The following is a 115,343-nucleotide window of genomic DNA, read 5'->3' on the forward strand; positions in this document are numbered from 1 at the left end:
GGAAGAGGCGGCGAAAGCGGCCGCCGAGGCCAAGAGACAGGCCGAGGAAGAGGTGAAAAAAGCCGCCCTTGCCGCGAAGAAACAGGCTGACGAGGCGGCGAAGAAGGCCGCAGAAGAGGCGAAGAAGGCCGCCGACGCCGCGAAGAAGCAGGCGGCGGAAGAGGCGAAGAAAGCGGCGGAGGCTAAGGCCGCGGCGGACGCGAAGGCGGAGGCCAAGGCGAAAGCGGCGGCAGAGGCTAAGGCGAAGGCCGATACCGAGGCCAAGGCCAAGGCCGACGCCAAGAAAGCCGCCGAGGCGAAGAAGAAGGCGGCCGCCGCGAAGCAGGCTGACGAGGTGGACGATCTGTTTGGCGGCCTGGCGTCGTCGAAGAACGCGCCGAAAGGCACCGCCAACGGCGGCACGCCCGGCAACAGCGGCAAGGCGGGCCCGGACGGCAAAGGCAATAGCAAGGCTTCCGGCGCCTCCGGCGCAGAAATTAGCGGCTATGGGAATCAAATTAGAAGCGCAATCATGGCGAAGTTTTATACTGATCCAAGCTATGCTGGAAAAACCTGCGATCTGCGCATCAAGCTGGCGCCCGATGGCCTGCTGCTCGATGTGAAGGCGGAAGGGGGCGATCCGGCGCTGTGCCAGGCGGCGCTCTCCGCCGCGCGTCAGGCGCGCTATCCCAAGCCGCCCAGCGACGCGGTGTACCAGGTGTTTAAAAATGCGCCGGTGGTGTTCCAGCCGCAGTGATGAACTCGGCGCCGCGGCGGCGATCGGCGGATCGTTATCGGATTCGGCCGATGGACTTCTGCGGCGGCATGTAGTGTTGTTGATATTGATTTGTTAAAATTCTGCTAATTTATCGTGGCCAGAGGGTCGGATAAGGGAGATAAGATGAAGCAGGCGTTTCGTTTGATGGTGGGGCTTCTCGTCCTGTGGGCCAGCGTGCTCCATGCCGAAGTCCGAATCGTGATAACCCAAGGGGTAGACTCTGCCCGCCCGATTGGCGTAGTTCCCTTTAAGTGGATGGGGCCGGGCGCGGCGCCGGAGAATATCGGCGGAATCATCGCCGCCGATCTGCGCAACAGCGGTAAGTTTAACCCGATCGATGCCAGCCGGATGCCGCAGCAGCCGTCGACGGCCGCCGAGGTCACCCCGGCCGCCTGGACGGCGCTGGGGATCGACGCCGTGGTGGTCGGTCAGGTGCAGCCTGGCGCGGACGGTAGCTATCTGGTCTCCTACCAGCTGGTGGATACCTCCGGGAACCCGGGCAGCGTGCTGGCGCAGAATCAGTATAAGGTGACCAAGCAGTGGCTGCGCTACGCCGCCCATACCGCCAGCGACGAGGTGTTTGAGAAGCTGACCGGTATCAAGGGGGCCTTCCGCACCCGCATCGCCTATGTGGTGCAGACCAACGGCGGTCAGTTCCCCTATGAGCTACGCGTGGCCGACTACGATGGTTACAACCAGTTTGTGGTGCATCGCTCCGCCGAGCCGCTGATGTCGCCGGCCTGGTCGCCGGACGGCAGCAAGCTGGCCTACGTGACCTTTGAGAGCGGCCGTTCGGCGCTGGTGATCCAGACCCTCTCTAACGGTGCGATCCGTCAGGTGGCCTCTTTCCCGCGCCACAACGGCTCCCCGGCCTTCTCTCCGGACGGCAGCAAGCTGGCGTTTGCGCTCTCCAAGACCGGCAGCCTCAACCTGTACGTGATGGATCTGGCCTCCGGCGCCATCCGTCAGGTGACCGATGGCCGCAGCAACAACACGGAGCCGACCTGGTTCCCGGACAGCCAAAACCTGGCCTTTACCTCTGACCAGGCCGGCCGGCCGCAGATTTATAAAATGAACATCAACGGCGGTGCCGCGCAGCGCCTGACCTGGGAAGGCTCCCAGAATCAGGATGCCGAAGTGAGCCCTGACGGGAAATTCCTGGTCATGGTGAGCAGCAATGCAGGCGCGCAGCATATCGCTAAACTGGATCTTGGAACGAATGCCACTCAGGTTCTGACGGATACGTTCCTGGATGAAACGCCGAGTATCGCGCCGAACGGCACCATGGTGATTTACAGTTCTACCCAGGGACTGGGCTCCGTGCTGCAGTTAGTATCGATAGACGGGCGTTTTAAAGCGCGTCTTCCGGCTACCGATGGTCAGGTTAAGTTCCCTGCCTGGTCGCCGTATCTGTGATGCATGAATAAAACTATACTTATATAAATTTAAAAGGATCAATAAGATGCAACTGAACAAAGTTCTCAAGGGGCTGATGCTGGTACTGCCGATCATGGCCGTGGCTGCCTGTAGTTCAAAGAAAAACACCAATGACGATCAGTCCGGTATGGGCATGGGCGCCAACGGTATGGAAAACAGCAGCAGCAATCTCTCTTCTGATGAACAGGCTCGTTTGCAGATGCAGGAGCTGCAGAAAAACAACATCGTTTACTTCGGCCTGGATAAATACGACGTGACGCCGGACTACATGCAGGAGCTGGATGCCCACGCGGCGTTCCTGCGCAGCAACCCGTCCTACAAAGTCACCGTAGAAGGCCATACCGACGAGCGCGGTACCCCGGAGTACAACATCGCGCTGGGCGAACGTCGCGCCAATGCGGTGAAGATGTATCTGCAGGGTAAAGGCGTTAGCGCCGATCAGATCGATATCGTTTCCTACGGTAAAGAGAAGCCTGCGGTACTGGGTCACGACGAAGCGGCATACGCTAAAAACCGTCGTGCCGTACTGGTCTACTAATTCTGTTACCTAGACGAGTAGCGAATGAGCAGTAACTTCAGACGTCATATGATGGGTCTGTCGTTACTGGTTGGCGTAGCGGCCCCCTGGGCCGCTACTGCCCAAGCGCCAATCAGTAGCGTCGGCTCCGGCTCGGTGGAAGACCGGGTGACCTCCCTTGAGCGTATTACCAACGCTCAGGGCCAGCTGTTGACTCAGCTTCAGCAACAGCTTTCCGATAACCAGCGTGATATTGACACCCTGCGCGGGCAGATCCAGGAAAACCAATATCAACTGAATCAGATCGTGGAACGCCAGAAACAGATCTATCAGCAGATGGACTCTCTGAGCAGCGGCAGCGCGGCTCAGGGCGCGGCAGCGTCTTCGACGGCAGCGACAGCACCCGCCCAGGCGGCGGAGGCCAGCGCGCCGGCGACGGCGACCCCACAGGCGGCCGCCAGCGGCGGTGACGCCAACGCGGACTATAACCGCGCCGTCGATCTGGTGCTGGTGAAGAAGCAGAACGATCAGGCGATTTCGGCTTTCCAGACCTTTATCAAACAGTACCCGGACTCCACCTATCAGCCCAACGCCAACTACTGGCTGGGGCAGCTGTTTTACAGCAAGGGGAAAAAGGACGATGCGGCCTATTATTATGCCGTGGTGGTAAAAAACTACCCCAAATCGCCCAAGGCCGCGGAGTCTATGTATAAGGTCGGCGTGATCATGCAGGAGAAGGGGCAGACCGATAAGGCCAACGCCGTTTACCAGCAGGTGATCAAACAATATCCGAACAGCGATGCGGCCAAGCTGGCGCAAAAACGCATGGGATAACCCTAAACGGGACGGAAATCAGGCGTATTGCCTGTTTTCCGCGCCCGGGTGTATGAAGCGCAAGCAATTGACCGGATTCTGAGAATTTTTGGTTGCGCTGTCGAGATAAATGGGTAATATATGCCGCCGTTGCCAAGACAAAGTGTAAACCGAGTCGCGGCGGCATTACGGAATGGGTCGTTAGCTCAGTTGGTAGAGCAGTTGACTTTTAATCAATTGGTCGCAGGTTCGAATCCTGCACGACCCACCATTTTCCCGATGAGAAATCGGTGTTTAGCGTGAAGGATAACATCGCCTGGCGATGGCCCATCAGGGCGAGGCGTAAGCCGCGTCATCCAGCACGACCCACCGCACATTCTGGTGAGTGACATTCTGTAATAGGCAGTAAACCACGGTGCGGGTCGTTAGCTCAGTTGGTAGAGCAGTTGACTTTTAATCAATTGGTCGCAGGTTCGAATCCTGCACGACCCACCATTCTCGCGATGAGAGATCGGTATTTAGCGTGAGGGATAACGTCGCTTGGCGATGGCATTATCATCCTGCACCAGCCGCCATTCCGAGGGTGAGGCACGGCGAGTAAGGTGTGGTAACACACGCATTTCTCAGGCTATCTTAGCCGTCTGGTTTTTCTGTTGGCACTACTCTGTAAGGGTCGTTAGCTCAGTTGGTAGAGCAGTTGACTTTTAATCAATTGGTCGCAGGTTCGAATCCTGCACGACCCACCATGATTTTGGGTGGCGAAACAGAGTAAGGTGACACATCGAGCGGGTCGTTAGCTCAGTTGGTAGAGCAGTTGACTTTTAATCAATTGGTCGCAGGTTCGAATCCTGCACGACCCACCATCATTCCTGATGCGTACCGGTGTATCCCGTCCAGGAGACTCCCCCGTTTCCTGTCGCGTCCATTCCGTGTCGAATGGCAACTAAATAGCGTTATCGTGTCGAGCGGGTCGTTAGCTCAGTTGGTAGAGCAGTTGACTTTTAATCAATTGGTCGCAGGTTCGAATCCTGCACGACCCACCATTCTCGCGATGAGAAACCGGTATTCAGCGTGTAAGGATACATCGCCTGGCGATGGCCCATCAGGGCGAGGCGTCAGCCGCGTCATTCCGCACGATCTCCGCGTTCTCCATCCGACGGCGACACTCTGCAATAGGCCGCACCTCACGACGCGGGTCGTTAGCTCAGTTGGTAGAGCAGTTGACTTTTAATCAATTGGTCGCAGGTTCGAATCCTGCACGACCCACCACTCTCCGCGATAAGAAATCGATGTTTAGCGTGCAGGACAGCACCGCTTGGCGATGGCCACTTAGGGCCGGGCGTCAGCTGCGTCACTCTGCGCGACCGATCATGCGCCGCGCCGGACCGTCCGCCACCCTTCGCTCCCTTATGCCGCACGCATGTTCCATCCTGGCTCGATGTCTCACCGATCGTGCGCTGCCGGCTTCGATTTCCCGCCCACCCAGCGAGCTTCGATATTTGCGCGCGGCGGCGGTGACGCCAGTGAATTAGTCTGTCGCTAAGCGCTTTCATCATTTTGATACTTCAAATGCACCGATTAATCTAGAGTGATATTTCGGAGTCGTTATTTTATTTATATATATCAATCAACTATATAAAACGGCGGCGATGGATCCCATCGTTTACAACGGCGTGAGAAAGCGGATAGATTGAAAAGTATCGCTATACGCCTTTTCTACGACACGATGGATGCACTATGAGCTATCAGAACGACGATTTACGGATTACACAGATCAAGGAACTGCTGCCGCCGGTGGCGCTGCTGGAGGCCTTTCCAGCCACCGCCTGTGCGGCCGGCACGGTGTCGCAGACCCGTAGCGCTATTCACCGAATCTTACAGGGGCAGGACGATCGCCTGCTGGTGATCATCGGCCCCTGTTCCATCCACGATCCGCAGGCGGCGAAGGAGTATGCCTCCCGCCTGCTGGCGCTGCGCAGCGCGCTGGCCGGCGAGCTGGAGATTGTGATGCGCGTTTACTTTGAGAAGCCGCGTACCACCGTGGGCTGGAAGGGACTGATCAACGATCCGCACATGGACGGCAGCTACTGCATCAACGACGGCCTGCGCAGCGCTCGTCGCCTGCTGCTGGAGATCAACGACAGCGGAATGCCAACTGCCGGGGAGTTTCTCGACATGATCACCCCGCAGTATCTGGCTGATCTGATGAGCTGGGGTGCCATTGGGGCGCGGACCACCGAGTCGCAGGTGCACCGCGAGCTGGCCTCGGGGCTCTCCTGCCCGGTGGGCTTTAAAAATGGCACCGATGGCACCATCAAGGTGGCTATCGACGCCATCAACGCCGCCGGGGCGCCGCACTGCTTCCTGTCGGTGACCAAGTGGGGACACTCGGCCATCGTCAATACCCGCGGCAACGGCGACTGCCACATTATTCTGCGCGGCGGCAAGAGCCCCAACTACAGCGCCGCAGACGTACAGGCGGTGAAGACGGGTTTGCGTCAGGCCGGTTTGCCGCCGCGGCTGATGATCGACTTCAGCCATGCGAACAGCAGCAAGCAGTTCAAGCGCCAGATGGCGGTATGCGAGGATGTCTGCGCCCAGATGGCCGCCGGTGAGCAGGCTATCATGGGGGTGATGATCGAAAGCCACCTGGTGGAGGGAAATCAGAACCCGGACGGCGGCAAGGCGCTGCGCTACGGGCAGAGCGTCACTGATGCCTGCATCGGCTGGGAGGACAGCGAGCGCGCCCTGCGTCAGCTGGCCGACGCGGTACGCGCGCGCCGGGCACGGCCGACCGCCTAGGCGCGTTGACCGCCGCGGGGCTCAGCGCCCCGCGGCGGCGTAAGCGGGGGAGGCGGCTAGCCCGCCTTGCCCTGATTGGCGACGGCGTCTTGGCGGGCGGCAATCTCGTCGGCGTCGCCAAGGTAGTAGTGGCGCAGCGGCTGCATATCGGCGTCAAACTCATACACCAGCGGAACCCCGGTCGGGATATTCAGCTCGACAATCTCGCTTTCGCTCAGGCGATCCAGGTGCTTGACCAGCGCACGCAGCGAATTGCCGTGGGCGGCGATGATGATCCGCTCGCCGGCGGCGATGCGCGGCGCGATCTGCTGCTGCCAATAGGGGATCACCCGCTCGATGGTGGTGGCCAGGCTCTCGGTCAGCGGGAGCTCGTCGGCGCTCAGGGCCGCATAGCGCGGATCGTGGCCGGGATAGCGGGGATCGTCCGGCGTCAGGGCCGGTGGGGTGATGGCAAAGGCGCGGCGCCACAGCTTGACCTGTTCGTCGCCGTACTGCTGCGCGGTCTCCGCCTTGTTCAGCCCCTGCAGGGCGCCATAGTGACGCTCATTGAGCTTCCACGATTTCTCCACCGGTAGCCACGGCTGATCGAGCTCATCCAGTACGTGCCACAGGGTATGAATGGCGCGCTTGAGCACGGAGGTGTAGGCGACGTCAAAGGAAAATCCCTGCGCCTTCAGAAGGCGGCCCGCCGCCAGCGCCTCCTGGCGCCCTTTCTCTGACAGTTCAACGTCGGTCCAGCCGGTGAAGCGGTTTTCCCGGTTCCATTCGCTTTCGCCGTGACGGACCAGAACCAGTTTGGTGACAGCCATAGTGAGACTCCTTAATTACGATTCTATAATGATAATTATTATCATTATGATGCGTGGAATGCAATGGCCCTGCGTGCGCCCGGCGCGCTTCTCGCCCGCGCCGCGCGATCTACTCAGTGTAGTTGATGCGCCGCCGCGACAGATCGCGATTCGGGCGATCGCCGGCGCCCGGCGTGGACGGGATCCTATCCGCCTCTCATTTTTGCCGCTTCGAGGTTTTTCCCCGGGGGATTGTTGATTATAGTTAACGGCTTGTTTCAATTGTTAACATTAAGGTCTGCTCCGCGCTCCGGCGTCCGGCACTGACTCCTCTCGGTATCGGGCCCCTCGGCGCCGAGCGGGGTAGATATGGCATCGATTCAGGATAGAGAGGTTCCACATGGAAGCAACCCCGTTGACCGCTGCAGTGGCCAGCCCGCCGTCGCAGCGGGGCTTAGTGATTATCGCGCTCGATATCGCGCTGCTGCTGCTGCTGCTGCTGCTCAATACCCTGCCTTTTGAGGAAAAAGCCAATATCGGCCTGGCGCTGACCGTGTTTATCGGCGTGCTGTGGCTGACGGAGGCGGTGCACGTGACCATCACGGCGCTGCTGGTGCCGCTGCTGGCGATCGGTTTTGGACTGCTGGACGCCGGCGGCGCGCTGAAGTCTTTTTCTAACCCGACCATCTTTCTGTTCTTCGGCGGCTTTGTGCTGGCGACGGCGCTGCACGTGCAGGGGCTGGATCGCCTGATCGCCAACCGGCTACTGCTGCTGGCCGGCGGGCGCATGGGGAGGGCGGTGTTGATGCTGTTCAGCGTCACCGCGGCGCTCTCCATGTGGATCAGCAATACGGCGACGGCGGCGATGATGCTGCCGCTGGCGCTGGGGATCCTGGCCAACCTGGATCCGGCGCGCGAGCGTAACACCTATGTGTTTCTGCTGCTGGGGGTCGCCTACAGCGCCAGCATCGGCGGCCTTGGCACCCTGGTGGGTAGCCCGCCCAACGCCATCGCCGCGGCGCAGCTGGGGGTCGACTTCCTCACCTGGATGAAGTTTGGCATCCCGGTGATGGTGGTGATGATGCCGCTGATGATGGGGCTGCTTTACCTGATACTGCGCCCTAACCTGAAGCACCGGGTAGCGCTGCAGGTGGAGACGCTGGAGTGGACCCTGCCGCGCCTGATTGCGCTGGTTATCTTTGGGCTGACGGTTTTCGGCTGGATCTTCAGCGTCCAGCTCAGCGCCCTGCTGGGCGGGATCAAGCAGTTCGATACCCTGGTTGCGGTGTCGGCCGCGGTGCTGATCGGCGCCACCGGCGTGGCCAGCTGGGAGCAGATCCAGCGCAATACGGAGTGGGGGGTGCTGATGCTGTTCGGCGGCGGACTGACCCTGAGCCTGATCCTAGAGGACTCCGGCGCCAGCGCTATCCTGGCGCGCGGCATGGCCGATATCTTTGGGCATAGCCACTGGTTTATCATTCTGCTGGCGGTGGCGACGTTCATCATTTTTCTGACCGAGTTTACCAGCAATACCGCCAGCGCCGCACTGCTGGTGCCAGTATTCGCGACCGTCGCCAAGGCGCTGGGCATGCCGGAGAGCCTGCTGACGCTGGTGATCGGGATCGGCGCCTCCTGCGCCTTCATGCTGCCCGTGGCCACGCCGCCGAACGCCATCGTGTTCGGCTCGGGCTATATCCGCCAGCGGGAGATGGTGCGGGTCGGCTTTTGGCTAAACCTGGTCAGCATCGTTGCGCTCAGCCTGTTCGCTTGGTTCTTCTGGCGCTGAGCGACCCCGTGCCCGCCAGCGCAGCGCGGACGACGGCGCCGTCGCGCGCGGCGCTGGTGCTCAGCGTAGCGTGAACTGATAGCGGGTAAAGGCCCGGTAGGTCTCGCCGGGCTGTAGCATGCAGTCGGGCTGCGGCCATTCCGGATGGTTGGGGCTGTCGGGTAAAAACGCGCTCTCCAGCGCCACGCCGGCATAGTCGGCGTAGTGGCCGCCGCGGCGGTCGGGGACGCCGGCCAGGAAATTCCCGCTGTAGAGCTGCAGCGCCGGGGCGCTGGTGTACAGTCGCAGGCTAACCCGGTCATCGGCGGCGCTCAGTATGGCGGCGGGATAGGCGCCGTCGGCGCAGCGTGCCTGCAGCAGGTAGGCGTGGTCGTAGCCCTTAGTTCGCCGCTGATCGGCATCCTTGAGCAGATCCTGCCCCAGCCGCTTGGCCTGGCGAAAATCCATTCCGCTGCCTGAAACAGGGGTCAGCGGCGCGCAGGGGATCCCCGTCTCATCCACCGGCAGGTAGCGATCGGCGTTCAGCTGCAGGCGCTGCGCCAGCGCGTCGGCCTGCGTCTCGCCGTCCAGATTAAAGTAGGCGTGGTTGGTCAGACCGACCGGGCAGGCGCGGTCGACGCTGGCCTGCCAGCGGATCTCGACCCGGTCGTCGTCGCTGAGGGTATAGCGGGTCTCCACGCGCAGGTTGCCGGGATAGCCCTGATCGCCGTCGGGTGAGTCCAGCCGGTAGGTCACCGAGCGCGCATCGCAGGCGACCCGCTGCCAGCGGCGCTTGTCAAACCCCTGCGGGCCGCCGTGCAGTTGATTGACGCCCTGGCTGGGCTGAAGCACGACGGTTTGCCCCTGGCGGGTATAGCGGGCGTGGGCGATCCGGTTGGCGTAGCGTCCCACGGTGGCCCCCAGAAAGGCCTGTTGCTGCGGGTATTGCCCGGCGCGCTGGCAGCCGAGCAGCACCTCGCGCGCCTGACCGTCGGGCAGCGCCAGGCGACAGGAGAGCCAGGTCGCCCCCCAGTCCATCAGCAGCAGCGTGCTGCCGCGGGCGTTGTGCAGCGCGGTGAACTGAAAGGGGGCGCCGTCCGGCGCGGTCTCATACGCGGGCTGTGGGGTTAACATACGCTGGCTCCCGCGGAGGGCTGACAGACATAGAAGGTTTCCCGTAGGCCGGTGCGGTCGGCGTAGTCGCGGGCGACAGCCGCGCGCACCGGCTCGACCAGCGTCTGCGGCATCAGCGCGACGACGCAGCCGCCGAAGCCGCCGCCGGTCATACGCACGCCGCCGCGATCGCCGATGACCCCCTTGACGATCTCGACCAGGGTATCGATGGGGGGAACGGTGATGGCGAAGTCATCGCGCATGGAGGCGTGGGACGCGGCCATCAGCTCACCCATCTGTACCAGATCGCCCGCGGCGAGTGCGTCGGCCGCCTGCAGCGTACGCTGGTTTTCGCCGATCACGTGGCGCGCGCGGCGGGCGGTCAGTGCCGGAAGCCCGTGGGACTCGGCGGCGAAGCGCTGCGGGGTGACGTCGCGCAGGGCGTCGACGCCAAAGAAGTGCGCCGCCGCTTCGCACTGCTGGCGGCGGGTGTTGTATTCGCTGTCGACCAGCCCGCGCTTGACGTTGGAATTGATGATCACCACCGCGGCCTCCGGCGGCAGCGGCACCGCACGGGTGGTCAGGGAGCGGCAGTCGATCAGCAGGGCGTGCTGCGCCTGTCCAAGGGCGGAGATCAGCTGATCCATGATACCGCAGTTGCAGCCGACGAAGCGGTTTTCCGCCTCCTGGCCGTTGAGCGCCAGGGCGACGCCGTCCAGCGGCAGCTGATATAGCGCCTGCAGCGCCTGGCCTACGGCGACCTCCAGCGAGGCGGAGGAGCTGAGTCCCGCCCCCTGCGGCACGTTGCCGCTGATCACCATATCGATGCCGCCGACGCCGTCGCAGCGCTGCTGCAGGTGTTTTATCACCCCGCGGACATAGTTGCTCCACATCATATCGTCACGGGCGACTATGGGCTGATCGAGGCTGAAGCTGTCCTGCTGGCCGTCGTAGTCGGCGGCGATGACGCGCACGCGCCGATCGCGGCGCGGCGCACAGCTGATGACGGTTTGGTAGTCGATGGCGCAGGGCAGCACAAAGCCATCGTTGTAGTCGGTGTGCTCACCGATCAGGTTGACCCGTCCCGGCGCCTGCACGCACAGCGTCGGCGCATAGCCAAACTCACGGGTAAACATGTCACGGGTCACGGCAATCAGATCATGGAGGCGCATGGGTGTTCTCCTCTCGGGGTCAGGCTTGGCTAAAGTGGACGTCGCTGACGGCGCGCAGGCGTTCGGCCGCCTGCTCCGGCGTCAGATCGCGCTGGGTTTCTGCCAGCATTTCATATCCCACCATAAACTTGCGCACCGTGGCGGAGCGCAGCAGGGGGGGTAAAAGTGGGCGTGTAGCTGCCAGTGTTCGGCCTCATCCTGGCCAAAGGGGGCGCCGTGCCACCCCATGGAGTAGGGGAACGCGCAGTGGAACAGGTTGTCGTAGCGGCTGGTCAGCTTTTTCAGCGCCAGCGCCAGATCGCCGCGCTGCGCCGCATCGATATCGGGCAGACGCAGCAGGTGCTGCTTAGGCAGCAGCAGGGTTTCGAACGGCCAGGCGGCCCAGTAGGGCACCACCGCCAGCCAGTGGCGGGTTTCCACCACGGTGCGGCTACCGTCATCCCGCTCGCGCTGCAGATAGTCGAGCAGCAGCGGACGGCGATGGCGGACAAAGTAGTCGCGCTGCAGCCGATCTTCGCGCGCCGCCTCGTTGGGCAGGAAGCTGTTGGCCCAGATCTGGCCGTGCGGGTGGGGATTCGAGCAGCCCATGGCCGCGCCTTTATTCTCAAAGACCTGCACCCAGGGATAGCGGCTGCCCAGCTCGGCGCTCTGCTGCTGCCAGGTTTCGATCACCGCCTCCAGCGCCGGCAGCGTCAGCTGCGGCAGGGTCTTGCTGTGGTCGGGTGAGAAGCAGATCACCCGGCTGGTACCGCGTGCGCTGGCGCTGCGCATCAGGACGTCATCGCTGTGCGGTGCATCGGGGGTGTCGGGCATCAGGGCGGCAAAGTCGTTGGTAAACACATGGGTCGCGCGGTAGTCCGGGTTGCGATCGCCGGTCACGCGCAGATTGCCCGGGCACAGGTAGCAGTCGGGATCGTGCGCCGGCAGGGCCGCCGCCGCCGGCGTCTCCTGGGCTCCCTGCCAGGGGCGCTTGGCGCGGTGCGGTGACACCAGCACCCACTGATCGCTGAGGGGGTTGTAGCGGCGGTGCGGATGATCCGCCGGATTAAAGGGAATGCTCATCGCCACGCTCCTTACTGTGGGTAACCGGTGGGGTTCTGTGACTGCCAGCGCCAGGTGTCCTCGGCCATCTCCTGCAGCGTGTGGCTGACCCGCCAGTTCAGCTCGCGCTCGGCCTTGGCGGCGTCGGCCCAGTAGGCGGGCAGATCGCCCTCCCGGCGTGGGGCAAAGCGGTAGGGCAGCGCCTTACCGCAGGCGTGGCTGAAGGCGTCCACCACCTGCAGAACGCTGTAGCCGACGCCGGCGCCGAGGTTGTAGATGTGCACGCCGGGACGCTGGGTCTTGGCCTGCAGCGCCGCCAGATGGCCGTCGGCCAGATCCATCACGTGAATGTAATCGCGTACGCCGGTGCCGTCGGGCGTCGGGTAGTCGTTGCCGAAAATGGCTAGGGCGTCGCGGCGGCCGATGGCCACCTGGGAGATATAGGGCATCAGGTTATTGGGGATCCCCTGCGGATCCTCGCCCATTAGGCCTGAGGGGTGGGCGCCGACTGGATTGAAGTAGCGCAGCAGGGTGACGCTCCACTGCGGCGCCGCGCGCTGCAGATCCTGCAGGATTTGCTCCACCATCAGCTTGCTGCGGCCATAGGGGCTGGCGGGCATGCCGGTGGGCATGGTTTCGATATAGGGGACCTGGGGCTGTTCGCCGTAGACGGTGGCGGAGGAGCTGAAGATGATGTTATGCACGCCGGCATCGCCCATGGCCTCCAGCAGGATCAGCGTACCGCCGACGTTATTGTCGTAGTAGGCCAGCGGCTGCTGCACCGATTCGCCGACGGCCTTCAGGCCGGCAAAGTGGATCACGGCGTCGATGGCCTGTTCGGTAAAGATGCGCTTGAGCAGCGCCCGATCGCGAACATCCCCCTGATACAGCCGCGGGCGTGCGCCGGTCAGGGTGGCGATGCGATCCAGCACGCTAGCCTTGCTGTTGCTCAGATTATCGAGGATGACCGGCGTGTGGCCCGCCTGCAGCAGCTGGACGCAGGTATGGCTGCCAATGTAACCGCTTCCCCCGGTGACTAATACAATCATGTTGGACTCCCAGTGCGATGCTAGTGGCAGAAAGGTAGCATGCATGAGGGCTTGAAAAGGTGATCTGTGCGGTAAAAATGGAATCGTTTACACCAAGGCGATAAACGCCGCTCTCCAATGAAAATGGCGTGATGGCAGCATTGGAGACAGCGCGCAGGCTATGAAGGAATTCGGTTTGTGGTATCGCTTACATAGCCGCGCCGGCGCCTCGCTCTCGATGGCTTAGGGCTGATAGAGCGGGTAGGTAAAGAACAGCAGGTGCAGCATATTCAGGGCGAAGTGGAACAGGGTGGCCACCCACAGACGCCCGCTCCATTGCCAGGCCAGGCCGTAAATGATCCCGGCGAGCGTGGCGAAGATGACCAGCAGCAGGCCGCCGCTCAGGTGGCTTAGCCCAAACAGAACGGCGCTTATCGGCAGCGCAATCCATGGCCCCAGCCAGACGCCCAGGCGCTGTTGCAGGTAGCCGCGAAACAGCGCCTCTTCCGCCAGGGAGACAAACAGCAGGTTGATAATGGCGAAGAGCGGTGTCCAGGCGGGCCAGTGTGGTTCAATGCGCAGGCCGCCCAGCGCTACGGCCAGCAGCAGCAGGGCCGGTACGCTGAGCAGCAGGACGCCCCAGCGCCACGGCGCAACGGGGGGCACGCCGGGACGGCGCAGCAGCGTGGGGTAGAGCGCCAGCAGCAGCAGCGGCACCAGCGACTTATCCAGGTTGGCATACAGGGTAAACGGGGCGCTGTGTGGCCCGGCGCTCACCCGATCCAGTAACAGCGGGTTGTGAAAGCCGGGAAAAGCGTGTGTGTAGAGGGCGATAATGCCAAGGAGAAGCGCGATCTCACTGATGCCACGCCAGCGCGGAGACAGACGCTGGCGCAGCGATAGCAGCAGCGCCATGAGCGCCAGCATGGCGATGGCCGGCAGCGTGATGAACCCCTGCTGCGCAAGGAGCAGGACAGCGCATCCGGCCAGCAGAAAGGCGACGCGCGGCGCCAGCGCCAGCAGCGCCGGCGGCAGTAACATGATCCACCACATAATACTCCCTCAGGTATTGTTAATAATTGTCGTCATTTGTTTTTTATCATGTTAACACGGCGGGGTAAACCGCCGTTAAATGCCGGGTCGGGCTGACCGGGAGAGGGGCGCCGGGGGACGCGGCGCGTTACGCGAGGGTGGCGATAATGACCCGATCGGCGTTAAACAGGGCGTTGACCGGCATGCCGACGCTCAGGTGCAGCTGGCTCATGGTGCGGTTATCGACGGTGGCGCACAGGGTTTCTCCGCCGGGCAGCGCGATCAGCACCTCGCTGTTGTCGCTGCCGGCCTGAATATGGCTGACCAGGCCGCTCAGCGCATTGTCGGCGGCGCCGCACAGGGCGTTGTCGGTGCACAGGCGGATCCAGGGCGCCTTGATCAGCACCAGCACCTCTTTACCCGGACGCAGCGCCAGACGACGGGCGCTCTGGGCGGTTACGGCGGCGCGCAGACGGGTCTTACCGTCCGCCAGTTGCACCAGCAGATGCTGCTGGACCGACTCCTCGCCGCGCTCGATGACGGTGCCGAAAAACTGGTTGCGGGCGCTGGTCTGCAGGGAAAAGCGAGCGATCGCCGCCAGCAGGCTGTCGAGGGGCAGATCGTCGGTTTTCAGCACGTCGAAGGCCTTCTGCTGGATTTGCCCCAGCAGATCGTACAGCGCAATCAGGCGCTCGCCGTAGCGGGTCAGCCGGGCGCCGCCGCCCCCTTTGCCGCCGGTGGCGCGTTCGACGATCTCATCGTCCGCCAGCTGGTTCATTTCGTTGATGGCATCCCAGGCGCTTTTATAGCTGATCCCGGCCAGCTTGGCGCCCTGACTGATGGAGCCGGTATGGCGCACCTGCTTGAGCAGCTCGATGCGGCGCGGATCGGCAAACAGGCGATCCTGTAGTTTAAGGGTGAGTAAAATATCGGCTTGCATGGCGGCTCCTCGCATTGACGCTCCCTCTATTGTGGCCGATCCGGCGCCCGTCAGGCAAACCGCGCGTATCGCACGGATTGAACAATGCCAAACGCCATCGGCTAGGTTACACTATGAAGCAGGATACTGCCTTTTTGGCGCCGCTTGCGGCGAAGTCAACGGTAGGGTTAGCGCACTGCGCATATCAACGGAGAGTTAAGTCAGCCATGTTTGAACTGCTGAAGAGTCTGGTTGTCGCCGCCATCATGGTACCCGTGGTGATGGCGATTATTATGGGGCTAATCTGGGGGATGGGGGAGCTGTGTAACCTGATCTCCGCCTGGGGCCACCCGGAAGAGAAAGAGTCCTGATCCCCGCAGCGCGACGTACCCATGTGGGGTGCCTATCGCGCCGCTGTGTTTCCGACATCGCCCGGCAAAGCCGGGCGATGTGCTGTCTGGCGCTGCCACTTTCCATCCGCCGCGGAGGCTGCCGTGTTTTCCGATGATCAACTGCATGATATCAACCTGATCGCCCGTTTTTTGGCCTGCGATGCGTTCGCCGGGGCGCGGCCCGCCGTCGGCAGCGCCGATCTGTTGGTGCTGTTGGGTAACGCCCTGCTGCCGACCGCCTGGCGCAGCTTTGACGCCGTACGCGCCGGCGTGGCGCCGCGGCTGCTGATCGCCGGCGGGATTGGCCACTCCACGCCGCTGCTGTACCAGGCGCTGGCCGATGAGCCGGCGGCTGGCGGACTGGCGACGGCGGGGCAGGCCGAAGCCCCGCTGCTGGCGGCGTTGGCCCTCCGTCAGGGGCGGCTGGCACCGTCGCAGATCTGGCTGGAGAGCGCGTCGACCAACTGCGGGGAGAACGCGCGCTTTGCCCGCGCGCTGCTACAGGAGAAGGGGGCGACGCCGTCGCGTCTGCTGCTGGTGCAGGATCCCCTGATGCAGCGCCGCACGCTGGCAACCTTTCAGCGGGTTTGGCAGGACTGTCCCGCGGTGCAGTTTACCAGCTGGCCGACCTTTGTGCCCCGCCTGGAGCGCGGCGCCGGCGGGGTGACGATCGCGGGGGCCCCCGGCGCCCTGTGGTCGCTGGATCGCTTTATGTCGCTGCTGCTGGGGGAGATCCCGCGCCTGCGCGACGATGCGCGAGGCTACGGGCCGCGCGGGCGCGACTTTATCGCCCACGTTGCCATTCCCGACGCGGTGGAGGCGGCCTTTACGCGGGTGGCGGCGTCGCTGGGCGAGCGCTATGGCTTTCGTCCGGCCTGAGTGCGCCGCCGGGCGATGCCCCGGCGCCGTGCGGGCGCCTAAATGCTAACGGCGTCATATTTAGCGCTTTTTTCAGTGTCCTTGCCTGCGCTTACGCCATATAATCGATTATACAACGATATAACCGAATGAAGCGGGGAGATGTGATGAAAGCGTGGAATAGATTACTGGCGGGGGCCGTACTGGCCGTCGGCGTCTGCCAGGGCGCCCAGGCCGAAGACAAGGTGACGGTCTTTGCCGCCGCCTCCCTGACCAATGCGCTGCAGGAGATTGCGGCGCAGTACCAGCAGGGCAAGCAGGTGAGCATCGTCACCTCGTTCGCCTCTTCCTCGACGCTGGCGCGCCAGATCGATCAGGGGGCGCCAGCCGATCTGTTCATCTCCGCCGATCAGAAGTGGATGAACTACGCCATCGATAAACACGCCGTGGTGGCCGATACTCGCTATACCCTGCTGGGGAATCAGCTGGTGCTGGTGGCGCCGGCTGACAGTAAGCTGGGTCAAATGACCATTAATGCGCAGACTCACTGGAAAAAACTGCTGGACGGCGGCCGTCTGGCGGTGGGCGATCCGGACCACGTGCCGGCGGGGATCTATGCCAAGGAGTCGCTGCAGGCGCTGGGGGCCTGGGAGACGCTGTCGCCGCTGATGGCGCGGGCCAACGACGTGCGTGCGGCGCTGGCGCTGGTTGAGCGCGGCGAGGCGCCGCTGGGGATCGTATACGGCTCCGACGCCGTGGCCAGCAAAAAGGTGAAGGTGGTTGGGGTCTTCCCGGCGGACAGTCATAAGCCGGTGGAGTACCCGATGGCGATCGTCAAGGGGAAACAGAGCCCGGCGGTCGACGCCTTCTACGATTATCTGAAGGGGCCACAGGCGGCCACTGTCTTTACCCGCTACGGTTTTACCCCGCGTTAATCCGTGAGTATGTTTCTCAGTCCCTACGAATGGGAGGCCGTGGTGCTCAGCCTGCAGGTAGCGGGCACCGCGGTGATCTTCAGTCTGCCGCTGGGCATTGCGACCGCCTGGGTGCTGGTGCGCTACCGGTTTCCCGGTAAGTCGCTGCTGGACAGCGTGATCCACCTGCCGCTGGTGCTGCCGCCGGTGGTCATCGGCTACCTGCTGCTGCTGGCGATGGGGCGCAAGGGGGTCATCGGCGCCTGGCTGTACAGCTGGTTCGGCTTCAGCTTCAGCTTCAGCTGGCACGGCGCCGCGCTGGCGTCGGCGGTGGTGGCGTTTCCGTTGATGGTGCGCGCCATTCGTCTGGCGCTGGCCTCGGTGGATCGGCGCCTGGAGCAGGCGGCGCGCACGCTGGGCGCCAGTCCGCTGCGGGTCTTTTTTACCATCACGCTGCCCCTGTCGTTTCCCGGCATTCTGGCCGGGACGGTGCTGGCCTTCGCCCGCTCGCTGGGCGAATTTGGCGCCACCATCACCTTCGTATCCAACATTCCCGGCGAGACGCGCACCATCCCGCTGGCGATGTATACCCTGATCGAGACGCCGGGCGCCGAATCCGAGGCGGCCCGGCTGTGCGCGATCGCCATCGCGCTGTCGCTGCTGTCGCTGATGCTCTCCGAGTGGCTGGCGCGCTGGAGTCAGAAACGGCTGGGAGGTGGCTGAGATGCTGCATATTGATCTTCGCCAGCGCCTGGGCGATCTGGATCTGCGGGTCGATGCCGATCTGCCGGGCGAGGGGATCACCGCCATCTTCGGCCTGTCCGGAGCGGGCAAGACCTCGCTGATTAACGCCATCGGCGGACTGACGCGTCCGCAGCAGGGGCGCATTGTGCTCAACGGACGCACGCTGGTGGACTGCGAGCGCGGGATCTGTCTGCCGCCGGAGCAACGGCGCATCGGCTATGTGTTCCAAGATGCGCGCCTGTTTCCCCACTACCGGGTGCGCGGCAACCTGACCTATGGCATGGCGGCGCAGATGCGCGGACAGTTTGACGATATCGTCGGCCTGTTGGGCATCGACGCGCTGCTGGATCGCTTTCCGCGCACCCTCTCCGGCGGCGAGATGCAGCGGGTGGCCATCGGCCGCGCCCTGTTAACCGCACCGGAGCTGCTGCTGATGGATGAGCCGCTGGCCTCCCTGGATCTGCCGCGTAAGCGTGAGCTGCTGCCCTATCTGGAGCGTCTGGCGCGCGATGTGCGCACGCCCATTCTGTACGTCAGCCACAGCATGGAGGAGATCCTGCGTTTGGCGCAGCACGTGCTGCTGCTGGATCGCGGGCAGATGCGCGCCTTTGGCCGCCTGGAGGAGGTGTGGGCCAGCAGCGCCCTGCGTCCCTGGCTGCAAAAGGAGGAGCCGAGCAGCGTGCTCAACGTGCGTCTCGATCGCCACCATCCGCACTACGCGATGAGCGCCCTGGCGCTGGGCGCACAGTGTCTGTGGGTGAGCCGTCAGGCAGGTGAGCCGGGGGATCGGCTGCGGCTGAGCATCAACGCGGCGGACGTCTCGCTGGTGCGGGAGGTGCCGCGCGCCAGCAGCATCCGCAATATTCTGGCGGTCAGCGTGGTCGAGCTGCTGGAGGTGGAGGGGCAGGTGGACGTTAAGCTGGCGCTGGAGGGGGAGACCCTGTGGGCGCGGATCACCCCCTGGGCGCGTGACGATCTGGGGCTGGCGCCGGGCCAGCGCCTGTACGCCCAGATTAAGAGCGTGTCCATCAACCAATAGGCCCGCCGGCGGCGTCACGGCGGGTGCCGTGACGCGATCCCCCGCTGATTACGACAGCACGCGACGGCGTAGGAAGTCGGCGATGGCCGACGTCTCATTGCTGCCGATGATCTCCGCGGCGCGCGCCTTAACGGCGTCGGCGCTGTTGCCCATGGCCACGCCGAGGCCGGCAGACTCCAGCATACTGATATCATTAAAGTTATCGCCAAAGGCGACCACCTGGTCCATCGCGATGCCGCGCGCGGCGGCGTACTCGGCCAGGCGGCGCCCCTTGCTGTTTCCCGCCTGCGCCACATCCACCTGATCGTGCCATGACCATTCGCAGGCCAGCCCCAGATCGCGCTCGATGCCGGCGGCAAAGTCGCGCAGGCGCTCGGTGTCCTCGTCTGAGGTCGCGAACTTCCAGATAGCGTCGACCTGCTCGGCGGCAGCGTGCAGGCTATCGACCTGCTGCAGCACCGGGCGCTGATCCGCCGGCAGGGACTCTGCCCAGGCGTGAGAGCGCAGTACGTGGCCGGTCGGCCGCTGATAGAGCATCGCGTTATCCACATACATCAGTCCATGGATCTGCTGCTGCTCCAGGCGCGCCAGCACCGCCCGCGCCTGCTCGGGGCGCAGCGGATCGGCGGCCAGTACGCGCCGGGCGGGGTAGTCATACAGGTAGGTGCCATTGCAGCAGATGGCCGGGGTATCCAGCTGCAGGGCCTGATAAAACGGATGGATGGCGACGTGGTGACGGCCGGTGACGATCATCACCTCCAGCCCGGCGGCGCGCGCCTCGGCCAGCGCAGCCAGAGATTCCGGCAGGATCTGTTTACGCGCGTTGAGCAGGGTGCCGTCCAGATCGAGGGCAATCAAGCGATAGTGCATTGGCGATACCTTAAATCAATGGATTCTGCGCCAAATGTTACACCGGATGGCCACAGGGGGACAGCGCCGGGATCTGTCACGTTCACGGTTGCTCAGTAGGCTGCGCTGGCATTGCCGGTTCGTCAGGCGGCCAGTCGATAAAAAACAGTCAGCTCGGATTTTCAGCGGTTAACGCGACAGAACCTTTTCATGCGGCAGAGTCCCCTATTACACCTCATCGTTAAGCTGTGACTCGACGTACTGATAACCGATACCCAGGATTTGCTGCGCGCGGCTCAGTTTGCCAAAGCCGATGTGTGTTGCTTTGCTACCCGGACTGTCTTCCTGATCGAAGGGGTTAAAGCCCGTTTGCCGGATGATGGTATGAAGCCAGTGTTCGCCGAACGAACAACTGCGTCCATACAACCAGATCTGGTTAATATTCAGAATATTAAGGAAGTTATACAGGCTGAGTCCGACGGCGTTGGCAGCATTTTCTACCCACGCCTGAATTCGCACGTCGCCGCCACGCCAGGCCTTGAGCAGTGCACTTGTGGTCAGCGCATCCGGGTGAGGGCTGGGTTGGGCTGCGTTTTCAGCCATACGCGCGCCTGCTTTTTCAACGCGCTAAGCGAGGCGACCGTCTCCAGGCAACCGTAGCGGCCGCAGTCGCAGGCGTTGCCGTCCGGGTCGACGATGGTATGACCAATCTGGCCGCTGCCGTAAAGGCTCCCGCGCCACACCTGGTCGTGAATGACGAACGACGAACCAATCCCGTAATCGACGTTGATAACGCAAAAATCCCGTAGCCCGGCCGGATTTTGCCACTTCTCCGCCAGTGCCAGCATCACGCAGTCGTTATCCAGACGAACCTGAACGCCGAGACGCTCCTCCAGCAGATACTTCATTTCCACCGGTGTTTTCCAGCGTCCCTGCGGCATGGTTTGTGAAACGCCGGTGACCGGATCCACCTGGCCGTGAACCCCGAGCGCGAGGTTGATGCGCTGCTCCGGATAACGCTGGCGGTAGTGACGCCAGTGCTGGGCGATATGATCCAAAAGCACCTGCGGCGATTCGGCATTAAATGACTGGCGGCCAGGCTCTCCTACCGGCAGCAGGCGCGCATCGGCGAGCTGGCTCTCAATGCTGGTGGGCGTGATGTTCATACACAGGGTCCACGGACCGGTGAGTGGGATCTGGAAGCTGCCACTGTTGAGGCCGCGAGCGCTGAGATTTTCCGCCGAGTGGCTGATGCGCCCCTCGTCCATCAGCTCCTGCAGAATGTTGCTCACCGCCGGAATAGATAGCCCGGTAAGCTGCGCCAGCTGTGACTTGCTGAGCTGTTTTTCCCGCCACAGATGGGTCAGGAAAATCGCTTTGTTTACCTGTCGCACACGGGTGTTATTTAAACCAGGTCGCAACATACACTTAACTTCCTTAACTGTAATGCGTGAGTATCGCCTGTTTCATGCGCAATATTGCCCACTACACTCGCCGTATCATTTCAGTTCACTTTACTTCATTTAGTGGAGAGCAGCATGTACGGTTCAGTAAAAGTGTGGCAGGAGACGCTTTCACTCCCCACGTGGACGACCGGGGCAGAAGATACCAACCCGATGTTTCTGGAAAAACGCGTTTATCAGGGGTCTTCCGGCGCGGTCTATCCCTACGGCGTTATCGATACGCTGACCGGCCAGCGCGAAATGCGCGAATACCGGGCCGTATGGATAGAGAACGATTTTATTCGCGTTATGCTGTTGCCGGAGCTTGGCGGACGCATTCATCGCGCCTTCGATAAGGTGCAGCAGCGCGATTTTGTCTATTACAACGAAGTCGTGAAACCGGCGCTGGTCGGCCTTCTGGGGCCGTGGATCTCCGGCGGTATCGAATTCAACTGGCCGCAGCACCACCGTCCGACCACCTTTATGCCGGTCGATTTCACCATTCAAAGTCGTGAAGGCGGCGCGCAGACGGTGTGGATGGGCGAGGCTGAACCGATGCGCGGCCTGCAGGTGATGACCGGTTTCACGCTCTACCCGGATAAAGCGCTGATTGAAATCACCGGCAAAGTGTTCAACGGTAACGCCACGCCGCGCCACTTCCTGTGGTGGGCGAACCCGGCGGTGAAGGGGGGCGACGACCATCAGAGCGTGTTTCCACCGGACGTTACCGCGGTTTTTGACCACGGCAAGCGCGACGTCTCGGCGTTTCCGATAGCGACCGGCACCTACTATAAAGTGGACTATTCGGCCGGGGTGGATATCTCCCGCTACAAAAACGTCCCGGTACCGACGTCCTATATGGCAGAGAAATCCGACTACGACTTCGTTGGTGCTTATCACCACGGCGAGCGCGGCGGCCTGTTGCACGTTGCTGATCACCACATTTCTCCGGGTAAAAAACAGTGGTCATGGGGCTATGGCGACTTCGGTCAGGCGTGGGATCGCAATCTGACCGATGAGAACGGCCCGTACATTGAGCTGATGACCGGCGTTTTCACCGATAATCAGCCAGACTTCACCTGGCTTGCCCCGTATGAAGAGAAAGTCTTTGTGCAAAACTTCCTGCCCTACAGTGAGCTTGGTACGGTGCAGAACGCCAGTACCACTCTGGCGCTCAAACTTGAGCGTGAGGGAGGGCAACGCCATCTCGGGGTTTACGCCATTGCGCCGCTGAATGACGTGGTGGTTGAGCTTAGTGCAGGAGATTCGTTGCTGTGGGAAACGACGCTGTCGCTTAAGCCGGGAGAAAGCTGGCAGGAAACCCTTGATGACCGCTGGCCGCAGCGGCTGATGCTCAGCGTTCGCGCGGCAAACGGCGACACGTTGCTTGACTATCAGGAACATATTGCAGAAGAGACACCGCTGCCGGATCCCGCCAGCGCCCCGGAGATGCCCGAGAACATCAGTAACCCTGATGAGCTCTATTTCATTGGCCAGCATCTGGAGCAGTACAACCATGCCAGTCGCTTTGCCGCTGACTACTATCGTCGGGCGCTGGCGTTAGACCCGCAGGATTATCGCAGTAACGTGGCGCTCGGAACCCTGGCGCTGAACAGCGCCGACTGGCTGCTGGCGGAACAGTGCGCACGGGCAGCGCTGGCACGGGCCCATCGTCTGAATAAAAACCCGCGCGATGGCGAGGCCAGTATGCTGCTGGCGGCGGCACTGGAGCGCCAGGGCGATGATGCGGCGGCTCGCGAGCACTATTTCAAGGCCAGCTGGAGCGGAAATTGCCGCGATGCGGCCTGGTGGTCGCTGGCGCGTCTTGCGGCGAAGGGGAACCACTGGCAGGAGGCGCTGGCGCATGTCGAGCAGAGCCTGCAGTTTAACGGCAGCAACACGCTGGCGATGGGGCTGAAGGCACTGGCTCTGGCGCAGCAGCAGGGCAAGGACTCCGCGCTGGCGTATATCGCCGGTGCGCTTGAGCAATATCCTCTGAACTACACGCTCTATTACGCTCGCTGGGCCATTAGCGGCGAAGCATCGGCGCTGGCGACGCTGCGTAACGTTACCGGGCAGCGCGGAGCTAACGCCTGTCTACTGGCGGGCTGGCTGAGTTCTCTCGGTCAGTACGCTGCCTCTCTCGAAATGCTTGCCGCGCTCGAAAGCCCGGAAACATTACCGCTTCTGTGGCAGGCGTCGTTGACGGACGAGGCCTACGCGCGCCAGCAGCTCATCGCTCAGGCGGAAGCCCGCCACGGTAGCCGAGTGCGTTTCCCTAACTCGCTTGATGAGGTGCAGATGCTGCAGGCGCTGGACGATGTACCTTTCGCCCGCTATCTGCTCGGCTGTTTCTGGTACAGCAAACGACGCTATGACGCAGCAGTGGCCTGTTGGCGGGCAACGCTTGGGCAGCGCCCGGACTTCGCACCCGCTCATCGTCTGATCGGCATTTACGCCTGGAACAAACAGCAGGATGCTCGCCAGGCGCAGGCGGCGATGCAGCGCGCGGTAGCGCTTGAGCCGGATAACGCCCGCTTCCTGTTTGAACTCGATTTCCTTAACAAACAGCTCGCTGAGCCGATGGAAACGCGTCTGGCTCGTCTGGAAAGCAAGCCGGCGGTGGTGTTCGGGCGCGACGATCTGACCGCCGAGCTGCTGAGTCTGTGGAACGGCAGCGGCAACTATGCGGCGGCGGCACAGGTGTTGCTGGAGCGCAAATTTCACCCCTGGGAAGGGGGAGAGGGAAAGGTGACGGGTCAGTATCTGCTGAACCAGCAGCACCGGGCGCTGGAAGCGATAGCGGTCGGAGAGTGGGGCACGGCGCAGTCGCTGCTGACCGCGGCGCTGCATTACCCGCATAACCTGGGGAAGGGCGTCTACCGGGGCAAACCGACAACGACGTCTGGTATCTGCTCGGCTATTGCGCTCTGCAGGTTGGAGAACAGGATCTTGCGCAGCATTACTTCCGCCAGGCGTCTCTGGGTGACGGAAGCCTTGACGCCGGTCGCTATTACAACGACCAGCCGGCGGATTATCTCTTCTGGCAGGGAATGGCGCTGCGGGCGTTGGGCCATCATGCGCAGTCCGAACGTCTGTTCCGTGGCTTTGGCGAATGGGTGAGTGCGCATCAGGATGCCATTCCAGATGCTGACTTCTTCGCGGTCTCTCTGCCGGATCTGGTGGTGCTGGATACGCCGCCTTCTCATCATCACCGTCAGCACTGCCTGTTTATCGAGGCGCTTGGCTACCTTGGCGAAGGAGACATCACCGCCTGTGAGGACGTCATGACGCGCCTGTTAGCGATTAACCCGGCTCATGACAAAGTGCATCTGCTTCGCCATGCGCTGATCTGCGGAATTTTCGCATAGCACATCACGTGGGCGAGGCCGGCTCTTGCCCACCCTCCTCTGTACCTGCGTTTCCCTATAAAATAAGAGGAACACTCATGAACAATGCGCAGACACAACTCAATATGGGCTACATCTGGACGATTTGTCTGGTCGCCGCCTGCGGTGGATTACTGTTTGGTTACGACTGGGTCGTGATTGGTGGGGCAAAACCGTTTTATGAGGCCTGGTTTTCGATTACCGACCCGGCGCAGTCAGGTTGGGCGATGAGCTCGGCGCTTGGCGGATGCGTGTTTGGCGCGCTGATTTCCGGCTGGTGCGCGGATAAACTGGGGCGCCGCCTGCCGCTTATTTTCTCTGCCATTTTGTTCAGTGCCTCGGCGCTTGGCACCGCTCTTGCTAGCAATTTCGACATGTTCATTATCTACCGCATCGTCGGTGGCGTCGGGATCGGTCTGGCCTCGGCCCTTAGCCCGTTGTACATCGCGGAAGTCAGCCCGGCGGAAAAACGGGGACGTTTTGTCGCCGTTAACCAGTTAACCATCGTGATCGGTGTGCTGGCGGCGCAGCTGGTTAACCTGATGATTGCCGACCCGGTGCCGGGTGGCGCAACACAGCAGGTGCTGGTGGAAACCTGGAACGGCCAGGTGGGTTGGCGCTGGATGTTCGGTGCTGAGCTGGTTCCGGCGCTGGCGTTCCTGGTGTTGATGTTTTTTGTTCCGGAATCACCGCGCTGGCTGATGAAGGCCGGGAAACCAGAGCGTGCCAGAGCCATGCTGGAACGTATTGGCTCAAAAGCCTATGCCGCGCAGACGTTGCAGGAGATAGGACAGACGCTGCAGCAGGATAATCACAGGGTCGCGTATTCCACGCTGCTACAGCCGCAGATTAAGCCGATAGTCATCATCGGTATGGTGCTGGCGGTGTTCCAGCAGTGGTGCGGGATCAACGTTATTTTCAACTATGCGCAGGAGATTTTCGCCTCTGCCGGGTTCGACATTAACGGCACGCTTAAATCGATTGTGGCAACCGGGATCATCAATCTGGTCTTTACCATTGCCGCGCTGCCGCTGGTGGATAAAATCGGCCGCCGTAAGCTGATGCTGCTGGGGGCGTCCGGTCTTACCCTTATTTATGTGCTGATAGCGGGCGCATACGCGATGGGCGTGATGGGTTGGCCGGTGCTGGTTCTTGTACTGGCGGCGATCGCCATTTACGCCCTGACGCTGGCGCCGGTAACCTGGGTGCTGCTGTCAGAGATTTTCCCGACTCGGGTGCGTGGCCTGGCGATGTCGCTCGGTACGCTGGCGCTGTGGGTTGCCTGTTTCCTGCTGACCTACAGTTTCCCGCTGCTGAATGCGAGTCTTGGGGCGGCCGGGAGCTTCCTGCTGTACGGCGTAATCTGCGCGATGGGGTATCTGTACATCCTACGTCATGTGCCTGAGACCAAAGGCGTCACCCTGGAGGCGCTGGAGGCCCGCCTGGCACAGCCGCATCAGACACCAACCTCTGGCGTGAACCGGGAATCGCTACGCTGATGAGCGAGGTCATTACACTGGAAAACGCATATCTGCAGATGCGCGTTGATCCACAGGGGGGCAGGGTACTGAGCCTGTTCTCCCGTACCTTCCAGCGCCCGGTATTGTACGAGGCCGCCGAACCGGGCGCGCTGTTCCCCATGCTGCCGTTGGCAAACCGGGTGGCTGGGAACCGTTTCTGGCTACAGGGGCGGGAGGTGACCTTGCCGCAAAGCCCGGCTGACGCACAGTTTTTCCTGCATGGTGATGGTTGGTTAAAACGTTGGCAGGTGGCGGCCCAGAGCGCAGGTGGCTGTGAGCTGCGGCTTGAAAGCCGGCACGACTGTGGCTTTGATTACCAGGCTCGGCTTCGCTATACGCTGACTGAAAACGCGTTGCAGGCCGAACTGCACCTCACGCACCGGGGGGAACGCCCAATGCTCTATGGGCTGGGTTTTCATCCGTGGTTTCCGTTTTCGCCGGGCACCCGGGCGCAGTTCAGCGCCAGCGGCTACTGGCCGGAAGGGGATACACATCTTCCGCGCGAATGGCAGCCGGTACTGCCGCCTGCGGCCGATTTCAGCCAGCCACAGGCGGGTTGCGATGAATGGCTTAACGTCTGCTATTCCGGCTGGAGCGGTCAGGCCCGCCTGCTGGATGATGTGATGTGTATCATGCTTTTCGCACAAACTCCGTGGCTGATGCTGTTCAGAATATCGGGTCAACCGTTCCTGTGCCTTGAGCCACAGACTCACCCGGTTAACGCCCACCGTCAGCCGGGCCAGCCGGGTTTGCTGATGCTGCAAAAGGGGGAATCGGCCCGCTTTGCGATGACGATAATGGTCACGTCGGCAGCAGAATCGCGTTAATCCCGCGTAAGGGCTCTGTCGCATTAATGGTAGCGCAGTAGGCAGCGCTGGTATTGCTGGTTCGTTAGGCGGCCAGTCGATAAAAAACAGTCAGTCCAGATTTTCAGCGGGCATGTCGTCTTAACCCGACAGAGCACCGAGATACATGTCGGCGCGGGCCGCGGCGGGGGCCCGTTCGCGAAAGTTAATCAAGGTGTTTTTGCCATCGGACAGATGGAGCGTCATAAAGCGGCCGCCGCCAATATTGCCACAGCAGGGATTGACCACGGCCAGCGCATACCCCATCGCGACGGCGGCATCAACGGCGTTGCCCCCGGCTTGCAGAATCTGTAACCCCACCGCGGAGGCCAACCGCTGTTCACTGACCACCGCACCCAATTGGGTCATCGTCACAGTCTCCGTGTACAGGGGGGCTGGGGTGCCCGCCGCCGGGCGCTCTGTCCGCTCAGGTGGGTTAACATTGTCCAGGGAGGATGCGGGTGCAATAAATTTAGGTTAAAAAATGGGCATCGCGCGTCAGCGCCGCACGAATTGTCTCCGTTAGCCGTGAGAGCTGCGCCGCCGCGATCGGGTAGGGCGGCATCAGGTAGATCAGGTGGCTGAAGGGACGGATCCACACCCCCTGCTCGACAAAGAAGGCCTGCAGGGCGGCCATATTGACCGGCTGATGGGTCTCCAGCACCCCGATGGCGCCGAGCACTCGCGCCTGGCGTACGCGGGGGTGCGCATTGAGCGGCAGTAGCTCCGTACGCAGCTGAGACTCGATGGCGGCGACCTGACCGCGCCAGTGCCCCTGCTCGATAAGCTCCAGGCTGGCCACCGCCGCGGCGCAGGCCAGCGGGTTGCCCATAAAAGTCGGGCCGTGCATAAAGCAGCCCGCTTCGCCGTTGCTGATGGTGTCGGCCACGCTGCGGGTGGTCAGGGCGGCGGAGAGCGTCATGTAGCCGCCGGTCAGCGCCTTGCCCAGGCACAGAATATCCGGGGTCACCTCGGCGTGGTCGCAGGCAAACAGCGCCCCGCTGCGGCCAAAGCCGGTGGCGATCTCATCGGCGATCAGCAGCACGCCGTGGCGGCTGCAGGCCTGCCGCACCCGCTGCAGATAGCGTGGATGATAGAAACGCATGCCGCCGGCGCCCTGTACGATGGGCTCTAGGATCACGGCGGCAATCTCGCGGTGATGGGCCGCCAGCAGGCGGGCGAAGGGGACAAAGTCAGCCTCATCCCAGTCGTCGTCAAAGGCGCACTGCGGCGCCGGGGCAAACAGATGCTGCGGCAGGCAGCCGCGGTACAGGCTGTGCATGGAGGTATCCGGATCGCATACCGACATGGCGCCAAAGGTATCGCCGTGGTAGCCCTGACGCAGGGTGAGGAAGCGCTGGCGCGGTTCGCCGCGCGCCTGCCAGTACTGCAGCGCCATCTTCAGCGCCACCTCGACGGCAACGGAGCCGGAATCGGCCAGAAATACGCACTCCAGCGCCTGGGGGGTCATCGCCACCAGCTTTTGGCACAGGGCGATCGCCGCGGGATGGGTGACGCCGCCGAACATGACGTGGGCCATCTGCGCCAGCTGACGCGTGATGGCCTGATTCAGATGGGGATGGTTATAGCCATGAATGGCGGCCCACCAGGAGGACATGCCGTCCACCAGACGCCGGCCATCTGCCAGCTGTAGCTCGCAGCCGGACGCCGCCGTTACCGGGTACACCGGCAGAGGCTGGCTCATCGAAGTATAGGGGTGCCAGATATGGCGGCGGTCAAAGTCGAGGTCGCTGGCGTTCATGGCGCTCGTTAGGTAAACCCTGATGTGTTTTTAGAGTTGACAGTGTAGCGCCTTAACGCCGCCGCGTCATGCTCTATGCCGATCTAGCGCGGTTTATTGAACCTGTATTGTAAACCATTAACAATATAACTTGGTTGACATGGTGTTTCTCCGTTCTACACTGAGCCCACTTTTACCGATTTGATGAAGGGAGAGGCCACCGTGGCAGAGATACCGCATTCCGGGCGCTGGACGCAGGCGCAGGCGCAGGCGCTGTTTGAGCAACCGCTGCTGGAGCTGATGTTTCAGGCGCAGCAGGTTCACCGCCAACACTTCGATCCGCGTCAGGTGCAGGTGAGCACCCTGCTGTCGATTAAGACCGGCGCCTGCCCAGAGGACTGTAAATACTGTCCGCAGAGCGCCCGCTATAAAACGGGGCTAGCGGCGGAGCGGCTGATGGAGGTGGAGCAGGTGCTGGACTCCGCGCGCCGGGCGCGCGACGCCGGCTCCACCCGTTTCTGCATGGGAGCGGCGTGGAAAAATCCCCACGAACGCGACATGCCCTACCTGGAGCAGATGGTGCGCGGGGTCAAGGCGCTGGGCATGGAGACCTGCATGACCCTGGGGGCGCTGAACGCCGATCAGGCCCAGCGTCTGGCGCAGGCGGGGCTGGACTACTACAACCACAATCTGGACACCTCACCGGAGTATTACGCCAATATCATCACCACCCGTCGCTATCAGGATCGCCTGGATACCCTGGCGCGGGTGCGTGAGGCGGGGATCAAGGTCTGCTCCGGCGGGATTGTCGGGCTGGGGGAGGCGGTACGCGATCGGGCGGCCCTGCTGGTGGAGCTGGCTAATCTGCCGACGCCGCCGGAAAGCGTGCCGATCAACATGCTGGTGAAGGTGGCGGGCACGCCGCTGGCGGAAAACCCGGACGTCGATCCCTTCGACTTTATCCGTACCATCGCGGCGGCGCGCATCATGATGCCCACGGCCTATGTCCGCCTCTCCGCCGGGCGCGAGCAGATGAGCGAGCAGACCCAGGCGATGTGCTTTATGGCCGGGGCCAACTCCCTCTTTTACGGCTGCCGCCTGCTGACGACGCCGAACCCCGCAGAGGATTGCGATCTGCAGCTGTTCCGCAAGCTGGGGTTGAATCCCCGGCAAACGCAGGTGGCCTATGGCGATAACCAGCAGCAGCAGCAGCTGGCGGAGCAGGTGCTGTACGCGGATGGCGACCTTTTTTATAACGCGGCGCGCTGACGATGGGCTGGTCTGAGCGGTTTAGTCAGGCGCTGGCGGCGCGCCGCGCCGCCGATGCCTATCGTCGCCGAACGGTGCGCGAGGCGCCCGGCGGGCGAGAGATCGTCGTTGAGGGACGGCGCTATATTAATTTTTCATCCAATGATTACCTGGGGCTCAGCCAGCATCCGGCGCCGATCGCCGCCTGGCAGCAGGGGCTGGCGCGCTACGGCAGCGGCTCCGGCGGCTCGGCGCACGTGACCGGGCAAACCACGGCCCACGCGGCGCTGGAGCATGCGCTGGCGGAGTGGCTCGGCTACCCGCGCGCGCTGCTGTTTATCTCCGGCTTCGCCGCCAATCAGGCGCTGATCCTGGCGCTGATGCAGCGTCAGGATCGGGTGCTGGCGGATCGGCTGAGCCACGCCTCGCTGATGGAGGCGGCGATGCTGGCGCCGTCGTCGCTGCGCCGCTTTCCGCATAATCAGCCCGACGCGCTGGCGGCCCTGCTGGCGGCCCCCTGCGAGGGGGAGACGCTGGTGGTGACCGAGGGGGTCTTCAGCATGGACGGCGACAGCGCGCCGCTGAGCGCACTGCGGGCGCAGTGCGATCGCCACGGCGCCTGGCTGATGGTCGACGACGCCCACGGCATCGGGGTCTGCGGGCGTGAGGGGCGCGGCAGCTGCGATGCACAGGGGGTGCGCCCCGATCTGCTGCTCGTCACCTTTGGCAAGGCCTTTGGCATCGGCGGTGCGGCGCTGCTGTGCGACGAGGCGACGGCGGAATACCTACTGCAGTTTGCCCGCCATCTGATCTACAGCACCAGCATGCCGCCGGCGCAGGCCTGCGCGCTGCAGGCCGCGCTGCAGGTGGTGCGCGCCGCCGATGCGCCGCGGGCGCGGCTGGCGCAGCATGTGGCGCGGCTGCGCCGGGCGCTGGCGGGCGGCGAGCTGCGCCTGGCGGCGTCCGACAGCGCCATTCAGCCGCTGATCGTTGGGGATAATCAGGCGGCGCTGACGCTGGCGCAGCGCCTGCGCCAGCGCGGCCTGTGGGTCTGCGCCATGCGTCCGCCCACCGTGCCGCCGGGCAGCGCGCGCCTGCGCATTACTCTGAGCGCGGCGCATCAGCCGCAAGATCTCGACCGGCTACTGGAGGCGCTGCATGATGTTGCTCCGTGACGCCGTCAATAAGCCCGCCGTGGCCGATGCCTTTAGCCGCGCCGCACCCAGCTATGACGATGCGGCCGCGTTTCAGCGCCTGAGCGGCGAGCGGCTGCTGGCGCGCCTGCCCGTCGACGGCGGGCGGGATGCCTTGGACGTGGGCTGCGGCACCGGCTATTTCAGCCGTCGCCTGACGGCGCTGGCGTATCGGGTGACGGCGTTGGATCTGGCGCCGGGGATGCTGGCGCAGGCGCGGCGCCGGCAGAGTGCGCAGCACTACCTGCTGGCGGATATGGAGCGCCTGCCGCTGGCGGCGGCGTCGATGGATCTCTGCTTCTGCAACCTGGCTATCCAGTGGTGCGCCTCGCTGCCGCAGGCGCTGGCCGAGCTGATGCGGGTGACCCGCCCCGGCGGGCGGGTGCTGTTCGCCACCCTGGCCGATGGATCGCTGGGCGAGCTGGATCGCGCCTGGCGGCAGGTCGACGGGCGTCGGCACGTGAACCGCTTCCTCTCCGCCGCGCAGATCGCCGCCGCCTGTGCGCCCTATCGCTGCCGTCTGACGCCGAGCCTGGAGCGCTGTCATTTTCCCGATGTCCTGGCGCTGATGCGCTCTCTGAAGGGGATTGGCGCGACCCATCTTCACGACGGACGGCAGGCGGGGCTGAGCGGGCGACAGCGCCTGGCCCGTCTGGCGCAGGCCTATCCGCGCGACGCGCAGGGCGTGACGCTGAGTTATCAATTGGTCATCGGAGAGCTGAGCCGTGAATAGCGATGTACAGAGCTGGTTTGTGACCGGCACCGATACCGACGTGGGAAAAACCGTGGTCAGCGCCGCGCTGCTGCAGGCGGCGGCGCGCCGCGGGCTGCGCTGCGCGGGCTATAAACCGGTGGCTTCCGGCAGTACGCCGTGCGAGGGACGACTGTATAACGGCGATGCGCTGGCGCTGCAGGCAGCCTCCAGCCTGCCCCTGCGCTATGAGCAGGTGAATCCTTATGCCTTCGCCGAGCCGACCTCGCCGCACATTGTCAGCGCCGAGCAGGGGATCCCCATCGATCCGCGACGCCTCAGCGCCGGGCTGCACGACCTGCAGCGTCAGGCGCAGTGGGTGGTGGTGGAGGGGGCCGGCGGCTGGCTCACCCCCCTGAGCCTGGCGTATAGCTTCGATCGCTGGGTGGCCGCGGAGCGGCTGCCGGTGATCCTGGTGGTGGGGGTTAAGCTGGGCTGCATTAACCATGCCCTGCTGAGCGCGCGCGCCATCGCCGGCGCCGGTGTGAGGCTGGCGGGCTGGGTGGCTAATCAGGTACAGCCGCCGGGAGCGCGCCACGCGGAATACCTGACGGCGCTCCATGCGCTGCTGCCGGCACCCTGTCTGGGCGAGATCCCCTTTCGCCCCGGCGAGGAGAGCCGCGCCCGGGCGGCCTATCTGGATCTGGCCTGCCTCCTCCCGTGACGGCGTCGGCGGATTTATCCCATCCAATTATCATAATTACAGATTGTTTTTTAAATTAAGATTTGAAAAATAGTTTAATAATGTGGCCGCGACGGCGCGGGAAAAAAATTTTGCCCCAGCGGCGGTGCCGCTGCCGAGCGGGGTGCGGCAACTTATCCACTATTCCTGTGGATAACCTTGTGCATTAGGTTTAGAAAACTGGGGGGAAGCCAGAGCCAGCGCGGTTTTCCCTTAACCCGCTCGGATTATCGTCCTTATGTTAATTTATTTAATTATCAATGAATTAATTAAAATCAAGGCGTGTCTAGATTTTGCCGTGCCGCGGGGAGCCCCCCTTGACAAGCGCATCGTTGACAGGATGACCCGGCGGGGGATGAAATGGGGATAAATGTCACTCTGCAGTGAAAATTGTGAAATGGATGTGAACGTGGCGGGCGTCGCCCGTGTGCGGGTATTTTAAGCTGGGTAAATATCCAGTAATATAGCCGGTTCACACAATAATCCGGCGCCGCGCGGTGCGGTTTTCTTCTGCCGGCGCATCGCCGCCGCGTAATGGGGTAGTGAGTCATGAGCAAAGCCTTCAAACTGCATTCCGCCTTTCAGCCCTCCGGCGATCAGCCAGAGGCTATCCGCCGTCTGGAGGAGGGGCTCGGGGATGGGCTGGCGCATCAGACCCTGCTGGGGGTGACCGGCTCGGGCAAGACGTTTACCATCGCCAACGTGATCGCCGATCTCAACCGGCCGACCATGGTGATGGCGCCCAACAAGACGCTGGCCGCCCAGCTGTACGGCGAGATGAAGCAGTTCTTCCCGGAGAATGCGGTGGAGTACTTTGTCTCCTACTACGACTACTACCAGCCGGAAGCCTATGTGCCCAGCTCGGATACCTTTATCGAAAAGGACGCGTCGGTCAACGAGCACATTGAACAGATGCGGCTGTCGGCCACTAAGGCGCTGCTGGAGCGGCGCGACGTGGTGGTGGTCGCCTCGGTTTCCGCGATTTACGGCCTGGGCGATCCCGATCTGTACCTGAAAATGATGCTGCACCTGACTCAGGGGATGCTGATCGATCAGCGCAGCATTCTGCGCCGCCTCTCCGAGCTGCAGTATGCCCGTAACGATCAGGCGTTTGCGCGCGGGAGCTTTCGGGTGCGCGGCGAGGTGATCGACATCTTCCCGGCGGAGGCCGACGACGAGGCGCTGCGGGTGGAGCTGTTTGATGACGAGGTGGAACGCCTGTCGCTGTTCGATCCCCTCACCGGACAGCTGCTGCGCACGGTGCCGCGCTTTACCGTCTACCCGAAGACCCACTATGTGACTCCGCGCGAACGCATCCTGCAGGCGATGGAGGAGATCCGCGCCGAGCTGGCGACGCGCCGCCAGTCGCTGCTGGCCAATAACAAGCTGCTGGAAGAGCAGCGTCTGGCCCAGCGTACCCAGTTCGATCTGGAGATGATGAACGAGCTGGGCTACTGCTCGGGAATCGAGAACTACTCCCGCTACCTCTCCGGGCGTGGGCCCGGAGAGCCGCCGCCGACCCTGTTTGACTACCTGCCGGCGGACGGCCTGCTGGTGATCGATGAGTCCCATGTCACCATCCCGCAGATCGGCGGGATGTACCGCGGCGACCGGGCGCGTAAAGAGACGCTGGTGGAGTATGGCTTCCGCCTGCCGTCGGCGCTGGATAACCGTCCGCTGCGCTTTGAGGAGTTCAAGGCGCTGGCGCCGCAGACCATCTATGTGTCGGCGACCCCGGGCAGCTACGAGCTGGAGAAGTCGGGCGGCGAGGTGATCGACCAGGTGGTGCGCCCGACGGGGCTGCTCGATCCGCTGATCGAGGTGCGCCCGGTGGCGACCCAGGTGGACGACCTGCTGTCGGAGATCAATCTGCGCGCCGCCATCGGCGAGCGGGTACTGGTGACCACCCTGACCAAGCGCATGGCCGAAGATTTGACCGAGTATCTGGAGGAGCACGGCGTGCGGGTGCGCTACCTGCACTCCGATATCGACACCGTCGAGCGGATGGAGATCATCCGCGATCTGCGCCTGGGCGAGTTTGACGCGCTGGTAGGGATCAACCTGCTGCGCGAGGGGCTGGATATGCCGGAGGTGTCGCTGGTGGCGATTTTGGACGCGGACAAGGAGGGCTTCCTGCGCTCGGAGCGCTCGCTGATTCAGACCATTGGCCGGGCGGCGCGTAACCTGAACGGCAAGGCGATCCTCTATGCCGACAAAATCACCCCGTCGATGGCGCGGGCGATCGGGGAGACGGAGCGTCGCCGCGAGCGCCAGCAGGCCTTTAACCTGGCGCACGGCATCACGCCGCAGGCGCTGAACAAGAAGGTCACGGATATCCTGCAGCTGGGCGACGCCCCGGCGCGCAGCCGGGCCAAAGGCGCGCGCGGACAGCGTGCGGCAGAGCCCCGCCCGGACTACCGCGATCTGTCGGCGAAGCAGATCGAGCAGCAGATCCAGCGTCTGGAGAGCCAGATGTACCAGCATGCCCAGAACCTGGAGTTTGAGCAGGCCGCCGCCCTGCGCGACGAGATCCACATCCTGCGCGAGCAGTTTAAGAATGCGCCCTAGAGGCGCAGCTTTTGCTTGCCCGGCGGCCCGTGTGCCGTTAGGGTAAGCCCCCCTTTTATGCCAAGCGGAAACACTATGAACCCATCACGCGATCCCCTGCACGGGGTAACCCTGGAAGCCCTGCTGACGGCGCTGGTCGCGCGCTACGGCTGGCCGGAGCTCGGCCGTCGCATCGCCATCAACTGCTTTCTGAGCGATCCCAGCATTAAATCCAGCCTGAAGTTTCTGCGCCGGACACCCTGGGCCCGCGCCAAGGTCGAGGCGCTGTATCTGGACTCCCTGTCGTCAGCGTCAGAGGCGCCCCCCGCGGATACCCCCTGGGACGGCTGGCGGCGGCGCGGCGACGGCGAGTGAATCCCCGTTGCGGACGGGCGGGGAACCCAGTACTCTCTGCGCCGGTCACGCACGACGTGCGGGGAGAGTCTGAGGATAACGCGATGCCGAACGTGAAACGGGTGCTGCTGGCGCCGATGGAAGGGGTGTTGGATGCCCTGGTGCGCGAGCTGCTCAGCGAGGTGAACGACTACGATCTGTGCATCACCGAGTTTGTGCGGGTGGTGGACAGGCTGCTGCCGGAAAGGGTGTTCTACCGCCTGTGTCCGGAGCTGCACCGCCGTAGTCAGACCCTGAGCGGCACGCCGGTGCGCATTCAGCTGCTGGGACAGTCGCCGCACTGGCTGGCGGAGAACGCCCTGCGCGCGGTGACGCTGGGTTCGCCGGGGGTGGACTTCAACTGCGGCTGCCCATCGAAGGCGGTCAACGGCAGCGGCGGCGGCGCCACGCTGTTAAAAGCTCCGGCGCTGATTTACGCCGGGGTGCAGGCGATGCGTCAGGCGATACCGGCGCACCTGCCGCTGACGGTGAAGGTGCGCCTGGGCTGGGCGTGCGACAGCCAGCGTTTTGAGATCGCCGATGCGGTGCAGCAGGGCGGGGCGACGGAGCTGGTGGTGCACGGTCGCACCAAAGAGGATGGCTACCGCGCCGATCGGATCAACTGGGCGGCGATCGGCGAGATCCGCCGCCGCCTGCGGATCCCGGTGATCGCCAACGGCGAGATCTGGGACTACGCCAGCGCCCAGGCCTGTCTGGCGCAGACCGGGTGCGATGCGCTGATGATCGGGCGCGGCGCGCTGAATATCCCCAACCTGAGCCGGGTTATCAAAGAGAACGCGCCGAAGATGCCGTGGCCGCAGGTGGTCTCGCTGCTGCGGCGCTACGCCCGGCTGGAGAAGCAAGGGGATACCGGGCTGTATCACGTGGCGCGCATCAAGCAGTGGCTGAGCTACCTGCGTAAGGAGTACCCCCAGGCCGACGTCCTGTTCCGTCAGGTTCGCCCGCTGATGGATAGCCGCGCGATCGCGGCGGCCATCGGCACGCTGGATCCCGCCCGATAGCGGGGTGGGGCCTCAGCTCGCCCTGCCCGCCTCTTTGTCCCGCGCCCCCAGGCGCGGTATCAGCCGAATATACATCAGCTCGCTCGCCAGTTCGACGATCGTCTGGGCCACTATCACGGCCGGCAGCAGCGGGGTCGCACCGGGGACGGCGAGCGCCAGCGGCAGCACCACCAGCGAGTTACGGGTGGCCGCGCTGAAGGCGAGCGCGCGCCCGGCCGGCGCCTCAAGGCGGCACAGCCGCGCCACCGCCCAGCCTATCAGCGGTGCGACGACCGCGAATATCAGGTAGAGCGGTATCACCGGCCAGACCCGCGAGATGGTGTCGCGGAGCGGCGGCAGGGTCGCGGCGACGACGATCCCCAGGACCAGGGCGGTGGCGGGCACCGGCAGCAGCGAGAGTCCTCCGGCAATGGCCTGCCCGCCGCGGCCGCGGCGGCATACCCGCTGGGTCAGCGCCGCCAAGCCCAGCGGCAGCACGATTAATCCGATAAACGCCTCAATGAACGGCGTCGGACGGATCACGTCTGCCGCCTGCTCGCCGAGAAACAGACGCAGATAGAGCGGGAGCAGCAGCGCTTGCGCCAGCAGCAGCAGCGGCGTCGCGGCGAGCAGCAGGCGCGCATCGGCGCGCCCGAGCTGGGCGAATGTCACCACATAGTCGATGCAGGGCGAGAGCAGCACCAGCAGTACGCCGAGCCGCAGCAGGGGATCGTGCGGCAGAAAGGGGAGCAGCAGGGCGACCAGCGCCGGAATCAACAGAAACTGGGTCAGGAACAGCGGCAGCAGAAAGCGCGGGTGGTGCAGGGCGCGCCGTAGCTCCGCGAGGGGCATCTGCAGGAAGGTGGCATACAGCATCAGCGCCAGCGCGGGGGTCATGGCGGCGCTGAGCCGTTCGCCGGCGGCGGGAACGCTATAGGCCAGCAGCGCGGCCAGCAGGATGACAGAAAAATAGAGGGTAATCTGGCGCTGCTCCAGCCAGTCGCGCATTGCGTTCATGATGTCGTGTTTCGTCGTTAAAGCGTCAGGGCAGGCATCATAACGGGAAAACGCGGGGCAAAACATACCGGGAACCGTAGGGATAAAGGGGGCGAGGACGATATGGGGAGCGGCCAACGGGGGATGGTCGGCGTTTCAATCAGTCCAGCGTGAGTACCGTTACCCACCTGCCCTGGATATTTACACTGTGCAGAATAGATAAATAGGCTGGCACCAGGTATGGCTCATGGCGTCTGGCGTCTGGCGTCTGGCGTCTGGCGTCTGGCGCCGGCCATTTTTGCGCTCGGAAGTCCCCGCTAATCGATGCGGTGCGCGGGTTTCCCGGCGCACCGCGGTAGGGGAGAGGTGCCCGCGTTAATGGCGCACCAGGCGGAAATCCACCAGGCGGTTGCCCAGCACCGCCAGCGCCAGTCCCAGCAGGATCAGCAGCAGACTATAGAGCTGGACAGGGCTGAGGCGATCGCCGTAGGTGAGCAGATCGGCTGCCAGCGCCACCAGCGGGATCAGCAGGGTAAAGGGCATCAGGTGCGTTGCCCGGTTGCGCAGCAGCAGTCGCCCCCAGATGGCGTAGGCCAGATGGGTGGCGATATAGGCCAGGTAGATCAGCGCCAGCAGCGCGCTGAAGTCCAGCGTGCGCAGGGCGGTCAGGGTCGCCTGCGCGCCGTTAAACAGCCAGGCGGCGAGGAAGAAGGGAATAATGGGCGCCAGCGCCGCCCAGGCGATCAGCGCCGGCAGAGAGCCCTGAATGCTGTCGCGGATGCGCAGGCGCTGAATCAGATTGCCCAGCGCCAGGCAGAGGGCCGCTCCCAGTGCGAGCAGGATGACCCCGCGCGACAGCGGCAGTCCCGTCAGGCCCGGATGCAGCAGCAGCGCCAGACCGGTGAGGACAAACAGCAGGGCGATAATTTGGCTGGTGCGGATGCGCTCGCCGAACAGCAGGGCGCCGAGCAGCAGGGTGAACAGCAGCTGTAGCTGTAGCAGCATCGCCGCCACGCCCGCGCTGAGGCCGCCCTGCAGGGCAAAAAAGAGGAAGGCGAACTGACCGAAGCCGATCAGCAGTCCATACAGGATCAGCGTATGGACGGGCAGCGCCGGACGCGGTAGCAGAAATACCGCCGGCAGCGCCAGCAGCAGGCAGCGTAGGCCGCCCAGCAGCAGCGGCGACAAATGCTGCAGCCCCGCCTGCATCACCACGAATCCCACGCCCCAGATCGCCACCACCAACAGCGCCAGCAGGGTATCTTTTAGCCCCATAGTCCACTCTCCGCGTTAGGTTATTATCCCGCCGCCGCCGCGCGGGCTGCGCCGGGCATTTTTTCCGGGTATCCCTCTGATAAAACAACTATAGTCAATGGCATCCTTTCGTGTGTTTTTTCGCGCCGTCGCGCGGTGATATTTCGCGCCGGCATCGCCGCGCGGCGATTCACATACGGAAACATTTTTATTTTTGCCGCCTTTCAAGCGAGCGATTAGGCTGTGTGCCGCACGCTCCGCCACGCGGCGCCGTCTGAGCGGACGGAGGGTGCTGAGGGGCGTAAACGCATGATGGGTATGACGTTTGGCTCCGTACTCCTGCCCGTGGACCGCTGTCGGTCATCAGTGCGGCGGGCTTCCCGGCGTATACCGGGTCCATTCCTTGTGAGATTAATGAAGAAACATGGCTGTTAAACTCCGTTATTCCCTGTTAAGTCTGTTGATTCTGGGCGGCAGTCTCAGCGCGCTGCCGGTCGCTCAGGCCCGCGAGCCGATCGCCGCCGCGCCGCGCGCGCCGCTGGCGCTGGCGTCGGGCAGTGCGATGGTGGTGGATATGAATAATCATCAGGTGATCTACGCCAGCCATCCCGATGTGCAGGTGCCGATCGCCTCGATAACCAAGCTGATGACGGCGATGGTGACGCTGGATGCGCACCCCAATCTGAATGAGATTATCGCGGTCGACATTCACCGTACCAAAGAGCTGAAGGGCGTGTTCTCCCGGGTTCGGGTGGGCAGCGAGCTGACCCGGCGTCAGATGCTGCTGCTGGCGCTGATGTCGTCGGAGAACCGCGCCGCCGCGACGCTGGCGCATCACTATCCCGGCGGCTACGATGCGTTTATCCGGGCGATGAACGCCAAGGCCCGGGCGCTGGGGATGACTCGTACGCATTACGTGGAGCCCACCGGACTGTCGCCGGACAACGTGTCGAGCGTCCGCGATCTGGTCAAACTGCTGCAGGCGGCGAAGGGCTATCCGCTGATCGGCGAGCTGAGCACCACGGAGACCAAGAGCGTCACCTTTGCTCATCCGACCTATACGGAAACCTTTAACAACACCAACCACCTGCTGCGCAACGACAAGTGGGATATCCAGATGACTAAGACCGGCTTTACCAACCAGGCGGGACACTGCCTGGCGATGCGGACGGTGATCGGCGGTCGTCCGATGGCGCTGGTGGTATTGGATGCCTTTGGCAAGTATACCCACTTCGCCGATGCCAATCGGCTGCGCGAATGGATGCTGACGGGGAAGTCCGCCCCGGTTCCGGCCGCGGCGCTGAGCTATAAGCAGCAGAAAAACCTGGGCCAGCGTCTGGCCGAAAACTGATGGGGACCGCCCCGTTAAGCGGGCGGCGGGTGGAATGCGCTCTGCGTGCGCCGGTCGGCGCACGACTTTTTGGCGGCGGCGGCTTATGATGAGCACGTTAATGTTATTGCAAGGATACTGACGGTGGCCGGCAGCAGTTTATTGACCCTGATTGATGATATCGCCTCACTGCTGGATGATGTGGCGTTGATGAGTAAGATGGCGGCGCGTAAGACCGCCGGCGTACTGGGTGACGATCTGGCGCTCAATGCGCAGCAGGTGAGCGGTGTCAACGCCGATCGTGAGCTGCCGGTAGTGTGGGCGGTGGCGCGCGGTTCCCTGCTGAACAAGGCGATCCTGGTGCCGCTGGCCCTGCTGATCAGCGCCCTGGCGCCCTGGCTGATTACGCCGCTGCTGATGCTGGGCGGCGCCTTTCTGTGCTACGAGGGGGCTGAGAAGCTGGCCCATCAGTGGCTGCAGCGCGGGCAGGCGCCGCAGCACGCCGAGCCGGCGCTGCCGGACGATATGCAGGCCTATGAGCGTGAGAAGGTGAAGGGGGCCATCCGCACCGACTTCATTCTCTCCGCCGAGATCGTAGCGATTACGCTGGGTACGGTCGCCAGCGCGGCGTTTGTGCAGCAGGTGCTGGTGCTGTGCGGCATCGCGCTGGTGATGACCCTGGGCGTGTATGGCCTGGTGGCGCTGATCGTGAAGCTGGATGACGCCGGGCTGTGGCTGAGCGCCCGCCCGGGGATTCTGGCGCGCGGCCTGGGACGGGGGCTGCTGAATGCCGCGCCCTGGCTGATGCGCCTGCTGTCGGTGGCCGGTACGGCCGCCATGTTTATGGTGGGGGGCGGCATCGTGGTTCACGGACTGCCCTGGCTGCATCACGGCATCGCGGCCCTGAGCCAGTCCGCCGTTGGGCTGCCCAGCGTTGGGATGCTGCTGGGCGGCATCGGGCCGTCGCTGCTGAATATGCTGTTCGGTATCCTGTTGGGGGCCTTTTGGTCTCGCTGCTCCTTGGCGCGCGGCGTCTGCTGCGTCGTTGACCACGGCGGGGCGCTGTCGCCGCCCCGTCCATCCTCTGGTTTTTCCTTCCTTTCCTTTTTCTGTGTTATTGCCGATATCTGATTGTTTTTATTTTCGCATCGCCGTGAAGGTATTTGAAAGGTATTGTCGATCTTTCTCCGATAGCGGGGCGTTTGGCGGCGTCAGCGCGTCGCGGACGGCGGATTTAACGCTTGCTTTCCGGGGGTAATCTTTGGATAAATAGCGGACAAAGCGTTATCTGGGATGAAAAGCACGCGTAATGTGACGGGTTGGGGCGTTTTCTCCCCTCCAGGCACGCCGTCGTTGTATGTTTTTACGCCGATCGCTTTTATTTGTTTTTTATTTCATTTTTTGCGTAACTTAACGAAGAAGATGGTTTTCGTTTGCTACCATGACAGTGTGCAGCCTGATGCGCAGAAACAGGGCATGACCGCCGCTGTGGCGGGAGATGCCGGGGTCTGTCTCTGTTCTCCGGCGTAGCGTGTGCCCGGCTGCGGGCGGCGCCGCGCCGCGGACAGGCTGTGAGCGGGATCATTTTGAAAGTCTTTGGCTGTTATTCGAAAGTTTGTGAAAGCAATCATGTTTTTCGGTTGTTTGTGTTGAAAGCAATCGTAATGTTATTAATCTTAGGTCGAGGCCTGTTGAAGTTCGCTTTAACCGGTTTCGTAAGGGGACAAAAGTGAAAGCGGCAGCAATCGAAAGGCGTATGGAAATCTTCAACGTGGTGACCGCCCAAGGGAAGGCACGCGTTGAGGAGTTGGCCGCACGGTTTAACGTCTCAAGCGTCACCATCCGCAGTGACCTGACTTTTCTGGAAGAGAACGGCTACATCGTGCGTTCGCACGGCGCGGCAATCCCCAATACCGGGGTGATCGCCGAACTGAGCGTCCACGAGAAGCGCCACCGCAACAGCGGTGTGAAGTCTCAGATAGGTCTGGCGGCGGCCAAGCTGATTAACAGCGGTGACGCGGTGATTCTGGATTCTGGTACGACGACCCGTGAGATTGCCGGGCACCTACGGGGCCTGGAGAACGTGGTGGTCATGACTAACGGTCTGGATGTCGCCGTGGAGCTCGTCTCCTCGCCGGGAGTGGAAGTGGTCTGCACCGGCGGGGTGTTACGTAAGAGCGCAATGTCTTTTTCAGGCTCGCAGGCCGAGGCCTGTTTGAAAAACTTCTGTTTCGACAAGGTTTTTCTCGGGGTGGATGGCTTCGATTTGCGGGCGGGTATCACCACACACAATGAGCAGGAAGCCAGTCTTAACCGCTTGATGTGTGAGATTTCCGATCAGGTGATCGCCGTTGCCGACTCGACCAAGTTCGGCAAGCGCGGCTACCACATGATCCGGGACTTCGCTGATATCGATATTCTGGTCACGGATTCCGGCATTCCCGACGAGTACGTCGAGCGTCTGCGGGAAGCGCACGTTGAAGTGATTATCGCTGAAAAAGAGAAGTGACGCGCTGACTCCACGGTAAACCGGCCCGTGTTTATTGTGGAGTATTTTGATGCATCAGTTAGAACAGCTCGTACAGCGTCACAAGGCCGGTGAGCCGGTCGGTATCTATTCAGTCTGCTCCGCCCATCCGCTGGTAATTGAGGCCGCGATGGAGCAGGCGCTGCAGGACGATTCGCTCCTGCTGATCGAAGCCACCTCCAACCAGGTGGATCAGTTTGGCGGCTACACCGGGATGACGCCGGCCGACTTTCGCGACTATGTCTGTTGCCAGGCTGATTTACTGCAGTTCCCGTTAGCCAACCTGATCCTGGGCGGCGACCATTTGGGCCCTAACCGCTGGCAGCACCTGCCGGCCGCCGAGGCGATGGCTCACGCCGACACCCTGATCGCCGCCTACGTGGCCGCCGGTTTCCAAAAAATCCACCTCGACTGCAGCATGTCCTGCGCCGACGATCCGCTGCCGCTGAGCGACGCCACGGTCGCCGAGCGCGCCGCGCGCCTGGCCGCCATCGCCGAGCGTACCGCGCGCGAACAGTTTGGCCGCAGCCAGCTGGTGTACGTTATCGGTACCGAAGTGCCGGTGCCGGGCGGCGCCAAAGAGCACATCGACACGCTGGAGGTCACCTCGCCGCAGGCGGCGCGCCAGACCATTGAGTGTCACCGCGCGGCCTTTGCCCACGCCGGGATCGCCGAGTGCTGGAACCGCGTCATCGGCCTGGTGGTACAGCCGGGCGTCGAGTTTGACCATACCGGGGTGATCGATTTTCGCCCGCAGCAGGCCCAGGCGCTCAGCCAGGTGCTGGAGGATTACCCGCACCAGGTGTTCGAGGCTCACTCCACCGACTACCAGACCGATCGCGCCTACCGCGAGCTGGTGGACAACCACTTTGCGATCCTGAAGGTTGGCCCGGCGCTGACCTTCGCCCTGCGCGAGGCGCTGTTCAGCCTGTGCCACATCGAAGAGGAGATGTATGGGCCGGAGCAGTGTTCCGGTCTGCGCCAGGCGATTGAAACGGCGATGCTGGAAGCCCCGCAGAACTGGCAAAAATACTACAGCGGCAGCGACGAACAGGTGCGTTTCGCCCGTCGCTACAGCTTCAGCGACCGTATTCGCTACTACTGGCCGACGCCGGCGGTGCAGGCGGCGCAGCAGACGCTGTTCCACAACCTGACCCAGGCGCCGATCCCTTATCCGCTGCTCAGCCAGTATCTGCCGCGCGAGTTCACCGCCGTACGCGAAGGCGCTCTGGCGCTGCAGCCTGAGGCGTTGGTCAAGGCGCACATCAAACAGATTTTATCCGGCTACGCGCAGGCCTGCCTGCGTAACTAATTAGGACGTGACTATGCAACACTATATGGGATATGACCTGGACGCGCTGCAGCGTCTCGGCGCGACATGGACGGCGAAAGAGATTGAGCAACAGCCGGTATGCTGGGAGAAGACCCAGCAGATCGTCAGCGGCATGCACACGGAGATCGAGACGTTTCTGCGCCGTGCGCTGGCCGCCGATAATGCGCGGGTGATCTTCACCGGCGCGGGCACCTCGGCCTTTGCCGGCCGCGCGCTGGTGCCGCTGCTGTCACGCCATGTGCCGCGCCGGATGGAGGCGATCGCCACCACCGATCTGGTCTCCTGCCCGCAGCAGTATCTGAGCGAAGATGTTCCGACCCTGCTGGTTTCATTTGCCCGCTCTGGCAACAGCCCGGAGAGCGTCGCGGCGCTGCAGGTGGCCTCCGAGTGCCTGACCCAGTGCTGCCATCTGGTGCTGACCTGTAATCCGGACGGTCATCTGTATCGTTTCTGCCAGAACAGCCCAGACGCGCTGGCGGTGCTGACGCCGCCGGAGACCAACGATCAGTCGCTGGCGATGACCTCCAGCTTCTCTTCCATGATGATGGCGGCAGTTACGATTTTTGCCGGTCTTGATAAATATTCGAAAGATATCGAAGAATTTTGTAAAAAAAGTGCGGATTGGTTCAAACAAATAAACCGCCAATTTGTAGATAATATCCGGGCCGGGCAGTATCAGCGCGTTATCTATCTGGGTAGCGGAGGATTACAAGGATTGGCTCAGGAGTCGGCACTGAAGGTGCTGGAATTAACCTCAGGAAGAATTGCTGCGATGTTCGATTCCCCGTTGGGATTCCGTCATGGCCCTAAAGCAATAGTTAACAACGAAACATTAATCTTCGTTTTTATTTCTAACAATCCTTATACGCGTAAGTACGATCTCGACCTGCTGAAAGAGCTTCGTAGCGATAATGTTGCACGCGAAATTATTGCTGTATCCGCCTATGAAGATAATACGGTAACTGCCGGTCGGCATATTATTGTGCCGGGCGTAGCGCAAAGCGATGACATTGGACTGTTATTTGCGTATTTGATGTTGGCACAGGCATTTGCATTCCATAATTCAATCGCCGTTGGCAATTCACCGGATAACCCATCTCCGACTGGGGAAATTAACCGGGTTGTTCAGGGCGTAACTATTTACGGTTTTGAAAAATCACTCGAAGGGAAAATTTATGAATCAGCCTAATATTGTCTGGACTCGTATCGACGAACGTTTACTGCATGGGCAGATCCGCATTACCTGGGGTAAACATACGGAGGCCAACCTGATTCTGGTGGCTAACGATGACGCGGCCGAAGGCGATAGCGCGGCATTTATGCAGGCGGGGATGAAAGCCTCTGCCGGCGGTGAATATGATGTGCGCTTCTTTACCATTCAAAAAACCATCGATGTGATTCACAAAGCCGCCGCGCGCCAGAAAATTTTTATTCTGTGTAATAACCCGCGCGATGTCGCACGCCTGGTTGAGGGCGGCGTGCCGATTACCCATTGTAATATCGGTAATATGCATTTCCATGAGGGTAAGCGCCAAATCGCGAAGACGGTATCGGTTGATGACAGCGATCTGGACGCCTTCCGTCGCATGATCAATCTGGGGGTTTCCTGCACCGTGCAGAATACGCCAGATCAGTCACCGGTTGATATTCTGACACTGGCTAAAAGCGCCTAATTCAGCGGGGGGATTATTCCCCCGCTGTAACACTCCGTCTAAGGAATATATTTATGGTCTTCGAAGCTACCCTGGTTGCCATCTGGGCATTCTTATGTGGTATCGATAAGTACGACGTTGCATTAAATATTCACCGTCCATTAATTACTGGCCCGGTGGTCGGTTTAATCATGGGGAATATGGAAATCGGGCTGATCGCCGGCGCCACCCTGGAGCTGGCCTGGCTGGGTCTGGTGCCGAACGCCGGGGCGCAGCCGCCGGATGTGACCATGGGTACCATCGCCGCCGTCGCCTTCGCCGTGATGACCGGCCAATCCCCGGAGGTGGCCATGGGGGTCGGCATGCCGATCGCGGTCTTGATGCAGATGATCGTCATCGGCTTCTTTGCGCTGACCGCGTTCACCATGGGTAAAGCGGACGAGTGCGCTGAACAGGCCGATGCCGGCGGCATTTCCCGCCTACTGATAGGCACCATCATCACCCGCTCGATGCTGTACTTCGTGATCGCCTTTGCCACGGTCTACTTCGGTGAGCACGCCGCCGAGTGGATCGATCAGAACACGCCGAAGGCGCTGCTGGAAGGGCTGGGCATCGGTGCCAAGATGGTTCCGGCTATCGGCTTCGCCATGCTGCTGAAAATCATGTGGTCCAAAGAGATGGCCGGGGTGTTCTTTATCGGCTTCGTCATGACCACCTACCTGAAGCTGCCGATCATGGCCGTGGCGATCCTCGGCGCTTCCATCGCGGTGCTGTACTACTTCTTCAGCGGTAATAAGACCAATTCACAGCAGCAGGTTAAAGAGGAATTCGAAGATGGCATCTGAAGTCATTATCTCCCCGGCGCAGGATGAAAAGCGTAAGGCCGCAAGCCTGGTCGACAACGTTGATGCCTATCAGGATGGCGAGGTCCGCAAGGTTATCACCAAGAAGGATCTGTGGAAGTGCGCGTTCCGCGGCCTGTTCATGGAAGGCAACTTTAACTTCGAACGTATGCAGGGCGGCGGCTTTGCCTACTCGATGATCCCGGCGCTGAAGAAGATCCACGGCAATAACCGGGCGGATCTGGCCAAGTCGCTGAAGAACCATCTGCAGTTCTTTAACGCCAGTCCTAAGCTGTTCACCTTCCTGCTGGGCACCGCCATTGCGATGGAGGAGAACAAAGAGAAGCCGTCGACCATCAACGTGATGAAGGTGGCGGGCATGGGACCGACCGGTGGGATCGGCGACGCCATTGACCACATGACGCTGATGCCGCTGACCCTGGCGCTGGGTGCCTCCATCGCCATCGACGGCTCCATCGCCGGTCCGTTCGTGTTCTTCATCCTGTATCAGATCGTGCATTTCCTGGTCTACTTTGGCCTGATGTTCATGGGCTACCGCGCCGGTACGGCGGCGATGGTCAGCATGAGCGACGCGACGGAGAAGCTGGCGCGCGCCGCCAATATCATGGGTATCTTCGTCATCGGTGCGCTGTGCGCCACCTTTATACGGTTCAGTACCACGGCGTCGATAGAGCTGGGGGGCAAGACGGTGGATCTGCAGAGCGCCCTGTTCGACAAGATCATGCCGAACATGCTGCCGCTGCTGCTGGTGTTCTTTATGTTCCGCATGGTGAAGGGGACCGGCTTCTGGGCTAAGCCACCGGTGCTGATCTTCTCCACGCTGGCGGCCGGCGTTGTCGGTCATCTGCTGGGCATCCTGTAACCACTTCGCCCCGCCGCGGCCTGATGCCGGGCGGGGCGTTTCCGATGAGTAAGCTGTAAGGGTAATACGATGATTGGTCTTGTCATTTCCGGGCACATCCATTTTGCAACTGGCATGGCCTCCGCCGTGCACGCCATCGCCGGCGATCAGCCGCAGATGCGCTTTATCGATTTTGTGGAATCCATGTCGACCGACGATCTGGAGGAGGCGCTGCGCCAGGCGGCCGATGAGGTCGACGACGGGGAGGGGGTGCTGTTCCTGACCGACCTGCCGGGGGGCTCGCCGTGCAACCGCGCGCTGAACGTGCTGATGCGCCGCGAGGGCGTTGAAGTGCTAGCCGGGGTCAACCTACCGATGATCGCCAACGCCGCCTTTGAGCGCGACGGTGCGACGCTGGCGGAGCTGGTGGCCGTTCTGCAGGAGATTGGCGCCAGCAGCGTACAGAACATGCGCCAGACGCTGGAGGCCGCGATGGCCCCGGCCGAGTGTGAAGCCAGCGACGGACTGTAAACCATGTTAACCGCCTACCTGGCCGACAGCGTATTTACCCCTCGGGGGATTGAGCGGGACGTCGCCGTGCTGGTTGACGACGGCGTGATCACCGGCGTCGGTCAGCCGATACCGCCGGGCGCCCGGCGGGTACACCTGCCCGGTCACAGCCTGTGGCCGGGGCTTATCGATATACACATTCACGGCCGCGCCGGCGCCGACGTGATGGATGCGACGCCGCAGGCGCTGCAGACCATCGCCGATGCGCTGCCGCAGACCGGCGTGGTGGCCTGGGTCGGCACCACGGTCAGCGCTCCGCAGCAGGATGTCTGCCGGGCGCTGCGGCAGGTCGGCGCGTTTATCGCCGCCGGTCAAGCGCAGGGTGCCCGCCTGCTGGGCAGCTTTCTGGAAGGGCCGCACTTTACCGCCCCCTTCCGGGGATCGCACCCGGAGGCGTTTCTGCGCGCCCCCGAGGGCGCGGCGCTGGAGGCCCTGTGGCAGGCCAGCGCGGGCACGTTGCTGCGCGCGGCGCTGGCGCCGGAGTCTGCGGCGGCGATGCAGGCGATCGCCTGGTGGCGGGCGCGCGGCGTCAAGGTCGGCGTGGCCCATACCGCGGCCAGTTTTGCCCAGGTCGAAGAGGCCCATGCGCTGGGCGCCGACTGCGGCGTGCACCTGTATAACGGCATGTCTGGCCTGCACCACCGGGAGCCGGGCTGCTGCGGCGCGGTGCTGTATCTGGATATGCTGGCGGAGCTGATCGCCGACGGGATCCACGTTAACCCGGTGATGCTGAATCTGGCCTACCGGATGAAGGGCTACCGCCACATTGCGCTGATCACCGACTGCATGCGTGCCGGTGGACTGGGCGAGGGGCGCTATCGCCTGGGTGCCCAGGAGATCACGGTGCACCGCGGCGAGGCGCGTACCGACGACGGCTCGCTGGCGGGCAGCACCTGTAGCCTGGATCAGGCGGTGCGTAACATGGTCACCCTGGCCGGCGTTCCGGCCTGGGAGGCGGTGCAGATGGCGTCGGCGGTGCCGGCAGCCTATCTCGGCCTACAGGATAGCCTGGGCGCGATCCGCCCCGGCGCGACCGCCAGCTTTACGGCGGTGGATCCGGCCATGACGGTGGCGGAGACCTACATTAACGGCGAGTGCGCCTATCGACGCCCGGCCTGAGCGCCGGCGGGCGGCGTCGCTTGCCCCGACACAACCAGACGCGGCCATGCCAACCATGACCGCGGTAAACCGAAGGCCCGCGGGGGAGTCATCGCCAGCGCGGAGATGAGCGGGCCCAGCGAGGATAATGCAATGACTGCGATAACACGTGAAGAGATTCTGCGCGACATGCTGCGGGTGTACCGCTATCAGGCGGCCAACCAGACACGCAGTGTGATACGCCGCAGCGGCAAGACGCGCTTCATCAAGGATACCGATTGGGAACGCGGCGTATTTTGGTCCTGCGTCGCCGCCGCCTGGCAGGCCACCGGCGATACGGCCTATCTGGACGGGGTGATGAACTACACCCTGCATACCGGCTTCCGCACCGGCCCTAACGCCCGCTTCGCCGATGATATGGTGTGCTGTCAGGCCTACCTGGATGTCTATCCCCTGGTGAATCAGCCAGAGGCGCTGGAGCCGACCATCAAGTCCCTGGGCGTGATGGTGGATGAGCCGCGCCCGGGGCGCGAGGACTGGTGGTGGTGCGACGCGCTGTTCATGGCGCCGCCGGCCTTTGCCGCCCTCAGCGCGCGCACCGGCGATAGCCGCTATGCCGACTATATGGACGTCGCCTTCTGGGATGCGGTCGAGCATCTGTTCGATGCGCAGAGCGGGCTGTTTTACCGCGACTACCGCTATATTCCCGACGGCAAGGGCGGCGAACTGCGCGAAGAGAACGGCGAGAAGGTCTTCTGGAGCCGCGGCAACGGCTGGGTGCTGGCCGCGGTGCCGCGTATCCTGGCGCACCTGCCGGCCGATCACCCAAGCCGCCCACGCTATCTGGCGATGTTCAGCGCCCTGGCGGCGACGGTGAGCGACTATCAGCAGGCGGACGGCTTCTGGCGCACCAGCATGCGCGATCCCGAGCGCTTCCCGGCGCCAGAGAGCAGCGCCACCGCGCTGTTCTGCTACGGCGTGGCCTGGGGGATCCAGCAGGGGATACTGGATCGCGCACGCTATCTGCCGATGGTTGAGCGCGCCTGGTCGGCGCTGCGCGGCTGCATTCATGACAACGGTATGCTGGGCTGGGTACAGCTGCCGGCGTTCAACCCGCGCGACGTGAGCGCGGAGCACAATATTGACTACGGCGCGGGCGCCTATCTGCTGGCGGGCAGCGCGATGCTGGCGCTGTATGCCTGATCCGCAGCGCTGAATCTACGGCCCGGCGTAGTGCCGGGCTTTTCTTTCATTGATTTTCATCGGTTAATGAATCGGCACGTGATTGCCTCTTTGGTTACGTATCTCTGTTTAATATCTTTCGTTTTTTTTCGGTATTGTGATTTTACGCATCACTTATTTTCCTTGTATTCCGTAAAATAAGAAACATCGTTTTAAATAAGAGTCTCTCCCATGTCGCGTTCTCCGTCACAGCAAGCCCACTTCCATATGATGGCCAAGCCGGCGAGCTATCGCTGCAATCTGCGCTGCAGCTACTGCTTCTATCTGGAAAAAGAGGAGGTGGTGCCGCAGCAGGCCGGCGCGCGCTCGGCGGAAACCATGAGCGACGCGACGCTGCGACGCTACGTGCGTGACTATATTCAGTCCCACGCGGGGGAGCAGGTGGACTTTGCCTGGCAGGGCGGCGAGCCGATGCTGGCCGGCCTGCCGTTTTATCAGCGGGCGGTGGAGTATCAGAAGAAGTATGCCGGCGGCAAGACCATCACCAATAGCTTTCAGACCAATGGGATCGCCATCAACGGCCAGTGGGCCGACTTCTTTGCCGAGAACGGGTTTCTGATCGGCGTCTCGGTGGATGGGCTGGCAGCCGTGCACAACCGCTACCGTATCGCCGCGCAGGGGCAGCCCACGTTTGATCGCGTCTGCCGCGCCATCGATACGCTGCGCAGCCATCAGGTCGAGTTCAATACCCTGACGGTGGTGAACGATCAGAACTGGGATAAGGGGCGTCAGACCTATGAGGCGCTCAAGGCGCTGGGCTCGACCTTTATGCAGTTTATTCCGCTGGTGGAGGTCGATGCGTCCATCGGCTGCGGCCATGGTCACCACTATTCACCGCCGGCCTCGCCGCAGATGGCGCCCTTTAGCGTCCCGGCCCACGGCTACGGCGCGTTTATGGCCGATGTCTTCGATGCCTGGGTGGCGCATGACGTTGGGCGCTACTACGTGCGTGAGTTCGACAGCCTGCTCGGGGTATGGATGGGCTATCCGGCCTCGACCTGCGTTCAGTCGGCCACCTGCGGCCAGGCGCTGATCATTGAAGCCAGCGGCGACGTCTACAGCTGCGACCACTTCGTCTACCCGGCCAACCGCCTGGGCAACGTTGCCGATACCTCGCTGGCGACGCTGGCGACGTCGGCGCGCCAGCAGCGCTTTGGCCAGGCTAAGCAGGATAAGTTGACGACGCGCTGCCAGCAGTGTCCGGTGCGTCAGCTGTGTCAGGGGGGCTGTCCCAAACACCGCATGATGGGGCTACCCGACGAGCGCCACCGGCACAACTACCTGTGCCCCTCCTACTTGCACTTTTTTACTCATACCGCCCAGGCGATGCAGATGATGCAGGCGGTGATCCGACACGGGGGGGTGGCGGCGGATGTGATGCCTTTACTTAAGCATGCATAACAACGGAGTTGGCAATGACGTTTTTCAGTAGCAAGAAGAAGCAGTTGGCAGGGCTGGTGGCCGCTGCCTGTTTGTGCGGTGCCTCGTCAGCGTCAGCGTCGGCGGTGCCGGCCGCCGCCGCTGCGACCGACAGCCGCCCCAATGTCCTGCTGGTGATTATGGACGATCTGGGCACCGGTCAGCTGGACTTTGCGCTGGATGCGCTGGATACCCAGGCGCTGGGCAAACGTCCGGTGGCCGCGCGCTACCAGGGCGATCTGGACAAGATGATCGATGCGGCGCGCCGGGCGATGCCCAACGTGGCCCAGCTGGCGAATCAGGGCGTGAAAATGACCAACGCCTTTGTCGCCCATCCGGTGTGCGGCCCGTCGCGCGCCGGTATCTTCACCGGGCGCTATCCGGCCAGCTTCGGCACCTACAGCAACGACGATGCCATGCTCGGCGTTCCGCTGGACATCACGCTGCTGCCGGCGCTGTTCCAGGAAAACGGCTACGCCACCGCCAATATCGGCAAGTGGCACAACGCCCGCATCGATAAGAAGAACTTTGTCGATAAGGCCGATCAGACCCGCGACTATCACGACAACATGATCTCCGTCAGCGCGCCGGGCTATGGCCCGGAGTCGCGCGGCTTCGATTACTCCTACAGCTACTACGCCTCCGGCGCGGCGCTGTGGAACTCGCCGGCGATTTGGCAGAATGGCAAGAATATTGCCGCGCCGGGCTACCTGACCCATAACCTGACCAACGAGACGCTGAAGTTTCTCGACGATCATCAGGGCAAGCCCTTCTTCATCAGCCTGGCCTACAGCGTTCCCCATATTCCGCTGGAGCAGGCCTCACCGGCCCGCTATATGGATAAATTCCATACCGGCAACGCCGAGGCGGACAAGTATTTCGCCGCCGTCAACGCCGCCGACGAGGGCATTGGGCAGATTATCGAACGCCTGAAGGCGCTGGGGGAGCTGGATAACACCCTGATCTTCTTCATCTCCGATAACGGAGCGGTGCACGAGTCGCCGATGCCACTCAACGGCATGGATCGCGGCTTCAAGGGGCAGATGTTCAACGGCGGTGTGCACGTGCCGTTCGTCGCCTACTGGCCGAAGCATATCCCCGCCGGCACCCAGAGCAACGTGATGGTCAGCGCCATCGACATTCTGCCCACGGCGCTGAAGGCCGCCGGGATCACCATTCCCGATGCCATGAAGGTGGACGGACGCGACATCCTACCGCAGCTGAGCGGTAAGGCGCAGACGTCACCGCACCGCTACCTGTTCTGGGCGGGGCCGGGCGCCAAGCACTACAGCGAGGAGAACCAGCCGTTCTGGTTCGACTACTGGAAGTGGATCACCTATGAGGCGCCGATGCCGCCGAAGAATCCCAACCTGGAGAAGCTCTCGCCCTCCTCCTGGGCGGTACGCGACGGGGAGTGGACGCTCTACTTCTATGACGACGGCAGCAATCGGGTGCAGCTGTTCAACGATCGCCTCGACCCGGCGGAGTCCCAGGATCTGGCAGCCAAGTATCCGCAGCGGGTGGCCGAGATGAAGGCGGCCTACCACGACTGGATCAAGACCAAGCCCAAGCCGGTCGCCTGGGGACAGGATCGCTACCATATTCTGGAGCAGTCGGCCCGCAGCTGAGGGGCCTGAGCGGGGCAGCGCCGTATGCGCTGCCCTTTTTTTGACTTTTTTCTGAGCGGAGGAGTCTGCATGGCGCAGAAGAAAATCGAGGGCGCACCGCGTCCGATCATTCCCTATGAGCACCCCGATGCGCAGATGTACCTGCGTCTGCTGCGCGAGCGTCTGATCCGCCTGCGCTGGCGTAAACGCGCCTATACCCGCAACGACGCCGCCCTGCGCGCCTGCTTTGCCGACGATAGCCAGCCGCTGGAGCGCCAGTGCGACACGCTGGTGCGCTACGTGGCGGAGGCGTTCGACCACTACGCGGTGTGGGATTATACCCACGCCTACTACCCCGGCCGTCCCAGCCAGCAGAATGCCCGCACCGACGCCATGGAGGGGTGCAGCCGGGTGCTACCGACCCTGGCGACCTGGCTGCACAGTGCGGCGGCGCAGGGCCGGGACGGCGTCTTGACGGGGCTGAACGGACAGCGCTGGGACATTGCCGAGATGCTGAGCCGGGCGTTTCTGGCCGGCACCGATCCGGCGCATCCCGGCTATTGGGGCACGCTGCACGACTACGATCAGCGCATCTGCGAGAGCGCCGATCTGGCGCTGGCGCTGTGGCTGAGCAAGACGTGGGTCTGGTCGCGCTTCGACACGCGCGGGCGCGCGCAGATCCTGACCTGGTTTCGTCAGGTGCCGACCCGTCAAACGGTGGACAACAACTGGCACCTGTTCGGCCTGACGGTAGAGGCGGTGCTGTGTGATCTGAGCGGCGAAGGGGAGATAGACCAGCAAAAGTATCAGCGCATCAAGGCATTCTATGTCGGCGAAGGATGGTTCCGCGACGGCGCGCGGGGTAACTATGACTACTACAACGCCTGGGGATTCCACTACTCCCTGTACTGGCTGGATCAGATCGATCCGCAGCTTGATCGGGGCTTTATTCACGACGCCCTGCGCCAGTTTAACGACGGCTACCGTCACCTGATTACCCCCCAGGGGATCGCCTTCTTCGGACGCAGCGCCTGCTATCGACTGGCCGCCGCCGCGCCGCTGCTGGCGGAGGCCAGCCAGGCGCCGACGGCGCACAGCCTGGGCTGCGCGCGACGGGCGCTGGAGGTGACGCTGCGCTACTTTATCGCCAACGGGGCGATGCGGGCCGGCGCACCGACCCAGGGGCTGTTTGCCGATGATGCCCGTCTGGTGGACAACTACAGCGGGCCGGCCAGCAGCTTTTGGTCGCTGCGCGCGCTGAATATCGCGCTGTACAGTGCGCCGCAAAGCGGGCTGTGGCAGGCGGCGTCGCTGCCGCTGCCGGTGGAGCGGGGCGACTTTTCGCACCGGATCGACGCGATCGGCGTGCAGCTCCTGGGCTGTCAGGAGACCGGCGAGAGCGTGGCGCTGTTCCTGCACGACTATACCAAGGCGCAGGGCCCCCTGAGCCGCCGCCTGCAGCGCCAGCGGCCCTGGCAGTGGCTGCTGGAGAGCCTGACGGGACGCGCTGAACGGCCAAAAAACAACCTGCTGCGCAAGGGCGTGACCTGCTACAGTTCGAAAATGGATCTTTACTTTTAGTTTCGCCGGTCAATGTCACACTTTTATTATCTTTTGAATGTTTTCTTTATTTTGTTTTAATGATTAAATGAAAGTAGATGAAGATGCGGAGGTGTGACGATGTTTTTGGTTTCTTCCCGGGATATGCTGCTGCAGGCGCAGGCCAAGGGGTACGCGGTACCGGCGTTTAACATTCACAACCTGGAGACCATTCAGGTCATTGCCAAGACGGCGGCCCAGATGGGATCTCCGGTGATCCTGGCCGGCACGCCCGGTACCTTTAGCTACGCCGGCGTCGCCTATCTGGTGGATATCTGCCGCGAGGCGGCGCGTGAATACCGTATTCCGCTGGCGCTGCACCTGGACCACCACGAATCCTATGAGGATATCTGCGCCAAGGTGGCGAGCGGCGTCCGGTCGGCGATGATCGACGCCTCGCACCACGCCTTTGCGGAGAACGTGGCCCTGACCCGCCGGGTGGTGGAGTATTGCCACCGCCTGGACTGCACCGTTGAGGCCGAACTGGGCCGGCTGGTCGGCCAGGAGGACGATCTGGTGGTCGACGCGGCGCACGGCAGCTATACCGATCCGGCGATGGCGGCCGAGTTCGCCCGGGCGACCGGCATCGACTCCCTGGCCATCGCTATCGGCACCGCGCACGGCATGTATAAAGAGGCGCCGCGCCTGGACTTTGACCGACTGGCCCTGATCCGCCGTCAGACCGAGGTTCCGCTGGTGCTGCATGGCGCCTCCGGCATCCCGGATCAGGATGTCGAGCGCTGCGTTTCGCTGGGGATCTGTAAGGTCAACGTGGCGACGGAGCTGAAGATCGCCTTCTCTGACGCGGTGAAAGCCTATTTCGCCAGCCATCCCGCGGCGAACGATATGCGTCACTATATGGAACCGGGTAAGGCCGCGATGCGGCAGGTGGTGGAACAGAAGATCCGCATCTGCGGCAGCGCCGGGCAGCTGTAAGGAGCACTGAGCATGACGAAACGGGTTGCCGTCCTGTTGGCACACGGGTTTGAAGAGGGTGAGGCGGTGGTGTTTATCGACATCATGCGTCGCCTGGATATTCAGGTGGAGATCCTCTCCTGCGAGGAGAGCCTGGCGTTGAACAGCTATTTTGAAACCCCTATCCGGGCCGATGCGCTGCTGGCCGATCGCCTGGAGACGCTGTACGACGCGGTGATGATGCCGGGCGGGCCGCAGGGCACCGACCGCCTTAACGCCAGCGCCAGCGTGGTCGCCTTTTTACGCCGCCACATTGCGGCAGATAAATATATCTGCGCGCTGTGCTCCTCCGGTGCCAAAGTGCTGGCCGCCCATGGCCTGCTTGAGGGGCGGCGCTACAGCACCGGAGACAAGCTGGCCGAGCGTTTCGCCGACGGCGAGTATGTGGATAGGGACGTGGTGGTCGATGGCCGGTTCATCTCGGCCAAGGGACTGGGCGTCAGTTTTGAGTTTGCCTTTACCGTCGCCCGCCATTTATTGGCAGACAACGTTGCCAAGGTAGATGCTCAGGCCAGCCATATCTATTTTCGTCGCTGGCCGTTAACGGAATATTGATCGATTGCCGAAGGTTTTGGGGGTTATTTTACTGCGACGGTATCGCCTACGGGAGATACCGTTTTTTTTGCTTATGTGATGGCGCCATCCTTTCTTTTCATCTCTTTCGCTTGATTTCTATTTGATGTGATTTTGTGAAGGTGCGTAATAAAATGAAACTTTAGCCCGCGTAGTATATCTCTACGCCAGCGGCGGCCTCCGATCGCACCGGCGTCGGCGCTGTGTGGCGTCAATGCGCTATGGCCTGGGTATCATGACGGCAACGCGCGGGTTACCCATCAGTCAATAATATGAAAAAGAGTTAAGGATACGATGAACAAGTTAATTTACTTGGCTGCTGTAGTCGCCCCCTGAAACACCAGACAGTAGCTGTATCTCCAGATAAGAGATAGGCTTGAATATATGTCTAACACCAACGCCAATGTTGAGATGGCCGGGATCCTGTCCGTAAACGTAAGACGCCTCAGGAGAACATCGCCATTATCCAGCAGATGATGGAGCCAGGCACGAATGTCTCTCACGTCGCACGTCTGCACGGTATTCAGCCCAGTCTGCTATTGAAGTGGAAGAAGTAATATAAGGAAGGCAACCTCACTGCCGTTGCGGCTGGAGAGGACGTCGTTCCTGCCTCTGAGACTGCAGCTGAACTAACACAGATTTGGGAGCTACAGCGCCTTCTGGATAAGAAGGCGATGGAGGCTGAGATCCTCAAAGAGACCGTGGAGTACGGTCAGTCGCGAAAATGGATAGCGTACGCGCCCTTGCTGCCAAAGGATGGGGAATGGCACAGGTCAGCGCACCGTAAGCGTGTCGCGTGCGCAGCTATCACTATGGATTAAACGTTCTGCCTGATTGGCAGGAGAGGCGTTGTAACCGGCGTAATGACGAAGCAGACGCTGAAATCCTGTCGGACATCCTCGATATTATCAGCGATATGCCGAGTCATGGCTATCGCCGTGAGTGGGGTATCCTGCGTAAAAATCAATATTGCCTATAGTATTCTCATTATTATATCAAACTCATAAATATCGTTTCCATTCTGAAGAGTTTATCGCGCTTATTTATGATGCATCTGTCTGAGTGCTTATGCCGATATAACTAACGTGACATATTAAAAAATAAAAAAATATAGGCATTGTTCCCATATCGGAAATACCATAATTATGAAAGATTATGGCGTCAACAATACTGGAGGGTTGATGATAAAAATGGCTATATGTGTTAATAATCAATATGATGGTGTTGGGGGTGTCGACGTCCATAGCAATAGTTTCTGTCTGCTGATATAATATAAATAATTTAATATATACACTTGCTTTATCGGCCTCATAATATCAGTATGAGGGCGCCTGCCCAGTTTAGCTTTATCAAGCCATGAAACGAACGTTTAAATTAACGTAGAACGTTGGTTGAGGGTTATCAGTGAATAAAATCAATTTATATTATCCCAAGTGCTAAATATGGAGTAGATAAAATGTCTTTCACAAAAAAACTGGCCTTAGCCGCACTGTTGGCTGCCCCCCTGTATGCCTCTGCCGTGGTCACTAACGGTCAGCTGACCTTTACCTGGCAGGGGACCATTCCCGCCCAGAGGTTAGCCTCCGACTGGAAGTTCGTCGATGCCCTGGGGGCCGATTTTATTCCCGCCCCCCAGACGCTTACCACCGCGGTTGACACAAACGACAACAAGCTGACATTGACCACCTCTTCTCCCGTCACCTTTTATATCCAATCCGATAGCAATATTAACGGTATCAACGCCTATCTGGCCTCTGCTCCCATCGCCGTCGGGTTTAAGGGGAGCCGTCAGCTGGCTTTGCAGGACACCGCGGCCGCGCCCGGGGATAACCAGATCCTGATCACCCTCAACAATGATGCGCTCAAGGTGGGCAGCGCAAACGCCATTAACGTTGTCGACCCTGGCAACGACCGTCCCATCAGCCTCGGCCTGTACGCGAAAGTAACCCGTGATGGCTATGATGCCGGCAGCAGCGTCAGCTTTACCACGCCGGTGGTTTTCGCGGTTGATTTGGTTGCTGCGCCTTAATCATTAAATTCTATTTCCAGTATGTAATGCTATCCGGTGATGAATATATCGCCGGATAATTTGTCGCTGTCTCCAGGGTGATTTCAATGTACAAGTGGATCCTGCCATTCTTATTTATCATCAATCATGCCTATGCCTTCACCGTTGATTCCATGTTTAAGGTGGACAGTGAAAACAGCCGTTACTTTACCTTAAAAAACCCGGATGACGAGCCGGTTTACCTTGCGGTCTCATTAAGCGAATTACAGCGTGCGGGGAATGGGCGTTATCAGGAGAGCGCGCTCTCCACGGATGATTTTTTAACATGGCCGCTCTATATTGATCCGATGGATATCGTTATTGACGCTAAGGGGGAATTACGCGTCTCGGTTATCCGTACCGCTCAAATTACCCCGCACGACCGTATTATTGGCGTCAGCTTTATTCCCGACAGTTTACGCCAGCAGGAGCAGGGCGAAAAAAGCAATGTCGCCATCGCCATTGGCTATAAGTCGTGGTATCTGATCCCCGGCAGCCAGCGTATTACCGGAGAGCCACACGCCTGGCTAAGTAACCAGAAGATTAACTTCAGTAACCCGACCAATAAGGTATTGCGCCTGATCCTGGATGTCTGTCCCGCCGCAGACAGGAAAGCCGACAGTGGCTCCTGCTACAGCGAAGCCATCTTACTCCCCGGCAATGACAAGCAGATTACTGTCCCGGCCACTGCCGATCTGAGCCGGGGTAAGGTGACCTTTTTTGACCTTGCTGACCAGTATAAAAAGGAGATCGCCCTGCGCCCGGCCAGATAAGGAAATTACCCATCGTCTGTCAGACAGCAGCCTGCGTTAACGCGCCTGACAGGGTGTCACCCGGCTTGAAGATGAAGATGACCATGACGAGTTTCCAGATTACCATCATAAAAATATTACCGGTTACCGGTCTGCTCGCAGGCGCTGCCTGGGCGGCGCCCTCCCTTCCGACAGATACGCTGGCCAGCAATCACCGTGGGCTGGCGCAGGGCGCTGTCGCCACCCAGACGCTGGCACACAATGATATGACGCTGGCACAGAACAATGCGACGCTGGCCATGGCGCATGGCATGTCGCTGGCTTCCGGGGTCCCGCTGGCCCGCTCCCGCTACGGCAAAATCCTGACCCCCAGCCCGATGGCGATTACCCTGGTGATCCCCCAGGTGGATGAGGCCCGCTTTGAGGGGGAGCTTGCCCTGGATAGCGTGCGTATTGACGACAGCGCCGCGGTGGCGGCATTTTTATCCCGCGCCGGGCTGAGCCAGAAACAGGCAGACGAGGTGGCCCGACAGTTTGCGGCCGGGGTGGCCCACGACAGCCGCTGTAAGGGCAGCCGGGCGACCTGTGTCCTCAGCAGCGAGGGGATGGCCGTCGTGATCGACTATTATGCGCGTCAGGTCCGTCTTTTCTTTGCCCCCGCCTACTTTGCCCGCGAGACGCGCCAGGTTGAATATCTGCAGGGAGATGGGGGAAAAAAGGTGCTGGTCAACCATGCCAGCCTCTTTGCCAATCGCTATGCGAATCAGGGCAACAGCCTCTATGCCCGCGACTATGGCCTGTGGGGGCTGCCCGGCGGCTTTCTGAAATACGATGCCTACGTCACCGACCGGGACTATGGCATCAATGCGCTGAACTATGTCTATCAATACCAGTGGTTCAAGGCACAGCTGGGCGCGGTCGACAACAGCTACGACTTTAACCCCTCGGCGCAGCGCAGCCTGTTTAAAAACAGTCAGATGACCGGCCTCCTGCTCGGTAACTCCGCGGAGATGCAGGTGCGGAGCCAGAACGATCGCCATTACACCTACTACGCCCCGCTGCCGGGGGTGCTGGAGGTGTGGCGCGACGATAAACTGCTGCTGCGCCGCGGCGTCAACGCCGGCATGGGGGAGCTTGCCTACCAAAGCCTGCCGACGGGGATCTATCAGGCACGGGTTGTCATCAAGGGGTTGAATGATGAGCTGTTTTCCGACCAGTCCCTGCTGCTGGTCAACGATGGCCCGACCCTGGAGGGGGTCAGCACCCACCTCAGCGTCGGACGCCTGGACGATCATGCCTATTACGGTAACGCCTGGATGGGCGAGCTGGGCGTCACGGTACCGCTGGGCGATATCGTCAGCCTGTCTGGGCTGACCGGCTATGCCGACCGTGAGTTTCTGGGCACCCTGGGGGCTGATATCCGCAGCAGCAGCCTCACCCTATCGCTGCTGCAGACCCTGGGCAGCCAGGGGTATCAGAAGAGCGATCTGGTCGCCACCTACTACCCGCTCTCGCTGCAATACACCCGTGAGCGCTACCGTCAGCGCGAGCGTCCCTTCGTCCGCACCCTGCCGGGCGCGGTGGAGCCTGACGACGTGCTGCAGCCCAGCCTGATCCCGGACTATCTGGACCAGCTCCCCGGCACGTCGACCAACCGCGAAAACCTGCTGGCCAACTACAGCGTAGCCCTGCATCAGGACCATACGCTGCAGCTTGGCTACCAGTTTTTCCGCGAGCAGTCCCAGCGGAGCCAATACTATACGCTGTCGCTGTTCAGCCGCTTACCCTGGAATATCAATCTCACCGCCAGCCTCAACTACGCCCGGAACGACCTCTGGAGCGCCTCGGTGGGGCTCTCGGTGCCGATAGGCAGCCTGCAGGCCAGCAGCTACTACTCGCAGCAAAACGCGGGTCGCTGGCGCAGCCAGAACACCCTGAACTATAGCCAGAGTCTGGCGGAGGCGTGGCTGGTTAACCTGCAGGGTGGCCAGCAGTTCTCCGACAGCGGCGCGCAGAGCACCTTCTCGGCCGGTGCGCAATACCGGGGCAACGCGGATGTCCGTGCGCAGGTCTATCTGGCCAGCGATCAGTCGGGTGCAGCCGGCAGCCTCGATGTGCAGTCCAGCCAGCTGATCGCCTCAGACGGGATATCGTTTCAGCGGCCGGATGCGCTGAGTCAACAGGCTTTTCTGCGCCTGCCGACAGAGGAGAAAGGGGCGGTGTCGGTGGCGCTGAAAGAGCAGAGCAGCGGGATGACCCGCTACTACACGGAGGGCGAGGGGAAAATCATCGCCCTGCCAGCCTACAGCCGTTACCAGCTGGATGAGCGGCTGATTGGCGGGAGCCGTGTCTTTGACAACCATCAGTCGCGTTATCAGCAGCAGATCGATCTGCTGCCCGGGCGTTTGGTCGATACCACGCGCGCGGTATTGCCGGTGCGCAATCAGGCCATACGGGTCCGGCAGCAGGGCAATGGGGTGGATCAACTGCGCTGTGAGGGGGCCGGCTGCGTTGGGGTACAGCGGATACAGAGCGGCCTATTTATGCTGCAGCTGCACCCCACCGGGGCGATTACCCTGCTGTCTGAGGGGCGGCCATGCGCCTCGCTCTCTTCGGCGCTGCAGCTGCCGGCGGATCAACTACCCATCGTGGAGTGTAAGAGTGAATAAACGTCAGGTAAGCGTGGGGATCGGGTTAAGCCTCGGGCTGTGGCTGAGCGGCGCGGCGCAGGGCTTTGAGCTGCGCAATAACGCTCAGGTGCTGGAAGAGCGGCTGGAGCTGAGCGCGCATATCGATATGGGCAGCACGCTTATGCTGCCGGTGCAGGTGATAAGTCAGACGCCCCTGTTTCAGCAGGTGGCGTATGACGCGCGGCGCCATCGTTTTGAGGATATGGGTATCGCCCTGCGGGCGATAGGCGAACAGAACAGCCAGCCGCTGCTGCTGGAGATCGTGAACGACCAGTACCAGTGTGCGTCCCTCTCCCAGACGTTGTACACGCCGTTTACGTTGGCAGCCGTCAACCAGGGATATCGCTACGGCGTCGAAACAGGGGGGCGGTCGGTTGCCCGGCTGGATAGCTCTGGCCCCCGCCAGCACCGTTTTGAGCCGGGAGAGTGGCAGCGCGCGGGGGATGTGGCGGGTATCGCGGCAAATCGTTTTATTCTGGACTTCTATCTCCGCGTGGTTCTGCCGGAACTCTCGCAGGTTCCCGTGGGCGGGGTGGGGGTGCCGATAGTCTGCAGCGGGCAGGTTACCCTGCTGGTGAGCGTGCCGCTCTGAGAGGTATCGCGGCCCTGAGCCGGCGGTGTGATGTTATATCAGGAGGAAGTATGTATTGCATAATAGGGGAAAGGCTGCTGCGTTATCTGATGTATGGCGTTTTAGCGCTGTCGTTGATGGCAAAGAGCCACGCTATCGGGGTGAATCTCACTATTTATAATAATCAGGAGATACGGATTGACTCTGGAGACTCTCCAGAGATCCTGAGCGACGGTGTGCTGCAAGTTAAGGATAATTACCCTGAGTTATCGGGGTTTGTTCTGTCGGATCTCGGCTCAACCCAAAGCAACTTGGTGCGCAGAACCAGCCTGTTCAGCGTCACCCTGACCGGGGCGCGCTACGGCAGGTCGATAACCCTGCGGGCCAAGCTGGGCAGGACGATCTACCGACAAGACTCTTATGTACAATCCTTTACCATAGGACATACCTCTGAGAATAATGGGTGTGCCAATATCCAGCCGCGGGATACAAACCAAACACAGGGCTCCGGTAAATTTGTTATTATTGACCCGGGCAGTCATGATTTTACGGCGGACTGTAGTGCAAGGACCTTTTCTGATATTTATAGAAGTAGCGATATTCGTCCTGTGTTTACCTTTGGGGATGCCAGAGTGGTATGGCTGGATATCGATACCCTGACAGCTAGCGTTGCCTGGCAATCGCTGCCGCCTGATGTTTATAACGGTAGCGTCAGTTTAAATCTGGAGCACATGAATAATATCGGTACTGGCAGAATTAAAGATCTAAATACCACCACCACCGTCTCGATACGCAAGCTGCCCTATTTTAGCGGGCTATCCGTGCCCTCAACCAATGTGGCATTCAACACGAGCTATACCCAGGATCAGGTGGTAGGCTACGCCTCCACGCCGCTGATTTTACAGGGGTTATTCGATCCTAACTTTGGCCGGATACGCTTTAGCCTGCGCTCTGATAATCAGTTCTCCCTGGGTAATGCTGATGGCAGAAGGATAGCTTATCAGGCAGTATTGAACCATGGGACACGGCAGTATCCCTTAAATAAGGATGCGGCCAGCACGGCGCCCATCGAGATAGCCAGTTTAAATAATGTAAATCAACTCCCGTTAAACTTGACATTTCAATTTAATCAAGACAAATCCAGCTTAACCAATGGGGTCTATCGTGATAGAGTGACACTCATTGCTGAGTTGCCTCTGCTGTGATTAATAATCAATACTCTTATTTCTTAAAGCAACATGATTATTTTAGTGCATAAGTTTTTTTCAGATTTAAGGATAGGAAATGACGAAAATTTACTTATCTGGCCCTTGCTGTTATGAGTTGCATGGATTGTATAGTGAGTTAAGTAGCATGAGATATCCCGTGAGCTTATGGGATAGATAGAAACCACACCAAATTCTACTAATTGGATGCATCACCTAACAGGATTGTTTTTATCCACGTATTCATATTCAGCTGTGACAGGAAGATCGGCTTGTTAACAATAAGAAATCTACCGTACTTATTGCTAGAAAGGATTGAAATTGTGCAGAAAATATTCCCCGTAGACATGCTTGTACAGATCGCCTTATCAATATTTTTCCTGATCTATAAGAGGATTACGATATATTATGCCAAAGTGACCATAGATACTTACCGATGTAAAAATGGCCACTATATCCTAAACGGCTTGCTCTGAAGTGGAGTATCCTATCAATGGCTAGCTATATCGCCATAAAGCTGATTTGTTGCCTTTTAGGCTTATATGCCAATTTAGATTTGTGGTAAATGTAAATAGCCGATATGTGTCGCCGCTTTTACAGGCGTTTGGGTCAGGCTGCACAGCTGGTATGCGCTGCTGCATAAAATATTGGCTTGGTGATTTAAAATAAATGGTTGGTTAGTTTCACCATGCCCAAATTCTGGATAGTAATAAACAGGATAGTTAACTCGATCAGCGAACTGTTTTATCACATATCGGTAAAGATATTTTTCTTCGTCGGATGCATTTTGCCCGTAAAACTGCCCAAAAATAATGGCGCGTGGATGGAGTTTCTTGCTGAACTCTATCTGATGCAAGGTGCGGTCAAGTTGTTTCGCCGTTACTCCAGTATCTTCTAGGATCACTATTTTATCGGAATAGTTGCCCTCATAAATAGTGGAAAACAAGGACTGCACTAGAGTCAGGTTCCCACCATCTAGTTTACCGCTTACTATTTTTACAGCCTGACTATTCATCGGCTCGATACCTGTATAATTAATTCCATGAGATAGTGTATCAAAAACTTCATTTAGGCTACTGTTCATGCTGATTTTCTTACTTTTATCAATCTCATGCATTTCTTTATTATAAGATGCCAGCACCCCGTGCACGCTTGGCCACTTCAGATCATGATTAATAAAGCTATGAATAGCTGTTACGTCGCTGAATCCGATGATGATTTTGGGTGTGGATGTTGAAATTCGAAGCCGGTTTGCATGCAGAGCTGGGTATAGGTTGAGTGCCCCCGAACCTCCTCTAACAAACCAGAGGTATTGTACATTGTTGTCACTGAGAGCGTTAATGAGAGTCTGCGCCCGTTTTTCATCAGTGTTGACGTAACCCAACCTGTTAGGCTTCTGGTTGAGATATCGTTTGTCAACAGAGTAACACTGGCGAGAAAATGCTGTCTCAATCTCAGGAATGATGTTTTCATCATATTGCGATGAACTTGAAATCAGGAATACCGTTCCCTTTTGACTGGAACAGTCTTTTCGCTCATACGCTTCTAGCGGGGAAACCGTTTTTTTCACAGTGGTCAGTGAGGTGCTCGCACATCCAGACAGGAAAAGCAAAAGGATGAGGGGTGTGATTTCTTTTGATATTTTTTCTTTTATCTTAATCATAGACTTCCTTAATGATAAGGTTAACTTTTATTCAGCCATATTGATATATATTACTTTGACCTGTACTTTTTCCACTTAAAATCTCCTGCATCATAAGTGTTGTTGACTAAATGTGCAACTATGATTGTGCTAGTGCAAAGTTGCTTATTTTTTAGTTTAATTAAATTTAATAATAGATGGCTATTCAGGAAGATAGTGTTAACTGTGACGTTGCTAAAAAATCGAGCTTTGAACCTACTCATGAAAAGTGTGCTGGATGCAAAGCGAGGTTATGTTTTCGAAATTGGTCCAGGCTTAGTTCTCATGCACTATAGCGGCGTTAGCGATTGTAATCACATTCAATATAATTAAACAACAGTATTCGTACCAGTTAAATGCTAGTGAACGCTATTGCCACTTCAGGAAAGCGCGATTTATATGTGTTTCTGGTTTCAGTCCTTAGATAAGAGTTACCTTAGGGCAATCGCTAGGGAAACATCCTCTTGCCTTGCCTTGCCTTGCCTTGCCTTGCCTTGCCTGACCATTCTATATAATATTTTACCGCTGAGCTTACCGTTATTGGTGCAGCCAAATAAAACCCATCTCTTTCTCTGTCCAGATTTCGGAGCCTTGCATCATCGAGGTAGCAGAGATGCAATACCTATTAGGTATTTACGGGCCAGTCAGTCAGCTGGTTTTCAGAACATAATACGATCGATATAATTGAACACTTTGATCTTAAAATTAACGAACTGGTAAAATACTGCTCAGCCTTTCAATTTCTGGTTGAGTTGCTCAACCATATCGACTTTGCTTCCACTGTAATCGCCCGATAATAGCGCCGCCAGTGATGCCGCGAAATTTCTAGGCTGTCTCCCTCGGGATCGTCGTGACCATCCACATGTTGCCGTAACGACTTCGTTTACGGATGAGCCGATGACCAAAAAATATAAAGCCATAATTAACATGGGTGATCCTTGTCTTGCCCATGTTTAGCTTGAGCGCTGCCTTCGAGCACACCCCAGCATTCTTCCCTGATAACTTTCGTCTGTGCTTTGATGCCTTTGACATAAGTATAAAGTCATCGGCATTCCGGCAGTATGCCACCCTACGGAGCACCTTCACTGGCGCCCGAAAGATAGCGGCATCGCTATGTCCCGCCTTGATGGTTTTCCACAGCAAGGTTATGCAACGTGCATCACTGATCCTACGATGGGCAACTGGCATCAGTAGTTGATGGTGTACGGTGTCGAAGTCGTTGGACAGGTCACCTTAAATAACCTCGTGTCCTCGGGTTTCTTCACCATCTGTGAGTTGTATTTCGCCGTGCGGATCGCGTGCTGGACACGGCGTCCAGACCACTCGGCTATTCGTTGTTGATGAGACCGGTTACCTGCTGTTTAGCAAAGAAAAGACCAATTTGTACTTCCTGTTTGTCGCACGATGTTATGAATCAGGTAGCCTGGTTTGACTAATCATCTGTCGTTTACGCAGCGCTCCGGCACGTTTGGATATAATGGAACGTTAACGGTAACCATTCTGTTATCGTCTACTATATGGTGCCCATATCGTACAGTTCGAGGGCTAAAGTTGCCGTCAGGAAGATAGAGCAAAGATGATCAACTGAAGAGATAGATGCAAGTTGACGTTTCTGTGTAATCATAATTAGGAGACCTCTTTATTTTTACATAGTAGGGATAAATTCAGTTTGTATTGATATTTATGCCAAAACTGATCTATTCAACAAAACTTCGCGTGAGCTCAATAATATTAACCATTGTTAAAAATAAATTTTGATTTAAATATAGTGCTATCTATTAATTAATATTCTATAATTTAAAAATGGGAATGATGCATAAATATATTGATATACAATCCTTGTAACTATTTATGAGTGGTTTTTGATGTGAGCTTTTGAGTGCTTTATCTAAATCAAGTTAGTCAGTAGTTGATTAAAATAAAGGATAGTATGCTAACAAAAATAAGTTATTTTATATTTATCTATGATTTTTCTGATGTGCATGGATTGTAATTCTGTGAAAATAAATACACTCAGGATTATAATCTTGAAAAATAAATTGCAACTAATCTGTTAGCATGATATCAAATGAATTAATAGTCGGTTTATATGGATATATATATGACTAAAATTAATATAAATGAAAATGTTCTATTTGCAGCAACAGATAGAATTGACTGGGCTTTTGATAATTTTTCTAGTGTTTGTGTGTCATTTTCAGGTGGGAAAGACTCCACTGTGCTATTTCATTTGGCAGGGTATGTAGCTAGAAAGAAAAAAAAGAAATTCAGTGTGTTATTTATAGATTGGGAGGTGCAGTTTAACTATACAATAAATCATATTAAAAGAATGCTTGAATTATATATGGATGTTATACTCGATGTCTATTGGGTAGCTCTACCTCTCAAAACAGTAAACGGTGTATCTCAGTTTCAACCAGAATGGATATGCTGGGAGTCAGATACTTCGTGGGTTAGAACTCCACCGTCTTTCTCTATTACAGGACATGATTATTTCCCTTTTTATAAATATGGTATGACATTTGAGGAGTTTGTTTCTAAATTTTCCAATTGGCTCGCAGGGCATAATTCTTTAATAACTTTAACGGGTGTTAGAACTGATGAGTCACTGAATCGATATATGGGGCTAGTATCAAATCGGAAGTTAAGATATGCCGATGATAAACCTTGGACAACGGCATCTCTAGAGGGGTTCTATTATACTGGATATCCGCTATACGATTGGAAAGCAAAAGATATATGGGTCTACCATAGGAAAACAAAACTGCCATATAATGAGTTATATAATCTGATGTATCAAGCAGGTGTTCCAATAAACTCAATGCGTATATGTGAACCATTTGGTCCAGAACAACGTAAGGGGTTATGGTTATATTATATTCTAGAGCCTGATACTTGGCGTCTAGTATGTAATAGAGTTTCTGGTGCGCACAGTGGTGCTATATATGGTAATCAAAGTGGGGATTTTTATGCATTAAGGAAAATAAATAAGCCAAACACTTTATCTTGGCGAGAGTATGCTTTATTCTTGCTTGACAACATGCCTCCAGCAACTGCTGAACATTATCGTTGTAAAATATCTATCTATTTGAAATGGCATAAAGAGCGGGAATATCCTATAAATATTCCAGACTTGCAAGACAAAGATCTGGATATTAAAGATATACCATCATGGAGACGAATTTGTAAAGTTATAATAAAAAATGATTATTGGTGTAAGATGCTTTCGTTTAGCCCTAAGTCTAATAAATCATAATATAAACATATTAATAGAAGACAAAAGAAACGACTAAAATGGAAGATGCTATGATTGACGTTAATAAAATTATTGCTAGTATAAAATATTTTTTCTCAGGATATTTCACTTGATGAAAAAATGGCTGCATTAAATTTAATACGAAAAACTTTTCATAATGAAAGCCCGTTTTCATCTGAGCCTATTGATTTTGTACTATGGGTAAAAGATAAGTTAATTGATGAAAATGATTACAATCCAAATAATATGGCATCAGTAGAAAACAATGTATTAAAAGAATCATTGAATATAGATGGCTTTACGTAGCCAATAATTGTATATAAAGAAAATAGTGAGTTCAATATAGTTGATGGCTATCATCGCTATAAGATTAATTCAAAATTAAATGGCTGAAACAATCGATTTAAAGATTACATACCTATAACAATAATAAAACAAGAAAATGCTGATAGAGTGTTTAGAATTATATCAACTATTAGGCATAATAGAGCTAGAGGTCAACATCAAATTGCATTGATGTCAAATGTAGTTAAAGAGTTATATTTGTTGGGTTTGGATGATGAGAAAATTAGCTTTAATCTCGGAATGGATAGGGATGAGGTGCTGCGGCTTAAACAAATAAATGGAATCACAGAGATCTTTGCTGAAGATAAATTTAGCGAAGCATGGACAGTTAAGTAGTTATCCTGTAAAAAGCATGGATTATATATTCCATGCTTTTTGATTTTGTCCATTCAAGGTATATTCAGCGTCATTAATCATCATAAGTTTACCCAGTCTTCCAGTAATAGGCCTGGCACTTCTTCAAACTCCCGTTTATTATTCGTCACCAAAATCGCTCCAGCAGCGATGGCGTGTCCGGCGCTCGCCGTGTTGTTCGGGCTAAATAGCTGCGCGGAATAGTAGATCACTTTGAGGAAACTCAGCCCGGATTGTGCGATCCGATCAATCGCCAAACCAATCAAAATCACCAACCGGACTGTGCGATGTCGATCATAGCACCCATTCCCCGAACTGAACGATGCCTGATGCAGAAAACTATCCATAAAACGCGTGACAAAAACCATGCCGCAGGCTGACCGCCATGCTGATGCTGCATCGGGGCGACCGCGTCAGCGACGTTGCCAGAACGCTCTGCTGCGCCCGCTCATCGGTGGGACGCTGGATTAACTGGTTCACGCTGTTGGGTATTGAAGGACTGAAATCATTACCCGCAGGGTGTTCCCGCCGTTGGCCGTCCGAGCATATCTGCTCGCTGTTAGGCGAGCTGGTAAAACACTCTCCCGGCGATTTTGGCTACCAGCGTTCACGCTGGAGTACAGAACTTCTGGCAATAAAAATCAACGAGATAACTGGATGCCAGTGACATGCCGGAACCGTTCGCCGCTGGTTGCCCTCCGCGGCTCTGGTATGGCGCAGGGCAGCACCAACCCTGCGTATCCGCGCCCCGCATAAGGATGAAAAGATAGCGGCAATCCATAAAGCGCTGGGCGGATGCAGCGCAGAGAATCCCGTCTTTTATGAGGGGGAAGTGGATATCTATCTTAATCCCAAAATCGGTGCGGAGTGGCAGGTACGCGGACAACAAAAATGCGTGGTAACACCAGGGCAGAATGAAAAATACTATCTGGCCGGAGCGCTGCACTGCGGTACGGGCAAAGTCAGCTATGTGGGCGGTAACCGCAAAAGCTCAGCCTTATTTGTCAGCTTGTTAAAGCATCTTAAAGCGATGTACCGGCGGGCAAAAACGATAACGCTCATCGTGGATAGTTACCGCTAAACAGCGTATGCAGTTTTCGATGTCTGAGATCGAAGTGGTCGTAATATTGGACGGGAATATTTAACTATTGGGAGCCATCATGGACCAACGGGAGCATTTGCATAGAAACTTACTGTTTTAGTAATGACCGAGTCGCTGATATAAGTGCCAACAACTGGCGCTATAAAAACGAGGGTTTTTGAGAAAACCACATCAACATATTGATATTAATAGGATGGTGTTGTAATTATCTAATGTTCTTGATCATTTCTATCTGCATGAGTTTTGATAATAAAAGCTGCTGCTGGTTCACTCGAGCCAGTTATAGCGCAAAACCTTAAATTCTTGCTCGGATGCTCCCATAGCGTCATACACCACCAATTGGATCGGTAAACCTCCAGGCGCCACTGGTTGAATCTGCCACCGGCGCGGGTCAACCATCGAGAAGGATATCCGTGCGGCGCCGGCGCCGTACGGCATCGACCCCGCGGGAGGCCGGCGCGCTCCCTCGCCGCGCATGGCCGCAGGCGCGGCGCGTCAGGGCAGGAGGCGGGGCAGCTGGTCGGCGATGGCTTCCATCACCGCCTGTACCCGGTGCGGCAGAGTGCTGCGCTGGCGGTAAATCAGGTAGCTGTTCATCGATAGGCCGTCGGCGTGGGCGAGACAGGCGCGCAGGGTACCCGCCTGCAGGTCGGCGGCCACCGCGTAGAAGGGCGCATAGAGCAGCCCGATCCCCTGGCGGGCCAGCTCGATCGCCGGCAGTAGATTGTCGCAGATGCAGACGCCGCTGACCTCGCTCTGCTGGAGATGGCCCTGTGCGTCGGGAAAGTGCCAGCGGTTGCGCTGCCCGCCGAGCATGCTGAGGGTGATGCAGGCGTGTCCCTCCAGATCGGCGGCCTGGTCCAGCGTCAGCGGACGACGGGCCAGATACGCCGGCGCGGCGAAGATCCCTATGCGAAAGTTGACCAGCGGGCGGGCGATCAGGCTTTCGTTCTGCGGCTGAAAGGGGCTGATCAGCAGATCGCAGTCGCTGTCGAAGATGGCGCCGTACTGACGCTCGGTGGCGCTGGGGTTCCGGGTGCGCAGATCGAGGATCAGACCGGGCATGTCGCGCTGAAGTGCGGGGAGCAGATGGTGGGCCAGCAGCGCGTGGATAGCGATGGGCGCGCCAAGCGTCACGCCGCCCTGCAGGCTGCGCTTGTAGCTGTCGGAGAAGCTCTGCAGGGCGCGATGCTGCTCCAGCATGAGCTCGGCCTGGGCCAGGAAGCGCTGGCCGAATTCGCTGGGGACCAGCCCCTGCCGATGGCGGACAAACAGCGCCAGCCCCAGGCGGCGCTCTAGGCTGCCCAGGGCGCGCGACACGTTGGGCTGCGGCATATGCAGCAGCTGTGCCGCCCGGGTGACGCTGCCCTGGCCGGCGATTGCCAGGGCGATGCGCAGTTCATCAAACTTATAATCTTTCATAGAGTGGTCCTACAGGGGTATATCAAAAATGATATCTATGTTTAGCAAAAATACCAGATGATGGCCTCTGGCGGGCAGATTATGATGGCGGCGAAAGATAACCGCTGCATGACTTTTCCCCGCCCCCTGGCGGGGGTTTTTTTAATGTCATCAAGGTATTATCCGAACGGTTTCTCAGCGGCGTCGCGCGCATCTATCCGTGGGCCACCGCGGCGTCTGGCGTGTGCTACGCTGTTATTATTCCGCCGCGTCGGCGGTGGAATTAGGGAGGGGGCCTCTGACGTCCGTCTGGGGCGCGAGCGAGGCCGGCGGGCGTTCCGACTCCCCGCCGGAAAATAACGTGTCTGATGGTAAAGAGAATAAACAAGAGGGGATACAGCCTGTTATTGCGGCAGGCTGGCGGCACCGCTGCGTCTTATTACCGCGCTGCTTCTTCGCGCGTATTGCGGCATCGAACGGGCAACTCAGGTGTTATTTAAGGATCGGTAGAATATGAAACGATTGAATAGTAAGGTCATTGGCTGTGTCATGCTGCCGGCGCTGCTGCTGTTGGCCGGCTGCGCATCCAAGGTGCCGGAGAAGGACCAGTACGGCAATTATTTTACCCCCTATGAAAACGTCACCCGGGGAACGACGGCGTCGGGCCAGCCGGTGCTGTACTGGCGGGCGCCCGGGATGGATATGAAGCAGTTTAACAGCCTGATCTATCAGCCGGTGATCTATGCGCCGCGCCCGAAGCCAACGGCGCAGATCAGCCAGAGCACGCTGGATCAGATCCTGGCATACGCCAACGTTAAGGTGAAGGCGGCGTTGGCCAGCCACTACCCGCTGGTGGATAGGCCGACCGGTAAGACGCTGATCTTCCGCGGGGCGATCACCGCCATCGACACGACGAAGCAGGGGCTGCAGTTTTATGAGGTGTTGCCGGTGACGCTGCTGATCGCCGGGACGCAGGCCGCGACGGGGCACCGTACGCTGGAGAGCGCCATCTATCTGCAGGCGGAGTTTATCGATGCGGCGACCCATAAGCCGGTATTGAAGGTGGTGCGTAAGATCGCCGGTAATCCGCTGCGCAACGATCAGACCCCGCTGACGCTGCAGGATATGCAGCCGGCCCTGAATGCGCTGGCGAGCGACATCCGGGCCTATAACGGCTTTGGCTCCTGACGCTCTCCGCCGCGGTGGCTATGGAGGGCCCGCGGCGCGGGCCCTTCGTTTTTAGGCGTCGGTCGGCGCCGGGGCGGACTGCGCCGCGGCGGCGCGCTGGGTACGGATACGCTTGACCAGCAGACCGGAGACCATGATCCCCAGACAGGCAAAGCAGGCCATCAGGGCAAACACGATCTGATACCCGTGCAGCCCGGGATAGGCATCCAGCAGATGACCGTACAGGCTAAAGCAGAACATGGCCGGGGCGTAGCCGATAAAGCTGCCCAGCGCCATGGCGGCGCCGGTGTGCGCCTCGTCAATCCGCGCTTCGCCGATAGGGGCGAAGAAGACGGCGCGCTGGGTGAACACGATGGCGCCGAACCCCAGGGTACACATCATGCCAAGGTATACCGGCATCTTCTCATGGGGCAGCACGATCAGCAGCAGCAGCGCTAGTACGCTGATAATAAAGGTGTAAAAAAGGTAGCGGCTCGGTGAGCGGAGAATCTTATCGGCGATCAGTCCGCCGATGGGACCGCCGACCATTTTTAGGCAATACTGGTTGATGATGCCATAGGCGCCGACCAGCGCGATAGGCAGGGCATAGACGGTGCTCAGGAACGGAATAAAGAAGGTCAGCCCGCAGTAGACGGCGTAGACGCAGAAGACGCTGAAGGCGATCAGCCAGACCGTCTTGTCCTTCAATACGCTGCCGATGCCCGGTTTGGCCTGCTCGGGCTTAGCGACGGGGGCAGAGGGCGCATCGCCGTCTGAGCGGAGGACGAACAGGATCAGGATGCCGATCACGATGGCGCAGCCGGCGTAGAACAGGATCCCCGCCTTAAACCCCAGGTAGCCGCTGCCGAATCCGGCGAAGATCGCCAGCGCGGAAAAGGCGATGATGGTATCGACCACGCCGCGTCCGGTCTCAAAGAAGCCGAACAGACGCCCCTGTTGGGTATTATCGCCCAGCAGACTGACGGATTTGAGCAGCACCGGCCAGTTGAGCATGTCGCAGGTCACGCCGAACAGCGCCCAGACGAACAGGATCCCCCAGTAGCCCGGCATGGTGCTCAGGTACAGGCCGAGCAGGCCGGTGGCGATCAGCGAAAAGGACATGGTGTATTTGCGCGGCAGGCGGTCGGAAAAATAGATCGAGAGAAAAAATCCGATGGTGGTGACAATCGAGTTCACCGACATCGCATTGCCGATCTCACCGTTGCTTAGGTGGAAATATTGCTGCATTGGAATATAGAACGCATCTTTTAACGACGGCAGTTTATAAATCGTGCCACCGCACAGCATTAATAGACTGAAGATAGCCCATTTTCTTTTCGTTAGCATAAAGTCCCCCCGACACACATAAAAATGTATGGCATGGCGTTATGTAGGGTCGACAGGCATCCTTACTCCCGAAGGAATAATTCGCGCTGACGCTGCGGAATAAATTAAAAAATAATAATGGCGCTCAATTAATTAAATTTAAGGCTTCCCGCTTGATATCCTGAACCAGCGTGCGGACATAGTGGATTTGATTCAGCGCATCCTGCTGCTCCTGCGCCAGGCGCTGCGCCAGATCGCGCTGAGGGAGCGGAGTTTCGCTCATCGCGCGCCACGGGATCCAGGGATCCGCGCCCTCGTCGGCAAAGCGCAGCGGCGGGGCGTAGTAGTCGACCTCCTCCTCCAGCCCATAGGCGGTGACCTGCGGCTGCGTTTCGCCCAGGCAGATCAGCTCGGTCAGCAGCTGGCGCATGGGCATCTCCCCCTGACCGGAGATACAGGCCTGGTGCCCGAGCCCGCGGGCCTCGCGGGTGATCTGCGCGTCCTTGATGTGCACCTGGGTGACATGGGGCGCCATCGTGCTCAGGGCCGGCAGCGGCTCTTCGTTGGCGTTGATCATGTTGGCAAAGTCGAACAGCAGGGTGAGGGCGGGAAAATCGCTTTCGGCGATCAGCGCCGCCAGCTCGTGGCTTTTCAGATCCTCATGCTGCTCTAGGGTAAAGCTGAGTCCGCTGTGCCGGTGATGCCGGCGCAGCGTCTGGATATCGGCGCGAATTTGGCTCAGCACCTGACTCAGGGCGCCCTCATAGCGTGGGTAGAAGCGCACCGAGCTGGCGCCGCAGCCCTCGGCGATGCCGATCGCCTGCGCCAGGGTATCGCGATCTGAGGCGCTGGTTTCAATGTGAATATCCAGCCCCAGCCGACGCGCCGCGGCGCCAAAGCGGGTCAGCCTCCCGGGGCTGGCGTGAGCCAGCGAGCGGCTTTCCCCATCCAGCACGTGAATCTTTACGCCGTGCAGCCCCTGTCGGTGGGCGATCTCCAGCAGATCCTCGGGAAGGATTCGCTCCAGGCGCATATTCAGGTGGTAAGCGTAGGCGTGCAGATACAGCGGTAGCGTGTCGGCACGCGCAGCGATTTTTTTAGCCTGTTCGGGTGTCATTGGAATTGCCTTATAGGTCGATATAAAAATCTACGGATTCAAAACGCCAGTATTCGATGTCAATCTGCAGGATATTGCGCAGCATATCGGCGCGGAACTTCTCCACCTGGATCGCCGGCGTCGTGCAGTTGCCGCCGATGACGCGGCTGGCCTCGGCGTTCAGCCGCGTCGGCTTGAAGGCCAGATGGCGGGTGACCGTCGGGCGCTGGTAGTGCTGGTTCCATACGTCGGCAAAGGCGCTCTCGCCCAGATGATCGATAAAGTCGGGGGCGACCCGCGGGTTGATATAGGTTTCGTGATAGAACACCTTGTGGCCGTCCAGGGCTCCCCAGCCGCGAATACGGTACAGCCCTTGCTGCGGGTCGGCCTGCAGCAGCGACTGCATTCGCGGCGGCGCATCCAGCACCCGCCGCTTTTCCAGGTAGCCCCAGGAGGGCACGCGCCCCTGTTCGATGGCGGCCTGCTTATAGCTGGTCGCCTCATTGGGGTTGTAGTTAAAGCGCGGCAGGGCGACAAACCAACCGCGGCGATCTTTGCGGAAGATTTTGGATTCGCCCTCCAGATTGAGCAGCGCCTGACGCAGGGTCATCCGCTTGATGCCGAGCAGCTCGCTGAGCTCGCGCTCCGAGGGAAGCTTGCCGCCGGCACCGATCATGCCATTGTCAATCCATTGATTGAGCTGCTCTTTGGCCAGCTCGACGGTAGAAACGGTTTCCATGATGTAATCCATTTGGTTTAAACCAGATTTGAATAAACTACCGTTACGCGTCTGAACAGACAATAGACACGGCGGGAGAGTGTGATGAAGTGTGAGGCTTCTCGCAGAAGTCACCGGGGGGCGCCGCGGCGGCGGCGCCCGAGCGCCGGCTTAGAACAGGCTGGCGCAGACGTTGATCGACAGACCGAGGATGGCCATGTTGAACACGAAGGAGATCACCGACTGCAGCAGGACAATTTTGCGCATCTCCTGAGATCCGACGCAGACGTCGGCGGTCTGCGAGGCGACGGCGATGGTGAACGAGAAGTACATAAAGTCCCAGTAGGAGGGCGCCTGGATCTTGTCGGGAAACAGCAGCCAGGGATCGTCTGCCCTGGGGTTGGCGTAGAACACATGGGCGTAGTGCATAGTAAAGCCCATCGGCAGCAGCAGCCAGGAGGAGAGCAGCGTAGATCCGGTGATGATGAAGTGCAGGATCTTTTGGTGGCCGCTGATCTGCCCGGCGGTGGCCAGCTCCAGAAACAGCACCAGCACGCTGATGCAGCAGCCGATGACGACGAAGAAGATCACCATCTTGGCGCTCTCATCCTCTAGCCGGGTGATTTTGCGGATATCGTGGGCCCTGCGGTTGACGATTTTGGCCAGCAAAAAGAGGATGTACAGCCAGGCGAAGACGTTCCAGCCAAACATCAGGCGGATTGCCGGGGAGAAAAAGGGCGTAAGGCAGAGGTAGATGACGGTGGCCATCAGTATGGAAAAGAGAAAGCGCGGCCGCCCATGTAGATAGTGCCTTATTTTACGGTAGCCGCGGGTTAAGCGTGGATTCATTCCAACATTGTTCCTGATTGCCAGAGAAGAGCATCTCTTTAATTTATCGTGGAAATATTGTTCATTTTAGCCGTTTTGAGGCTGTAAGGAAATTGTAACGATATGAATAATGCTTATGAGTAATCTAGTGTAGCGGCAGTACTGCTATGAATGTTGATGATGCTTTTTGATGTGATTGAATCACCAAGGATTTTAAAAGGCATCTCCTCGTCATTAAGATGATCTAACGCGAGGATCTCATGATAGGGAGCGTTATCTCAGGGTGTTTAACATTGAAGCCGTTAAGGCAGTGCTCCGTATCGTCCCGCTTTTCAGGTTGAATAAGGAGTTAGTCCCGGTCTGGATTGAGGAGGTTCAAATGCTGAGCCGTATCCGCAATGTCGGCACCCCTGCGGGGGTAAGCAGCCGTTGTCCGAAGCCTCCATCAGGTCAGCTTTTCTGCTGCGGATGATCTCCCTAGACAGTTAGTAGTGTGTGAAAAATGACTTTTCATACGCCTATCGATATAAATTATTGGCGGGAGGCGAGTAGAATAGTCGGGACGGGGAGCGGTTAGGCGCTCCAGCTGAAGCGGAGTAAAGGATAGCGTGTGGACGGCGCTGGGAGTGGCGTTGATGCGAACATATGATAGGGATGAATGGGCTGCTGCCGGGATGTATCCCGTGCGCTATTTTAGCCCAGGCTGGGGAATGGGCCTGACGAGGTTTGGACGCGGCATCCTTGGGTAAGAGCCTCTGCTGAGAGCGCTATATTCAGAAATGAGTGATCCGGTCGGGTGAAATAACCTACGAGATAGAATAATCCAGGTTATCCATCGGCGGGTAAAGTGGTTTGGCGCTAAAAGAGAAAATGGTCAACTCCATTTAGGATAAGCTCTCAGCGTGTCTTTAACGGTTTTTCCGTAAGTTAATCAATGATGATTGGATGATAATATGGTTACGATTTGCGTTGACGGGGAAAATAAAACCAATAAAATTTCAGATTGGACTTTATGGTCTGGATATGATAACCGAGAGATTATGCTGACCTGTCATTTCCGTAGCGGAAAAAAATATACTCGTCCGCTTTCCGTATGCCAGATAACGCCGACTAGCACCCTGCACAATGTGTTTCTTGAACGGAAAGGATTTGCTATAACATCTCGGGCTGAGCGGGTTGTTCTCTATGGCAATAAATATGCAGTTGTTTACTATTCTGGAAATGAAAAACCCTACATTATGAAAACTGCTGGGATTAATTTTCAGACGTGTTCGAATTTTACAGAACATGCCGTGTTTGACTATTTTTGTCGTATAGCTGAAGAGCGTATTAGTGATGCTCGTGGAAACGATAGGAGTATTGCTGAGAATGTCCTTCGTCAGATAAAGAGAATTGTTCCTCATCCTGATACGGCCTTGCATGCATACTGTTCAGGGCAGAGTAAAGAGCGTGATTTTTCGGAGAGTTTGATTTTCCCGTTCGGTCTTAATGAAAGTCAGTTGCTGGCAGTCGAACGGGCATTTTCTTCACAACTCTCTGTTATTGAAGGACCACCAGGAACCGGCAAAACGCAGACCATTCTTAATATTGTTGCTAATATATTGATTCAGAATAAAACAGTGGCAATTTTATCTAACAATAACACAGCTGTCAGTAATGTTTATGAAAAAATGGATAAGCAAGGGCTGGGATATCTGATAGCCCGGCTGGGGAGTTCAGAGAATAGACAGCATTTCTTTTCTATGCCATCTTTGATTCCTGAAGAGAATTTATTAGATACTCCACCAATACATGTAATTGATGATGTGTTTCAACAGGTGAAAAAACATCTGAATGCGATTAATCAGGTTGCTCTGTTGAAAGCAGAAATTGACGAGCTGAGTGTTGAACATAAATACTTGCAGCAATGGCAGGGGGAAAACCATCTAGCGGAGGAGTCTTTTGCTCGTAGTTACCGATTGTCTTCTCGGAAAACGGCTGACCTGATGGCTTATATTCATTATCTCTCTGGACGGCGGATTGGGCTTAAAAATAGAATTGATTTGCTGCTGAATTTTAGGATTTTGAGAATAAAACCGCTGAATGATCAGGAGAAAAGGCTGGCAATTTTTACCTCGCTGCAACTTTCATTTTATGAAAAAGCCATCCAAGAAAAACAAGGCTCTCTAGATAAATATAATGAAATCTTGGCAGCGTCTGATTTTAATAATTTGTTGGATCAGCTTACATCGTTATCGATGATTTATTTAAAGTGGTGTTTGCAGAAGAGTATCCCACCAGAAAAGTCATTTGCTGCGGAAACATATAGAGATCACTTTGATCGTTTTATAAAACGCTTTCCTATTATCGGTAGTAGTACCCATTCTATTATTAATTCTATTGGAAAGGGCGCTATTCTTGATTATGTGATTATTGATGAGGCCTCTCAGCAGGATATTGTTCCAGGTATCTTAGGTCTAGGATGTGCCCGAAACGTGATTGTGGTCGGGGATCGCAAGCAGCTTCCGCATGTTCCTATAGTTAGCTCAAGCACTCCCCCAGCAGAATACTATGACTGTGTGAAGAACAGCCTTCTAGATTCTATCTGTATGCTTTTTCGGGAAACTACACCGATAACGCTTCTGAAAGAACATTATCGTTGCCACCCTAAAATAATTCAATTCTGTAATAAGCAGTTTTATGACAATACACTGATTCCGCTGACGACAGACTCAGGGGAATCATCATTATCTTTGGTGATTACGGCAAAAGGAAACCATACTCGTAATTTTTCTAATTTCAGAGAGCTTGAGTCGATAGAGGGACATTACTGGGATGAAAAAAGTAGCAGAGGATACATTGCCCCCTATAATGCACAGATTAATTTGGCGGAAACTGTTCTGCCTGTTGATTTTGTGAAATCGACGGTGCATAAATTTCAAGGGAGAGAGTGTGATGAGATCGTTTTCTCAACCGTACTGGATAAAAAATGTAGCAGTCAGCAAAGTAGGAATATTATGTTTGTTGATGACCCTAATTTGGTGAACGTCGCGGTTTCCAGGGCTCGAAACAAATTTACATTGGTGACTGGAGATGGTGTTTTTGAAAGTCACAGCACGCATATTGCTGCACTGATTCGTCACATTAAATATTATGCTAACGATGAAGATATTTTTGAGAGCCCAGTGATATCTGCATTTGACTTGCTGTATAGCGAATATGATAAATCACTGGAACGGTTGAATATTCAGTTGGATCCAGATGATTCGTGTTTTAAGTCAGAGCAGATTGTTGCTAGTCTGTTGCGGGATAAATTGTCACTGGATAGCTATCGAAGCATGATGTTCCATTCACAGATAGCGTTGAACCAGTTGGTGTCGTTGGAGCTAGGTGAATTTAGCCCTAGAGAACTGTCATTTATGCATAACCGGGCCAGCTGTGATTTTGTAATTTACTATAAGGTTGGTAAGACCCCGTTGGGTGTTATTGAAGTAGATGGCGGATATCATCTGGAAAGCTCACAGATTGAGCGCGATGAACTTAAGAACAGCATATTGAAGAAATGCAACCTGCCCCTGCTCAGACTATGTACGACCGACAGTAATATAGAAGGTAAACTGGGAACGTTTCTGTCAGGTCTATTGCACTAAAAATAAGTAAAAGAGCAAGGTCATGTGTTAATAAGTCGTTAGTGACGAAGCCTTGCCGGCAGCGGGGGATGAAGGAGAATTTACAGTATATTTCGGAGCGTCATGCAAATTCAGATGCGCTCCGGATAGTAGCTTGATGCGGAGAATGGTCGTTTCTGTTATTACGCAGCGGTGAGCATTTTTTCTAGTCATCAATGTAGTCTCTCTGATACTGATTGGCTACGGGGGATCTTCAAGGTACTTGGCAGTCGATGTTGCCAAGGCGCTCACGTGTTGTCACTGAAGACTTTCAGCGCGGAGCGTTTAGTGGCCTGGTGCGAGATTTCATCCTGAAGCGGCGTTTTTATCTCGGTATTGACGCCTTTTCTCGTTGGCTGGCGCTAGGGGGATTTGAGCTGCATATAGACCGGCTATCGGTCTAAAACTCAAATCGACAAAGCGCTGCAGCGCTCGAGGTGAAAGATTAACCATCCAGTATTGAAGCTGTTTTACTGATTCTCTGGAGACGTGATGGGTTCGGCGGACTTCAGGCGCGGTGCGCATGGCGTTCCCTGCAGGAATCGAACCTGCAACTAGCCCTTAGGAGGGGCTCGTTATATCCATTTAACTAAGGGAACACGCGTATAGGGCGTGGTGCGGCGGCGCTATCTGCGCCGAAGCATTGATCTATCCTACCGTATTCTCTCTCTTTTTTTCAAGCCGAACCGGGGCATAAGGGGCAGAACGCGCTCTTTTTGCGCGGCGCCGCCTACTAAATGCGCACTCCGCGGCGCCGCGCTGAGCGGGGGCGCCGGGGGGCGGCGCAACCCTGCGGGGATCAGTCGCTCGCCGATGCGGCGGGCGTTTCGAGATACTCCCAGCGCTGGATGCGCGTCAGCATCAGCGGTATCGCCGATACCCTTTTACGCCAAACCCCCTGCTGCGCCGGATCGAGCTTGCTGTACATGCTGAGGATGATGTCGGTGCGGCGCTCCAGGCGTACCAGTATCTTGCTCCGCTCCTGGCTGCGGTGGTTGATAAAGCGCTGGCGCTCCTTGGCCCACCCGTCGATCTGCGCCTTGAGGCGGGTCTCGGTATCGTTCACCACCAGCAGGCTCAGCGCCCCCGAGCTGATGGTGATGACGGCGACCAGGGCGAAGAGGAAGGTGGTGTAACCGTTGAAATAGTCATTGCCGGGCACGTAGTTGTGGCTGTTGGCGTTGACCATGACGGCGACCGCGAAGGCGATAAAGGGGAGCGCTCGTACTTTGTATTGCCCATTCATCACGAAGGCCACCGGAAAATAGATTAACAGCATGCTGAGCCAGAATGCATTGGCGTTGTGCAGGCTAGGCAGTAGAAAAATAAAGATCGGGAAGGCGAACAGCGTGCCGATGCTAAAGCCGATGGCGAACCCCTTGGGCGACATGCGCTCACCGTATTGGCACATGACCAGAAGCACCGCCGTCAAGAGCATTACCTGCGGCCCGCCGGGCCAGCCATAGCGCCAGAGCAGCAGACTTAGAATACAGCTGACGAAGAACAGCAGTGAGCTGGTAAAGGCGGAGTCGGTTCCGGCGCTGAACATGCGGTTTTGCCACTGCCAGCGAAAGCGGCTTTGCGCATCAGTGGTGGCATTCTTTTGCACGATGTCGTGCAGATCGGCGGCGATTAGCGTCAGCAGTGAGGCGTAGCGCGGGGAGTTTTCCAGCGTAATCGGGGGAATGGTCTCATGTGCCTTGGCCGCCGCGATGGCCGCGCTAATCCATGTCTTCGCCTGGCTATCCAGGGCATGCTGCATCCGCAGGGAGTAGAGGTGACGGCTGAACTTCTCTAGCGCGTAGATACTATTGATTACATTGTATTCACGGGAATAGATGTTTCGGTAGTCGCCATAGTTTGAGGACAGGGACTGGCGCAGCTGATCGATCTGTTGCGACAAAGCCAGGTATAGCGCCACCGCATCCGCATCCTCTTTATTGAGCAGGGCATCCAGCTTTTCCAGAATGGCGTGATACTGCTTCTGCCACGACGCGGCATATTCCAGCGGCCACAGCAGGTTGAATATGAAGATCACGGAGGAGCCGATGAACACGCAGCCTACGCGGTCGAACAGTACGCTGAAGGCGTGGCTGGGATTGGAAAGGGAGGCGCTGAAGACGATGATGAAACCGATGAGCACCCAACGCCACATGTCCTTGTATTGGAAATGGGTCAGGCTGATATAGGTGCAGACGCTGCCAAACAGCGCGGCGCAGAGCATGATGGTAAAGGGGTCCTGCGCTAGCCACCAGATGACGAAGAACCCGATGCTGCCACCGACAAAGTTACCGACGATGCGCTGCCACCAGCGGCTGCGGATTTGGCCGATCGTCCCCAGCGAGACGATCAGCGCGCTGGTTACGGCCCAATCCGGCGAGTGCATCCCCAGTCGCATGGCGATATAGAGCGAGAGCATCACGGCAAGGGTTAACCGCAGGGCTTTTAAACTTTGCAGTAGCATGGGGCGCCTTACTTAATGATATCGACGGTCGCGCTGAGTCCCGGAATAAAGTTCTCCATCTTGGTGTCGGGATCCAATTGAATATTGACCGGGACGTTTTCCGCCAGACGAACCCAGTCAAAGACCTGGGGCAACTCCGAAAGCAGGCCCGGGTTTGGCAGCTCCTTGGAGTTGATCGCCGAGCCGATGCTCTGTACATGGCCGCGGTAGACGGTGCGGGTATCGGCCATCAGGTAGACCTTAGCCTTATCGCCGACGCGTATGCCGGCGATGACGGTTTCGGGGAAGGCGCCTTCGACCCAGATATTATCGGTGTCGACCTCGGCCAGAACCGCGCTGCCGGGACGCGCGTAGTCGCCCGCGTTCAGGTTAACCGTGGCGATGTTGCCGTTGCTGGGCGCATAGACCCGGGTGCGGGAGAGATCCAGCTCGGCCTTGGCCAAGGTGGCCTTGGCGGCCAGCAGCTGGGCGTTGTCCGGGCCGATAGCGCCGCGTGCGGCGATCGCCTGTTGCAGCCGTGCCTGTGCGGTGGCCAGGTTTCCCTTGCTCACATTGAGATCCGTCTCGGCCTGCTGATAGTCATTGGTCGAGGCGAAATCACGCCGCTTCAGGCTACTGATGCGCTGGAAGTTTGCCTGCATATAGCTGTATTGGCTCTGCGCGTTTTGCAGCGCCGCCTTGGCCGAGAGCACCGCGGCGCTCTGCTCTAACAGCTGCTGTTCGACGTTTGCCAGATTCGCCCGGGCATTCTGGACGCTGATCCGGTAGTCGCTGTCGTCGATGGAAAAAAGCAGTTCCCCCTTTTTGACCGACTGGTTGTGGCGCACATTGACCTGGGTGACCAGGCCGCTCACCTGAGGCGCGATATCGATGATATTCGCCCGCACGACGCCATGGCGGGTACTCAGCTGCTGGTTGTACTCGTGGATGCCAAAGATAATGATCGTGAAGGTGATGGCGAGAAATAACGCCGTGCGTGAGGCGGGTGACTTTAGCATATCATAACCTGTTAGATATAAATGATGGCGATAACCAGTAATGCATAGACGGCCGATGCATAAGCCCAGACGATCAGGCGCGGATGCCAGAAATAGCTTAATAGACGATAGCGTGCGGCAAATTTCACCGACAGCTGGGTGATAATGAAACAAAGAATGCCTAATACCACCAGCTTGGGGATAAAGGCATTCAGCAGCACGACATCGTTAAAGAGTTCCATGATTACCTACGATTATTATAGTAGTTCTAGTTTGGTATTATAGATCACACTATTGATAATGCGCATTACTATTTCGTGTGATAATGAAACCGTTCTTTATAAGTTAAGTAAAGCCCGCGCGCTGTCTAGACTGCGCGGACTCCTGACAGAAATCACTATATTTATTATGCTATTATAGCCGCTGTTATCCGCTGCGTCGCACTGAATCGGCCGCGATTGATGCGCGCAGCGTCGCGGGGACGCCGAGGCGCGTGGTTTTTAATCTGTCATCAGGGAGCTTGTTTTCATAATATATATTCACGATATATGAGCCTAATCTAATTAAAAAATAATGAAGTCTTTCTTTATTGTGCTTAATGATGATTATGGGCGGGAGAGGAGAGTGCGCGGCACGCGGGGGCTGGCGCAAACGCGATGGCTGCGCTGCGCCCTCTTTTCTTGGCGCGGATCGCGCCGTGTCTTCCTCTGCGTCTCTCCCGCGGCCGGCTGAGTGCGCGCCGGGTGCCGGCGGCAAAATGTGAACTACGTCGGCATGGGCGGCATTTCAGGTACCTTGGCGGGATTTACCCGGTGATTATCCTTGATCTCACGCGTTATTTTACCCCGAATGAGTTAGGACGAGTGTTGCCTCCGGGGTTCGGGGGACGAAGGGCTTATGCTATTATGCAACGACTAAAATCAGGACAGAATCTATCCATGTTGACCATTTCCCGGCTGGGCTGCCGCCGCGATGAGCGTGTGCTGTTTGACGATCTGGACTTTCGGGTACAGGCGGGGGAGATCATTCAGATTGAGGGCCCCAACGGGGCGGGGAAGACCACGCTGCTGCGGATGATGGCGGGGCTGGCCCTGCCGGATCGCGGCGAGGTCCTGTGGCTGGGGCTGCCCATCCGCCGTCAGCGGGAGACGTATCAGCAGAACTTGCTGTATTTGGGACATCATCCCGGCGTCAAAAGCGTGATGACGGCGTTTGAGAACCTGGCATTTTACTGCCGGGTGCTGGGGCAGGCGGATGAGGCCGCCATTTGGGATGCGCTGGCGCAGGTCGAGCTGGTCGGCTTTGAGGATGTGCCGGTCGCCCAGCTGTCGGCGGGGCAGCAGCGTCGGGTGGCGCTGGCGCGGCTGTGGCTGAGCCAGGCGCCGCTGTGGATCCTGGATGAGCCGCTGACGGCGATCGATAAACGCGGCGTAGCCCGGCTGATCGGGCTGTTTGAGCGCCATTGTGCGGCCGGGGGGCTATCGTGCTGACGACCCACCAGGACCTGAATTACCCCGCCATGCGGCGCCTGCGTCTGCGCGGTGAGGAGAGGGCGGTATGATACTGGCAGTCATTCGGCGCGAGCTGCGCATCGCACTGCGCAGCGGCGCGGAAATCATCAACCCGCTGTGGTTTTTTCTGATTGTAGTCACGCTGTTTCCGCTGAGCATCGGGCCGGAGCCGCAGCTGCTGGCGCGCATTGCGCCGGGGATCGTCTGGGTTGCGGCGCTGCTGGCGGCGCTGCTGTCGCTGGAGCGGCTGTTCAGGGACGATTTTCTGGACGGCTCGCTGGAGCAGCTGGTGCTGATCCCGGCGCCGCTGACGCTGACGGTGCTGGCCAAGGTGATCGCCCACTGGCTGCTGACCGGGCTGCCGCTGCTGATCCTGTCGCCGCTGGTGGCGCTGCTGCTGTCGTTTAACGCGGCGACCTGGCAGGCCGTTGCGCTGACGCTGCTGCTCGGTACGCCGACCCTGAGCTTTATCGGGGCTATCGGGGTCGCGTTGACGGTCGGGCTGCGCAAGGGCGGGGTGCTGCTGAGCCTGCTGGTGCTGCCGCTCTACATCCCGGTGCTGATTTTCGCCACTTCGGCCATCGACGCGGCGTCGATGGGAATGCCTATCGGCGGCTATCTGGCGATCCTGGGCGCGATGCTGGCGGGCAGCATGACGCTGGCGCCCTTTGCCGCCGCCGCCGCGCTGCGGGTGAGTATTCAGTAGGGTGACAGTTATCGGCCGGTTCTTGCATGCAGCGATAACTAAAACCGTGTTGATATTAGGGCTATCGGCAGGACAAAATTTGCGGCGTTTATTGTATATAACTGCCGAATTTGACTGACTTTTCATCATTCCGGGCGTCAGCCCGGACCATTCATAACAATATGTGAGCAATCGCTATGTGGAAATGGCTTCATCAGCTTGCCATGCCGGAACGGCTCTATCGGCTGTGCGGCAGACTGACCCCCTGGCTGGGGGGCTTGGTATCCTGTTTCTTCTGGCCGGCCTGATCTGGGGCTTCGGCTTTGCGCCGGCGGACTATCAGCAGGGTAACAGCTACCGCATTATGTACCTGCACGTTCCCGCGGCCATCTGGTCGATGGGGATCTACGCGGGTATGGCCGTCGCGGCCTTTGTCGGGCTGGTCTGGCAGATGAAGATGGCAGATTTGGTCGGCGCGGCCATGGCGCCGGTCGGCGCGGTGTTTACCTTTATTGCGCTGGCGACCGGATCGGCGTGGGGGAAACCGATGTGGGGAACCTGGTGGGTGTGGGACGCCCGCCTGACCTCCGAGCTGGTGCTGCTGTTCCTCTACCTGGGGGTGATCGCCCTGTATAACGCCTTTGAGGATCGCCGCCTCGCCGGGCGGGCCGCGGGCATTCTGGTGCTGGTCGGGGTGGTCAACCTGCCGATCATCCACTTTTCCGTGGAGTGGTGGAACACGCTGCACCAGGGGTCCAGCAATATGCAGCAGAGCATCGACCCCAGCATGCGCGCCCCGCTGCGGCTGAGCATCTTTGGCTTCCTGTTTTTCTTTGTCACGCTGACGCTGATGCGTCTGCGTAACCTTATTCTGCAGCAGGAGCGGCACCGCCCCTGGGTCGCCGCGCTGCTGCCGTCGCCGGCTTCGCGAGGGAGGCGCCCGCAATGACACCGTTCTTTGATTCCTGGCAGGCGTTTTTTGCGATGGGCGGCTACGCCTTCTATGTCTGGCTGTCGGTTGCGCTGACGCTGCTGCCGCTGCTGGGACTGGTGCTGCATACCCGCCTGCGCCGGCGCGCGCTGTTCGGCGAGATCCGCCGTCATCAGGCGCGGGAACAGCGGATACGCCGGGCGCAGCAGGCCGCGGATGACGATAACAGGGAGAGTGAGCCCGTATGATGAATTCACGACGTAAACACCGTTTATACCTGGCCGTGGGCGTATTGCTGGGGCTGGCCGTCACGGTCTCGCTGGTGCTGTATGCCCTGCGCGCCAACATCGATCTGTTCTACACCCCCGGTGAAATCATCATGGGGAAAGGGGCGCAGCATGAGAAGCCGGAGGTGGGCCAGCGCCTGCGCATCGGCGGCATGGTGATGCCCGGCTCGGTGCAGCGCGACGCTGATAGTTTGAAGGTGAGCTTCAAGCTGTATGACGCCCGCGGGGCGGTCGAGGTGACCTATAACGGCATTCTGCCGGACCTGTTCCGTGAAGGGCAGGGGGTGGTCGCCCAGGGGGTGCTGGCGCCGGGCAACGTCATCCAGGCCAGAGAGGTGCTGGCCAAGCATGATGAGAAATACACCCCGCCGGAGATCGAGGAAGCGATGAAAGAGAACCATCACCAGCCCGCGTCGGGCGCAGAGCAACGGGGCGGAAATCCATCATGATCCCAGAGATCGGTAACTTTTTACTGTCGCTGGCGCTGGCGCTTTCCGTGCTGCTCAGCGTCTACCCCTGCTGGGGCGCGGCGCGCGGCGATCTGCGCATGATGGCGCTGGCGCGGCCGCTGGCCTTTGGGCTGTTCGCCGCCATCACCCTGGCCTTTATTTGCCTGGTGTATGCCTTTATCGCCAATGACTTTAGCGTGGCCTACGTGGCGGCCAACTCCAACTCGCAGCTGCCGGTCTACTTCCGGATCGCCGCGACCTGGGGCTCCCATGAGGGGTCGCTGCTGCTGTGGGTGATGCTGCTCAGCTGGTGGACGCTGGCGGTATCGCTGCTGAGTCGTCGCATGCCGCTGGATTCGGTCGCGCGGGTGCTGTCGGTGATGGGGATGATCAACATCGGCTTCCTGCTGTTTATCCTGCTGACCTCCAATCCGTTTATTCGCACGCTGCCGGGCTTTCCCATTGACGGGCGGGATCTGAACCCGCTGCTGCAGGACGTGGGGCTGATCTTCCACCCGCCGCTGCTGTACATGGGCTACGTCGGTTTTTCCGTGGCCTTCGCGTTTGCCATCGCCTCGCTGATGGCCGGGCGCCTGGATACCGCCTGGGCGCGCTGGTCTCGCCCCTGGACCATGGCCGCCTGGGTGTTTCTGACGCAGGGGATCGTGCTGGGGTCGTTCTGGGCCTACTATGAGCTGGGCTGGGGCGGCTGGTGGTTCTGGGATCCGGTGGAGAACGCCTCCCTGATGCCCTGGCTGACCGGTACCGCCCTGCTGCATTCGCTGGCCGTCACCGAGAAGCGCGGCACCTTTAAGGCCTGGACAGTGCTGCTGGCCATCACCTCCTTCTCCCTGTGCCTGCTGGGCACCTTCCTGGTGCGCTCCGGGGTGCTGGTCTCCGTCCACGCCTTCGCCTCCGATCCGGCGCGCGGCATGTTTATCCTGGCCTACCTGGTGGTGGTGATCGGCGGTTCGCTGCTGCTGTATGCGCTGCGCGGCGGTCAGGTGCGCAGTCACACCCGCCATGATCTGTTCTCCCGCGAGACGCTGCTGCTGGGGAACAACGTGCTGCTGGTGGCCGCGACGCTGGTGGTGCTGCTGGGAACGCTGCTGCCGCTGGTGCACAAGCAGCTGGGGCTAGGCAGCATCTCCATCGGCGAGCCGTTCTTCAATACCATGTTCACCTATCTGATGGTGCCGTTCGCCCTGCTGCTGGGCGTCGGCCCCCTGGTGCGCTGGCGCCGCGATACGCTGGGCCGCCTGCGCACGCCGCTGCTGGCCGCGCTGGTGATCAGCGTGGCGCTGGCGCTGCTGCTGCCGTGGCTGCTGCAGGATCGTATCGTGGCCATGACGGTGCTGGGGCTGCTGATGGCGCTGTGGGTGGGGGTGCTGACGCTGGTGGAGCTGTACCAGCGGGCAACTCACCGCGACGGTTTCTGGCGCGGGCTAGGCAAGCTGTCGCGCAGCCAGTGGGGGATGGTGCTGGCCCACCTCGGGGTGGCGGTGACGGTGATCGGCATTGCCTTCAGCCAGAACTACAGCATTGAGCGCGACGTGCGGATGAAGTCCGGCGACAGCCTGGAGATCCGCGACTACCGCTTTGTCTTCCGCGATGTGCATGAGATCAGCGGCCCGAACTACAGCGGCGGCGAGGCGCTGATCGACGTGCTGCGTAACGGCAGGCCGGAGACTACGCTGCGCGCCGAGAAGCGTTTCTATACCAATGCGCGCAGCATGATGACCGAGGCGGCGGTGGACGGCGGCCTGACGCGGGATCTGTATGCCGCGCTGGGCGAGGAGCTGGATGACGGCGCCTGGGCCGTCCGGCTGTACTACAAACCCTTTGTCCGCTGGATCTGGTACGGCGGCGTGCTGATGTCGATCGGCGGGCTGCTGTGTATGCTGGATCCGCGCTATCGCAGCGCGCGCCGCGCCAAGGATGCTCAGGAGAAGAAAACGGCATGAACCGTAAACTGCTTTTTATTCCGCTGGCGCTGTTCTTACTGCTGGTGCTGGCGTTTCTGATCCAGCTACAGCGCAACGCCAGCGGCGAAGATCCCACGATGCTGGAATCGGCGCTGATCGGCAAACCGGTGCCGGCGTTCCGCCTCGCCTCGCTGGATACGCCGAGCAAAACCTATAGCCAGTCGGTGCTGCACGACGGCAAGCCGCTGCTGCTGAACGTATGGGCCACCTGGTGTCCGACCTGCTATGCCGAACATCAGTATCTGAATACCCTGGCGGCGCGCGGGATCAGGGTGGTCGGCCTGAACTACAAGGACGATCGGCAGAAGGCGATCAAATGGCTGAACGAGCTGGGGAACCCCTATGCGCTGAGCCTGTATGACGGCGACGGCATGCTGGGGCTGGATCTGGGGGTATACGGCGCGCCGGAGACCTTCCTGATCGACGGTAACGGCATTATTCGCTATCGCCACGCCGGCGATCTGAATGAGCGGGTCTGGAAGGAAGAGATTGAGCCGCTGTGGCTGAAATATCAGGGAGGTCAATCATGAAGGGGTTACGCGGCGCGTTGCTGGCGCTGGGACTGCTGCTGCCGGGCGTCCTGTGGGCGGCGGTGATCGACACCTACAACTTTACCAGCGAGGCGCAGGAGCAGCAGTATCGCGAGCTGACGGAGCAGCTGCGCTGCCCCAAGTGTCAGAACAACAGCATTGCCGACTCCAACGCCATCATCGCCTCGGACATGCGCCAGAAGGTGTATGAGCTGATGCAGCAGGGCTATAACCAGCAACAGGTGGTGGACTATATGGTGGCGCGCTACGGCAACTTTGTGACCTATGAGCCGCCGGTGACGCCGGCGACCCTGATTCTGTGGATCGGGCCGCTGCTGGCGATCCTGGGCGGCGGATGGGTGCTGGTGCGTCTGGCCCGTCGCCGTCCGGCGCGCACGGCACAGCGCGATAGCGAGGCGGCGCAGGCTGACCTGAGCGAGGCCGAGCGGCAGCGCCTGCGGCGCTTGCTTAACCAAGAGCATGACGGAGAGCCGCGATGATAACCTTTTGGCTGATAGTGATACTGCTGCTGGCCGCCGCCGCAGCGCTGTTTTTGATCCCGGCGCTGCGTACGCCGCGCGGCGATGACGGGGCGGATCGCGATCGCCTGAATACCCAGCTGTATCATCAGCGTCTGCGTGAGCTGGAGCAGGATGAGGCGCAGGGGCTGGTCGAGGGGCACGCAGAGATGCTGACGGATCTGCAGCATAACCTGCTGAATGACGTGCCGAAGCAGGCGGAGCAGCGCGCTCAGCCGATCGGGCGCTGGGCGCTGCTGCCGGGCGTGCTGGTGCTGGTGGGGCTGTCGCTGGGCTTCTATCTGAAAACCGGCGGCTGGAGTCAGGTGGCCGAGTGGCGGCGGGTGATGACGCAGCTGCCGCAGCTGCGCGAGCGGGTGATGCACGAAGATCAGAAGCCGCTGGATCGCGAGGAGCTGACGCGCCTGGGGCTGGGGCTGCGCACCGAGCTGCAGTCGCATCCGGACAATGTGGCGGACTGGGTGATGCTGGGGCGGATCGGGATGGCGCTGAATAACGCAACGACGGCCACGCAGGCGTTTGCCCACGCCTATAAACTGGCCCCCGGCGAGCCTGAGGTGGCACTGGGCTACGCCGAGGTGCTGACGCGTTCCAGCGATGAGCAGGATAACCGCGACGCCGCCGCGCTGCTGCGCCGTCTGCTCAGCCAGGATCACCAGAATACCCGGGTGCTGAGCCTGCTGGCGTTTAACGCCTTCGAGCAGGGTGAGTTTCGTCAGGCGATCGGCGCCTGGGAGATGATGCTGAAGCTGCTGCCGCCGGACGATCGGCGCCGCGATATGATCGAGCGCAGCATTGCGCAGGCGCGGGTGCAGGCGGGGATCGACGCGGCACAGGTGCGGGTCGATATCAGCATGGATCCGGCGCTGGAGCGCCAGCTGCCGTCCGGCAGCCAGCTGATGATCACCCTGACCGACGGCAATAGCCCGCTACCGGTGGCGGTAAAACGGTTGCCGCTGGGCCATTTCCCGCAGTCGGTGACCCTGTCAGACGGCGATGCGATGATGCCGGAGCGGCTGCTCTCTTCGCTGGCGCAGTTTTCCATACGAGCGCGGGTGGTGCCGCCGGGCGCGGGGGGGGCTGACGGACAGAGCGATGTGTTCGGAGAAAGTGCAGTTTTACCCTATACTAGCGGTAAAACGGTGGCGATAACCCTTAGCCGTCAGGCGCCTTAGGCGGCTGAGCGGCGCGTAAGGCAGTGAAGGGCGCCCCGTAAAGGGGCGTTCTTGTTGATGGAGTGAATTATGAAATATCGTCTGGCGGGGGTGGCCCTGGCAAGCGTGGTATTGGCCGGCTGTGCCACGGGATCTTCCCCGCACGATACACAGGGGCGATCGGATCCGCTGGAGGGCTTTAACCGGGCCATGTTCAGCGTGAACTATGACTACCTTGACCCCTACCTGGTGCGGCCGGTGGCCGTGGTATGGCGTGACTATGTTCCCCGCCCTGCGCGTAACGGATTGATGAATTTCTTCGTTAACCTGGCGGAGCCGGCCAGCATGGTGAACAGCTTTGCCGAGGGGCGGATCTATGACGGCTTCCGTCACTTTAACCGCTTCTTCCTCAACACGACGCTGGGGATGGGCGGGCTGATCGACGTTGCGGCGATGGCCAACCCTGACAAGCTGGGCAAGCAGGATCCACAGCGCTTCGGCAGTACGCTGGGCTACTACCATATCCCCTACGGCCCCTACGTGGTGCTGCCGGGCTACGGCAGCTTTACCCTGCGCCAGGAGGGGGGCGATTCGGTGGATTACCTCTATCCGCCGCTGGGGTGGCTGACCTTCTGGATGTCGGCCGGTAAGTGGGCGCTGGAGGGGATTGAAACCCGGGCCCAGCTGCTGGACTCCGACGGCCTGCTGCGCAACTCGCCCGATCCGTACATCACGGTACGCGAGGCTTACTTCCAGTACAATGACTTCCTGGTCAACGGCGGTCAGGTTCAGCAGGAGACCAACCCCAATGCGCAGGCGATCCAGGACGATTTGAAAGATATCGACTCGGCTAACTGAGGCATAGGCTGCGTGGGCGTCCGGCGGGCGCCCGTTTTTTTATCTCTGCAGCGCCGCCGCGCGCGTCGACTTCCTCGCGGCGACCGCTCCCGCTTTGGCGTCCCACCGCCTTCTCCCTTACCATACCCACGGACGCCGCCGAGCGTTGCCGTACCGGCCGCCTTTTGCCGGGACGATCGGCGCGCTATCGCCCTCATCGTGCGGCGGTGGCTTTCCGGGCAGTCGTGGGCGCAGAGATAAAAAAAGCGCCCCACAGGGGCGCTCGATGTCTGACGGCGTCGCGATTAGAAGGCGTAGTTCAGGTTAGCGCCGTACAGCCAGGCCTTACCGACGGAGCGGAAGGTATAGGGACCTTCCTTGAAGTCAACGTGGGAGCCGTGCATATAGGAGGCGCCGACGTCCACGGAGAGATCGCGGTTAAAGGCGTAGCTGAAGCCGCCGCTCAGCCAGGCGCGGTTCTGATCCGGAATGGAGATAGAGCGGTGCTCGGCCGGCACCGGCGTCGCGTCAAAGGCTACGCCGCCGCGGAAGGTCCAGCTATCGTCATAGTAGTAGGTGGCCCCCAGCGCCATACGGTAGGCGTCGTGGAACTGCTCATCCTTCTGGAACAGGGTATCGTTGCTGTTATTGGTGGCCTTCAGCTCTTTAAACTGGCTCCAGGTGGTATAGGCCAGGCTGTAGTGGATAGCCCACTGCGGCGCCACGCGGTTATAGCCGGAGACCTCTAGCATCGCCGGCAGGGTCATGCTCAGCTTGCCCGGAATGACTTGGCCGCTGCTGCCCATCGGCAGGCCGATGACGCCCAGGATCGGGTTCAGGTTAGCGGGCAGGGCGCTGCTGTAGTCGCCTTTAAAGTCGAGCTTTACCTCTGAACGGTAGGTCAGGGCGTAGCGGTTACGCTCGTCTACCTGGAACAGGATCCCGGCGTTCCAGCCGTAGCCCCAGGCGTGGCCTTTCAGATCGGCGATCTGGGTGTCGGCGGGAATGTTCATGGCCATTGACCGATACGGCTGCGGCAGCTTGGGGGCCAGCATCTGCGGCAGATCGCCGGCATAGCGCTCGATCTTCGCCTTGGCGTATACCGCGTTGACGCCTAAGCCGAAGCTCAGCTGCTGGTTGAGGCGGTAGGCGGTGCTCAGGTTAAAGTTGGCGGTCATCAGATCGGTGGTGCCGCCAAAGGCGCCGGCGGTGTAGTTATCGCTAAAATCGGTGGCCAGGCCGTAGTTGCTGGTGGCGGAGGCGCCGATGGACCAGCGATCGTTCAGCGGCTGCACGTAGTGCAGGTTGGGGATCAGCGCGCTCGGGGCGATGTTGTGCGCGTTCAGGCTCTGACCGGTCGGCGAGGTTCCGGTGATATCGACGCCCGGATCGATATAAATGCCGCCGACGGAGATCGCCGGACGGTCGAAGGTGCTCAGCACGGCCGGGTTGCGGCTGGCGGAGGCCGGCGTGTCGATCATGGCCCCTTCGCCGGAGAAGGCCCGGCCCAGTCCGGCCGCGGAGAATTCATTGAGCTGAAAACCCGCCGCGTTGACGTTGGAAGAGAGTAGTGCTACCGCCGCGGCTAACGCCGATCGAGTAAACAGTTTTTTCTGGCGCATATCCGAAGCCTCGTAGAACTTTTTTTAAACAATGTTACACGTCGTAACAAGGAGCGCGGATTGTAGGGGGGAGCGGCGGCCTAACAAATCAGACCAGTGCCGTATCGGCGCGGGACGATGGCTGAATGTTGCAATATTGTTCTTTGATTTCATGGGGTTGATGTTTTTAATTTGTTATTTTTGTTGTAAGATTATTACCTTGCTGGGTGAATATAGGTGAAAAAACGCCGCAAACCGTGGAGATTACGCGATTTTGGCGCGATGCGTAATTCCGCTCTCCTGGCGCTAGTGTGAAAAAGGCGGGCGAGGTAAAATAAGCGTAAATATCCTGTTTTTTGAGCCAGATCATCATTGGCACGACTATCGGGGCGGTTGCCCCACTGAGGAGACAAGCGAAATGACCGATGCAATCAATAAATGCAGCGCGACTGAAACCGCGGCATGCTGTTGTGTAGACGTAGGTACCGTGATGGACAATACCGACTGCACCGCATCTTACCGTCATCTATTTGCCAGCCAGGATGAGGCTCAGGCGATGCTGGCTCAGCTGACTGAAAAGGCGCAGTCCGTCGCGTCCGAGCCGTGCCAGATCACCAGCAGCATTGCGCAGAATGCGCAGGGCTTCGAGCTGAACATCGATTTCCTGTTCTGCTGTCAGGCCGAGACGCTGATTTTCCAGCTGGGCCTGCGCTAAGCGTGCGCCGAGGGGGAAAAACGCACGGGAGACCGTGCGTTTTTTTGTAATCGGAGGTTATCCGCCGCGCGGGCCGATGGCATTGGGCCGCCCGCAGGGGGATGAGAGCCGGATCACTGGCTGCAACTCTTTTGCCTTTAAGATCTGTACAGCCGGCGGTGAACGGGGTAGTTTTCGTCCCTGCGGCGTACGGGGTGCGCCGTTAACAGCGCGCCGAATAACGGCGCGCGTCGCCTCGTGATAACAATAAATCGGCGGTAGCCCCACTGCGATCCTTTGCTCTTCCGGCTTGGCGCGGAAAAGGATGCATTGAGTAACGATATTTTTCTTTCCACCAGGGTGTAAGGGCCGCGCACGGTGGCGTCGGCGTTTACCAACAGTAGCGGTGCAATATGCAAGTTTTTATTATGCGTCACGGTGAAGCGGCGCTTGAGGCCGCCAGCGATGCGCAGCGTCCGTTGACGCAGGTCGGTCGTGCGGAATCCGTGCGCATGGCGGCCTGGCTGGGTAGCCAGGTTGAGAACATCGATCGGGTGCTGGTCAGCCCCTATCTGCGGGCGCAGCAGACGCTGGCCGCGGTGCGCGAGGCGCTGTCGCTGCCGAGCGAAGTCGAGATCCTGAACGAGCTGGTGCCGGGCGGCGATGCCGATGTCACCGCCAGCTACCTTGAGGCGCTGTCACAGCAGGCGTCGCAGCGGGTGCTGGTGATCTCGCATCTGCCGCTGGTCGGCTATCTGGTCTCCGCCCTCTGCCCACAGGAGACGCCGCCGATGTTTGCGACCTCGGCCATCGCCGCCGTAACCCTGGACGGGGCCGCGGGTGAGCTGGCGTGGCAGGTGAGCCCATCCCAGCTGGCCGACGACCTCTGATCTTCCTTATCGGTCCCGTCGCCCGACGGCGGCCGGCGTGGAGCCCGCGCCTCAGAGGTGCGGCGTCTCTCGTTCATCGACCTCAATGAGCACCAGCAGCGCGGCATCGCCGCCCCATTCGCGCGGCGCCTGATAAAAGGCGCGGACGTCGGGGTGCTGCGCCAGCCACAGCGGCGTCTGCTGCTTGAGAACATGCTTGCCGTGGCCGTGCATGACGCAGGCGCAGCAGAGGTGTTCGCGGCGGCAGGTGGCAATCAGCGCCCCCAGCTCCTGTTTGGCCTGTTGTTGGGTCAGGCCGTGCAGATCGAGAAACATCTCCGGGGTGTAGTCGCCGCGACGCAGCTGCTTTAGCTCAAAGTGGCTGACGTCGGGGCGGACGTAGCGGGTCGGCCCGTCGCTGCTCAAGTTGGGCTGAAACTCATCGGAAAAGTAGAAGCTGGCGTCGATCTGCTCCTGCAGCACCTTTTGCGGCGCCGCCTGGCGCGTCAGGCGCGCCGGGCGATGGGTTACCCTGTCCTGGCTCAGGGGGCGGATACCGGCGACGACGGTGCGGAACAGGGCGGCGTCATCGCCATTGATGGAATGTTTCTTGCTCATGCTGTGACGGTTCGCTGATTTCTTACTGATAATCACAGTGTAACCGCAGATGGGCGCCGCGCTAAGTAAAACCGCCGTCGGCGGCGGATCCTTGCTGATTTGTCCGTGGCTTCATGGCACACTACAGCCGCTATACCCCGACGGGTATCACTCAATATTATGTAATCTATGCCGTGAGGCATGACTTTCCGAGCGCTGCTGGAGGCTACTTTGGACAAGATTTTCGTCGATGAGGCGGTAAACGAACTGCACACCATTCAGGATATGCTGCGCTGGACCGTCAGCCGCTTTAACGCCGCTGAGGTTTACTACGGCCACGGCACGGATAACGCGTGGGATGAGGCCGTGCAGCTGGTGCTGCCGACGCTCTATCTGCCGATGGACATTCCTGAGGATATGCGTAGCGCCCGTCTGACCCTGAGTGAGCGTCACCGTATCGTTGAGCGGGTGATCCGCCGTATCAATGAGCGTATTCCGGTCGCCTATCTGACCAATAAGGCCTGGTTCTGCGGGCACGAATTCTATGTGGACGAGCGGGTGCTGGTGCCGCGTTCGCCGATCGGCGAGCTTATCGACAATCGCTTCTCCGGCCTGATCGGCGATGAGCCGCAGCACATTCTGGATATGTGTACCGGCAGCGGCTGCATCGCCATCGCCTGCGCCTATGCGTTCCCGCAGGCCGAAGTGGACGCGGTGGATATCTCCAGCGATGTGCTGGCGGTGACGGAGCATAACATTCAGCAGCACGGCCTGGAGCAGCAGGTGACGCCGATCCGCTCCGATCTGTTCCGTGAGCTGCCGCCGCTGCGCTATGACCTGATCGTGACCAATCCGCCCTATGTCGATGAAGAGGACATGTCCGATCTGCCCGACGAGTTCCGCCATGAGCCGGCGCTGGGGCTGGCCGCCGGCAGCGATGGCCTGAAGCTGGTACGCCGTATCCTGGCCTGTGCGCCGGACTATCTGAGCGATGACGGGGTCCTGATCTGTGAAGTGGGCAACAGCATGGTGCATCTGATGGCGCAGTATCCGCAGATCCCGTTTGTCTGGCTGGAGTTCGATAACGGCGGCGACGGCGTCTTTATGCTGACGCGTCAGCAGCTGCTGGAGTGCGCGGAGCACTTCGCCCTTTACCGCAGCTGAGCGCGAGGGGGCGGTCGCTGGGCCTGCCCCCCTTTATTCCGAATGCAGAGACAGGCAGTCCCCTGATGGCGTCAGGGCAACCAGGAGAGTGACATGGCGGGAAACAGCATTGGTCAGGTATTCAGAGTAACCACCTTCGGCGAGTCGCACGGTGCGGCGCTGGGCTGCATTGTGGACGGCGTTCCGCCGGGAATGGCGCTGAGCGAGGCGGATCTGCAGCGCGATCTCGATCGCCGTCGCCCCGGCGCGTCGCGCTACACCACGGCGCGGCGCGAGGCCGACCGGGTGCGGATCCTGTCGGGCGTCTTTGAGGGGATGACCACCGGCACCAGTATTGGGCTGCTGATCGAGAACACCGATCAGCGCTCGCAGGACTATGGCGCCATCAAGGATCTGTTTCGCCCGGGCCACGCCGACTACAGCTATGAGCAGAAGTATGGCCTGCGCGACTACCGGGGCGGCGGGCGCTCCTCGGCGCGGGAGACCGCGATGCGCGTCGCCGCCGGGGCGATCGCTAAAAAATACCTTCAGCAGCAGCATGGCATCGTTATCCGCGCCTGCCTGAGCCGGATGGGCGATATCGTCTGCCGCCTGTCTGACTGGGCGCAGGTAGAGCAGAATCCCTTCTTCTGTCCCGATGTGCAGCAGCTGGAGGCGCTGGATGCCCTGATGCGCGATCTGAAAAAGTGCGGCGACTCGATCGGCGCCGAGGTGACGGTGATGGCGACCGGGGTTCCCCCTGGGCTGGGCGAGCCGGTCTTCGATCGGCTGGACGCCGACCTGGCCCATGCGCTGATGAGTATCAATGCGGTGAAGGGCGTCGAGATCGGCGCCGGCTTTGCGGCGGTGGGGCAGCGCGGCAGCGAGCATCGCGATGAGATCACCCCGGCGGGCTTTCTCAGCAACCATGCCGGCGGTATTCTGGGTGGGATCAGCAGCGGTCAGCCGCTGCTGGCGCGCCTGGCGCTGAAGCCGACGTCGAGCATTATGGTGCCAGGGCAGACGATTACCCGCGCCGGCGAGGCGACGACCATGGTCACCCGCGGCCGTCACGACCCCTGCGTGGGGATCCGGGCGGTGCCGATCGCCGAGGCGATGATGGCGCTGGTGTTGATGGATCATCTGCTGCGCCAGCGTGCGCAGTGCGCGGATGTCGCCTGTACGGTTCCGCGTTGGTCATAAAGGAGTGGTCAGCGTGAGTAAACGCGCGTGGTTATGGCTGGCAGCGCTGTGCGCGCTGCCGGCGCTGGCTCAGACCCAGACGCCCTGGCAGCGCATTGCCCAGGCGCTGCCGCTGGCGTCGGAGAACTATCAGGTCATGCGCAGCGATCAGCGGCGCTACTTCGGCCATCCGACGCTGCTGGCGTTCGTGGCGCGCCTGGGTGCCGAGGCCCGCACGCAGCGTCTGGGTACCCTGCTGATCGGCGATATGGCGATGCCGGCCGGTGGACGCTTCAACGGCGGTCACGCCAGCCATCAGTCGGGGCTGGATGTGGATATCTGGCTACAGCTGCCCCAGGTGCGCTGGACGCCGCAGCAGCTGCGGCAGCCGGTGCCGCAGGATCTGGTGGCCGTCGGCGCCGACAGGGTGATCCCGTCGCGCTGGACGCCGCAGGTCGGCGAGCTGATCAGGCTGGCGGCGCAGGATCCCCAGGTGGTGCGTATTTTTGTCAACCCGGCGATCAAGCGTCAGCTGTGCGAGACGGCCGGCGGCGATCGCGCCTGGCTGCATAAGGTGCGCCCGTGGTTTGCCCACCGCGCCCATATGCACGTGCGCCTGCGCTGTCCGCCGGGCAGCGTGGATTGTGAGGCGCAAACGCCGCCGCCGCTGCCGCCGGCGTGTCAGGCGCTGCTGGCGCAGCTTCACGGCTAGATCGGCGCTCGCCGGCGTCCGTCGTGGCATAGAGGGCGACGATCGCGACGCCCTCCATGGGGGACGCCAGCCGGCGTGGTTAGGGCGTCCGTCCGCCGCATCAGGGCGGGGCGTCAGCCTCTCCCCGCGCCCGAGTCCGGGATCCGCGGCCCTCCGCTCATCCCGGAAACGGACGTCCCGCCGCCGGCATTACGGCCGGTCGGTGACCTGCTTGGCGACCAGTTCACTCATCAGCTGACCAATGCCGCCGTTTTCTCTGGCCAGGCGGATATCCCCCCGCCAGCACTGCCCAATGCGCTCCGGTACACTCATCATGCTCAGTCCCGGCAGTGCATCCAGCGGCGGAAGGATCTCCGACGTGGTCGGCTTATTCAGCGTGGCCAGGGCCTGCTGCGCCTGTTGCTGAAGACGCTGGGCTGACTGAATATCACGTTCTGCCTGCGTCAGCTGGGCGGCGTCCTGCAGCAGGGTCTCCTGTCCGGCGATACGGTAGCGTACCGTAATCTGGGTTAGCCCGACCGCCGCCATCCGACTTTTGTCGGCGGGGAAGTCCGCCGAGGTAAACCGGCGGGCTCCGCCCTGGAAATCCCGTAAAAAGCTGACAAAGCCCTGAGGCCCGGGATAGCTGCGGGTCAGCGTGAAGGCAGGAAGCCGGATCTGCAGCGTCACCTGGCCACACTGCTGCTGTGACCAGAGTACGCTTTGCATCACGGCAAAGTTCAGGTTGTTCAGCCGGAGCGTGGCATTGGTACATTGCATGGTCAGCAGGGTTCCCACGACCTTGGCCCGGGCGTCGCTGTTGACGTCCGTCGGCAGCCCCGTCAGGGCGACGGGATAGCTTTTCGCCTTCAGGGCATTGACGCTGGTGTTCAGCTCCGCCAGTTTTTCGGCAGACTCGGCGGCCGCGGTTTGCCAGCGCTGCTTTTTCTGCTGCTGGGCTAGGACCGCCTGCTGCTGTTTCTGGCGCAGCTCGATTTTCCCGGCCTTCAGATCAACCTGACGGATCAGGGCCCGGTTGATGAAGGGCAGAAAGTCTGCGGTAAAGGGGACTGACTGCCCCAGCGTATCCACCACCTGCCAGCCCGTCTCGTTACGCTGGATAAACGGCTTAATCGGTCCGGATAAAAAGGTCCAGAGCAACCCATTGTCACCATACAGCTTGTCCGCCCGCTCGGCCTGGTTGAGGGTCCAGCGCGATGGCGCGATGACGCGGTCCTGCCACGTGCTCTGCAGGAAGCAGGAGGCCTGCTGATCGGCATAGCGAATGACCAGCTGTAAGGGGCCCGCCATCAGTCCCCAGGTGAGCTGTTCATCGGACCGGTTGTATCCCAGCAGGCTGCGCAGGCTCATCAGGCGTGCATAGGCCGTCTGCAGTGAGGACTGTCCGCTCTGCTGGCTGTCAAAGCCATGGAAGTCCGCCGCCACTTTGGTGGCCTGGGCCTGGCTGATGACGACGCTGTTCATGGCCTGGGTCATGGCCGCCTGATACTCCTGATACAGGCGGATGGCATCCAGCCGGCTGACGAGCTGGCTGCGGGTCTGATCCAGCGCGCCCTTCTGCGCCGTTCCGCGCAGGATCATGCCGCCGACGTCGCTGACCAGTCCGGGTACCCTGACGATGGTTTGCTGGTGGGCGCGCTGACGTATCTCCAGCCACTGCGGGAGCACTCGGAGCCAGCCTGGACGCAAGTCATCCGGCGTGTCGGCGAACTCGTTCAGCAGGCGGCGGGCGAGGCGCAGATACGGGTTGTCATCGTGGGGCAGTCGGTCAATGGTGCTCTGCCACTCTCCCTGGCCGGCCAGGATCCGCTCTCCCTGGGAGAAGTGTCCGGCGAAATCCTGCCAGGCCTGCAATCGCTTCTGCGCATATTCATGCCTGAATGCGGCCAGTTTTTTGTCGAAGGCGATGTCGTTCGGCATGCTGTTGCGCATCTCCACCAGGAATGCGCGGATCCGCTGCTGTCCCTCTAGGGTATAGGCCGCGGCGACCTCCGGCAGGTTATCCGGCCGCAGTGAGCCCTGCCAGAAGTCATCCAAGGTCACGCCAGTCAGATCCGGCTGGGCGTTTGCCCACGGAATGACCCAGTCCAGGGTGGCGCTTTGCGCCGCCAGCTGTCGGAGCCGCTCCTGCAGGCGCAGCAGGCGGGCGTTCTGCTGCTGGACATCCGATGACCAGGCCAGCTGGGAGAGGAACAGGTCATTGAAGCGGGAGACCGTATCCGAATCCAGGCTCGGATACAGTAACCGCAGGGGCGGGGTCGGTATGGGGGGCATGGCCATCAGCGCCTCATCGCTGGCGCCCCGCAGCCTCGCCTGTAGCAGGTTGGCGCGGCGGACCTCCACCTGAATAGCGTTCACCAGGCCATCCGGATGGGATGCCATGCGCTCCGCCGTGGTACTCTGCTGAATCGCTTTGTCCAGCGTGGGCAATATATATTTGCCGAAATCATTTACATACTGCGATTTTGCATCCTCTTCAACCGAGAACAGCTGATGCTGGAATGCCAGTACTCGGCTGGCCCACTGCGCGTTTCTGCTTTCCAGCCAATAAATCGCATCCCGCTGTGCGATCAGCGTCCGCATGTTGTGGGGCAGGGCGCTATTCATGGCCATGGTTGCCGGATAGCGCTGGCGCAGATCGTCCAGCGTATGCTGCCAGTACACGACCGATACGCCGAGATAGCCGAGGGCGGCGGCCACGCACAGCCACCAGGTGAACAGGCCCAGGTGGCGGTTCAGACGTCGCCTGGGGCTGGTCACGGCGACGGGGCGATTCAGGTTACGGTCGGCCGGCAGAACGCGGTTAAACAGATCCCGGACAAAGACCCCGCGCTTGACGGTGTCATGTGCCGCCTCCTGCAGCGCAATCTCCTGCTGATCCGGGGGCCCGCTGCGGGTGTTTCCCTTTTGGACTGCGCTGGCGAAGAATACGCCGCGCAAGATGGGCGACTCCAGATAGGAGCTGTCTCCCAGGGCATGATAGACATAGCGCTTGAGGGGCCCGGCCAGCCTGGTCAGCTCGGTGGGGAACATCAATAAGGCCGGATCGGCATCCGGGTGCTGCAGCAGCATCGTCAGCTGCATGGTTTTCAGCCGGCTGCTGACCCTGCCCAGGGCGATATCGATTACGTCACGAACGTCGCGGCTGTTCTCCGGTTCATCCACCACATGGCCCATGGCCTGATCCAGCACCTCCGGGGTCAGCAGGTGGGACCAGGCCTCCATGCCGTACAGGCTGTCGATTTGGGTCACCAGGACATAGACGGGGAAGCGTCTATCGAACAGACGGATCAGTTGCTCTATGCGGGTGCGAATCAGCCGTCCCTCATCGACGATGCCGCCGCCGTCCTCGGACAGCAGGGTTTGGGCCGACACCGTGAGGACCAGCCCGTTCAATCCGGCCCGGTCGCGATCGCGCCCCAGCAGATCCAGCATCTTGTTCCAGGCCGTGCGGGTATCCTGTGATGCCTCCGGCTGTACAAACTGGCCAGAGATGTCCAGGATGACGGCCTTGTCGAAATACCACCAGTCGACGGGCGCCTTGCCGTCATTGATCTCATGAGGCAAATCCAGCGGTGCCGCCAGGCCTGACTGCGCCAGCAGCGCCGATTTACCCGTCCCCGGGCGGCCCAGCAGCATAAACCAGGGCAGAACCTGCAGCGGGTGGCGGAAACGGCGCAGCTGGGAGTGCTTCAGCAGGGTGGTGGCCGCCTTCCACTGGCGCTGTAGCGTCACGGGATGGCGCTCCGCGGCCCGGGCTTTTTCAACCGGCTCCGCCTCCAGGCTGCGGGTACGCCATGCCCGCGCCTTACGCCAGAGATAGCGGGTCAGCAGGGCGCCGGCCAGAATGCTGAGAAACAGCACCCATGCGGCGGCGGCGGGCCAGCGTTGCCACAGCGTGAGCAGCCAGCACAGTATCGCCAGTACGATCAGGATCAGTGCGACAGCGATCCATTTGAAGAGACGTTTCATGGCAGCCACTCCAGCGCGATATCCGCGTATTCATATAGTACCCAGTTCAGAATGCCATACAGTGCGGCCAGGATGGCCAGCGGCACGACGATGGTGGTAAAGCGGCCGTGGGTCAGCCATCGCTTTTGCTGCGTCGGCGTGAGTGAGGGGCGCGGGTAGGCCTCTGGAAATAAATGCTGCGACGCCTCCCATACCTCGCCGTGCAAGGTCCTCAGCTGGAGCATCCTGATCTGCATCAGCGCGGCCTGGCCCGCCGGGCCGGCATAGCGCCCCTCAAACCCCAGGGCCAGACACAGCAGATAGACCTCCCTGACGCCGTCGGCCTCGGGGCTCAGGGCGGACAGCCTGTCGAAAAAGTCGACCCCGGCGCAGACGGTGTTGAAGTAGCCGGCCTGCAGGGGCTCACGGCGCCATGTCGCAGCGCCGTCCCACGCCGAACACAGGATCGCCTCATCCATCCAGGCCACAACGGCATACATAGCGGCGTCGATCGCCGCCGGACTTTCCCCTTCCTCCTGGGCCCGGATCCGGCTGTGGTGCAGGTATGACTGCAGCCGCTCACGGAATAATGACGCATCGCCTTCGGGCGCCTGCAGATACTGCCGTACATAGAGCATGGGCTGAATAAATGCTTCCGATAAACTCACCGGCTCACTCCTACCAATTCTACGTTGAGGTCATCTGGGGCATCGAACCAGTTGAATGCGATGTGGCAACTCTGGGCGACCTGCCGCCAGGCTTCACTTTGGCTATCGATCTTGAAATAAAACGAGCAGGAGCGCCGGGGCAGGCCCTCGGGAACTGACGATAGCGGCGTCAGCGTGATCCCCGGCAAGGCGCGCTGGATAAGTAAGGGCAATGCGCCGGCCTCGGCCAGCCTGGCGCGGGCCCGGAACGCGGCCTGCAGGGCATCCGGTGCCATGTCACTGCGGACGATCAGGTAGAAGCGGTTACGCTCCTCCAGCAGGCTCTTGGGGAGCCGCGCCGTCAGGTACTCTCCGCTCGGCTCCAGGGCGATCAGGAAATCGGGGCCGATCGATATTTCATTCAATAAATTAATAATCAGATCGCGTACCGCGAAGAGACCCGGCGCGATATCCTGATGGCGGTAGGGCGGGAGTCCCGGGTGGTTTCCGTCCGGGGATCCCAGCATGTCGCAGCGTTCGCTGAAGGTGGACAGCTCGCCGACGATTTGCCGCAGTACGTCGTAGACCTTGCGCGGATGGATCTGCGGTGACTCGGTCAGCTGGTACAGCAGCGGCACGTAGCGGTTGAGGGTGCGCAGGGCCAGCAGAAACATCAGAAAGCTGGCATCGAACTCCGCCTTGCGGATTTCGCGTGGGCTTTTATAGGCCTCCAACTGGCGGGCGCGACCCGCCAGATCGTCGCGGACATCCCGCACCACCCGCATCAGGCTCTCGGAGCCGCCCATGATGTAACACGGCGGAATGAAGTTCCTAGACAGCTGAATCACTTCGCCCTGGCGCTCCAGCCGGGCGATGGGCAGGATATTGTAATCCGTCAGCTTCTCAACCTCGCTCTCCCACAGTATCTGCAGCACGTAGTGCAGGCTCTGGATCTCGGCTTCGGGCCCATCCGAGTATAAATCTGCGAGCTTGTCTCCCTGCTGGGTCGTCACGTAGCGGATGTTCCGGCCTGCGCCATCCTCAAGCTGTGGCACGACGGCCACATTGGACTCGATCGTGTCCAGCTTCTTCAGCCCCAGGTAGACATTGAACGGCCGACTCTGATCCAGCCAGGCCGAGGCGAAGGAGCGCGGCTTACAGATGCTATTGCCCGGCCATACGACATAGCTGTGATCCCGGAAGAGCAGCTCAGCCGACAGGACATTGAGCTGTTGGTTGCCCAGGGCTGACTCCGCAATGGTCAGCGCTCCCACTCCCCAAAAATCCTGCAGTCCGGAATCCAGGAATGGCTTGAGCTGAAATTGGCTATGCAGGTCTGCCAGCTGAAAATGCTGCGGCTGTAAAAACATGCCCTGATGCCAATAAACTGGTTTGTGAATTTTCATCTATTACCCTAAAGGCCAGAGTGGAGAGTTGGCGCAGTTTTTTACTATAACTGCATGTTTAATTTGTAATTCGTAATGGACGGGCCGCCGGATCGCGCCTAGGGATCGCTGATATCGCTCAGCCGGATTGGCGTCGCCACCGCCGGTGCGTCGGCCGGGTCGGGGGCCGGGGGGATACTCTCTACCGGATTGATGACCGCCTCGCCGATCCCGCTGTTACCCAGCTTCAGGGTCAGCGCCACGGGGGAGGGGGCGGCCTGCCAGTCCGGGAACAGTATCCCCGAGCGGGTTACGGCGACCGGGATCTCAAACAGGCGGGAGGTCTGCGCTACCGGCAGGCCGTAGAACGCGGCGATGAACCCCACCTGGCGCGCTTCCTGCAGGCGATCCAAGACCAGGCGGAAAGCGTGGCCGGGCTCCAGGGCATAGCGGCTTACCTGCAAGACCCCGTCAGGGGGACGTCCGCCCTGCAAGACGTGGCCGGCGAGTTCGGGGTTTTGGGTTAACTGATAGAAGGCCTCAGGCGAACGGGCCTGCACCACCGCCAGCACCAGGCTGTGCGACTCGCCGTCGTAGCTGTTCAGATCCGGGGCGGTCTGCGCATTCACCAGAATGGCCTGGCTGCCATACCGCCACTGTACATTGCTGCGGGCCTGCTGCTTTGCCAAGTCGGAGGTGCAGCCGATCAGGCTGAGCAGCAGGCAGCCGACGGCTCCCCAGATCGCCTTATTCTTCATCATAGCCCAGTACACCCTTGAGCATCCGCCGGGTGCCGTCATCTTCCACGACCTCCCGGATCCACTCATCCAGCCTCATATTGCCCCAGCGGGCGGCTTTATCCACAATGTAGGAGACGGGGCTGTGCGGCTCGGTCTCCCTGAAGAACGCGGCGATGCCGCTGAGCTGCCGGATGGCCTCCTCGCGGGTTCGGGGGGCGCCGGCCACGCCGGAAGAGGGGGGGCTGAGCGTGGCGCTCGCCTCTGCGCCTGCCGGCGCCACCGCGTGCTCCTCTGCGTCGCGGGCTAGCGTCACCCCCTTGCCCTCCACCAGACGCCCCACCAGCCGGAGCATCTGCTCCAGCCGCTCAGCCACATCGCTTACCCGCGGGGCATCCCGTCCGAATAAGGGCTCGAGCCGCTGGGATAATCCCTGGAATGCGTGGATGGCCTGCTGCAGCGCGTCCTGCAACGTCAGATAAAAGGTGCCTGGCGTATGGCTGACGGCGAGATCCCAGGCATCCGGATCCAGCTTGCCTTCGCTGATGGCCACCTGCGCCGCGTCACTGTTTAGCCGCTTCAGGTTATCGACCTCCCGGGAGATCTGCCAGTCCAGCCAGCCATAGGCGCGTCCATCCTGGGCGGCCGTCAGAGGGAGCAGGCCCAGCTCCGGGGGAAGGGTCTGGTTGAGCCACTCCAGGCGGCTCACCCGGCCCTCCAGATCCCCCTCGCTCAGCGCCGGATACATCTCCGCCCAATAGCGCTCCAGCAGGCTGTCCAGCAGCAGCAGCCCATCCCGTAGCCCCGGCAACCCATGCCGCTGCACCAGGGCTTCGCACAGCCACACCGCCAGCTGCAGATCTTTGCTGCGCGTCGCCAGCGCCTCGCAGGTCAGGCGGATCACCTCGGCCCAGTTTGACTGTTTGAGCGCGCTGACCCACTCCCCCTGGCCAAGGTAGTCGGCATCGGCCCGGCGGGCCTCCCGAATCTGGTCATATAGCGGGTCGAAGCTGATATCCTCTCCCGCAGGATGGTGTTCACTGATGGGGGCCAGTAAACGCGCCATATCTAAGATTGTCATATCGCGTCCTCCCTTAGCCGCCGATCAACACGGTGGGGCAACCCAGCGTGATGGTGCCGCCATGGGCCGTACTGTCGCCCATGCGGGCGGCGGGCTTGCCGCCGATCAGCACCGTGGCACTGCCCTTGATAATGGTGTCGGGCGGGCCGACGCAGGTCAGCATGTCGCCCAGTACCGCCGCCGGCAGTCCGCCGATCAGTACCGTGGGAACGCCGGGGCCGATGACCGGCCCGCCAACGTGCGGCACCGGGGGACGCCCGGGGTCTGCATCGGGCAGACGTGCATATCCGTCAAACGCGCGGCAGGTTGTCCCATGGATAGACTCCTTATTCAGTTGCGTAAGTACCGCTCCCTTACCGCAGCGCCTGGGCCGAAGCGCGGGGCTCTGCGGGGGTGCGGAGAGAGAAAATCAGTTGATCTTGACAATGCCGCCCTTGATGGAGGTCATCACGGAAGAGGAGACCTCCGCCTCAGCCGAACTGCTCAGGCTGGCCGACTGGGTGCCCGTTATCGCGACGCTGAGGCCGGATAGCGCAATGGACTGTTTCCCCTTCACGGTGACATTCATGCCCTCTAGGAGTACGCCGCCGCTGTCGATGACGATACGGTTGCTGCCCACGCTCAGGGTTATCGAGGTGCCGGCCTCCAGATGGAGGCTTCCCGCCGATACCCTGGTGGCGTGATCCCCCTTGTCCACCTGTAGCGTACTGTTGCCTGACTTCACCTCCGTGCGGGTGTCGCCCTCGATCACCCGGGTATGCTTGCCCTTGGTGATGCTCTGCAGGTAGTTCCCCTCGGAGACCGTTTCGGTGCAGTCATTCTTGATGGTCACCCTCCGGTCGTGCTCGACCGTCAGCTCGTCATCGTGTTTCACCAGACGGCGAAAATCCCGCTCCGAGCGTATGAACACCTCCTCCGCGCCCATCTTGTCCTCGAAGCGCAGCAGGCTGAAGTGCTCCGGATTGCCATTGGGCGTGCTGCGGGTCTGAATGCCGCTCTGGGTCTTATTGTCAGGCAGCTTGAAGGGGGGCGTCTGGTGGGCGTTATAGACCCGACCGGTGATCAGGGGGGCGTCCGGATTGCCATCGACAAAATCCACGATCACCTCCTGACCTACCCGGGGCAGCTGCATCCCGCCCCAGCCCAGCCCGGCCCAGCCTTGTGCCACCCGGATCCAGCAGGAGCTTTTATCATCCTGTGTGCCCAGGCGATCCCAGTGAAAATGGACCTTAACCCGGCCATGCCGATCGGTATGGATCTCCTCGCCCTGCGGGCCGGTGACCACGGCCGTCTGTACGCCATGGATCACCGGGCGGGGCGTTGGGCTCAGGGGCCGGTAAGGCAGGGATTTGGGCAGGCAGATAAAGTGGTTCTGGTAGTTCACCTCTTGGTCCTGCCACGGCAGGTTGTTGACGATCTCGTGCCGTACGCTTAACAGCAGATAGTCACCGTTACAGTCTTTGCGGAGATGTTTTTGCAGGCTGAAGCCATAGCCCGGGGCCAGCGTGCGGCAGCGCCCGCCGCCCTCTATCCGGGCCTGCATGGCCTCTAGCCCCTCCATCTTCAGCTTGGCGCGCCGTTCTCCCTCGCGGGTCTGCGTATAGCCATCGGTAAAATCATAGACCGCCACGTCACTCAGTTTGCCCTGCTTGGCCACCGAGGCGCTGGAAGTCAGCAAGCTGGCGGTCGGCTGTTCAAAGGTATAGGCGTTCAGGAGGACGTTGGCCGGCACGACCGCGAGGGAGGGCATCCACCACTGGATATCATCGCCGGACTCGCTCATATGCTTTGGTCGGTAGACGATGTCTGAGCGCACCTTGCAGGGCTGGACCGCGGCATTGCCATCGGCCAGTACCATCACATGGCGGCTTTCGCTGTGATCGAACCAGTAGAAAATGCCCTCCTCCGCCATCAGCCGGCTAATGAAGTCGAGGTCCGATTCGCGATACTGTACGCAGTATTCCCGAGGGGCGTAGCGCTGCGACAGGGCGAGGCGAAAATCGCTGATGCCCCGCGCCTTGAGCACCGCCTCAATAATCTGCGGCACCGTCTTCTCCTGGAAGATCTGACACTCCCGGGCGTGCTGCAGCCAGGCCAGGCGCGGCACCAGCTCGGCATAATAGGCGAATCCGTGTTGCTCGGCGCCCCGGTATGAGGCCCGGCCGATCACGCCATGCCAGTAGCGAGTCTGGCCATCCGGCAAGGCCAGCCGCAGCGCGGCGGCCTGCCCGACCAGCTTTTGCCACTCCAGCGCAGGGTCCGTGGAGAACAGCTCCAGCTCGAAGCGGTAGAGGTCGGAGATCGCCTCTTCGCCCCGGCACTGCACCACCTGTAAGGCATCCTTGCCCAGCGGGGTGGACAAGGACAACAGCCGGCTATCCGACGTTAATCCCATCAGTCACTCCCCTCTAGCGATCCCGTCAGCCGGCCGTGCTCATCCATCGAGACGGTGATATCGGACACCGGCTCACCGGCGGCCATCCGCGCCAGCACCGCGTCCGCCATACCGGACAGCAGCTGGGCCGACAGAATGTTATCGATCAGGCGGGCGCCGCTGTCCGGCTGGGTACAGCGCTCGGCGATGCCGTCCACCAGGGCTTCGTCGTAATGGAAGGTGGCCTGATGGTTGCGCTGGAAGCGGCGGGCAATCTTATCCAGCTTGAGACGGATAATCTGTTTCAGCACCGCGCCCCGCACCGGGTAGTAGGGCACCACCTGCAGGCGTCCGAGAAAGGCCGGCTTGAAGGCCTGGGTCAGCTCGTCCCGCAGCGCCTCGCACAGCTGCTCCGGCTCGGGCGGCGTCATGCCGTCCTGACAGTAGGCCATCAGGGTGTCGCTGCCGACGTTGGAGGTCAGCAGTATGACGGTGTTGCGGAAGTTGATCTCCCGCCCCTCGGCATCGTCCATGATCCCCTTGTCAAACACCTGGAAGAACAGTTCCAGGACATCCGGATGGGCTTTCTCCACCTCGTCCAGCAGCACCACGCTGTAGGGTTTGCGGCGTACCGCCTCCGTCAGCACGCCGCCCTCGCCGTAGCCGACGTAGCCCGGCGGCGAGCCCCGCAGCGTCGAAACGGTATGGGCCTCCTGAAACTCCGACAGGTTGATGGTGATCAGGTTGCGCTCGCCGCCATACAGGGTTTCGGCCAGCGCCAGCGCGGTCTCGGTCTTTCCCACGCCGCTGGAACCGACCAGCAGAAACACGCCGATGGGCTTGTTGGGATCCTCCAGTCCCGCGCGGGACAGGCGAATACCCCGGGCGATGGTCTCCAGGGCATAGGGCTGTCCGATGACCCGCTCGGCCAGCCGCGTCTGTAGCTGGCGGACCATCTCCAGCTCATCCTGTACCATCTTGCCCAGCGGAATCCCCGTCCATGCCGAGATCACCGCCGCAATGGCGGACTCATCCACACAGGTCTGCACCAGCGGCTCCCGGCCCTGCATTTGCTCAAGCGCCAAAACGGCCTGCTCCAGTCGGGCCAGCACCTCAGCGCGCTCCGGGCCATCTTCCTGCTCCAGCTGCGCTTGTAGCGCCTGAATGTCGGCGACCCGCTCGCACTCCTCTATCCAGCGCTGCTCCAGGGTCTGATAGTGCTCTCGGGCGACCCGGGCCTGCTCCTGCAGCGTCGCCAGACGGCTGCCGTGATCGAGGCCGCCGGCCTGCTCCTGCTCCAGCAGCGCGATCTCGGTCTGGAGATGCTCCAGATGCCGGCATGCGTCCTCGACGGGGGCCGGCAGGGTACGCTGCCCGAGCGCAATGCGGGCGCAGGCGGTATCCAGCACGCTGACCGCCTTATCCGGCAGCTGTCGGCCGGTTAAATAACGGTGTGACAGCCTGACGGCGGCCGTCACTGCCTCATCCAGAATCCGCACCCGGTGGTGCTGGCGCATTTTGGTCAGCATGCCGCGCAGCATCACCATGGCGATCTCCTCGCTGGGCTCCTCCACCTTGATGGCCTGGAAGCGCCGCGCCAGGGCGGGATCTTTCTCGAAATATTTTTTGTATTCGCTCCAGGTGGTGGCGGCAATGGTGCGCAGCTCTCCCCGGGCCAGCGCCGGCTTCAGCAGGTTGGCGGCATCATTCTGGCCAGCCGCGCCTCCCGCGCCGATCAGCGTATGGGCCTCATCGATGAACAGGATGACCGGCTCGCTGCAGGCCTTCACCTCGTCGATGACCGCCTTGAGGCGCCGCTCAAACTCGCCCTTGACGCTGGCACCCGCCTGCAGCAGGCCCAGATCCAGCATCCGCAGGGCAACGCCGCGCAGGCTATCCGGCACCTCTCCGGCCGCAATGCGCAGGGCCAGCCCCTCGACCACGGCGGTTTTTCCTACGCCGGCCTCACCGGTAAGAATCGGGTTGTTCTGCCGGCGGCGCAGTAAGATATCGATCATCTGCCGAATCTCGCCGTCGCGCCCGAGAACCGGGTCCAGCTGATGCTGGCGGGCTCGCTCGGTCAGGTTTACCGTGTATTGATCCAGGGCGGGTGAGGGGGGGGCGCCCGCGCCCGGCGCGCTCCGCGCCGTCGCCTCTTTGCTGCCCGCGGCCAGCGCGGGCCACTGGTGCAGCAGATCTGCCGCTGACCACGCCGCCCACTCTGGCGACAGCGCCCTGGCGAGCTGCTGCAGCACCGGGTCATCCAGCAGGGCCATGACCAGATGGCCGCTGCGGATCTGGCTCTCGCCACAGTTGACGGAGGCCATCAGCCAGGCATCAGACAGCAGCCGCGGCAGGTGGGGGGAAAGCACCGGCTGCCGGCTACATCCGCCCTTCAGACGATCCAGCGCCCGCTCCACGTCCCGCTGAAAACGGCCGGCGTCGACCCCATAGTGCTGCAGCAGGCGCGCCAGGTCCGTGTTGTCCGTCTCCAGCAGCTTGAGCAGCACGTGCTCGATCTCGACCTCGTGATGGCCCCGCGACAGGCACAGGCCCGCCGCTGCCTCCAGCGCCTGATGGCAGGTCTGGTTCATTTTCCCCGTCAAGGCTTTCAAATCTGTATTCACTGAACCCTCTCCCCGAAAAACGGGCTTTCCCGTTAATGAATGTCAGTCACTTCGCCCGGCCGCCCTCTTTCCGCCTGAAGAGGCGCTGGCCGCCGGGCATCTGGTCAGCACGCCCGGCTTATCGCGCGTGTTGACGCTCCCCTGACGCCTGTAATACCACTTCGTCGGCATCGCCTAGCCTGGCGGGGCGGCCGCCCAGCCAGCCAATCCATCCGGGACGGGCCGCCCCGGCCTGGCCATCGCCCAGCGTGCAGGGCGGTACCTCGCTGGCGGCCAGCACCAGCTGAATATCGAATGTTACGGCGATCTCAATGGCGAAACGGACCAACCGGGTCAGCGCCCGAAAGTCCTTGCCCCCCGGCAAAAACGCCTGAAACTGCGTATAGCGCAGGGGGCCGAGGCGGATCCTAAACTGGCTTTGGGCATCCCATACCTGCCGCCCCAGCACCGGCCACTCGCCCAGGGTGCAGTTTTGGCGCCCCAGGGAGAGGCGATCCGCCTCATCCAGCTTCAGCCATCGCCCCTGAAAGGGCAGGATCTCGACCGGTACGGAAAAATAGTCTGTCAGCAGCGTGCGCAGCCCCTCCTCGCTGAGCGAGCGTGCGCCGAACCGGCCGGCGTAATAGGCAAAGACATCGTCATTGACGCCGTCTTTTTTCAGCCGGTTCTGCAGTCCCGGCGTGCCCAGACCGGCCAGGGAGAGCAGCATCTGACGCCAGTCGGCCTGCAGGCCGCACTCCAGATCGGCCGTCGCCTGATGCTTGCGCCATGCCTGGTAAAACAGGGTGATCAGACGGTGATTGAGCAGATCAAAAAAGTGGTGGGCGGTCTGATCCCGATGCTGCAGGCGACGCTCCAGCAGCATCTCGGTATACCGCGTCGGCAGTGCCCCGGAGGGGCCGGTCAGCCCCATGAAGTTGATGGTCATGACCTGCGGCTGGTCTGCCGCAGGGGGCTGCAGCGCATAGATACTGCTGGCCGGGGTGGCCAGGGAGAGATGGGTACGGAAGCGCAGCGGCAGCTCCTGGCAGCCACACTTTAGCTGCTGCAGCTCCAGTATCCTGACGGCCTGAAAAAAATCGAACTCGTAGGGCCGGGCATACAGCTGCTCCAGCACGGACTTTGGGGTCAGGGCGTCGCTCATGACAGCACCGCCTTGCCCGCCCGCGGCGGCCAGCGCTTGAGCGCCTGCTCCCGCTGCCGGGTGCGGACGTGCAGGCGGGTGAAGCTGTTGATGGCGCCATACTGGCTGACGAATCGCTCCACCACGGCGCTGAACAGATACACCCCGGAGCCCTCAAACTGGCTCTCGTCCAGCACCAGGGTGATTTCGATGCCCCGCACCACCGCCGCCTGATTCCGGCTGCACAGGCGCGCCGTCGCCGGCTGGCTATTGATACTGACAATGCCGGCAATCTGCTGACGCAGGGCGGGGGAGTCGCTGAAGTTATACAGCCCGAGCAGCTCCCTGAACGCCTCGGTCGCCTCCTCGTTCTCACCGGTGATGGAGAGCAGGTTCAGGTTCAGGTGAGAGATCAGCCGCCACATGGCGGCCCTGCCGTGGGCCGGACGCAGGGTGGGCGTCGGCTTGCGCAGGCAGTGGATCCGGGTGACGGGAGAGCCACCGTCCACCTCGAAGTCCCCCTGGACACCGCCGAAGGGCAGCAGGGATGGAAACTCACGGTTGGTGCAGGTTACATCGATGCTCAGGGTTTCCGTCGATGACTGGTTGGGGTCAAAATCCAAATCCACCAGGGATAAGTAGACATCCTGCCCCGGGTCATCTCCGTGCAGCCCGCCGCGGCGGTTTTCCATCCAGAACACCCGCTGCGGCTCACTGTCGTTGGCGTGATGCAGGCCGAACAGGGGGCGGTAGCACTTCGTCTTTTCCTGCCCGCCATTCTCGACCAGCTTGCTGACGGCATCGACCGAATAGACCTCCATGCCCCAGGGGCGGCGGACGTCGGGAATAATCGGGTACTCGGTTTTACGGTGGGTTATCTGCAACGGCTCTGCCCGCTGCCGGAACAGGTTGACCACCGGAGTGCATCCCAGCCGGAACGTGGAGGCGTCGATGGTATCGGTCAGTTTGGCCAGGCGTCCCTCCCGCTCGAACGCCGACAGATGGATCAACAGATCGATCTCCTGGCAGGCCTCCGGTAGCGGGGTGGCCTGCAGCAGCCCGGTTATATCAAAAAACAGGAACTTGTCGGGAAAGACAAAGTATTCATGCAGTAGGCGGTAGGCCTGGGACGAGCGGGCATCGTAGTCAAACAGGCTCTCATCCTCGTCGAATCCTACCGGTGAGATGATGCCGGCAGGCAGGGTCCACTCCGACGCTCCGGCGCGCAGGACCACCTTGGTGACATTGTTGAACAGCAGCTCATACAGGGTGTGCACCACGGCCGGCTCCCCCTGGAGAAAGAAGCGCAGTTTATCCATCCCCAGGGTATTCAGATGATGCCCCGGATGGGTCTGCAGCCGGATACAGATCAGACCGGCGCTTCCCTGCTGCTGCACTGACAGGCTGGTTTGCCGCGCGGGGGCGAAGCAGGCATGGATGACCGATACGGGCCAAATCTCCACCGGGTAGGCGG

88 protein-coding genes, 7 tRNA genes and 12 pseudogenes (2 of these 107 only partly in view) are annotated in these 115,343 nt (G+C 60.1%); 70 read left to right on the plus strand and 37 right to left on the minus strand.

From position 1 onward, the window contains the following. The 11 genes from tolA to aroG all read left to right on the plus strand — a co-directional run. Positions 1-736, plus strand: partial view of a cell envelope integrity protein TolA gene (gene tolA / locus QY76_RS07640; RefSeq protein WP_045427862.1) — the 3' portion only. It extends 437 nt beyond the left edge of the window; the window shows 736 of its 1,173 coding nt (coding positions 438-1,173); its start codon lies beyond the left edge, outside the window; its stop codon occupies positions 734-736. 144 nt (positions 737-880) lie between these two features. After that, complete coding sequence (gene tolB, locus QY76_RS07645) at positions 881-2,173, plus strand: Tol-Pal system beta propeller repeat protein TolB (RefSeq protein WP_012849400.1); 1,293 nt, start codon at positions 881-883, stop codon at positions 2,171-2,173. Between the two features lie 46 nt (positions 2,174-2,219). Then, positions 2,220-2,732, plus strand: coding sequence for a peptidoglycan-associated lipoprotein Pal (gene pal, locus QY76_RS07650; protein ID WP_012849399.1), 513 nt, complete (start codon positions 2,220-2,222; stop codon positions 2,730-2,732). 24 nt (positions 2,733-2,756) lie between these two features. Continuing rightward, positions 2,757-3,545, plus strand: a complete 789-nt coding sequence (gene cpoB, locus QY76_RS07655) for a cell division protein CpoB (protein WP_045427859.1) — start codon at positions 2,757-2,759, stop codon at positions 3,543-3,545. Between the two features lie 174 nt (positions 3,546-3,719). Next, a tRNA-Lys gene (locus QY76_RS07660) sits at positions 3,720-3,795 on the plus strand. Positions 3,796-3,943: 148 nt separating this feature from the next. Then, positions 3,944-4,019 (plus strand) — tRNA-Lys (locus tag QY76_RS07665). Between the two features lie 175 nt (positions 4,020-4,194). Then, positions 4,195-4,270, plus strand: a tRNA-Lys gene (locus QY76_RS07670). Positions 4,271-4,311: 41 nt separating this feature from the next. Then, positions 4,312-4,387, plus strand: a tRNA-Lys gene (locus tag QY76_RS07675). Positions 4,388-4,491: 104 nt separating this feature from the next. Continuing rightward, positions 4,492-4,567, plus strand: a tRNA-Lys gene (locus tag QY76_RS07680). Between the two features lie 150 nt (positions 4,568-4,717). Then, positions 4,718-4,793 (plus strand) — tRNA-Lys (locus QY76_RS07685). A gap of 468 nt (positions 4,794-5,261) precedes the next feature. After that, complete coding sequence (gene aroG, locus QY76_RS07690) at positions 5,262-6,326, plus strand: 3-deoxy-7-phosphoheptulonate synthase AroG (protein WP_034164224.1); 1,065 nt, start codon at positions 5,262-5,264, stop codon at positions 6,324-6,326. Between the two features lie 56 nt (positions 6,327-6,382). On the opposite strand, the gene gpmA is transcribed toward aroG, so the two are convergent. Then, a complete protein-coding gene (gpmA, locus tag QY76_RS07695) occupies positions 6,383-7,135 on the minus strand; it encodes a 2,3-diphosphoglycerate-dependent phosphoglycerate mutase (protein ID WP_034164225.1) in 753 nt (250 codons plus the stop codon). A gap of 379 nt (positions 7,136-7,514) precedes the next feature. Between gpmA and QY76_RS07700 the strand changes: the two genes are divergently transcribed. Then, positions 7,515-8,900, plus strand: coding sequence for a DASS family sodium-coupled anion symporter (locus QY76_RS07700; protein WP_045428244.1), 1,386 nt, complete (start codon positions 7,515-7,517; stop codon positions 8,898-8,900). Positions 8,901-8,960: 60 nt separating this feature from the next. Here QY76_RS07700 and galM read toward each other — a convergent pair whose 3' ends face one another. The 6 genes and pseudogenes from galM to modE form a co-directional block, all read right to left on the minus strand. Then, positions 8,961-10,013, minus strand: a complete 1,053-nt coding sequence (gene galM, locus QY76_RS07705; RefSeq protein ID WP_045428241.1) for a galactose-1-epimerase — start codon at positions 10,011-10,013, stop codon at positions 8,961-8,963. Beyond that, positions 10,007-11,164, minus strand: a complete 1,158-nt coding sequence (gene galK / locus QY76_RS07710; RefSeq protein WP_034164227.1) for a galactokinase — start codon at positions 11,162-11,164, stop codon at positions 10,007-10,009. The genes galM and galK overlap by 7 nt, the downstream gene beginning before the upstream one ends. Before the next feature lie 19 nt (positions 11,165-11,183). Next, positions 11,184-12,226: pseudogene (gene galT / locus QY76_RS07715) on the minus strand (galactose-1-phosphate uridylyltransferase). An 11-nt stretch (positions 12,227-12,237) separates the two neighbouring features. Next, complete coding sequence (gene galE / locus QY76_RS07720) at positions 12,238-13,254, minus strand: UDP-glucose 4-epimerase GalE (protein WP_034164229.1); 1,017 nt, start codon at positions 13,252-13,254, stop codon at positions 12,238-12,240. Between the two features lie 222 nt (positions 13,255-13,476). After that, positions 13,477-14,286, minus strand: a complete 810-nt coding sequence (locus tag QY76_RS07725; RefSeq protein ID WP_045428238.1) for a CPBP family intramembrane glutamic endopeptidase — start codon at positions 14,284-14,286, stop codon at positions 13,477-13,479. Between the two features lie 127 nt (positions 14,287-14,413). Beyond that, positions 14,414-15,205: a molybdenum-dependent transcriptional regulator gene (gene modE / locus QY76_RS07730; RefSeq protein WP_034164231.1), complete on the minus strand. Its 792-nt coding sequence runs from the start codon at positions 15,203-15,205 to the stop codon at positions 14,414-14,416. 206 nt (positions 15,206-15,411) lie between these two features. On the opposite strand from modE, the gene QY76_RS17840 reads away from it, so the two are divergent. From QY76_RS17840 to modC, 5 genes are all read left to right on the plus strand, one after another. Beyond that, the gene (locus QY76_RS17840; protein WP_012849388.1) at positions 15,412-15,555 is read left to right on the plus strand and encodes an AcrZ family multidrug efflux pump-associated protein; all 144 of its coding nucleotides are present in this window, start codon (positions 15,412-15,414) and stop codon (positions 15,553-15,555) included. Between the two features lie 123 nt (positions 15,556-15,678). Beyond that, a complete protein-coding gene (locus tag QY76_RS07740) occupies positions 15,679-16,455 on the plus strand; it encodes a YdcF family protein (protein ID WP_034164232.1) in 777 nt (258 codons plus the stop codon). Between the two features lie 146 nt (positions 16,456-16,601). Next, on the plus strand, positions 16,602-17,369 hold the full coding sequence (modA, locus tag QY76_RS07745; protein ID WP_095666541.1) for a molybdate ABC transporter substrate-binding protein: 768 nt from the start codon (positions 16,602-16,604) through the stop codon (positions 17,367-17,369). Positions 17,370-17,378: 9 nt separating this feature from the next. Then, positions 17,379-18,071 (plus strand): molybdate ABC transporter permease subunit, encoded by a 693-nt coding sequence (gene modB / locus QY76_RS07750; protein WP_015872100.1) that lies wholly within the window; start codon positions 17,379-17,381, stop codon positions 18,069-18,071. 1 nt (position 18,072) lies between these two features. Continuing rightward, positions 18,073-19,131 (plus strand): molybdenum ABC transporter ATP-binding protein ModC, encoded by a 1,059-nt coding sequence (gene modC / locus QY76_RS07755; protein WP_034164234.1) that lies wholly within the window; start codon positions 18,073-18,075, stop codon positions 19,129-19,131. Between the two features lie 48 nt (positions 19,132-19,179). Here the strand turns inward: modC and QY76_RS07760 are convergent, their stop codons facing one another. Both QY76_RS07760 and QY76_RS07765 read right to left on the minus strand, forming a co-directional pair. After that, positions 19,180-20,001 carry a pyridoxal phosphatase gene (locus QY76_RS07760; protein ID WP_045428235.1) on the minus strand — a complete coding sequence of 274 codons (822 nt, stop codon included), beginning with the start codon at positions 19,999-20,001 and terminating at the stop codon, positions 19,180-19,182. A 207-nt stretch (positions 20,002-20,208) separates the two neighbouring features. Continuing rightward, positions 20,209-21,404: pseudogene (locus QY76_RS07765) on the minus strand (ROK family protein). Positions 21,405-21,518: 114 nt separating this feature from the next. Here QY76_RS07765 and QY76_RS07770 point away from each other — a divergent pair. The 3 genes and pseudogenes from QY76_RS07770 (at position 21,519) to QY76_RS07780 (ending at position 27,158) form a co-directional block, all read left to right on the plus strand. After that, positions 21,519-24,793: pseudogene (locus QY76_RS07770) on the plus strand (DUF5107 domain-containing protein). 77 nt (positions 24,794-24,870) lie between these two features. Then, positions 24,871-26,310 carry a sugar porter family MFS transporter gene (locus QY76_RS07775; protein ID WP_034164238.1) on the plus strand — a complete coding sequence of 480 codons (1,440 nt, stop codon included), beginning with the start codon at positions 24,871-24,873 and terminating at the stop codon, positions 26,308-26,310. Beyond that, positions 26,310-27,158: an aldose 1-epimerase gene (locus QY76_RS07780; protein ID WP_034164239.1), complete on the plus strand. Its 849-nt coding sequence runs from the start codon at positions 26,310-26,312 to the stop codon at positions 27,156-27,158. Before QY76_RS07775 ends, QY76_RS07780 begins: the two co-directional genes overlap by 1 nt. A gap of 132 nt (positions 27,159-27,290) precedes the next feature. On the opposite strand, the pseudogene QY76_RS07785 reads toward QY76_RS07780, so the two are convergent. Beyond that, a pseudogene (locus QY76_RS07785) lies at positions 27,291-27,566 on the minus strand (gamma-glutamyltransferase); the annotation flags it as partial. 82 nt (positions 27,567-27,648) lie between these two features. Then, positions 27,649-28,938 (minus strand): adenosylmethionine--8-amino-7-oxononanoate transaminase, encoded by a 1,290-nt coding sequence (gene bioA, locus QY76_RS07790; RefSeq protein WP_045428230.1) that lies wholly within the window; start codon positions 28,936-28,938, stop codon positions 27,649-27,651. A gap of 183 nt (positions 28,939-29,121) precedes the next feature. Here bioA and bioB point away from each other — a divergent pair, with 183 nt between their 5' ends. The 7 genes from bioB (at position 29,122) to dusC (ending at position 36,753) form a co-directional block, all read left to right on the plus strand. Beyond that, positions 29,122-30,186, plus strand: a complete 1,065-nt coding sequence (gene bioB / locus QY76_RS07795) for a biotin synthase BioB (RefSeq protein WP_045428229.1) — start codon at positions 29,122-29,124, stop codon at positions 30,184-30,186. A gap of 2 nt (positions 30,187-30,188) precedes the next feature. After that, positions 30,189-31,340 (plus strand): 8-amino-7-oxononanoate synthase, encoded by a 1,152-nt coding sequence (gene bioF / locus QY76_RS07800; protein WP_034164242.1) that lies wholly within the window; start codon positions 30,189-30,191, stop codon positions 31,338-31,340. Then, a complete protein-coding gene (gene bioC, locus QY76_RS07805; protein ID WP_045424089.1) occupies positions 31,324-32,091 on the plus strand; it encodes a malonyl-ACP O-methyltransferase BioC in 768 nt (255 codons plus the stop codon). The genes bioF and bioC overlap by 17 nt, the downstream gene beginning before the upstream one ends. Next, positions 32,084-32,773: a dethiobiotin synthase gene (gene bioD, locus QY76_RS07810; protein WP_045424091.1), complete on the plus strand. Its 690-nt coding sequence runs from the start codon at positions 32,084-32,086 to the stop codon at positions 32,771-32,773. The genes bioC and bioD overlap by 8 nt, the downstream gene beginning before the upstream one ends. A 567-nt stretch (positions 32,774-33,340) precedes the next feature. Continuing rightward, a complete protein-coding gene (gene uvrB, locus QY76_RS07815; RefSeq protein ID WP_045424094.1) occupies positions 33,341-35,359 on the plus strand; it encodes an excinuclease ABC subunit UvrB in 2,019 nt (672 codons plus the stop codon). A gap of 75 nt (positions 35,360-35,434) precedes the next feature. Then, positions 35,435-35,713, plus strand: a complete 279-nt coding sequence (locus QY76_RS07820) for a VF530 family DNA-binding protein (protein ID WP_034164246.1) — start codon at positions 35,435-35,437, stop codon at positions 35,711-35,713. Positions 35,714-35,796: 83 nt separating this feature from the next. Next, positions 35,797-36,753 (plus strand): tRNA dihydrouridine(16) synthase DusC, encoded by a 957-nt coding sequence (gene dusC, locus QY76_RS07825; protein ID WP_049648780.1) that lies wholly within the window; start codon positions 35,797-35,799, stop codon positions 36,751-36,753. 12 nt (positions 36,754-36,765) lie between these two features. Here dusC and QY76_RS07830 read toward each other — a convergent pair whose 3' ends face one another. Both QY76_RS07830 and QY76_RS07835 read right to left on the minus strand, forming a co-directional pair. After that, a complete protein-coding gene (locus QY76_RS07830) occupies positions 36,766-37,740 on the minus strand; it encodes an arsenic resistance protein (RefSeq protein ID WP_045424102.1) in 975 nt (324 codons plus the stop codon). A 363-nt stretch (positions 37,741-38,103) separates the two neighbouring features. After that, complete coding sequence (locus QY76_RS07835; RefSeq protein WP_034164249.1) at positions 38,104-39,003, minus strand: EamA family transporter; 900 nt, start codon at positions 39,001-39,003, stop codon at positions 38,104-38,106. 403 nt (positions 39,004-39,406) lie between these two features. Between QY76_RS07835 and pbpG the strand changes: the two genes are divergently transcribed. From pbpG to QY76_RS07945, 23 genes and pseudogenes are all read left to right on the plus strand, one after another. Next, complete coding sequence (gene pbpG / locus QY76_RS07840) at positions 39,407-40,333, plus strand: D-alanyl-D-alanine endopeptidase (RefSeq protein ID WP_045424106.1); 927 nt, start codon at positions 39,407-39,409, stop codon at positions 40,331-40,333. Positions 40,334-40,456: 123 nt separating this feature from the next. Then, positions 40,457-41,443: a DUF808 domain-containing protein gene (locus QY76_RS07845; RefSeq protein ID WP_235439462.1), complete on the plus strand. Its 987-nt coding sequence runs from the start codon at positions 40,457-40,459 to the stop codon at positions 41,441-41,443. Between the two features lie 162 nt (positions 41,444-41,605). Next, positions 41,606-41,842, plus strand: coding sequence for a hypothetical protein (locus tag QY76_RS18695; protein ID WP_144418100.1), 237 nt, complete (start codon positions 41,606-41,608; stop codon positions 41,840-41,842). 199 nt (positions 41,843-42,041) lie between these two features. Next, positions 42,042-42,821: a transcriptional repressor AgaR gene (gene agaR / locus QY76_RS07850; protein ID WP_255640309.1), complete on the plus strand. Its 780-nt coding sequence runs from the start codon at positions 42,042-42,044 to the stop codon at positions 42,819-42,821. A gap of 49 nt (positions 42,822-42,870) precedes the next feature. Next, on the plus strand, positions 42,871-44,151 hold the full coding sequence (gene kbaZ / locus QY76_RS07855) for a tagatose-bisphosphate aldolase subunit KbaZ (RefSeq protein ID WP_034164252.1): 1,281 nt from the start codon (positions 42,871-42,873) through the stop codon (positions 44,149-44,151). A 13-nt stretch (positions 44,152-44,164) separates the two neighbouring features. Next, positions 44,165-45,361, plus strand: a complete 1,197-nt coding sequence (locus QY76_RS07860) for an SIS domain-containing protein (RefSeq protein WP_034164253.1) — start codon at positions 44,165-44,167, stop codon at positions 45,359-45,361. Then, positions 45,348-45,845 carry a PTS N-acetylgalactosamine transporter subunit IIB gene (agaV, locus tag QY76_RS07865; RefSeq protein WP_034164254.1) on the plus strand — a complete coding sequence of 166 codons (498 nt, stop codon included), beginning with the start codon at positions 45,348-45,350 and terminating at the stop codon, positions 45,843-45,845. Before QY76_RS07860 ends, agaV begins: the two co-directional genes overlap by 14 nt. 53 nt (positions 45,846-45,898) lie before the next feature. After that, a complete protein-coding gene (agaW, locus tag QY76_RS07870) occupies positions 45,899-46,669 on the plus strand; it encodes a PTS N-acetylgalactosamine transporter subunit IIC (protein ID WP_012849361.1) in 771 nt (256 codons plus the stop codon). Further along, positions 46,659-47,549, plus strand: coding sequence for a PTS system mannose/fructose/sorbose family transporter subunit IID (locus tag QY76_RS07875; protein WP_034164255.1), 891 nt, complete (start codon positions 46,659-46,661; stop codon positions 47,547-47,549). Before agaW ends, QY76_RS07875 begins: the two co-directional genes overlap by 11 nt. Before the next feature lie 69 nt (positions 47,550-47,618). Continuing rightward, the gene (gene agaF / locus QY76_RS07880; protein WP_034164256.1) at positions 47,619-48,059 is read left to right on the plus strand and encodes a PTS galactosamine/N-acetylgalactosamine transporter subunit IIA; all 441 of its coding nucleotides are present in this window, start codon (positions 47,619-47,621) and stop codon (positions 48,057-48,059) included. A gap of 3 nt (positions 48,060-48,062) precedes the next feature. Next, positions 48,063-49,217, plus strand: a complete 1,155-nt coding sequence (nagA, locus tag QY76_RS07885) for an N-acetylglucosamine-6-phosphate deacetylase (protein ID WP_034164257.1) — start codon at positions 48,063-48,065, stop codon at positions 49,215-49,217. Positions 49,218-49,349: 132 nt separating this feature from the next. Next, a complete protein-coding gene (locus QY76_RS07890; protein WP_034164277.1) occupies positions 49,350-50,399 on the plus strand; it encodes a glycoside hydrolase family 105 protein in 1,050 nt (349 codons plus the stop codon). A 210-nt stretch (positions 50,400-50,609) separates the two neighbouring features. Further along, a complete protein-coding gene (locus tag QY76_RS07895) occupies positions 50,610-51,839 on the plus strand; it encodes an anaerobic sulfatase maturase (RefSeq protein WP_045424110.1) in 1,230 nt (409 codons plus the stop codon). A 14-nt stretch (positions 51,840-51,853) separates the two neighbouring features. Next, positions 51,854-53,485 carry a sulfatase gene (locus QY76_RS07900; protein ID WP_045424112.1) on the plus strand — a complete coding sequence of 544 codons (1,632 nt, stop codon included), beginning with the start codon at positions 51,854-51,856 and terminating at the stop codon, positions 53,483-53,485. A 69-nt stretch (positions 53,486-53,554) separates the two neighbouring features. Next, positions 53,555-55,045, plus strand: a complete 1,491-nt coding sequence (locus QY76_RS07905) for a DUF2264 domain-containing protein (protein ID WP_034164260.1) — start codon at positions 53,555-53,557, stop codon at positions 55,043-55,045. Positions 55,046-55,144: 99 nt separating this feature from the next. Then, positions 55,145-55,999: a tagatose bisphosphate family class II aldolase gene (locus QY76_RS07910; RefSeq protein WP_034164261.1), complete on the plus strand. Its 855-nt coding sequence runs from the start codon at positions 55,145-55,147 to the stop codon at positions 55,997-55,999. A gap of 12 nt (positions 56,000-56,011) precedes the next feature. Continuing rightward, positions 56,012-56,593 carry a DJ-1/PfpI family protein gene (locus tag QY76_RS07915; protein ID WP_012849352.1) on the plus strand — a complete coding sequence of 194 codons (582 nt, stop codon included), beginning with the start codon at positions 56,012-56,014 and terminating at the stop codon, positions 56,591-56,593. Positions 56,594-57,066: 473 nt separating this feature from the next. Then, positions 57,067-57,578: pseudogene (locus QY76_RS07920) on the plus strand (transposase); the annotation flags it as partial. 489 nt (positions 57,579-58,067) lie between these two features. Beyond that, on the plus strand, positions 58,068-58,640 hold the full coding sequence (locus tag QY76_RS07925; protein WP_038631197.1) for a hypothetical protein: 573 nt from the start codon (positions 58,068-58,070) through the stop codon (positions 58,638-58,640). A gap of 86 nt (positions 58,641-58,726) precedes the next feature. After that, a complete protein-coding gene (locus QY76_RS07930; RefSeq protein ID WP_034166083.1) occupies positions 58,727-59,431 on the plus strand; it encodes a hypothetical protein in 705 nt (234 codons plus the stop codon). An 83-nt stretch (positions 59,432-59,514) separates the two neighbouring features. Next, positions 59,515-62,079 carry a TcfC E-set like domain-containing protein gene (locus QY76_RS07935; protein ID WP_235439463.1) on the plus strand — a complete coding sequence of 855 codons (2,565 nt, stop codon included), beginning with the start codon at positions 59,515-59,517 and terminating at the stop codon, positions 62,077-62,079. Next, positions 62,072-62,692 (plus strand): hypothetical protein, encoded by a 621-nt coding sequence (locus QY76_RS07940; RefSeq protein ID WP_045424119.1) that lies wholly within the window; start codon positions 62,072-62,074, stop codon positions 62,690-62,692. Before QY76_RS07935 ends, QY76_RS07940 begins: the two co-directional genes overlap by 8 nt. A gap of 50 nt (positions 62,693-62,742) precedes the next feature. Continuing rightward, the gene (locus QY76_RS07945) at positions 62,743-63,876 is read left to right on the plus strand and encodes a hypothetical protein (protein ID WP_045424122.1); all 1,134 of its coding nucleotides are present in this window, start codon (positions 62,743-62,745) and stop codon (positions 63,874-63,876) included. 550 nt (positions 63,877-64,426) lie between these two features. On the opposite strand, the gene QY76_RS07955 is transcribed toward QY76_RS07945, so the two are convergent. Continuing rightward, the gene (locus QY76_RS07955) at positions 64,427-65,539 is read right to left on the minus strand and encodes an LD-carboxypeptidase (protein ID WP_045424127.1); all 1,113 of its coding nucleotides are present in this window, start codon (positions 65,537-65,539) and stop codon (positions 64,427-64,429) included. A gap of 370 nt (positions 65,540-65,909) precedes the next feature. Continuing rightward, positions 65,910-66,870 (minus strand): annotated as a pseudogene (locus tag QY76_RS19230) (hypothetical protein); the annotation flags it as partial. 788 nt (positions 66,871-67,658) lie between these two features. Between QY76_RS19230 and QY76_RS17850 the strand changes: the two are divergent. Both QY76_RS17850 and QY76_RS07965 read left to right on the plus strand, forming a co-directional pair. After that, on the plus strand, positions 67,659-68,813 hold the full coding sequence (locus QY76_RS17850; RefSeq protein WP_095666538.1) for a phosphoadenosine phosphosulfate reductase: 1,155 nt from the start codon (positions 67,659-67,661) through the stop codon (positions 68,811-68,813). 87 nt (positions 68,814-68,900) lie between these two features. Further along, a pseudogene (locus tag QY76_RS07965) lies at positions 68,901-69,494 on the plus strand (ParB N-terminal domain-containing protein). A gap of 80 nt (positions 69,495-69,574) precedes the next feature. On the opposite strand, the pseudogene QY76_RS18700 reads toward QY76_RS07965, so the two are convergent. After that, positions 69,575-69,694 (minus strand): annotated as a pseudogene (locus tag QY76_RS18700) (VapC toxin family PIN domain ribonuclease); the annotation flags it as partial. A 105-nt stretch (positions 69,695-69,799) separates the two neighbouring features. On the opposite strand from QY76_RS18700, the pseudogene QY76_RS07970 reads away from it, so the two are divergent. Further along, positions 69,800-70,587, plus strand: a pseudogene (locus tag QY76_RS07970) (IS630 family transposase); the annotation flags it as partial. Positions 70,588-71,109: 522 nt separating this feature from the next. Here QY76_RS07970 and QY76_RS07975 read toward each other — a convergent pair. After that, a complete protein-coding gene (locus QY76_RS07975) occupies positions 71,110-72,036 on the minus strand; it encodes a LysR family transcriptional regulator (RefSeq protein ID WP_034165914.1) in 927 nt (308 codons plus the stop codon). Between the two features lie 492 nt (positions 72,037-72,528). Between QY76_RS07975 and QY76_RS07980 the strand changes: the two genes are divergently transcribed. Further along, positions 72,529-73,203 carry a DUF3313 domain-containing protein gene (locus QY76_RS07980; RefSeq protein WP_034165915.1) on the plus strand — a complete coding sequence of 225 codons (675 nt, stop codon included), beginning with the start codon at positions 72,529-72,531 and terminating at the stop codon, positions 73,201-73,203. A 51-nt stretch (positions 73,204-73,254) separates the two neighbouring features. On the opposite strand, the gene QY76_RS07985 is transcribed toward QY76_RS07980, so the two are convergent. The 4 genes from QY76_RS07985 to QY76_RS08000 form a co-directional block, all read right to left on the minus strand. Continuing rightward, positions 73,255-74,529, minus strand: coding sequence for an MFS transporter (locus tag QY76_RS07985; RefSeq protein WP_045424135.1), 1,275 nt, complete (start codon positions 74,527-74,529; stop codon positions 73,255-73,257). 124 nt (positions 74,530-74,653) lie between these two features. After that, complete coding sequence (locus QY76_RS07990) at positions 74,654-75,625, minus strand: sugar phosphate isomerase/epimerase (RefSeq protein ID WP_045424138.1); 972 nt, start codon at positions 75,623-75,625, stop codon at positions 74,654-74,656. 10 nt (positions 75,626-75,635) lie between these two features. Continuing rightward, positions 75,636-76,343 carry a GntR family transcriptional regulator gene (locus tag QY76_RS07995; RefSeq protein WP_034165918.1) on the minus strand — a complete coding sequence of 236 codons (708 nt, stop codon included), beginning with the start codon at positions 76,341-76,343 and terminating at the stop codon, positions 75,636-75,638. A 150-nt stretch (positions 76,344-76,493) separates the two neighbouring features. Then, the gene (locus QY76_RS08000) at positions 76,494-77,171 is read right to left on the minus strand and encodes a DUF1345 domain-containing protein (RefSeq protein WP_034165919.1); all 678 of its coding nucleotides are present in this window, start codon (positions 77,169-77,171) and stop codon (positions 76,494-76,496) included. Between the two features lie 932 nt (positions 77,172-78,103). On the opposite strand from QY76_RS08000, the gene QY76_RS08005 reads away from it, so the two are divergent. Continuing rightward, positions 78,104-80,779, plus strand: coding sequence for a DEAD/DEAH box helicase (locus QY76_RS08005; protein WP_071844141.1), 2,676 nt, complete (start codon positions 78,104-78,106; stop codon positions 80,777-80,779). A 542-nt stretch (positions 80,780-81,321) separates the two neighbouring features. Here QY76_RS08005 and QY76_RS08010 read toward each other — a convergent pair. The 4 genes from QY76_RS08010 to QY76_RS08025 form a co-directional block, all read right to left on the minus strand. After that, positions 81,322-81,396, minus strand: a tRNA-Arg gene (locus QY76_RS08010). Between the two features lie 200 nt (positions 81,397-81,596). Further along, complete coding sequence (locus QY76_RS08015; protein ID WP_045424144.1) at positions 81,597-83,261, minus strand: FUSC family protein; 1,665 nt, start codon at positions 83,259-83,261, stop codon at positions 81,597-81,599. Positions 83,262-83,269: 8 nt separating this feature from the next. Then, entirely contained in the window at positions 83,270-84,259 is a 990-nt protein-coding gene (locus QY76_RS08020) for an HlyD family secretion protein (RefSeq protein WP_034162694.1), read from the minus strand. Between the two features lie 11 nt (positions 84,260-84,270). After that, positions 84,271-84,480, minus strand: coding sequence for a DUF1656 domain-containing protein (locus QY76_RS08025; RefSeq protein ID WP_034162693.1), 210 nt, complete (start codon positions 84,478-84,480; stop codon positions 84,271-84,273). 696 nt (positions 84,481-85,176) lie between these two features. Here QY76_RS08025 and ccmA point away from each other — a divergent pair. The 10 genes and pseudogenes from ccmA (at position 85,177) to mlaA (ending at position 93,167) form a co-directional block, all read left to right on the plus strand. Next, positions 85,177-85,799: pseudogene (gene ccmA, locus QY76_RS08030) on the plus strand (cytochrome c biogenesis heme-transporting ATPase CcmA). Then, positions 85,796-86,455, plus strand: a complete 660-nt coding sequence (ccmB, locus tag QY76_RS08035; RefSeq protein WP_034162691.1) for a heme exporter protein CcmB — start codon at positions 85,796-85,798, stop codon at positions 86,453-86,455. The pseudogene ccmA and the gene ccmB overlap by 4 nt, the downstream one beginning before the upstream one ends. A gap of 176 nt (positions 86,456-86,631) precedes the next feature. Continuing rightward, positions 86,632-87,383 (plus strand): annotated as a pseudogene (locus QY76_RS08040) (heme ABC transporter permease). Beyond that, a complete protein-coding gene (gene ccmD / locus QY76_RS08045) occupies positions 87,380-87,613 on the plus strand; it encodes a heme exporter protein CcmD (RefSeq protein ID WP_034162689.1) in 234 nt (77 codons plus the stop codon). Before QY76_RS08040 ends, ccmD begins: the two are co-directional and overlap by 4 nt. Then, positions 87,613-88,101 carry a cytochrome c maturation protein CcmE gene (gene ccmE, locus QY76_RS08050; protein ID WP_034162731.1) on the plus strand — a complete coding sequence of 163 codons (489 nt, stop codon included), beginning with the start codon at positions 87,613-87,615 and terminating at the stop codon, positions 88,099-88,101. The genes ccmD and ccmE overlap by 1 nt, the downstream gene beginning before the upstream one ends. Beyond that, on the plus strand, positions 88,098-90,065 hold the full coding sequence (locus QY76_RS08055; protein WP_045424151.1) for a heme lyase CcmF/NrfE family subunit: 1,968 nt from the start codon (positions 88,098-88,100) through the stop codon (positions 90,063-90,065). The genes ccmE and QY76_RS08055 overlap by 4 nt, the downstream gene beginning before the upstream one ends. After that, on the plus strand, positions 90,062-90,616 hold the full coding sequence (locus QY76_RS08060) for a DsbE family thiol:disulfide interchange protein (RefSeq protein ID WP_045424153.1): 555 nt from the start codon (positions 90,062-90,064) through the stop codon (positions 90,614-90,616). Before QY76_RS08055 ends, QY76_RS08060 begins: the two co-directional genes overlap by 4 nt. Next, a complete protein-coding gene (locus QY76_RS08065) occupies positions 90,613-91,116 on the plus strand; it encodes a cytochrome c-type biogenesis protein (protein WP_034162686.1) in 504 nt (167 codons plus the stop codon). Before QY76_RS08060 ends, QY76_RS08065 begins: the two co-directional genes overlap by 4 nt. Next, positions 91,113-92,330, plus strand: a complete 1,218-nt coding sequence (gene ccmI, locus QY76_RS08070) for a c-type cytochrome biogenesis protein CcmI (RefSeq protein ID WP_081854045.1) — start codon at positions 91,113-91,115, stop codon at positions 92,328-92,330. Before QY76_RS08065 ends, ccmI begins: the two co-directional genes overlap by 4 nt. 69 nt (positions 92,331-92,399) lie before the next feature. Further along, positions 92,400-93,167: a phospholipid-binding lipoprotein MlaA gene (gene mlaA, locus QY76_RS08075; protein ID WP_034162685.1), complete on the plus strand. Its 768-nt coding sequence runs from the start codon at positions 92,400-92,402 to the stop codon at positions 93,165-93,167. 284 nt (positions 93,168-93,451) lie between these two features. On the opposite strand, the gene fadL is transcribed toward mlaA, so the two are convergent. Continuing rightward, positions 93,452-94,768 (minus strand): long-chain fatty acid transporter FadL, encoded by a 1,317-nt coding sequence (fadL, locus tag QY76_RS08080; RefSeq protein ID WP_045424157.1) that lies wholly within the window; start codon positions 94,766-94,768, stop codon positions 93,452-93,454. 397 nt (positions 94,769-95,165) lie between these two features. On the opposite strand from fadL, the gene QY76_RS08085 reads away from it, so the two are divergent. Beyond that, the gene (locus QY76_RS08085) at positions 95,166-95,462 is read left to right on the plus strand and encodes a YfcZ/YiiS family protein (RefSeq protein ID WP_015461965.1); all 297 of its coding nucleotides are present in this window, start codon (positions 95,166-95,168) and stop codon (positions 95,460-95,462) included. Positions 95,463-95,854: 392 nt separating this feature from the next. Further along, positions 95,855-96,331, plus strand: a complete 477-nt coding sequence (gene sixA / locus QY76_RS08090) for a phosphohistidine phosphatase SixA (RefSeq protein ID WP_034162683.1) — start codon at positions 95,855-95,857, stop codon at positions 96,329-96,331. A gap of 51 nt (positions 96,332-96,382) precedes the next feature. Here the strand turns inward: sixA and smrB are convergent, their stop codons facing one another. After that, positions 96,383-96,928, minus strand: coding sequence for an endonuclease SmrB (gene smrB, locus QY76_RS08095; RefSeq protein WP_045424161.1), 546 nt, complete (start codon positions 96,926-96,928; stop codon positions 96,383-96,385). A 210-nt stretch (positions 96,929-97,138) separates the two neighbouring features. Here smrB and prmB point away from each other — a divergent pair, with 210 nt between their 5' ends. From prmB to QY76_RS08110, 3 genes are all read left to right on the plus strand, one after another. Further along, complete coding sequence (gene prmB, locus QY76_RS08100; protein ID WP_034162681.1) at positions 97,139-98,071, plus strand: 50S ribosomal protein L3 N(5)-glutamine methyltransferase; 933 nt, start codon at positions 97,139-97,141, stop codon at positions 98,069-98,071. A 93-nt stretch (positions 98,072-98,164) separates the two neighbouring features. Next, the gene (aroC, locus tag QY76_RS08105) at positions 98,165-99,253 is read left to right on the plus strand and encodes a chorismate synthase (RefSeq protein WP_045424164.1); all 1,089 of its coding nucleotides are present in this window, start codon (positions 98,165-98,167) and stop codon (positions 99,251-99,253) included. After that, positions 99,222-99,944, plus strand: coding sequence for a penicillin-insensitive murein endopeptidase (locus tag QY76_RS08110; RefSeq protein WP_371201547.1), 723 nt, complete (start codon positions 99,222-99,224; stop codon positions 99,942-99,944). The genes aroC and QY76_RS08110 overlap by 32 nt, the downstream gene beginning before the upstream one ends. A gap of 189 nt (positions 99,945-100,133) precedes the next feature. Here the strand turns inward: QY76_RS08110 and QY76_RS08115 are convergent, their stop codons facing one another. The 10 genes and pseudogenes from QY76_RS08115 to tssF all read right to left on the minus strand — a co-directional run. After that, positions 100,134-103,916 (minus strand): type VI secretion protein IcmF/TssM N-terminal domain-containing protein, encoded by a 3,783-nt coding sequence (locus QY76_RS08115; protein WP_045424166.1) that lies wholly within the window; start codon positions 103,914-103,916, stop codon positions 100,134-100,136. Next, positions 103,913-104,563, minus strand: a complete 651-nt coding sequence (locus QY76_RS08120) for a DotU family type IV/VI secretion system protein (RefSeq protein WP_045424169.1) — start codon at positions 104,561-104,563, stop codon at positions 103,913-103,915. Before QY76_RS08120 ends, QY76_RS08115 begins: the two co-directional genes overlap by 4 nt. Next, complete coding sequence (gene tssK / locus QY76_RS08125; RefSeq protein WP_034172515.1) at positions 104,560-105,948, minus strand: type VI secretion system baseplate subunit TssK; 1,389 nt, start codon at positions 105,946-105,948, stop codon at positions 104,560-104,562. Before tssK ends, QY76_RS08120 begins: the two co-directional genes overlap by 4 nt. Before the next feature lie 98 nt (positions 105,949-106,046). Continuing rightward, positions 106,047-106,688, minus strand: a complete 642-nt coding sequence (locus QY76_RS08130) for a type VI secretion lipoprotein TssJ (RefSeq protein ID WP_045424174.1) — start codon at positions 106,686-106,688, stop codon at positions 106,047-106,049. Continuing rightward, positions 106,675-107,745 carry a type VI secretion system protein TssA gene (gene tssA, locus QY76_RS08135; RefSeq protein WP_045424177.1) on the minus strand — a complete coding sequence of 357 codons (1,071 nt, stop codon included), beginning with the start codon at positions 107,743-107,745 and terminating at the stop codon, positions 106,675-106,677. The genes QY76_RS08130 and tssA overlap by 14 nt, the downstream gene beginning before the upstream one ends. 13 nt (positions 107,746-107,758) lie before the next feature. Continuing rightward, a pseudogene (locus QY76_RS08140) lies at positions 107,759-108,060 on the minus strand (PAAR domain-containing protein). A 94-nt stretch (positions 108,061-108,154) separates the two neighbouring features. Then, a complete protein-coding gene (locus QY76_RS08145; protein ID WP_034162673.1) occupies positions 108,155-110,140 on the minus strand; it encodes a type VI secretion system Vgr family protein in 1,986 nt (661 codons plus the stop codon). Beyond that, a complete protein-coding gene (gene tssH / locus QY76_RS08150) occupies positions 110,140-112,746 on the minus strand; it encodes a type VI secretion system ATPase TssH (RefSeq protein WP_081854046.1) in 2,607 nt (868 codons plus the stop codon). The genes QY76_RS08145 and tssH overlap by 1 nt, the downstream gene beginning before the upstream one ends. A 118-nt stretch (positions 112,747-112,864) precedes the next feature. Next, complete coding sequence (tssG, locus tag QY76_RS08155; RefSeq protein ID WP_045424183.1) at positions 112,865-113,890, minus strand: type VI secretion system baseplate subunit TssG; 1,026 nt, start codon at positions 113,888-113,890, stop codon at positions 112,865-112,867. Continuing rightward, positions 113,887-115,343, minus strand: partial view of a type VI secretion system baseplate subunit TssF gene (gene tssF / locus QY76_RS08160; RefSeq protein ID WP_034162670.1) — the 3' portion only. It continues 385 nt past the right edge of the window; the window shows 1,457 of its 1,842 coding nt (coding positions 386-1,842); its start codon lies off the right edge, out of view; its stop codon occupies positions 113,887-113,889. The genes tssG and tssF overlap by 4 nt, the downstream gene beginning before the upstream one ends.

The sequence above is a fragment of the Edwardsiella sp. EA181011 genome (assembly GCF_000800725.1).
Classification (GTDB): Bacteria; Pseudomonadota; Gammaproteobacteria; order Enterobacterales; family Enterobacteriaceae; genus Edwardsiella; species Edwardsiella anguillarum.

Excerpts from the sequence above, each read along its gene's own strand:
- QY76_RS07955 (WP_045424127.1), bottom strand. The coding sequence starts at position 65,539 with ATGATTAAGATAAAAGAAAAAATATCAAAAGAAATCACACCCCTCATC.
- QY76_RS07910 (WP_034164261.1), top strand. The coding sequence starts at position 55,145 with ATGTTTTTGGTTTCTTCCCGGGATATGCTGCTGCAGGCGCAGGCCAAG.
- QY76_RS07915 (WP_012849352.1), top strand. The coding sequence starts at position 56,012 with ATGACGAAACGGGTTGCCGTCCTGTTGGCACACGGGTTTGAAGAGGGT.
- nagA (WP_034164257.1), top strand. The coding sequence starts at position 48,063 with ATGTTAACCGCCTACCTGGCCGACAGCGTATTTACCCCTCGGGGGATT.
- QY76_RS08005 (WP_071844141.1), top strand. The coding sequence starts at position 78,104 with ATGGTTACGATTTGCGTTGACGGGGAAAATAAAACCAATAAAATTTCA.
- QY76_RS07905 (WP_034164260.1), top strand. The coding sequence starts at position 53,555 with ATGGCGCAGAAGAAAATCGAGGGCGCACCGCGTCCGATCATTCCCTAT.
- ccmB (WP_034162691.1), top strand. The coding sequence starts at position 85,796 with ATGATACTGGCAGTCATTCGGCGCGAGCTGCGCATCGCACTGCGCAGC.
- pal (WP_012849399.1), top strand. The coding sequence starts at position 2,220 with ATGCAACTGAACAAAGTTCTCAAGGGGCTGATGCTGGTACTGCCGATC.
- QY76_RS07980 (WP_034165915.1), top strand. The coding sequence starts at position 72,529 with ATGAAACGATTGAATAGTAAGGTCATTGGCTGTGTCATGCTGCCGGCG.
- modA (WP_095666541.1), top strand. The coding sequence starts at position 16,602 with ATGAAAGCGTGGAATAGATTACTGGCGGGGGCCGTACTGGCCGTCGGC.
- QY76_RS08000 (WP_034165919.1), bottom strand. The coding sequence starts at position 77,171 with ATGAATCCACGCTTAACCCGCGGCTACCGTAAAATAAGGCACTATCTA.
- agaF (WP_034164256.1), top strand. The coding sequence starts at position 47,619 with ATGATTGGTCTTGTCATTTCCGGGCACATCCATTTTGCAACTGGCATG.
- uvrB (WP_045424094.1), top strand. The coding sequence starts at position 33,341 with ATGAGCAAAGCCTTCAAACTGCATTCCGCCTTTCAGCCCTCCGGCGAT.
- ccmD (WP_034162689.1), top strand. The coding sequence starts at position 87,380 with ATGACACCGTTCTTTGATTCCTGGCAGGCGTTTTTTGCGATGGGCGGC.
- bioC (WP_045424089.1), top strand. The coding sequence starts at position 31,324 with ATGATGTTGCTCCGTGACGCCGTCAATAAGCCCGCCGTGGCCGATGCC.
- agaV (WP_034164254.1), top strand. The coding sequence starts at position 45,348 with ATGAATCAGCCTAATATTGTCTGGACTCGTATCGACGAACGTTTACTG.
- tssA (WP_045424177.1), bottom strand. The coding sequence starts at position 107,745 with ATGACAATCTTAGATATGGCGCGTTTACTGGCCCCCATCAGTGAACAC.
- pbpG (WP_045424106.1), top strand. The coding sequence starts at position 39,407 with ATGGCTGTTAAACTCCGTTATTCCCTGTTAAGTCTGTTGATTCTGGGC.
- modB (WP_015872100.1), top strand. The coding sequence starts at position 17,379 with ATGTTTCTCAGTCCCTACGAATGGGAGGCCGTGGTGCTCAGCCTGCAG.
- QY76_RS07895 (WP_045424110.1), top strand. The coding sequence starts at position 50,610 with ATGTCGCGTTCTCCGTCACAGCAAGCCCACTTCCATATGATGGCCAAG.
- bioA (WP_045428230.1), bottom strand. The coding sequence starts at position 28,938 with ATGAACGCCAGCGACCTCGACTTTGACCGCCGCCATATCTGGCACCCC.
- dusC (WP_049648780.1), top strand. The coding sequence starts at position 35,797 with ATGCCGAACGTGAAACGGGTGCTGCTGGCGCCGATGGAAGGGGTGTTG.
- aroG (WP_034164224.1), top strand. The coding sequence starts at position 5,262 with ATGAGCTATCAGAACGACGATTTACGGATTACACAGATCAAGGAACTG.
- QY76_RS08020 (WP_034162694.1), bottom strand. The coding sequence starts at position 84,259 with ATGCTAAAGTCACCCGCCTCACGCACGGCGTTATTTCTCGCCATCACC.
- QY76_RS17850 (WP_095666538.1), top strand. The coding sequence starts at position 67,659 with ATGACTAAAATTAATATAAATGAAAATGTTCTATTTGCAGCAACAGAT.
- smrB (WP_045424161.1), bottom strand. The coding sequence starts at position 96,928 with ATGAGCAAGAAACATTCCATCAATGGCGATGACGCCGCCCTGTTCCGC.
- QY76_RS07995 (WP_034165918.1), bottom strand. The coding sequence starts at position 76,343 with ATGGAAACCGTTTCTACCGTCGAGCTGGCCAAAGAGCAGCTCAATCAA.
- QY76_RS08060 (WP_045424153.1), top strand. The coding sequence starts at position 90,062 with ATGAACCGTAAACTGCTTTTTATTCCGCTGGCGCTGTTCTTACTGCTG.
- QY76_RS08115 (WP_045424166.1), bottom strand. The coding sequence starts at position 103,916 with ATGAAACGTCTCTTCAAATGGATCGCTGTCGCACTGATCCTGATCGTA.
- QY76_RS07775 (WP_034164238.1), top strand. The coding sequence starts at position 24,871 with ATGAACAATGCGCAGACACAACTCAATATGGGCTACATCTGGACGATT.
- QY76_RS07860 (WP_034164253.1), top strand. The coding sequence starts at position 44,165 with ATGCAACACTATATGGGATATGACCTGGACGCGCTGCAGCGTCTCGGC.
- QY76_RS08110 (WP_371201547.1), top strand. The coding sequence starts at position 99,222 with ATGTCGCCTGTACGGTTCCGCGTTGGTCATAAAGGAGTGGTCAGCGTG.
- QY76_RS07835 (WP_034164249.1), bottom strand. The coding sequence starts at position 39,003 with ATGGGGCTAAAAGATACCCTGCTGGCGCTGTTGGTGGTGGCGATCTGG.
- bioB (WP_045428229.1), top strand. The coding sequence starts at position 29,122 with ATGAAGGGAGAGGCCACCGTGGCAGAGATACCGCATTCCGGGCGCTGG.
- ccmI (WP_081854045.1), top strand. The coding sequence starts at position 91,113 with ATGATAACCTTTTGGCTGATAGTGATACTGCTGCTGGCCGCCGCCGCA.
- QY76_RS08065 (WP_034162686.1), top strand. The coding sequence starts at position 90,613 with ATGAAGGGGTTACGCGGCGCGTTGCTGGCGCTGGGACTGCTGCTGCCG.
- kbaZ (WP_034164252.1), top strand. The coding sequence starts at position 42,871 with ATGCATCAGTTAGAACAGCTCGTACAGCGTCACAAGGCCGGTGAGCCG.
- QY76_RS17840 (WP_012849388.1), top strand. The coding sequence starts at position 15,412 with ATGTTTGAACTGCTGAAGAGTCTGGTTGTCGCCGCCATCATGGTACCC.
- QY76_RS07985 (WP_045424135.1), bottom strand. The coding sequence starts at position 74,529 with ATGCTAACGAAAAGAAAATGGGCTATCTTCAGTCTATTAATGCTGTGC.
- QY76_RS07990 (WP_045424138.1), bottom strand. The coding sequence starts at position 75,625 with ATGACACCCGAACAGGCTAAAAAAATCGCTGCGCGTGCCGACACGCTA.
- ccmE (WP_034162731.1), top strand. The coding sequence starts at position 87,613 with ATGAATTCACGACGTAAACACCGTTTATACCTGGCCGTGGGCGTATTG.
- QY76_RS07700 (WP_045428244.1), top strand. The coding sequence starts at position 7,515 with ATGGAAGCAACCCCGTTGACCGCTGCAGTGGCCAGCCCGCCGTCGCAG.
- QY76_RS18695 (WP_144418100.1), top strand. The coding sequence starts at position 41,606 with ATGAAAAGCACGCGTAATGTGACGGGTTGGGGCGTTTTCTCCCCTCCA.
- QY76_RS08015 (WP_045424144.1), bottom strand. The coding sequence starts at position 83,261 with ATGCTACTGCAAAGTTTAAAAGCCCTGCGGTTAACCCTTGCCGTGATG.
- QY76_RS07780 (WP_034164239.1), top strand. The coding sequence starts at position 26,310 with ATGAGCGAGGTCATTACACTGGAAAACGCATATCTGCAGATGCGCGTT.
- QY76_RS07975 (WP_034165914.1), bottom strand. The coding sequence starts at position 72,036 with ATGAAAGATTATAAGTTTGATGAACTGCGCATCGCCCTGGCAATCGCC.
- QY76_RS07820 (WP_034164246.1), top strand. The coding sequence starts at position 35,435 with ATGAACCCATCACGCGATCCCCTGCACGGGGTAACCCTGGAAGCCCTG.
- QY76_RS08145 (WP_034162673.1), bottom strand. The coding sequence starts at position 110,140 with ATGGGATTAACGTCGGATAGCCGGCTGTTGTCCTTGTCCACCCCGCTG.
- QY76_RS07945 (WP_045424122.1), top strand. The coding sequence starts at position 62,743 with ATGTATTGCATAATAGGGGAAAGGCTGCTGCGTTATCTGATGTATGGC.
- QY76_RS07875 (WP_034164255.1), top strand. The coding sequence starts at position 46,659 with ATGGCATCTGAAGTCATTATCTCCCCGGCGCAGGATGAAAAGCGTAAG.
- QY76_RS08055 (WP_045424151.1), top strand. The coding sequence starts at position 88,098 with ATGATCCCAGAGATCGGTAACTTTTTACTGTCGCTGGCGCTGGCGCTT.
- aroC (WP_045424164.1), top strand. The coding sequence starts at position 98,165 with ATGGCGGGAAACAGCATTGGTCAGGTATTCAGAGTAACCACCTTCGGC.
- QY76_RS07890 (WP_034164277.1), top strand. The coding sequence starts at position 49,350 with ATGACTGCGATAACACGTGAAGAGATTCTGCGCGACATGCTGCGGGTG.
- fadL (WP_045424157.1), bottom strand. The coding sequence starts at position 94,768 with ATGCGCCAGAAAAAACTGTTTACTCGATCGGCGTTAGCCGCGGCGGTA.
- tssG (WP_045424183.1), bottom strand. The coding sequence starts at position 113,890 with ATGAGCGACGCCCTGACCCCAAAGTCCGTGCTGGAGCAGCTGTATGCC.
- modE (WP_034164231.1), bottom strand. The coding sequence starts at position 15,205 with ATGCAAGCCGATATTTTACTCACCCTTAAACTACAGGATCGCCTGTTT.
- QY76_RS08025 (WP_034162693.1), bottom strand. The coding sequence starts at position 84,480 with ATGGAACTCTTTAACGATGTCGTGCTGCTGAATGCCTTTATCCCCAAG.
- gpmA (WP_034164225.1), bottom strand. The coding sequence starts at position 7,135 with ATGGCTGTCACCAAACTGGTTCTGGTCCGTCACGGCGAAAGCGAATGG.
- modC (WP_034164234.1), top strand. The coding sequence starts at position 18,073 with ATGCTGCATATTGATCTTCGCCAGCGCCTGGGCGATCTGGATCTGCGG.
- QY76_RS07830 (WP_045424102.1), bottom strand. The coding sequence starts at position 37,740 with ATGCGCGACTGGCTGGAGCAGCGCCAGATTACCCTCTATTTTTCTGTC.
- QY76_RS07760 (WP_045428235.1), bottom strand. The coding sequence starts at position 20,001 with ATGCACTATCGCTTGATTGCCCTCGATCTGGACGGCACCCTGCTCAAC.
- tolB (WP_012849400.1), top strand. The coding sequence starts at position 881 with ATGAAGCAGGCGTTTCGTTTGATGGTGGGGCTTCTCGTCCTGTGGGCC.
- galK (WP_034164227.1), bottom strand. The coding sequence starts at position 11,164 with ATGCGCCTCCATGATCTGATTGCCGTGACCCGTGACATGTTTACCCGT.
- QY76_RS08085 (WP_015461965.1), top strand. The coding sequence starts at position 95,166 with ATGACCGATGCAATCAATAAATGCAGCGCGACTGAAACCGCGGCATGC.
- QY76_RS08130 (WP_045424174.1), bottom strand. The coding sequence starts at position 106,688 with ATGATGAAGAATAAGGCGATCTGGGGAGCCGTCGGCTGCCTGCTGCTC.
- QY76_RS07925 (WP_038631197.1), top strand. The coding sequence starts at position 58,068 with ATGTCTTTCACAAAAAAACTGGCCTTAGCCGCACTGTTGGCTGCCCCC.
- QY76_RS07930 (WP_034166083.1), top strand. The coding sequence starts at position 58,727 with ATGTACAAGTGGATCCTGCCATTCTTATTTATCATCAATCATGCCTAT.
- galM (WP_045428241.1), bottom strand. The coding sequence starts at position 10,013 with ATGTTAACCCCACAGCCCGCGTATGAGACCGCGCCGGACGGCGCCCCC.
- QY76_RS07725 (WP_045428238.1), bottom strand. The coding sequence starts at position 14,286 with ATGTGGTGGATCATGTTACTGCCGCCGGCGCTGCTGGCGCTGGCGCCG.
- galE (WP_034164229.1), bottom strand. The coding sequence starts at position 13,254 with ATGATTGTATTAGTCACCGGGGGAAGCGGTTACATTGGCAGCCATACC.
- cpoB (WP_045427859.1), top strand. The coding sequence starts at position 2,757 with ATGAGCAGTAACTTCAGACGTCATATGATGGGTCTGTCGTTACTGGTT.
- QY76_RS07900 (WP_045424112.1), top strand. The coding sequence starts at position 51,854 with ATGACGTTTTTCAGTAGCAAGAAGAAGCAGTTGGCAGGGCTGGTGGCC.
- sixA (WP_034162683.1), top strand. The coding sequence starts at position 95,855 with ATGCAAGTTTTTATTATGCGTCACGGTGAAGCGGCGCTTGAGGCCGCC.
- bioF (WP_034164242.1), top strand. The coding sequence starts at position 30,189 with ATGGGCTGGTCTGAGCGGTTTAGTCAGGCGCTGGCGGCGCGCCGCGCC.
- agaW (WP_012849361.1), top strand. The coding sequence starts at position 45,899 with ATGGTCTTCGAAGCTACCCTGGTTGCCATCTGGGCATTCTTATGTGGT.
- mlaA (WP_034162685.1), top strand. The coding sequence starts at position 92,400 with ATGAAATATCGTCTGGCGGGGGTGGCCCTGGCAAGCGTGGTATTGGCC.
- QY76_RS07935 (WP_235439463.1), top strand. The coding sequence starts at position 59,515 with ATGACGAGTTTCCAGATTACCATCATAAAAATATTACCGGTTACCGGT.
- tssK (WP_034172515.1), bottom strand. The coding sequence starts at position 105,948 with ATGAAAATTCACAAACCAGTTTATTGGCATCAGGGCATGTTTTTACAG.